The following is a 115343-nucleotide window of genomic DNA, read 5'->3' on the forward strand; positions in this document are numbered from 1 at the left end:
CCCCGTACGATTCAAAAAAGATACGTTTGCTGAAGTCGGCAGTGGTGCGGCCGCCTACGCGCAGCCTTAAACCTTCAACCGGGTTAAAACTATAAAAGGTGCTGGCAGGGCCAATTTCAAACTTGCCGAAATTTTTGAAGCCCGCAAACAGCAGGTTAATAATATCAGCAGTACGCCTGAAAGATGGCATATGCACCAGGCTATCAATGTTTTTATAAACCTTTGATTCGGCCGTTGTTAGCGTATCCAGGCGGTTCTCTGCCCAAAAACTTTCGGGGCGGTTGCGTAGCTCTTCGTCTTCCAACTCGGGCCTTGCTTTGTAAAGTGTATCCGGATGGGGCACATTTACAACATAGTTTTTGAGCGTTAGCGTCCGGGTGCCAAACAAGCCGCTTTTACGTTTGGCGGTTATACCAAAATCGGCAAAAGTGTTGCTCCTGCTCATGTGGTAACGGCCATCGGGGTTAAGTTCAAAATCAAGGTCGACGTGCATGCTGCGCACAAAGTTAACGTTGATGTTTTTGTTTATCTCCAGCCCGGCCTTTTGCACGGCATAGTTGCCATCAAGGGTTATAAAGATCTCACCCTCGAAAAGTATATCGTTGGTGTTGCGTGGGGTAAAGCTTAGCTGCACCAGCTTTTTACCGTTATCAAGCGTAACGGTATCGGTAATAAAAAATTTGTAGAACGATGGGGCGCTGTTGGCAATCGGGCTTAAAAACTGGCGCCCCAAAAGCATAATGCTGTTGTCGTATATATCTACCTTTTCGTACAAGTGTTTAAAATACTGGCCAACGCCTTCGGTATCAAAGCCGGGCCCAAAATCAACCGATTTTTCGCCTAAAATTACATTACGGGTAGCCTCGGGGTCTTTACGGTAGTAAACATGTGCCAGGCGTTCCTTTAAATAAATAGGCAGCAGCGTTTTACCGGGGTAAGAAGTGCTGTCCTTATTCTCGAATACGAATTTATATTTCTTAAAAAGCCTTTTCTCTTTAACCTTATCAGAGATATTGCTGAGCGAGAACTGCATCTTATCATACTCTTTGTATTCTACAAAATTGTAGGCTTCGGGGCGGTTCTTATCTTTGTTTTCGATAACCTTGCGTATTAAGGCAACGGCAGGGTTTTCGTTATTATATTTTGTTTTTTTACTTGTTTTGATGTTTACCTCGTTCAACTGGGTAGACGAGGGGATCATGCGGATGTTTAGCACCTGCTCTTTACCGGGCAGCACATTGTAGGTGGCATCTTTAAAACCTATATAGCTTACTTTTATTTTGGTATAGGGCTGGTTTGTACGCAGCGTATACATACCGTGTGTATCGGTAACCACACCAATGTTTGTACCTAAAAATGCTACGGATACAAAGGGAAGGCCGTCTTTATTACCGCCATCGGTAACTTTGCCGGTTACAACAGTAGTTTGCGCTGTTGCAGCAGCACTTATTAATATGAATAGTATAAGAAATAGATACTTATACGTGTATTTAAAATTCATTAACCTTTTATCCAATTATGCAAAAACAAACTTTTTTTGAAGGAAGTAATTGTAAGTTACCCCTACTATAAACGATACCAGAACCTTGGAAATTTTGTAGTCTAACTTTAAAAAGTGAGTTACTACAAATACGCCGCCAGTATTTAGCGCCAGGTTACCACCCCAAACCAAAACGTATTTAACGGCCTGTACAGGAACGGTTTTTTCCTTACGCTTTTTAAAAACCCAAACCCTGCCTAATGCAAAGTTTGTAACGCCTCCAACAATGGTTCCAATTAAGCTTGCTGTAACGTACCAAAGGTAAAAAAATTCCTTACAGACTATTGTGGTCAAAAAGTCAAATAAGGATGCTATAAAGGATGACGCCTGTGCCTTAACAAATGTTGCCATTTACGTTCAAATTATCCGGCTTAATATGTTTTAGACCCTGCCGTAAGATCTTAGTTTAACCAAATTCCAATATCGGTTAGTAGACGGTTAAAAAAACAGTTTGTTTCCATCTACGTAAAAAATACTACTATTAGTTTAACTAAAAACAAAAATGCCCTCGGGGGGAGGTTTACGTTTCGGTCGCGAATATCGGTATTTTAAACCTAAAAAGTGGTAAATAAAAAAACTGGTTACCCCTCTGTAAAGCAATAGCCAGTTTTTGTGGGTAATGATAGAATTAATTGCAACACTTCAAATCGTAACTAAGAAATCTGTGGGTAAAAAAATCCCGCATCTTGTGACCCAATATGATGTAACTATACGTGAATGGAAATTCATTTTCTCTAAAAATCTCAATATTTGCTTTGTCACCTATTAGGCTTATTTCGATATGAGCACAAACCATTCCTTTATTAAAAAAGGCAAAACCGAGTGTAGGGATATACGGGCCGACCGGATCTTCCGGATATACATCATTATATGAGTTTTTGAATACCATCATCAATTCTTCTTTGTCTGATCGTGTTAGTAGTTTGCCAAATTTTGCGCACACGCCTCCCTTCGACCCGTAGTAAAGCGTTGAAGTATCCAATTTAAAACCAACGTCAAGAACCCAATCTATCTTTTGACAATTAAATGAGAACACCTTTACAGAATCATATCTTAACTCATTTAAATTATTTATCAGGTCAGTATCTCTTTCATTATAAATGCTCTTTGCAGAATGTTCTGAAGTTGTACCTCTCTTATTCTTTACGGCACAACTCAAGATTGATAAAATTAAAATCAATATTGTTATAAGTTTTTTAAACATTTAATTCTGAAGACTAATTATTTAAAGGGTAGCAATATCGTTATTTAACTTAAACCCCGTAAATAAAAAAACTGGTTACCGCCCGTAAGCAATAACCAGTTTTTTATGCAGTATATTATATATTACTGACCAGCAAACATATCGTCGTAATAGTCAAGTCCCAGATGTGTTATCAGGTCTTCGCCCATCAGGTAACGTAAGGTATTTTCCAATTTGATCAATTGTTTAAATATATCATTTTCGGCATGTAAGCCCGGCGCGGTTTGCGGCGATTTAAGGTAGAATGATAACCACTCCTGTATACCGCTCATGTTAGCGCGTTTAGCCATATCGCAAAACAAAGCTAAGTCTAAAGCGATAGGCGCTGCAAGGATAGAGTCGCGGCAAAGGAAGTTGATCTTGATCTGCATTTTGTAGCCTAACCAGCCAAAAATGTCGATGTTATCCCAGCTCTCTTTGTTATCGCCATGCGGAGGGTAGTAGTTGATACGGATCTTGTGGAAGATATCGCCGTAAAGCTCAGGATTATCCTCAGGGCGCAAAATATCTTCTAACACACCCAATTTTGATACCTCTTTAGTTTTAAAGTTGTCCGGATCGTCCAGTACCAAACCATCGCGGTTACCCAAAATGTTTGTAGAAAACCATCCGTGTACACCTAACGAACGTGCTGCAAGGCCTGGTGCCAGTACAGTTTTCATTAAAGTTTGGCCGGTTTTAAAATCTTTACCTGCAATAGGGGTTTGCGTTAACCTGGCAAGCTCTATCATAGCAGGGATGTCAACGGTTAGGTTAGGCGCACCGTTTGCGAATGGTACACCAAGTTTTAAAGCCGCGTAAGCATAGATCATGCTTGGGGCGATGCGTTTATCATCGTCTTTTAAAGCTTGCTCAAATGCGGCAAGGGTTTGGTGAATTTCCGATCCTTCGAAGTAAACCTCGGTTGAACCGCACCATACCAATACCACACGGTTAAGGCCGTTATCTTTCTGAAAGTTTTTGATGTCTTCCATAACCTGCTGCGCAAGTTCGTAACGGGTACCCGTTTTAACGTGTGTACCGTCAAGGTTTTTCGCGTAATTTTTATCGAAAGCGGCTTTCATCGGCACAATGGCTTCTAAACCGTCTTTTACGGCATCTAACAGGTCGCGCTCAAGTACTTTAGCGTTTACGGCTGCCTGGTAAACGTTATCAGAGTATACATCCCAGCCACCAAAAACTACATCGTTAAGGTTTGCCAGGGGTACAAAATCTTTAATTTTTGGATGACGTGCTTCGGTACGTTTGCCTAAACGGATGCTGCCCATTTGGGTTAACGAACCTATGGGTTGTGATATGCCTTTTTTTACGGCCTCAACGCCGGCAATTAATGTTGTAGCTACTGCGCCTAAACCCGGTATTAATATACCAAGCTTACCTTCAGCAGGTTTAATGTTAATTTTCATTACTTGTATTTGTTTTTTAAGGATAATGCAGCTATTAAAGCCGGTTTAAAGGCTGCAATAGCTGTTAGTTTACTGTTTGTATTATAGTAGCGAATAAACGCTGTACTATTTTAGTATAGCAATTAAAGCAGCGGGGACACCGGTTTTAATTGCGGAACAAATAGAATATAATTTTTGGTCGAAAATTTATAATTCTATAAAGTTTACAGGCAGATGAATATTGGCAGTATTATATAGGCTTTTCGTATATCCTGTAAGTTTTGTACTGGTCGCCGCCTATGGCTTCAATAGCACGGTTTACCATGTCGTTTTTTTCAAGTGTCCACGATGCTTCGGCGTATTTAAGGCCTTTGCGCCTGTACTCTTTAATAATACTACCGTACAGGCATGCCTCGATACCCATTTTACGGTAACCATCAATTACACCCAGCAGCATAATACGTATGCCGCTTACTTTGCTTTTATTTAACAGCAGCTTAAAAATACCTGTAGGGAGCAGGCGGCCGCGTTTTATAGTTTTTAGCACCTGGTTAATATCGGGTATGGCAACGCCAAAGCCAACTATTTTGCCTTCTTTTTCGGCAACCAGGCAAAAATCCGGGTCGAGTATCAGTTTAAGGTCTTTAGCTGTATAGTCAAATTCCTCGTTGGTCATCGGGAAAAAGCCAAGGTTTTTATCCCATGCGGTGTTATACACTTCGCGCAGGGCATCGGCCTCCTGCTTAAACTTTTTTAAGTTTATTTTACGTATGCTGATGTTGCTGTTGCGGGTTAAACGCTCCTGCAGCCTATCCAGCATCTGTAACGATTTATCGTTGTAGTTTGCACCATCCCAGTACCAGGCCAGCAGGTCGGTTTGTTTTTTAAATCCGGCGTTCTCCAGCAGGGTAACGTAATACTCGGGGTTGTAGGTCATCATCACCACGGGCGATCTGTCGAACCCTTTTATCAGTAACCCGCAGGTTTCGTTGGTTGATGGGTTTACCGGGCCAATAACGTTTTGCGCGCCCTTTTCTTTAACCCATTTAATAGCGGTATCTAATAGCAGGTTAGCGGTTTCCTGGTCGTTAATAACTTCAAAAAAACCAAAAAAACCATCATTAACATTGTTAAACTTGTTATGGTTGGTATTGTAAATGGCTGCTATCCGCCCCACAATTTTATCGCCATCATAAGCTAAAAAGGTTTGCAGCGACGAGTGTTTATGGAAAGGGTGCGTGGTTAGCAGGTCCTTTTGGGCTATAAATAATTCGGGTACGTAGTAGGGGTCGTTCTTATACAGGTCATGCGGGAAGTCAATAAAAGCCGCGAGTTCTTTTTTTGACTGTACCGGTACAATTTTTTTCATTTGGGATGTTAAGTTAATACCGGTGCCATGCAGGCGTGGCGCCGGTATATTTAAAGAGGTTATATGTTTTCTTTAATAGTACTATTGGTTACGCCTACATGTTTAAACGCCTGTATCAGTTTTTCTACAGCTTCGTCTATCTGTGCAAATGTGTGGGTTGCCATTAACGAGAACCTTAGCAGCGATGAATCTGACGGAACGGCCGGCGATACAACCGGGTTAACAAACACGCCCGCGTTTTGCAGGTAATTGGTTACCTGGAAAGTTTTTGCGTTATCGCGTATATATATAGGCAGTATAGGGCTTTCTGACGCGCCGATATCGAAACCTTCTTCGGTTAATAATTTAACGGCGTAATTGGTGTTGTCCCAAAGTTTCTGGATGCGCTCCGGCTCGGCTTCGATGATATCGAGGGCGGCAATAACGCTGGCTACAGATCCGGGGGTCATGCTGGCGCTGAACATTAACGAACGCGCACGGTGTTTTATATAATCAATAGTATCATGATCGCTGGCAATAAAACCACCAAGCGATGCTAATGATTTACTAAAAGTGCTCATAATAAGGTCAACCTGGTCGGTTAAACCAAAGTGCGATGCGGTACCCGAACCGTTATGGCCAATCACCCCCAAGCTGTGCGCATCGTCAACCATGATGTTTACGCCATATTTATCGGCAAGCTCAACAATAGCAGGCAGTTTAACAATATCGCCTTCCATGCTAAATATCCCGTCAACAACAATAACCTTCACGGCTTCCTCGGGCAGCATGCTTAGCTTGCGCTCAAGGTCGGCCATATCGTTGTGGGCATACTTAATAACTTTTGAGAAGGATAAACGCGTACCATCAATAATAGATGCGTGGTCGTATTCGTCAAGTATCAGGTAATCATTGCGGCCGGTAATGCATGACAGAACGCCAAGGTTAACCTGGAAACCGGTGCTGAATAATACGGCGGCTTCTTTACCAACGTATTGTGCCAGGCGGTTCTCTAATTCGATGTGGATATCGAGCGTGCCGTTCAAAAATCTTGAACCGGCGCAGCCAGATCCATATTTATCAATCGCTTTTTTTGTAGCTTCTTTTATTTTTGGATGGTTTGTAAGCCCCAGGTAGGAGTTAGAACCAAACATTAAAACACGCTTGCCATTGATCATTACTTCGGTATCCTGACCAGACTCTATCGGCCTGAAAAAAGGATACAGTCCCTGTGCCCTGATCATATTTGCATCCTGGAACTGAGCAATCTTCTCGTGTAATTTTTTAACCATTTATAAACACTTCTTAAATTTTTTGTAAAAATACCATGAATAAGCTTATAACTTGCATGGAGAATGTAAATTTTTTACACACTACCTTAATAGTATGTTAACATACTTACATCAGGCAAATTAATTAAATTTTTTATTTAATCACTACCACTATTTTACATTTTGTTTGAAAAAGTTGAAAAATCGTGCCAATTATCATTCAAATCTCCTTATTAGGTAAAATTTTTGTTGTCGATTTTTTATTGAAATAGAATAACGTCATATTCGTGCTCCCTGTTGATAACACAGAAAAATAAGCGAACCTTTACCCTTATTTTTCATTTTTATGTTGCATTTAAGTCCCCTTATGAAAAAAATACGCCGCTTATTCGTATCTAATATATTACTTTTTTTGCCGTTTACACTATTGGCCCAAACAACTGCCGATACAACCGTTACCGTTACCTTGCAGCAAAGCATTGATTTTGCCCTTAAAAACCAGCCACAGGTAAAGCAAGCCAATATTGACGAGCAGATAAACGAACGCGATATTAAAATAAGTTTATCAAACTGGTTGCCGCAAATTGGCACTACCGGCCAGTACCAGCATTATTTTCAAAGGCCATCACAGATTGCAGCGGGTACATCAACAGGCGGCGCGGGTGGTTCGCAGCAAAATTTAGCCGTTGCGCACAATGTATCTACATTAGGGGTACAGGCAAGCCAGGTTATTTATAATAATGATGTATTGCAGGCATCGCGCGCATCTAAGTATTCCAGGCAGTACTATAAACAGAACACCGAAGGCAGCAAAATAGATGTGGTATCTGACGTGAGCAAGGCATTTTACGATGTTTTGTTATCCCAGCGCCAGCTTGATATTATTAAGGAAGATATTGTAAGGCTGCGCCGCAGCTTAAAAGACGCCTACTCGCGCTACCAGGCCGGGGTTGTTGATAAAACAGATTACAAACAGGCAACCATCGCGTTAAATAATTCGCTGGCATCGCAAAAGCAGATACAGGAGGCTATAAAAAGCAAATCGGCATATTTAAAACAGGTAATGGGCCTCGATCCGGGCAGGTCATTAGCGCTATCGTACGATTCTACCCGTTTACAGGGCGAAGCGGTTATTGATACCAACCAGGTTTTAAATTACGCCAACCGGGTTGAGTACCGGTTATTGCAAACCCAAAAAAACCTGCTTAATTTAAATGTATCGTATTATAAATGGAGTTTCCTTCCTTCGCTATCGGCGGTTGGCGGCTATAGCCTGGCCTATTTTAACGATAGTTTTTCTAAGCTATATAATAACTCGTACCCAACATCGTTCGCGGGCCTGTCATTATCGATCCCGATTTTTACGGGTGGCAAGCGTTTGCAAAATTTAGCTAAAGCGCGTTTGCAGGTAGAGCGTACAGATCTCGACCTGATAAACAGCCGCAACGCTATCAACACCGAATACACCCAGGCCCTGGCCAATTACAAAAGCAATTATTTTAACTGGCAAACACTAAACGAGAACGTTGCACTGGCAAAAGATGTTTACAAAGTGGTTAACCTGCAATACCGCGAGGGTATAAAAACTTACCTGGATGTTATTGTATCGCAGGCCGACCTGCGCACTGCTGAGTTAAATTACTATAACGCCCTGTTCCAGCTGCTATCGAGCAAAATCGACCTGCAAAGGGCAATGGGTATTTTACAACCCGAATAATAAATATTACCGCCGGTTTGCCGGTGAAAACTTTATCAACATTGAAAACACGACAACTTATAATAATGAAAAACACATACGCCTGCTGCATTGCCGCATTGGCTTTATTAACAGCTTCATCATGCGGTAATAATGCGCCCAAGCAAAGCGCCGCATTGCCGCCAACACCGGTAAATGTTATCGAAGCAAAAAAATCCGACGCCTTGTATTATGATAAATACCAGGGCACGGTGGTTGCCTTAAATTCTGTTGAGCTGCGCAGCCAGGTTGGCGGTTTTATAACCGGCATATATTTTAAAGAAGGCGATGTGGTTACCAAAGGCGCACCGCTGTACGAAATTGACCGCCGTAAATATGTGGCAGCATACGAGCAAGCCAAAGCAAACCTGCTTAGCGCGAAAGCTAACTTAAGCAAAGCCCAGAAGGATATTGACCGCTATAACATGTTGTTGAAAAACGATGCCGTGGCCCGCCAGACTGTTGACCAGGCCACCGCCAATTTCCAAACCAGCCAAAGCCAGGTAGCTGTTGCACAGGCAGGGGTAGAGTCGGCAGCTACCGATCTGTCGTACGCTACCATTCGTGCACCATTCACGGGCCGCATAGGTATATCGCAGGTTAAACTGGGGGCGCAGGTATCGCCGGGTACTACTTTATTAAATACCATATCAACCGGTAACCCAATTGGTGTTGATGTAGTTATTAACGAGCAGGACATAAGCCGCTTTTACAAGCTGCAAAAAACAAGCAGCGATACCACTTTTAAACTGCTGCTGCCCGATGGTACCGCGTTTAATAAGAATGGGAAGATATTTGCCATAGACCGCGGCGTAAGCGACCAGACAGGTACCATCAAAGTAAGGGTACAGTTCCCTAATGCCCAGGACGAGCTGAAGGACGGCATGAGCTGCGTTTTACAGGTGCTTAACGATAACTCGGGCAATCGCGTACAGATCCCTTATAAAGCCGTAACCGAGCAAATGGGCGAATTTTTTGTGTTTATAGCCAAAGATACCATTGCCGAGCAGCGTAAGGTAGTTATAGGCCAGCGCATTCAAAGTAATGTTATAGTAATGGATGGTGTTAAACCCGGCGAAAAGGTAATAACCGAAGGTTTCCAGCGCTTACGCGATGGCGGCAAAATAACGCTTGGCCCGCCTGCGGCTGCTGCAGGAGCTGCCCCGGCTAAATAATACCGGGATAGGTTTCAATAAGCTACTAATGGGGGTGATGCCCCGATAATTTTAAGCAAAAGATATAAAGAATGATCGCAGATACTTTTATACGCCGCCCGGTAACCGCTATAGTTATATCACTGGTGATATTGATAGTTGGCATCCTGGCCATAACAAGCCTGCCTATTGGCCAATACCCCGAAATTACACCGCCCACCGTACAGGTAACCGGTAATTATACCGGCGCAGATGCCTTAACGGTTGAGCAAACCGTGGCTACCCCGGTAGAGGTGCAGGTAAACGGTACCCCCGGCATGACCTATTTGCAAAGCAACAGCACCAGCAACGGTCAGATGAGTATGACCGTTAACTTTGAGGTGGGAACCGATATCAATAATGCCGCACTTGATGTGCAGAACCGTGTAGGAATAGCCCTGCCAACCCTGCCGCAGGAGGTACAGCGTTTGGGTATGATAGTACGTAAGCGTAACCCCAGTATATTAATGCTGGTGGCTATGTTTTCGCCAAACGGATCGCATGATGTAACATTTGTTGACAACTACACCAACGTATTTATAAAGGACGCCTTGCTGCGTACAAAAGGTGTGGGCGACGTGTTTACCCGCGCCGATGATTTTAGTATGCGCATCTGGCTTAAGCCGGATAAGCTGGCAGCCTTGAACATGACGGCCGCCGATATTACCGCCGCCCTGCAGGAACAAAACGCGCAGGTTGCTGCCGGTACCGTAGGCGCTACCCCGCAAATGAAGGGGCAAACATTTGAGTACACGGTATTGGTAAAAGGCCGCCTTACCGATAAATCGGAATTTGAAAATATTGTGGTTAAAACACAGCCCAATAACGGCGCGGTGGTGCATTTAAAAGATGTTGCACGTATAGAACTGGGCAAGTTTAACTATGCAGGTAACTCGTTTGTTGATGGTAAAAGGGCTTCGTACCTGTTGATATACCAGGCGCCGGGAAGTAACGCTATCGAAACTGCCGATAACGTTACAGCTACCATGAACCAGCTGAAAAAAACGTTCCCCAAGGATATTGATTTCGTTGTACCATTCGAATCGGTTACCGTGGTAAAAGTATCCCTGCACGAAGTTATCGAAACACTGGTAATTGCACTGGTGCTGGTAATTGTGGTGGTGTTTTTATTCCTGCAAAACTGGCGTACAACGCTAATACCTGTGCTGGCTATCCCGGTATCTATTATAGGTACATTCATTTTCTTTATCCCGCTGCATTTTACCATTAACACGCTTACGCTGTTTGGTTTTGTGCTGGCTATTGGTATAGTAGTGGATGATGCCATTGTGGTGGTAGAGGCCGTACAGCATTATATGGACGAGAAAGGCATGTCGCCAAAAGAGGCTACCGAGCATGCCATGCGCGATATATCCGCGCCGGTTATCGCCATAGCCTTAATTTTGGCCGCGGTGTTTGTACCGGTTGGTTTTGTACCTGGCATAGTTGGGCGTTTGTACCAGCAATTTGCTATCACTATTGCCATATCGGTACTGATATCGGCATTTGTGGCATTATCGCTAACACCGGCATTATGTACCATATTGTTACGCCCGCATAAAATAGATGAAAGATCAAAAGGCCTGAACAGGTTCTTCTTTATATTCAACCAATGGTTCGAACGTATAACAGGCTGCTACCGCAACTCTGTTGATAAAGGCATCAAGCATTCAAAATTTATGGTTATTATACTGGTTTGTATAGTAGTAGGCACCGTGCTTTTATTTAAGGGCAAGCCCTCGGGTTTTATCCCGCTGGAGGATGAAGGCCGTGTTTATGTTACTTATGATCTGCCCGAAGGCTCATCAACCGAGCGTACAGTAGCGGTTTTGCACGAGATGATGGATGTGCTGAAAAGCGTACCTGCCGTAAACCATTACGCAGCGCTGGGTGGGTTAAACGCGGTTAACTTTGCAACAAAATCAAACAGCGCCACCATATTTATACAATTAAAACCCTGGGATAAACGCGAAAGCAAGGAAGACCAGTTAGAGGGCGTTATAGCCACCCTGCAAAAAAAACTGGCCAAATTTAAGGAAGCCAGCGTGGTGGTGATCTCGCCGCCGGCCATACCGGGTTTGGGTAACACAGGCGGTTTCTCTTTTATATTACAGGAAAAGGAAGCAGGCGGCGATATCAAGAATTTTGAAAAGGTTTTGCAAAATTTTGTGGCCGCCGTTAACAAGCGCCCCGAAATTGCAAAAGCGTTCTCATTCTTTACCGCCCATACACCGGCTTATCAGTTAACTATCGACAGGGAGAAGGCCAAAAAACTGGGTGTGAAGATATCCGACGTAAATAACGCGCTGCAAACCTACATGGGTAGCGCCTACATAAACGATTTTACGGTTTACGGGCGTAACTTTAGGGTAGTGGCACAGGCCGATACAAACTACCGTACCAATATCCAGAACATCGGGCAGTACTTTGTACGTAACGAAGCAGGCGCTATGGTACCCTTAAGTACGCTTACCAGTTATAAACTTATTGAGAACGCGCCATTGATATCGCATTATAACCTGTTCCGCTCGGCAGAGATTAACGGCAGCACCAAGGATGGTTACAGCAGCGGCGACGCTATTGCCGCCCTAAGAGAAGTAGCAGCCGAAAATTTACCGCAGGGTTATGGTTACGAATTTTCGGGATTAAGCCGCGAGGAATTATTATCGGGCTCTAAAACGGTTTACATATTTGCCTTATCAATTGGCTTTGTGTTTTTGTTCCTGGCCGCTTTATACGAGAGCTGGTCGGTACCGTTTTCGGTATTATTGGCTGTACCCCTTGGCGCTTTTGGGGCTATTTTATTCTTATCGTTTAAACCAGGCTTAACCAATAATGTTTACGCGCAGATAGGCTTAATAACGCTCATTGGTTTGGCGGCCAAGAACGCCATCCTGATTGTAGAGTTTGCGAAGGAGCGGGTAGACCGGGGCATGAACCTGGAAAAAGCCACTCTGGAAGCCGTACGGCTGCGGTTAAGGCCTATCATTATGACATCGATGGCCTTTATACTTGGTGTTTTACCATTGGTAATAGCATCGGGCGCGGGTGCCAAAGCAAGGCAAACCATCGGCTGGACGGTATTTGGCGGTATGCTTGCAGCAACATCGCTGGCTATATTTATTGTGCCTGTACTTTACTACATCATTACTAAGTATGCATACGGTAAGCATAAGCTTGCCGAATTGGAAAAAACATACAAGCCCGATCCGGAAGTATAATTTATAAAGCCTCCCAATAAAATCGGGAGGCTTTATTGTTTAAAATAAACGTGCCCTAAATAATCACATTGGCACAACAGCCCTGTTTATGTTGTAAATAATAGTCCTGAAACCTGTAAAAGCTACACTTTTCGTAAAATTGCGACACATTTATTTCTTTATTAAAGTGTTAAAAAACGTTATTTAACACTTTTTGACCTTTTGATGCCAAAAGTCAAAAATGGATTGATTATCAGGCAATAAGCTACTGAACTACGTGTAAAAGCCCTTTTTTGCACCGTCATTAAACAATCATTTAATTACAACCATCAGGAATGTGGCAGAGTATTTGATTATAGCGGTGTATCACAATTAATAATTGTATTACTAAAAACACGACAATGAAAAGAATGACAAAATTAGTAGCAGCAGGCTTTGCAGCCGCAGCTATATTTTTAGGTACTAACGTTGCTAACGCACAATCTACACCAAAAAGCGCTTTACGCTTTGGTATTGGTATTGAAGGTTTGGCACCAACCGGTAACTTACACGACAGGTCGAATTTTGGCTTAGGTGGTACCGCACGTTTACAATATGGTGTATCTGATGCCGTTGCTTTAACCTTAACATCCGGTTACTATAACTTTTTTGGTAGAGAAGTACCTACTACAGGTGTAAATTATACCAACTTAGGTGTAGTTCCAATTAAGGCAGGTCTTAAAGCATTTGTATCACAAAACATCTATTTAGGTGCAGAAGTTGGTGCAGGTATCGAAGTAACTTCAACCAAGCAAACCAAATTAATAGCATCACCCGGTATAGGTTGGGCTAACCAGTCATGGGATATTGGTGCGCGTTACGAAAACTTCTCTGGCCAGAGCTATAACTATGGTACAGTTGGTTTACGTATAGCTTACGGTTTCGGGTTGTAATTTATAGCCGGAACTTTACTTAACTGAAAAGCCCCTCGTCGAGATGACGGGGGGCTTTTTTTAATGGTCTGAACTCGAATTTGTTGAATTTAAGAATTGGCAGAATAATCATTCTATTATTTCTAAAAATTCGCTCAATTCGGGTTCAGACTAATTTAGCTAACGCTGTTTTTATCCTGCGCACAGCCTCAACCAGTTTATCTTCGGCAGCGGCATAAGAAATGCGGATAGATTTTTTATCGCCGAACGAATCGCCGCCAACAGTCGCAACGTGCGCTTCTTCCAGCAGGAAAATACTTAGTTCATCAGCATCGTTAATGGTTTTGCCGTTAAAGCTTTTCCCGAAGAACGAGGTTACATTAGGGAAAAAGTAGAACGCGCCATCGGGCAGGTTTACAGTAATGCCGGGGATATCTTTCAACAGGCCGTAAACAAGGTCGCGGCGTTTCTGGAACTGTCCGCGCATTTGATGAACGCTTTCTAATCCACCGGTATAGGCTGCAACACCCGCTTTTTGGGTGATAGAGCAGGTGCCTGATGTGATCTGGCCCTGCATTTTATCGCAAGCGGCCGCTATCTCGCTGTTTGATGCCGTGTAACCTATCCTCCAGCCGGTCATGGCAAATGCCTTCGACCAGCCGTTGATGATCACCACACGGTCCTTAATACTGTCGAACTGGGCGATAGACTCGTGCCCGCCAATAAAATTGATGTGCTCGTAGATCTCATCGCTCAGGATGTAGATCTCAGGGTATTTTTCAAATACTTTAGCCAGGCTTTCCAACTCCTGTTTGCTGTAAACGCTGCCTGTAGGATTGCATGGCGACGAGAACATGAACAGCTTGGTTTTTGGGGTAATGGCCGCTTCCAGTTGTTCGGCAGTTATTTTAAAATTACTTTCAACGGTGGTATCAATAAACACGCTTACGCCTTCGGCCAGTTTAACCACTTCCGAATAGGAAACCCAGTAGGGCGTAGGGATAATAACCTCTTCGCCGGGGTTAACCAAACATAACACAGCGTTGGCAATGGCCTGTTTAGCGCCGGTAGAAACCACTATCTGGCTATCAGTATAATCAAGGTTATTTTCGGTTTTTAACTTACTAACAACAGCTTTGCGCAGGTCGGGGTAGCCGGCCACCGGTGTGTAGTAGGTAAAGTTTTTATCCATAGCCGTTTTAGCGGCTTCCTTTATATGTTCGGGCGTATGAAAATCGGGCTCACCAAAGCTCAGGCTAATTACATCAACGCCTTTGGCGGCCAGTTCGCGGCCCATTTTTGCCATTTTAATAGTTTGGGATTCTGACAGGTTATTTATCCTGTTACTTAATGCGCTCATATTATATGTGTTATTGCGGCAAATATAGAAAATTAGTTTGCTGATGGTTATGCTGTTATTTGTAAAAATTCGTTAAAAAGCATGCCTTAAATTATGAATTTTACAATAATAATTTTCCTATCTGAAAATGCCGGGGCAAAATTTTCCGTAAGTTTGGCCTCTCTAAAAAGTTGGTTTTGAAAGAACAAAAAAGGATAATTCTGATATCGCTCATTACCGGTGCCGTGCTGATGGTAATGAAATTCGGCGCTTACTTTTTAACCAACTCCAACTTTGTATTAACCGATGCTGCCGAAAGCATTGTAAACGTGGTGGCAAGTTCGTTCGCGTTCTTCAGCATTTACCTGGCATCGCAGCCACGCGATGAGAACCATCCCTACGGGCATGGTAAGGTGGAATACTTTTCGGTGTTTATTGAGGGGTCGCTGATTGGGATAGCAGGGCTTATCATCATTATTAAATCAACCTACAGTATTTTCTACCCCGAAGTGATCCACGACCTGCTGCTGGGAGCTGTTATAATAGGCATTACCGGCGCAGTAAACGGCTTACTGGGCTTTTACATGATCAAAAAGGGTAAATCCCTGCCGTCTATCACTATTGAGGCGGATGGAAGGCACCTGCTTACAGATATGGTTACCAGCGGCGGGTTGGTTATTGGTTTACTGCTTATATATTTCACTAAAATTTCGTGGCTGGATAGCAGCCTGTCCATATTGGTTGGCCTGTACATTTTGTACACAGGCTACAAGCTTATCCGCCGGTCGGTTGCCGGGTTAATGGACGAAACCGACTTTATTACTGTGAGCAACGTGGTAAAAGTTTTAGGCGAGCAGCGCCGCGACGAATGGATAGATATCCATAACCTGCGCGCCCAAAAATACGGGAACGAACTGCATATAGACTGCCACCTTACCCTGCCTAATTACTTTGACCTTAACCGGGTACACGAAGAAGTGAAGCTGGTAGATAAACTGGTGAATAATAATGCAGGTATCACTACCGAATTTTTTATCCATACCGACCCATGCCTGCCGTATTGCTGCCACTATTGCAGCATGCCCAATTGCCCTATCAGGAGCGAGGCTAAAACGGAGGACATCCCCTGGACGATGGATAAAGTAATGCGCAACAAAAAACATTATGAGTAAAAAGTTTTTTAATGTACGTGTTTATGGGGTGCTTATTAATACCGATAACCAGGTGCTGATAAGCGACGAAAGAGAATACGGTATAGATTTTACCAAATTTCCGGGTGGCGGTTTAGAATATGGCGAGGGATTGATAGAAGGCCTTAAACGCGAGTTTATAGAGGAATGCAACACGGAGGTTGAAGTTATCAGTCATTTTTACACCACTGATTTTTTTGTGAAATCGGCCTTTAACGATTCGCAGATCATCAGTATATATTATTTGGTGAGGGCAGTGTCCGACATCCGGTTTACTACCAAAACCGCTTTGTTTGATTTTGATGGCGAGGGGGATACACTACAGTCCTTCCGTTGGGTGAGCCTTAGCGAGTTAAAGGAGGATGAGTTTACTTTCCCGGCCGACCAATATGTTGCTAACCTGTTATTAAAAACGATATGAATTTAGCAGAACGCGACCTGCAGGTAATATGGCACCCTTACACGCAAATGAAAACCGCCCTGCCGCCGATACCTATTGTTAGGGGCGAGGGCACTTGCTTATACGCCGAAGACGGTACAAAATACATCGATGCCATATCCTCCTGGTGGGTAAATATCCACGGGCACTCGCATCCCTATATCGCCAAAAAAATAGCCGAGCAACTGTTGCAGTTGGAGCATGTTATTTTCGCGGGCTTTACGCACCCCGGCGCTGTTGAACTGGCCGAGCGCCTGCTGGCTATACTGCCATTCAACCAAAAAAAAGCCTTTTATTCTGATAACGGCTCTACCGCGGTAGAAGTGGCTATAAAAATGTGCCTCCAGTACTGGCACAACAAAGGCGAGCAGCGCACGAAAATAGTGGCCTTTAAAAACGCTTATCATGGCGACACCTTCGGCGCTATGTCGGTAAGCGGGCGCAGCGCTTTTACGGCGGCTTTTGATAGCTTGCTTTTTGAGGTAGAGTTTATCGACTTGCCGAATGGCAACAATATTGAAGCATTAAAATCTCACATCTCACATCTAAAACCTCACGTCTCTTCTTTCATCTTTGAACCGCTTGTACAGGGCTCAGCAGGGATGATTATGTACGAAGCTAAATATCTTGACGAGTTAATGGCGCATTGCCGCAAGGAAGGCGTAATGCTGATAGCCGATGAAGTTTTTACGGGTTTCGGGCGCACAGGTAAGCCTTTCGCCAGCGACCATGTGCAAACACAGCCCGATATCATGTGCTTTTCTAAAGGGTTAACAGGCGGCACCATGGCCTTTGGGCTAACCACTTGCACACAGGAGATCTATGACGCTTTCCTGTCGGATGATAAGATGAAGACCCTGTTCCACGGGCATTCTTACACCGCCAACCCTGTTGCCTGCGCGGCTGCACTGGCAAGTTTGGACCTTTTTTTGGAGCAGTCGACACAACAGAATATCGACCGGATAGTAGCTAAACATGCTGCCTTTGCAGAAAAGGTAAAAGGTCATAGATCAATAAAAACAACCCGCCAAACGGGTACCATACTGGCATTGGAGTGGGAAACTGGCGACAATACATCGTACTTTAGCGGTTTGCGCGATAAACTGTACCAGTACTTTTTAAATGCTGGTATAATATTGCGGCCATTGGGTAACGTTATTTACATTTTACCCCCATATTGCATAACTGATAACGAACTCGACTACATTTACAACACCATCGGCCAAGCCCTTGATGACATATAACATGGAACTAAACACTATACTGCCAAAAATAATTGCCGATAACCAGCTGCACGCATGCTGGCTAAACACGCTGTCGCTGATGGAGAACACCGGCGCGCGCAAGATCTCGGCCAGCGAAGACCCTGCAACAGTTACCTATATCATTTTAAAACATGCTGCTGAAGAGCACAGGCATGCTTTCTACCTGAAAAAGCAGATCGAAAAAACAGGTAAAGAACTGCCGACCTACTCAGCCGAATACCTGATAGCCCCGGCGTTTAGTAAATATTACTTGAACCAACTGGATATTGATGTATGCCGTTACCTGAAAAAGGAACTGCATTTAACGGGTGCCGAACTGCGTTTTGCAGCCTACCTGCTGGTAACCTATGCCATTGAGGTACGCGCCGATGAATTATATCCCATTTACCAGGATGCGCTTGACGCGGTTGGCAGTAAGGTAAACGTAAAGTCAATTATACTGGAAGAAGAAGGGCACCTGGAAGAAATGATAAACCAGCTGCAAAAATTCTCGCCCGATTGGGAAAGCCACGCGCAAAAAGCGGTTGATATGGAAACCCGGCTGTATAAAGATTGGGTGAAAAGCTTATCTACAGAATTAAATGTCTGAACCGGAATTAAAGAATTTACTGAATCATCAGAACGATATCATTCATCCTGCGATTCTGCAAATCCTTTAATTCCAAAAATTCAGGTTCAGACAATAAACGCCTTAGTTACCGCCGCCGCCTAATGCTTTCAGGTCATCCATCGTGATCTTTTCGAAATCAGATGCTATACCAAACGTACCGGCTGGCACTTTTTGCTCAACAATACTTTTAACTGTTACCTCGGTAGTCCTACCGTCCTGGAAACTGGTATATTGAATAGGAAAGCCACCCGCATTGGCATAATATTTTGCCAGCCCGGTAGAAGGTAGGCTAACATCGTTAGTTACCCATATATCATACGTTTTGCCGGTTTTGGTATCTTTAGCTACCACTTTTTTACAATTAAAACCATTGATTACCTTGGTTTCGGTACCTGGTGTAAAGGTTAATACAGGTAATTTCGACATCGCTTCTTCAACCTCGGCCGGTGATGCGATAGCTGCTTTTTTAATTGAAGCAACGGCAACATCCACTAAAATAGCCATATAACTGCCTTTAGCATCAGTTAAGATGCCAATATTTGCAGGTCCGGCAGAGAATTCCAGCTTTGAAGAATCAGCCCTGAAATAGTTTTTAGCCTCAACAGGCTGCCCTTGCATCGAGGTACTAATGGTTACAAGCCCTTCTTTATAAGCTTTTTGTGCGCTGGCGCTAATAGCTGTTGCGGTTAAGGCTATGCCCATGGCAACAGTAAATAATTTGATTTTCATAGTTTTAATTTAATAATACAATTTAGTGTGTAATTAACTGGTGTGCAAATATTTTAATATATTTTTTAATTATTTGTACGTTTTAGATGCTATACTGAACGATTTGTTACGTTTTAATACTTTATAGGTAACAAGTATTCCCACGGCGTTTTGCTTAAAAACAGCTATGTAGCTATCGGAGTTGCCGGCACCAATAATAAGTGTTTTATTTTTAACATAGGCCGTATCAATAAAAGCATTATTACTTACAAATAAATAATCGATGGCTAATTGCCTGGGGATAGACTGTATTGGAGGTGTATCGTTTAACAGCAGCAGCTTTTTATTTTTGAATTGAATAAGGTTGCCTTGTTTCAACAGATATGGTAGTTGTATATTTTTATTTAGCGGGTAAACTTTATAATCACGTATCCGGCTGCTGTCAAGGCACGGCTGTACCGAGTATTTAAAATTCTTATCCGTTTCCGGCAGATCGCTTAGTACAACACCTTTAGTCCCATCTTTAAAAACAATACCGGTGTGTTTTCGCAGGTTTAAGAAAGTTATGGATGCTGTATTATCAGCATGATATTTTTTTAAGCTGACGCTGATGCCCAAAAATAGAACACATGCCAGGGCAGCCTTTATCAGCCATTTCTTTTTATCATACAGGAAATAGAAGCATAATATAATTATCGCGTATAGCAGCAAATATTCAAGCTTGCTCAGCCATATTTTGCTGATGCTTGCGTACGGCGAATGCTCTATAAAAGCCAGCGCCTTATTCATCAGCAGGATGGTATGCTCCAGCACATAACCCAGGGCGTTGGATATATATGGTATTTGCGGCAGCGCCAAAAGAAGCAATCCAGAGTACATAATAATACTCATCGGAATAATGATCATCAGGTTACTCACCAAAAAATAAACCGGGAACTGGTGGAAATAATACGCGCTTAACGGAAACGTGATCACCTGCGCGGCGATAGATACAGAGCACGCCAGCCAAACCTTATCGGCCGCCCAATTTTTAAAGCTGAACCAATTGTAAACCATAGGCTGAAAAACAACCAGCCCGCTCACCGCCAGGTACGAGAGCTGGAAGCCTACATCCGTCAACAAAAAAGGATCGTAAAGCAGTAATACGAATGCCGAGGCCGCCAATAAATTAAGTGTATTAATATACCTGCTATACGTTTTGCCGGTAATTACCAGGCTGATCATCACCGCTGCCCGGCACACCGCCGGTGAAAAGCCCGTGAGCAGCGCATAAGCCCATATCAAACTAATAATGAGTATTGCTTTGATAAGCTTTACGCGCCGGTAACCATCCAGGAAACCCAACGCATAGCCCAAAAGCAGGTAAAGGATAGCCACATGCCCACCCGAAACCGACAGGATATGGATAGTGCCGGTTTTGGAATAAGCCTGTAAAACATCGTTGCTCAGGTCGGCCTTGTAGCCTAATATCAGGGTGGAGGCAACGGCGATAGCCGTAGTATCGTGCATGTTGGCCTTTAGCTTATCAACCAGGTTTTGCCTTAGCTGCAGCGCGTAAGCAATTACCGGATTGCCCTTTTCAGAGCCCATCACCTTATATTGTTTTGGATAAAAGAAAGCCTGGTAATACACATTCTTGTTAGCCAGGTATTGCTTGTAGTTAAATTCACCGGGGTTAAAAGGCGGGTCGATAGCGGTGTACTTAGCAGGTATCAGTAATTGCTCGCCGTAGTAAAGGTTGCGGGCCAGTTCATCTTTTATGGTAACAAGCAGTGTACCGCTTGTGGTTTTGTTTTGGCCGCTATTAATACTTTGTTTGATATCCGTTGTAAACCTAACCATATCGTCTTTTACTTTAGGTTCCGACGTGATGGTTGCAACCAGGTATTGGGTAGGTGCTTTGGTAAAATGGCCGGCCTTGTTAAGCTCGTTATGCTGTACGATAATAAACCAGCCTAACAAAAACAATATCGAGTAAAAAAGTGCCCCGCCAAGCCACCTTGCTTTAAACAAGCGTAACGGGGCATAAGCCAGGTTTAGCCCGATAAACAACAGGCTGCAAAAAATAAGGGGGACAAGAATGAAAGTATTGTTAGCGCCTAAATTGAAAAGCCCGCCGCTTATACCCGCCAAAAATGGAAGTAACAATACAACAACAGGTATTTCGCCTTTGTGCGTGGCAATCATATTTATGTAATTAAGCCCAAAATCTAAAGCCATCCCTTCCGGGGAGGGTTTGGGTGGGGCTTACCGGTCAATAAAAATAGAATATCTGTAGCTAATTACAATTGGTCACGCACTTCCAGCAGGAATTTTTTCATGCTTTCGAGCGATTCTATCACGCGCTGGCTATCGCGGGTACCCTTCAAATTGTTTTTCAGATGATCTTTAGCGCCTTGTATGGTGTAGCCTTTCTCGCGTATCAGGTGAAAGATGATCTTAAAATTCTCCAGGTCTTCGGGGGTGAAATACCTGTTGCCTTTTTTGTTCTTCTTAGGCGTTAATACGTCAAATTCGTTCTCATAAAAACGCAGCAGCGACTGCTTAACCCCAAACATGGCCGAAACCTCGCCCATGGAGTAGTACTTTTTGGTGATATCGTCGTTTTCTTGTTCGGTGTAAGGCATATACAAATGTATTATTTAGATTTTGGATTTCAGAACCGGGATTAAACAGATTTATAAGATTAAAAGGATTTCTTAAACAAACAGCAGCGTGTGCCGTATCAGGCACCAACAAAACGAAATACGATAGCCAGGTAGCGATGGCTTTTATACCCATCGCTACAGTTGGCGACAACCCAAGCGGCTATCAAAAAAGATTTTTTTACTTACGGTCTTTCAGACTTTCCGTCTTTCGGACTTATACTTACATTTGCACCCTATGACCGCTAAAGAAATACGCCAGGCTTTTCTTGATTTTTTTGCTGCTAAAGGCCATGTTATTGTGCCCAGCGCACCTATTGTTGTTAAAAACGACCCAACCCTGATGTTTACTAACGCGGGGATGAACCAGTTTAAGGATGTGTTTTTGGGCGAAGCCCCTGCAAAAGCCCCCCGCGTGGCCGATACCCAGCGCTGCCTGCGTGTTAGCGGCAAGCATAACGATTTGGAAGAGGTGGGTATCGATACCTATCACCATACCATGTTCGAGATGCTGGGCAACTGGAGCTTTGGCGACTACTTTAAAAAGGAAGCCATTGATTGGAGCTGGGAGCTATTGACCGAAGTTTACAAACTTGATAAAACCCGCCTTTACGTAACCTATTTTGAAGGTGACGAAAAGGAAGGACTTGAAAAAGATACCGAAACCTATAACCTGTGGAAACAGTATGTGCCCGAAGATCGCATCCTGCCCGGCAATAAAAAAGATAACTTTTGGGAAATGGGCGAAACCGGTCCCTGTGGCCCATGTTCAGAGATCCACTTTGATAGTCGCCCGGATAATGAGCGCGCGGAGGTTAGCGGTGCATCATTGGTAAATGCCGACCACGACCAGGTGATAGAGATCTGGAATAACGTATTTATGCAGTTTAATCGCATCAAAGATGGTTCGTTGCATCCGCTGCCGAATAAGCACGTGGATACCGGGATGGGCTTTGAGCGATTGGTGCGCGTGCTGCAGGGCAAATCTTCAAATTATGATACAGATGTTTTTCAGCCGATGATCCAGTTCATCGCGGAGAAAAGCGGTAAAAAATATAACAGCGCTGCTAAACCCGGTGATACCGATTGGGCCGATGCCGTAGCCATGCGCGTACTGGCCGACCATATCCGTGCCATCAGCTTTGCCATTGCCGATGGGCAGCTGCCTGCAAGTAACAAGGCAGGTTATGTTATCCGCAGGATATTGCGCCGCGCGGTGCGTTACAGCTACCAAACATTAGATTTTAAAGAGCCGTTCTTTAACGAATTGGTGCCATTGTTGGCCGAACAATTTAAAGGTGTGTTTGATGAACTATATGCGCAGAAGGATTTTGTGCAGAAGGTGATTAAAGAAGAAGAAGTGGCTTTCTTAAGAACTTTGGAAAAAGGTTTAAATCTCATTAATCAAAATATCGCTATTGTAAAAGACAAAGGGCTTATGGAGAATGTGGAGCCATCCTCTCAAAGAATATTGGGTTCTGTCGCTTTTGATTTATCAGATACATATGGTTTCCCTATTGACTTAACTGAACTTATTGCTCGTGAAAATGGACTAACCGTCGACATGGAAGGTTTCGAACAAGCTCTTCAAACCCAGAAACTCCGTTCCCGCGCAGCTACAGCTGTTAGTGCGGGCGATTGGGTAGTACTCCGCGGTGGCGACAATACCGAGTTTGTAGGTTATGACGAGATATACGCCGAGTGCGACATTTTAAAATACCGTAAAGTAACCACGCAGGGGAAAGAGCAATACCAACTGGTACTTAACCGTACGCCATTTTACGCCGAAGGTGGCGGCCAGGTAGGCGATACCGGTAATTTAACCAGCGAATGGTATGACGAGCAAAAAGGCCCGTTAACATTCGAGGTAACCGATACCAAAAAAGAGAATGGCCTAATTATCCATTACGCAAACTTACAGCCATACTACACGCAGGATGGCCCTGCAGAATGGGCCTTGCCAAATCCAATGCCAAGCCGTTTTATGGCATATGTTGACATGGGCAAACGCATCATGACCAACGCCAACCACTCGGCCACACACTTGTTGCATGCCGCGCTTAAAGAAACTCTGGGCGACCACGTAAACCAAAAAGGCTCGTTGGTAAACCCCGACCAGTTGCGGTTCGATTTTTCGCATTTCAGCAAGGTTACTGATGATGAGATAGAAACCCTGGAACGCATTGTTAACCAAAAGGTTCGCGAGGGTATCCCTATCAAAGACGAGCGTCGTGTACGTTATGCGGAAGCTATCGAGAGAGGGGTTACCGCCCTGTTCGGCGAAAAATATGGCGACTATGTGCGCATGGTTACCTTTGATGACAACTTTAGCAAAGAGCTTTGCGGTGGTACGCACGTAAAAAACACTGCCGAGATTGGCTTCTTTAAAATAACCGGCGAAAGCGCTGTTGCGGCCGGGGTGCGCCGTATCGAAGCCATCACCAGCTATCATTCGCTTAACTATATCCAGGAAGAGGGCCGTTTGGTTAAAAACCTGAAGGAATTGCTCCGCAACCCTGCCGACCTGTCAAAAAGTGTTGAAACCCTTATCGAGGAGAACAACCGCATGAAAAAGGAACTGGAGAAGGCTGTAATGCTAAAAGCATCAGGCTTAAAAGACCAGCTGGCTAAAACGGCCGAAGATATCAACGGCATCAACTTCATCGCCCAAAAGGTAGAGCTGCCCAATGCAGATGCCATCAAAAACCTGGCGTATAACTTAAAAGACATTGTTCCCAACCTGTTCCTGGTGCTGGCAGCCAACATTAATGGCAAGCCGAGCATTACTGTGATGATAGACGAGATATTGGTGAAAGAAAAAGGCCTGCACGCGGGTAATATTGTGAAAGAACTGGCCAAAGAAGTGAAAGGCGGGGGCGGCGGTCAGCCATTTTTCGCTACCGCCGGCGGCAGCGATATAAGCGGTATTGACAATGCGCTGGCTAAAGCGAAAAGCTTTGTGCAGTAACTCTGGAATATCATAAACAAATGTCATGGCGAGCCTGTCGAACCATTGGCGGACTATGCCAACGCGCACCCTTCAAGCTCAGGCTGACACCCACTTTGTTTCGTCAAATAACATAAAAAGACCGCTCTTACAAGCGGTCTTTTTATGTTATTAAATTATAATTAGTGCTTTTTTCCGTGGCCCCTGTTGCCGCCACCATGGCCCTGCGGCCTTGCATGCGATGGGTGGTTAACATGGGTAACTGTCCTTATCCTGCTGTGCGATGGCCTGTTTACAACCCGTGTGCGGTTAACAACCCTGGTTGGCCTGTTAACGTATTTGGTATGGTGGATAACTTTAGCCGGCCTGTTAACATACCTGGTACGGTTAATAACCCTTGTTGGCCTGTTTACGTACCTGGTGCGGTTTATCACCTTAACCGGCCTGTTAACATAGTGCGTGCGGTTAATAACCCTTGTACGCGGGCGGTAGTAATGGTCGCGGATGATCACATTCTTTACCCCACGGTAGCGGGCATATCTCGGCCTGTCATATCGGTAATAACGGTATGGGTTAGGGCGGTAAACCGCTACCTTGTAGCCATCATTAATATTGTAATAACTGTAACGGGGCGGTAATGTATTGCGCCAAACCCAGTTATTTCCGCTTAAATATATGTATTGGTGGGTGGGTACATAGTAATAGCTGTTTACATCGGGCAGGTAATAATAATTAGCATCAGCATATTCGGCAGGGGGTGTCCAGGTACCAACGTTGAGGTTAACACTTACCTGGGCTTTTGATGGGTTAACAGATGCGGCAACTATAAAGCAGCTTGCAAGCATCCCTAAGATTATTTTTTTCATGGTATCTTTCTATTATGTTTTCTGTACAGGCAAAATGCATGCCTTATTTTAACAGACCATTACAATAACGCAAGGTTTAATAAAAAGATTTGCACAAAGCCTTAATATCAACAGAAAAACACATAGCTTTTAAAAAATAGCTGTGAAAAATAACATATAACGCTATATTTGGCATGTTTGATCAATGCTGAATTACAGCTGAATATACTATATGGCAGTTCTACAAAGCGGCGTGAGTGATAAGTACGAGTTAGTTGTTGGGTTAGAAGTACACGCGCAATTATCCACTTCAAGTAAGGCATTCTCATCAGATTCTGCTGCATTTGGCGCCGAACCTAATCATCACGTTAGCCCGGTTTCACTCGGCCATCCCGGTACTTTGCCGCGTATCAACAAAAAAATGGTAGAGTATGCTGTAAAAATGGGCCTGGCCTGTAATAGCACCATCAGCCTTCAAAATACTTTCGCCCGTAAAAATTATTTTTACGCCGATCTGCCAAAGGGTTATCAAACCACACAGGATCAGCAGCCTATATGCCTTGGCGGCGCGGTTACCGTAAAACTTGCCGACGGTACGTCCAAAAAAATAGCCATCCATCACATCCACATGGAAGATGATGCGGGCAAAAGCTCGCACGACCAGCACGATCATTACTCCCTGATAGACCTGAACAGGGCAGGGGTACCACTAATTGAAATAGTATCTGAACCAGACCTGCGCAGCGCCGAAGAGGCCGGGCAATTCCTGACCGAGGTCCGCCGTTTGCTGCGTTACCTGGATATTTGCGATGGTAATATGGAAGAGGGCAGTATGCGATGCGATGCCAATATATCGGTACGCCTGAAAGGCACCCACCAATATGGCAACCGTTGCGAAGTAAAAAACCTGAACTCTATCCGTAACGTTCAGCGCGCCATCGAGCATGAGTTTGAACGCCAGGTAGAGGTGATTGAAGCAGGCGGGCATATCGACCAGAATACGTTAAATTTTAACGCGGATACCGGCGAAACATCGGTGCTGCGCTCAAAAGAAATGGCCAACGATTACCGCTATTTCCCCGAGCCGGACCTGTTACCCGTTCAAATAACCGAAGCACAGCTGGAAGACATCCGCAATAAAATGCCTGCGTTACCGAACGAGTTGTTTGAAAAATATACCGCAAAGCTTGGCCTGTCAGACTACGACGCGGGCGTTATCATCGCCGATAAGGAATTTGCCGCCTACTTTGAAGATCTGATAAAACATACTGCTAACTATAAGTCGGCCGCTAACTGGGTAATGGGTGCGGTACGGTCATACATCAACGATAATAACATCGGTATAGGTGATATAGGTATAAAGCCGGTTACCCTCGCAGGTTTAATATCATTGGTTGATGAGGGCAAAGTAAACAACACGGTTGCCGCTCAGAAATTATTTCCCGAAATGCTGAAAGGTAACGGCAAAACCGCCGACCAACTGGCCAAAGAGCTTAACCTGCTAATCAGTGAAGATACCGGGGAAGTCGATGGCTTTATCCGCGCGGCGCTGGCAAAATACCCCGATAAGGTTATAGAATACCAAAAGGGCAAAAAGGGCGTTTTAGGCTTGTTTATGGGCGAAGTGATGAAACTATCTAAAGGAAAGATAGACCCTCAAAAAACCAATCAGTTATTGTTAAAAGAATTAGAATCTAAATAGGATATGAAGTACCGCTTTTTTACCGGCATCGCCCTTGTGGCAGCGCTTTCTATAACATCGTGTAAGCAAACAAACTCATTCACCATATCCGGGAAGCTGGAAAACCCGGGCGGCCTTAAAAAAGTGTACCTGCTGGCGGCAGATAGCGTACAGGTTAATATTATCGATTCTACTACGTTAGGGTCTGATAACGGGTTTAAGTTTAAGCACAACACACCTTACGCTAATTTATATAAGCTACGCATTGCCGGTAATGTGTACGATCTGGTGGCCAAAAACGGCGATGCCATATCTTTTAAAACTGATGTTGCAGATGTAAACCATGCCTACGAAGTAGGCGGATCAGAAACTTCTGAAAAAATAAAGGAGTTTAACAGCATAGCCAATATTTACGGCGAAAAAAGCAGTAAACTATCTGACGAGTACACTACAAAGGCGGCAGCCCTGGGTAAGGAATCCGACTCGCTGCTTAAGATCTATATCCCGCAATTTCAAAAGAATATGGAGGATTACAGCGCTGCCGTGCTGAAGTTTGCTAACGACAATAAAAAATCGCTTGCAGGGTTCTATGCCGCAACCTCGCTCGATCAGAATAAATACGAGCAGCAGTTAGTAGCCTATGCCGACGATATTAAGGATGATTTTAAAGATAACCCCTCGGCACAAACCTTTGTAAGGCAAATGGAAGCCATAAAGCCTGTTTCAATTGGCCATAAAGCACCCGAATTTACCATGGCAACTATTGATGGCAAACAGGTAAAACTATCAGATTATAAGGGTAAATACCTGTTACTGGATTTTTGGGCATCGTGGTGCGCCCCCTGCAGGCGCGAAAATCCTAATGTTGTAAAACAATACGGCATCTATAAAAATAAGGGCTTTAACATTTTAGGCGTATCGCTTGATGTAGATAAAAATGCCTGGAAAAAAGCCGTTAACGCCGATGGCTTAACCTGGACACATGCATCAGAACTGCAAACCTTTGAAGGGCCTACCGAAAGGCTGTATCATATACAGGCCATCCCCTCAAATTTTATTCTCGATCCGCAGGGGGTAATTGTTGCAAAAAATGTTACCGGCGCCGATCTTGAAGCGTTTTTAAAGAAAACATTTAAATAGTCTCAATTAAAGGTTAACTTACCGTGGTATTTAACAATTTGTTAATATTAGCTTAACTGTAAGCTTCTATTAAGGTTATACATTTATGCAAAATTTAATACATGAGCACAAGTAAACAAAAAATATTAATTGTTGACGACGAGCCGGATATTTTAGAGCTGATAGAGTATAACCTTAAAAAAGAAGGTTACCAGGTATATTCGGCCCGCAACGGGCAGGAAGCAGTAGCCGAAGCTAAACGCACCCAGCCCGATCTGATCGTTTTAGATATAATGATGCCAAAAATGGACGGAATTGAAGCCTGCCGTATTATGCGCACCATGCCCGAGTTTAAAAATACCTTTATGGTATTCCTTACAGCACGCAGCGAAGAATACTCGGAAATTGCCGGCTTTAACGTTGGCGCCGACGATTACATAGCAAAACCAATTAAGCCCCGCGCTTTGGTGAGCCGTATAAACGCCATACTGCGCCGCAACACCCCACCCGAAGAAGTTGTAGACAACAAACTGGAAATAGGCGATCTGGTTATCGACCGCGAAGCATACCTGGTTTATAAAAAAGGTGTTAAGGTGGTATTGGCCAAAAAAGAATTTGAGCTGCTATACCTGCTGGCATCAAAACCCGGTAAGGTTTATACCCGCGAGGTGATATTGAAAAACATCTGGGAAGATTCGGTAGTGGTTACCAACCGTACCATTGATGTGCACGTACGCAAACTGCGCGAAAAGCTTGGCGATGATTGTGTATCTACCGTAAAAGGGGTAGGTTACAAATTTGAAGCATAATAAAAATGCCTCCCGAACCGGGAGGCATTTTTGTTTTATAGCTGTTGATATTACTTTGTTGCGGCAGTTTTCTTTTTAGCCGTGGTGGTTGCTTTTTTAGCTGTGGATTTCGCAGCTGCAGCTTTAGGGGCGGCGGCTTTTTTTACGGCTGCAACCTGGGTTTTGGCCTTATCGGTAACCGCTTTTGCTTTGGTAGCGGCTTTTGCCTTTACATCAGTAGCTGTTTTTTTGGCGCTTGCAGTAGTAGCCTTTGCCTTATCGATAATCGCTTTTGCTTTGGCAGTAGCTGTGGCCTTAACATCAGCTGCTTCTTTTTTGGCCTTACCGGTAGTAGCGGTAACCTTTTTAGCTACGGCTTTTTTTGCTGCCGCGGTTTTGTTGGCTACGGTGGTTTTAGCTGCCGTTGCTTTTTTGGCAACCGCGGGTTTTTTAGCGGTTACTTTTTCCTTCAGGTCGTCAAATTTGTCTTCGGCTTTTTCTTTAATGTCCTCGGCTGTTTCCTTGGTGCCGTCCCAAAATTCTTCGATGGTTTCTTTTATCTTTTCAAAGAAGCCCTTTTCTTCGGGCTGTGTGTTTTCTGTACTCATGGTGTTTTTGTTTTAGGTAGATGATTATTAGCTATTTAACAGAGGCGGATAAATTTTGTTTTAGGCTTAACCGGTGGATTTAACTAAGGTGGATACAGCAATTAATTTAATTAACTGTATTTTTGCCGGCTATGAAGTTTCCAAAGTTTGCCGACCTGATACTATTTGAAGACGATGATATAATTGTGGTGAATAAGCCGCCGTTTATCAGCTCGCTTGACGAACGCGAGGGCGGCGAAATAAATATGCTGCGCCTTGCAAAGCAATATACCGATGACGCGCAGATCTGCCACCGTTTGGATAAAGAAACATCTGGCGCGCTTATCATTGCTAAAAACCCCGAAGCTTACCGCACCGTATCTATGCAGTTTGAACGCCGTAAGGTGAAAAAAGTATACCATGCGGTTATTGATGGCACGCATGTTTTTGAGAGCCTGCTGATAGATCTGCCTATCCTTAATGTGGGCAAGGGCAATGTAACCATTAGCCGCCAGGAAGGTAAACGTGCCGAAACATGGTTTCAATCGTTAAAATACTTTAAGCATTATACACTGGTGGAGTGCCGGCCCGTCACAGGGCGCATGCACCAGATCCGCATTCACCTGGCCACACAGCGCGCCTCAATTGCGGGCGATGAGATGTACAAAGGCCAGCCGGTTTTTCTTTCTAAAATAAAACGCAAATATATTTTGGGTAAAGACCAGGAAGAACTGCCTATTATGAAACGTTTTGCATTACATGCGTATGAGGTGAGTTTTAAACTGCCCGCGGGCGAGGATATTACCGTACATGCGCCATACCCCAAGGATTTTGAAACGTTGCTAAAACTGCTGGAGAAATTTGATAGCTAACAAAAAAGCCCCTGCAATATGCAGGGGCCAATTCATAAGAATTAAATATTTTATTTGAAATCCGGAGGAGTAGTATCTCTTCTGGTCTTCAGAAAATCCGGAGGGGTAGTATCTTTCTTAGTTCTCAGGAAATCCGGAGGAGTAGTATCTTTCTTCAACTTTGAAGATACTGAAAGAGAGTTTTTTAATGCATCGCCTTGTTTAGTTGGCGCTGTGTTATCTTTTTGGCAAGAAAATGTGCCAACTGCAATGATTGCTAATACTATGTAAATAATTTTTTTCATATCAAAATAAGGTGTATTGTGGTAACTTTTTACAAATGTATAAATTAATTATATGTTATACGTATAATATTAAAAAAAGTTTGATGTATTATATATTTGTTTTTATCAAAGGCAACCGTAAATTTATTGGAAAAAATAGTATGCTTAAAAAGCTTACCATCGTTTTAAGTTTAACCATTTTATTCTTCAATATTGCATTGGCGGATGTGCGGCAAGTTTCTCCCGTGCCATCGCGCCAGCAAAAAATAAACCGGGATACTTTAGTTAATATCCTTACCCAGGAAGATGCTTTTTTGCGCCAAAAGCGCTTAATCCCTTTTGTTAAAAAATGCATCCAGTTTTCTGAAGACAGCAAATTACTGGCGGTGCACGATACGCTGAACGCCTTTTTTGTAAAATACAATTTAGCTAATAAGGAGGTTTTTTCAAACTTTATAAAAAGCATCTCTTTTAATAAACAGCACAACCTTAAGCAGGCCGAAACCTATATGGTGAAAGCCGTACAACTTGCCGGCAAAAATAACCAGGACTACATGATGTTTCAGTTGCTAAGCCACCTGGGGTTTATTCAAACAGACCTGGGCGATTACATTGGAGCCATTTATAATTACAGGCTTGCAACCATCGAGGTACGAAAACTTCACGATCAGTTTAAAGATAACCGGCGCGAGGTGTCCTTAAATATTAATATTTCTGATCTGTTTTATAAGTCGGGGTTTTACTCGCAATCGTTATATTACCTTGATAGGGCATGGTCATTAGTGTCTAATGATACAATTAGCAAACGGCTTTTATCCAGTGTGATATTTTATAACAAGTCTGAAAATTATTTCAGAATGAACAACCTCGATTCATTAAAGGCGTATCATATTAAGTTAAATGATAAGGCAAATAAAAACTATAAGATATTTACCTATCGCCGGCGTACGGCTTATTACATTACCCTGCTGCAGCATAACTACGCAAATGCCATAAACCAGATAAAAGCATTAAAAAAGAGCAAGGATTATGCGCCAAGCGAACTGGAAGACCAGCGTTTGGCTGATGCCTATTACCAAAACGGGCAGTTAGATTCGGCCAAATATATAATTAACAAATTGCTTGCTGCCGATACAGAAAACAACCATCCCGAAGTTAAATTCCATTTATACGAAACACTCGCCTGGATTGCAGGTAAAGAAAACGACAATAAGGCCTCGGCCGATAATTTTATGCTTGCGCTTAAGCAATCGCAGGCAATTAACATCCGTTTAACACAGGTTGGCAACATATCATCACAAATAAAGATAGATGAAACCGAAAACTCCTATCTCCAAAAAGCAGAGGTTTATAAAAAGGAGCGGCTATGGCTGTTGTTTATTGTACTGATAGCGGCATTAAGTATAATTGCTATAGGGCTGTTTTACCGTAATGTTAAGCAAAAAAGGCATTACGAAAAGCTTTTATACGAAGCAAAGAAGGAAGAACTTGCGTTTATCAATTCGCACGAGATACGAAAGCACCTCACCAATATTTTGGGGATGATAGATATCCTGAAAAACAGTGAGAACCGCCTGGAAGAATACGAGCAGATAGAATCTTTTCTATATCAATCAGCCTCCATGCTCGATGAATCGATCAAAAATATATCCGAGAAATTGAATGAGGATTAGAGGTAGAGATTAGAGATCAGAGTTTAGTGATTAAAGGTTAGTGATTAAATATCCGAAATTTAGGGTTTAGGGTTTAGATTTCCCTTCCTATTCATGACTTATCAGCGTGGTTTCGCGGCCTATGATATCGGCTATGCTGGTTTCTGATAATATCTTCAGCGAGGCATCCCGTACTTCAATAAACACATCGCGTATGCCGCAGGTATGCTCCTGGTGGCATTCATCGCAGCGATGGTAAAAGTTTAGGCTGGCACAGGGTACCATAGCAATAGGGCCATCGGTAATGCGCATAATATTCACCAGGTAAATATCCTTAGGGTCCTTATTAAGGCTGTAGCCACCGCCCGCGCCTTTTTTACTATACAGGAAACCCGCGTTACGCAGATCGAGCAGGATCTGCTCCAGGAATTTTTTAGGGATCTTTTCCAGCTCGGCGATCTTAGAGATTTGCATGGGTGGCTTATCCATGTTCTTTCCCATCACCACAAGGGCCTTTATCGCGTATTTAGTTTTTTTAGATAGCATCTATAAGGTCTATAAAGATAGTATACAAAGTTACACAAACAAATTAATATGCAAACATAGTATTAAGCTGTACTTTTATCTGAATGGCCCAGGCTTTTACCGGGGCAGGCCACATCGCGCACCAATTGCTTCAGCTCCTTTATTTCGGGGAAACGCCCCTGTGCTTTCCTGTCAAATATCACAGCTTCATCAATCCTGATATTGTATTTGCCTGATGTTTCGCTGGGCTGCAGCGTTACGCCATAATATCATCACTAAAAGTGGTTAAAAGTTCCTGCGCCATGTAAGCCGCACGCATTAACCAGTTGCATTTTGGGCAGTATTCGATGGTGATAACCGGTTTCATGGCAGTATAAATGTAGGGATATTTATATTCAATGTGTCGTTATGACATAATATTTGTTTTGCCGGGTATTTTTTCGCTAAATTCATCAGCTAAACATCAACCAAATTATAAAACATTTTCGATGAAAAAAGTAACATTCTTTTTACTGCTGCAATTTGCCTGCATTGCTGTAATTGCACAAACAGGCAAACAGGTAAAAATTGCCACAGGCATAGTTGAAAGCGTAACCGAAAAATCGGGTGTTAACAGCTTTAAGGGGATACCATTTGCACAGCCGCCAATAGGCGAATTGCGCTGGAAAGAACCGCAACCCGTTAACAGCTGGACAGGGGTGCGCAAATGCGATGCCTTTGGTTATAATGCAATGCAAAAAAGGGTTTATGGCGATATGGGTTTCCGCACGCCCGGCATGAGCGAGGATTGCCTTTATCTTAATGTATGGGTGCCCGCCAAACCATCAAAAACAAAGCTACCCGTACTGGTATATTTTTACGGAGGCGGCTTTGTTGCAGGCGACGGTTCTGAAAGGCGTTACGATGGCGAAAGTATGGCAAAAAGGGGCATTATTACGCTTACAGTAAACTACAGGTTAGGTGTTTTCGGGTTTATGTCGCACCCAGAGTTAACTAAAGAATCGAAACACCACGCATCGGGCAACTATGGCCTGCTTGACCAGGCCGCGGCTCTGCGCTGGGTGCAGCAAAATATAGCAGCGTTTGGTGGCGACCCGGGTAGGGTAACTATTGCAGGCGAATCTGCGGGTTCTATAGCGGTATCGGCGCAAATGGTATCGCCGTTATCAAAAAACCTGATAGCCGGCGCCATTGGCGAAAGCGGCGCGATGATAAAACCAACATTACCTGCTATACCATTACCTGAGGGGGAGCAGAACGGTGTTAAATTTGGCGAGAAGATAGGCGCCACCACATTAGCAGATCTGCGGGCTATACCTGCCGATAAGCTCCTTGATGATGCATCGATGCCGGGCACACCGCCTATGTCGCCCACGGTTGATGGCTATTTCTTATTAAAGAAACCGGCTGAAAGCTTTTTAGCGGGCGAACAGGCTAAAGTGCCATTATTAGCCGGATGGAACTCGGCCGAGATACCTTACCAGGCCCTATTAGGCGGCGACGCGCCAACATCCGAAAATTATGAAAAAAAAATAAAAGCCCTGTATGGCGAAAAAGCCGGGGAAATTTTGAAATTATACCCAGGGGGTACGCAAACGGAAGTGATCAGATCGGCCACCGAATTGGTTAGCGACCGCTTTATAGCATACAGTACCTGGAAATGGGCCGATGCGCACGCTTTAACAAGCGGCAGGCCCGTATACCGGTACCTGTTCTCGAAACCGAGGCCACCGATGACCGCCAAAATGGGCGATGCCAAAGCGGGCCTTGCAGGCGGTATCATCAAGGGCGATGGCGCAGCTAAACCCGAATCAAAGAAAGTACCAGCGCCATACGCTGGCGCCGCGCACGCCTCAGAAATTGAATATGCTATGGGTAACCTGGCAACCAACACTACTTATACGTGGACACCCGCCGATTACAAGGTATCAGCAACCATGGAAAGCTATTTTGCCAACTTTATAAAAACGGGAAACCCTAACGGCGGCGTGTTGCCAAAATGGAATGCCAATGTAAAAGGCGGCGCGGTTACTTTTATGAATATAGATGTAAAAACCGCATTAGAAAAAGAAAGCACCCTGCTTAGAAGCAGGTATGAGTTTTTGGATGGGGAGTATTCGAAATAATTATCACGCATAAAAAAGGCCGTCGGTTAAGTTAACAGGCGGCCTTTATTGAATTTTAGTAATATTATAAGTGGATCACTTCGCCATATGCATCAGCGGCAGCTTCCATCACAGCCTCGCTCATGGTAGGGTGAGGGTGTACCGATTTGATGATCTCGTGACCGGTAGTTTCCAGCTTACGGGCGGTAACCACCTCCGCTATCATTTCGGTAACGTTAAGGCCCAGCATGTGCGCGCCCAAAAACTCGCCGTACTTAGCATCGAAGATCAGTTTTACAAAACCGTCCTTAGCGCCGGCAGCGCTTGCCTTACCCGATGCAGAGAACGGGAACTTACCAACCTTAACTTCGTAACCGGCTTCCTTAGCCGCTTTTTCGGTATAGCCAACAGAAGCAACCTCGGGCGAGCAATAGGTACAGCCCGGTATGTTGTTGTAGTTTAACGGCTCGGGGTTTTGGCCCGCAATTTTTTCAACACAAATAATGCCTTCGGCAGATGCAACGTGCGCCAGGGCCTGGCCTTTAACTATATCGCCAATTGCGTAAACACCGTCAATATTGGTTTTGTAAAAGTCATCAACCAATACCTTGCCTTTATCGGTTTTAACGCCGTTCTCTTCAAGTCCAATGCCTTCGATATTTGTTGAGATGCCGATAGCAGATAAAACTACATCAGCTTCTAATACCTGGTTACCGTTAGCGGTTTTAACGTTAACGCGGCAGCCTTCGCCGTTGGTATCAACAGACTCAACGGTAGAGCCCGTCATGATGTTGATGCCTTGTTTTTTAAGGATACGCAAAAGGCCCTTAGAAATTTCCTCGTCCTCTAACGGAACAATGTTATCTAAAAACTCAACCACGGTAACTTTTGTACCTATGGCATTGTAGAAGTAAGCAAACTCGATACCGATAGCACCAGAACCTACCACAACCATTGATTTTGGCTGTTTAGGTAATATCATGGCCTGGCGGTAGCCAATTACCTTTTTGCCATCCTGTTTAAGGTTTGGCAACTCGCGCGAGCGGCCGCCCGTGGCCAGTATGATGTTTTTTGCTGTAAAATCTTTGGTAGTACCATCGCTGATCTTAACCGATACGGTGCCTTTTGATTTAAGCGAACCATAACCAATGATAACATCGATCTTGTTCTTTTTCATCAAAAACTGAACGCCTTTGCTCATGCCATCGGCAACGCCGCGGCTGCGTTTTACAACGGCTTCAAAATCAACTTCGCCGCCATCTACTTTAATACCGTAATCGGCAGCGTGGTTTAAATATTCAAAAACCTGGGCGCTTTTTAACAAAGCCTTTGTTGGGATACAACCCCAGTTAAGGCAAATGCCCCCAAGCGATTCTTTTTCAACAATGGCGGTTTTTAAACCCAATTGCGACGCGCGAATAGCAGCAACATAGCCGCCCGGGCCCGAACCAATAACAATTAAATCGTAATCCATATAGTATGTATCTTTTATGATTTTTGGAATGCAAAGTTAATTAAAAAGCGGGGTAAATGAAAAACCAGGAGTGATTTAGAATGGAGGCCGGAAATTTAACGTAATTAACTAATAATCAAAATGTTTATTTTAAAATTTGACACTGATATTGTAAATATTATATTAATAATTCATCTAAATTTCATTTTTGCATTAACAAGGCATTAGGTGTTGAAAAATATGTAATTATTATAACATTATCTTAATATGGGCAATGTTTGTATTACTTATCTTTGCGGCATTAAATTACTTAATGATTAATTCACTTAACAGTTAACAAAAAACAAACATGAGAAAACATTTACTTCTCTCAATTATTTTCCTGTTTACTGCTGCAGTTACCTTTGCACAGGTAACTACAAGCAGTATGGCAGGGCTTATCAAGGATGGCAAAGGCGAAACCTTGATTGGCGCCACCGTAAGGGCAACACATCAGCCAAGCGGAACCAATTACGCCATCACAACAAACGTTGACGGCCGTTTCACCATAAACAACATGCGTGTAGGCGGGCCTTACACGGTAGTTATCTCGTACATCGGTTTTGAAACCGCTACAATTAACGACGTGTACTTAAGACTGGGCGAATCGTACGTTTTAAATCAAACCCTTAATCAAACAGGTGTTTCATTATCCGAAGTAAAGATCACCGGCCGCAGGGACCAGGTATTAAACAGCCACAGAACAGGTGCTTCTACCAATATTGGCCGCACCCAGCTGGAAAATTTACCTACTTCGAGCCGTTCTTTGCAGGATTTTACGCGTTTAACACCCCAGGCAAGCGGTAACTCATTTGGCGGTTCAAGCAATCGCTATAACAATATCACAATAGATGGTGCTGTTAACAACGATGTATTTGGATTATCTTCATCGGGCACACCGGGCGGGCAGGCCAGCACGCAGCCTATAGCCCTGGATGCGATCCAGGAAATACAGGTAGTACTTGCCCCTTACGATGTAACCCTGGGTAATTTTACCGGCGCCGGCGTTAACGCTGTTACGCGCTCTGGTACAAATACGGTAGAAGGATCGGTTTATTATTACAATAAAAGCAACAGCCTTTCAGGTAAAAACGTATTAACAGGCGCAAAGTCTGCCAATTACAGCGACTTGCAATATGGTATCCGTATTGGCGGCCCTATCATCAAAAACAAATTGTTCTTTTTTGCAAACGCGGAATTAGGCAGAAGGCACAGCCCTTTATCAAACAACGCAGGCGAAGCAGGCGCCCCTGTATCAACAGCTACTGCAAAAGCCATTGCCGACTATACTTTACAGAAGTACAAATATGATGTAGGTTCTTACGACAGCCAGGACCTTTCAAGAGAAAACAATAAAGTATTTGGTAAAATTGACTGGAACATAAGCGATAAGCATCAGCTAACATTACGTTACAACTATATAGATGCATTTGATGATAACTTAACCCGCTCGGGCACCTTATTTTCATTTGGTAACAATGCCTACAAGTTTGCTAATAAACAACACGTAGGTATTATTGAGCTTAGAAGTAACTTTAGCCAGCGTTTTTCAAACAACCTGATACTGGGCTATACCCGCGTTAGGGACGCCAGGGAAACAGCAGGTGCACTATTCCCATCGGTGCAGATTAACAAGATCGATAACGTTTCTGCAAATAGTGTGGTATTCGGTTCTGAAAGAAGCTCGGTAGCAAACCAGTTAGATCAGGATATATTTGAATTTACTGATAACTTCAAGATAAACTTAGGTTTACACAATATCACCATAGGTACCCACAATGAGTTTTTCTCGTTCAGGAATTTATTTATAAACAACTCTAACGGCAGGTGGACCTACGATAATTTAAATGATTATCTTACTGATAAAGCTCCTTTATCGGTTGCTGCTACAGTTTCGCGCGTGCCGGGCGATGCATTTCCTGCTGCTAAATTTAACGCGGCCCAGTTAGGCTTTTATGCACAGGATGAATTTCAGCCAACAACCGGCTTAAAGATCACAGCAGGTATAAGGGTTGATGTACCGGTATTTGGCGATAAGCCATTGCGTAACCCTTTAATAGAGCAATCTTTCCCAGGTTATACAACCAACAGAACGCCAAGCACAAAACCGTTGTTTTCTCCGCGCATAGGGTTTAATTATGATGTTTTGGGCGACAGGTCTATTCAGCTGCGTGGTGGTACAGGTATTTTTACAGGCCGTGTGCCTTTTGTTTGGTTATCTAACCAATACGGGTCAAGCGGTATGTTATTTAGCACTATTGATGTTAAAAGCACAGGTACGTCGGGTACTGTTGACCCAAATCTTCAGTTTGAACCGGATGCAACCAAGCAGGGAACAGTTGGTACAGGATCTAACAGGGCCGAGGTTGACCTGGTTAGTAACAACTTTAAAATACCGCAGGTTTTTAGAAGCAACTTAGCTGCCGATTTTAAATTGCCTTATGGTATTATTGGTACTTTAGAAGGTATTTATACTAAAACCTTAAATAACGTTGTTTACAGCGATCTTAACTTAAAACAACCTAACGTTAATGGCAGCGGTGCCGCGGTTACTTTAAACCCAGCATATTCTAATGGTGCCGATACAAGGTTAGTTTATGGCCCGCGTGTTGATAACACCAACTTTACTAACGTTATATTATTAAGTAACTCAAACAAGGGTTATACTTATAACTTAACCGCGCAATTGCAAAAAACATTTGATAATGGCTTTTCGGCAATGGTAGCTTATACCAATACCAAAGCACAATCTGTTAACGATGGTGCAAGCAGCACGGCTTTATCTAACTGGGAATTTGTGCAGATTGTGAACGACCCGAACAACCCATCGTTAGCCACATCTAATTACCAAACCCGCCATAGGATAGTAGGTTCTGCAGCGTATAGCATAAGCTATGGCCGTAACAAAAACTTCTCAACCGGCGTGTCGTTATTTTATGCAGGTTTTTCGGGCCAGCCCTTTACATACCTGTATAATGGCGATTTAAATGGCGACGGCCGTACAGGCAACGATTTGTTATACATCCCTAAAAGCCAGTCGGATATTAAGTTACTTCCATTAAATGCTTCGGGTTCGGCGCCTGCTCAAACCGCAGACCAGGAATGGGCGGCATTAAACTCGTTCATCCAAAACGACCCTTATTTGAGCAAACACCGTGGCGAGTACGCTAAACGTAATGGTGCAAGCGCTCCTTTTCAACATCAGTTTGATTTTAGGGTTACCCAGGATATTGGTGGTATAATCAGCGGTTCTAAAAATCGTATACAGCTAACGTTTGACATATTTAACGTTGGTAACCTGTTGAATAAGCATTGGGGACGCCAATACTTAGTTACAAACCAGGCAGTTACTTTGGTTAACTATGTTTCTAATGCCGATATAACCAAAGCGGGTTATACATTCAGGGCTCCTACAAACAATGTTGGCTATACAACTTCTCCATTTGGTTCTGCTTGGACAGGCCAGTTTGGGGTAAGGTATTTGTTTAACTAACTATCCGTTTTAATAATAAAAAGCCTCCCGAAAACCGGGAGGCTTTTTTTGTGAGGTTTTCCGGGATATTTACATAACAAAAGAAGGCCCCGCATTTCCGGGGCCTTCTTTTGTTATAAATGTTATAGTTTTTTAATTATAAACAAACTCGCCGTAAGGTGAGGTAATGGTAACCTGCTTTTTATCCGCAGCTTCTACACGGCCTATGATCTGCGCATCAACCTTAAAACTTTTTGATATGGCTATGATATCGTTTGCAATATCCTGCGGCACATAAAGCTCCATACGGTGCCCCATGTTAAACACTTTGTACATTTCCTGCCAGCTGGTGTCAGATTCTTCCTGGATCAGCTTAAACAAAGGCGGGATAGGGAACAGGTTATTTTTGATGATGTGCAGGTTATCAATAAAGTGCAGCACCTTGGTTTGTGCGCCGCCGCTGCAATGCACCATGCCGTTTACCCGGTTGCGGTACCTATCCAATATGGTTTTAATAATAGGGGCATAGGTACGCGTTGCAGATAATACCAGTTTACCGGCTGCGATAGTTTCACCATTACCGATGTCAATTTTATCGGTAAGGGTTTTGCTGCCGCTAAAAACCAGGTCCTGTGGTACGGCAGGGTCAAAGCTTTCGCTGTATTTGCTGGCGATGGTTTTATTAAACACATCGTGGCGGGCCGATGTAAGGCCATTAGAGCCCATACCGCCGTTGTATTCCTTTTCGTAGGTAGCTTGCCCGTATGATGCCAGCCCAACAATAACATCGCCGGGTTTAATGCGGTCGTTTGATATCACATCGGCCCGTTTCATCCGGCAGGTAACAGTGCTATCTACTATAATGGTGCGCACCAGGTCGCCTACATCGGCGGTTTCGCCGCCTGTTGAGTAAATGCCTATCCCTGCTTCACGCAGTTCAGCCAGGATCTCTTCGGTACCGTTAATGATAGCGGCTATCACTTCGCCGGGTATCAGGTTTTTATTGCGGCCGATGGTTGATGATAGCAGGATATTATCTGTAGCGCCTACGCAAAGCAGGTCGTCCAGGTTCATGATAATGGCATCCTGCGCAATGCCGCGCCAAACAGATATGTCGCCGGTTTCTTTCCAGTAGGTATAAGCTAATGACGATTTTGTGCCCGCGCCGTCGGCATGCATAATATTACAATACGCGGCATCACCAGTTAAAATATCAGGGACTATTTTACAGAAAGCCTTTGGGAAGATTCCTTTATCAATGTTTTTAATGGCGTTATGTACATCATCTTTTGATGCCGATACGCCCCGTTGATCATATCTTTGCGGAGAAGTCATGGGCAAATATACTGCTTAATCATATTCCCTTAACTACTGATTTGTATCTTTGTATAATTCTTAACCTGTTGTGCATCATTTTCCCTGATGTCTTGCAGATCATAAAATAATATGGTATTTATAATTTGGCTAAGGCTGCATCTAAAAAAATCTTTTGACAGGATCCGAAACGAAAATTTAAAAAAGAATGCGCTTACAGCCATTCCATTTTGGATAGCGTCGGTAATAACGGGTTTAATAGCCGTATTATACACCAAATTATTTGTAGCTGCCGAAAATTTAACCGGTTATTTAATAGGTAACCACAGCTGGTTACTGTTTATCCTGATGCCGCTTTGTTTCTTAACCGCATGGTTATTGGTAAAACAGATGGCGCCATATGCAAAAGGCAGCGGCATCCCACAGGTAATGGCCGCGATACAAATCTCGGGCCCACGTAATGGCGAAAAAGTTAATAAATTTTTAAGTTTAAGAATAATACTGGTAAAGGTAGCATCCAGCCTGGTTATGGCGCTGGGCGGCGGGGCTATAGGCCGCGAGGGGCCAACCATTCAAATAGCAGCATCTATATTTAAAATGGTTTACCAGGTGCTGCCTAAATGGTGGCCAAAAATATCCAAGCGTAATATGTTGGTTACAGGTGCTGCTGCAGGACTTGCCGCTGCATTTAATACACCCTTGGGGGGTATTGTATTTGCTATTGAAGAGCTTACTAAAACACACTTTAGTTATTTTAAAACCGCGATATTTTCATCCGTCATCATCGCGGGCTTATCCGCGCAAGCGTTATTGGGTCCATACTTATACCTTGGCTATCCAAAAATTGATAGCCTGTCCCCATATGTTTTTTTGGGCGTACTGCTTGTGGCGGTTATTTCCGGGTTACTGGGCAGCTCGATGTCGAAACTGATATTGGCCATTTTTGCCTGGAAAGCGAAATTTAAATTTACTTACAACCACGTTTTGTATGTTGCCGGTTGCGCCATTATTATGGCAGGCATTGCCGTTTTTATTGATACGGGTGTGTTAGGTTCAGGTAAAGAGTTGATGCAGACCACCTTATTTACATCGGCCAAATATTCGGCTTGGTACACACCAATATTGCGTATTACGGGGCCGTTGTTATCATTTACAACAGGCTCGTCCGGCGGTATTTTTGCGCCGGCGCTTGCAGCAGGTGCCAGTGTGGGTTCGTTAGTTTCGGGCTGGTTCCGCTTGTCGGATGCCAATTCAAATTTATTGATACTGGCGGGTATGGTTGGCTTCTTAACAGGAGTTACCCGGTCGCCATTTACATCGGTAATATTGGTATTGGAAATGACAGACAGGCACAGCGTAATATTTCACCTGATATTAGCCGGCATGGTAGCCAGTTTGGTATCCATCATTATAGATAAGCACTCGTTATACGATCACCTTAAGGTGCAATACATAAAAGAGATTGAAAGCCACGAGGAAATTGAGGAACTACCCGATGAGGAAAAGGATGTGCCAGTTGAGAAAGATCGCGATAAAGAATAAAGTGAAAATGAACCAGGTAGGCTTTCCCACCTGGCTCATTAATAGGTTTATTTTATAAATAACAACTCCCTGAATTTAGGCAGCGGCCAAAGCGAGTCGTCAACCAGTTGCTCCAGTTTGTCAACCCGGTAACGAATAGGCTGGAAATAGCTTTTCACCTTCTCATCATAATCAATGGCGCGGTCGCGCACATCCTCAATTACGTTCGCCTTTTTGCGTTCGTTTATCATTTCCTGTACGTTATCCTTAATAAAGTTTACATGCTCGGCTATTTGATTTATAATATCAAGCTGTGCCGCGTAAGTGCTTTTATCAAGGCCAAGGTCTTTTAAACCCTTTACGTTCTCAATCAGTTTGGATTGATACTCGATAGCGGCCGGAATAATAATGTTCATTACCAGTTCGCCAATAACGCGGGCTTCAATTTGCAATTTTTTGTAATAGCTGTCCAGCAATATTTCGTGGCGGGCGTGTGCTTCACGTTTAGTAAATACGCCTGTTTCGGCAAAAAGTTCGGCTGTTTTCTCAGATATAAAGGCATCAAGGGCCTTAGGCGTGGTTTTAATATTGGCCAGGCCCCGGCTTTCGGCTTCTTTTTCCCATTCTTCGCTGTAGCCGTTGCCTTCAAAGCGGATGTTTCTCGATTCTTTGATGTAACGTTTGATGATGGTCATTAAGGCCACATCTTTTTTCTCGCCTTTTTTGATCAGCTTATCAACGTCCGTTTTAAATTTTCTAAGCTGGTCGGCCATGATCAGGTTCAACACCGTCATTGGGCTGGCCGAATTGGCTGACGAGCCCACCGCGCGCAACTCAAACTTGTTGCCGGTAAACGCGAATGGCGATGTGCGGTTACGGTCGGTGTTATCCCTAAGTATCTGCGGTATTTTAGGGATACCCTGCCAAAGCGAGTTTTCCTCCTTTATTTTTTTGCTCAGGCGCGATGTATCTATCTCGTCTAAAAGTTCGCTGAGCTGGCTGCCCAAAAAGATAGATATAATTGCAGGAGGGGCTTCGTTGGCACCCAAACGATGATCGTTATTTACTGATGCTATAGATGCCCTTAGCAAATCGGCGTGTTCATATACCGCTTTAATGGTGTTCACAAAAAAGGTAAGGAACATCAGGTTATTCTTAGGTGTTTTGCCCGGCGATAAAAGGTTTTTGCCAGTATTGGTTATAAGCGACCAATTATTGTGCTTACCCGAGCCATTTATGCCGGCGTAGGGTTTCTCGTGCAGCAATACTTTAAAATGATGGCGCTTGGCAACCCTATCCATTATATCCATCAATAGTTGGTTATGGTCAATGGCCAGGTTTATTTCCTCGTAAACAGGTGCGCACTCAAACTGCGATGGCGCAACTTCGTTATGGCGTGTTTTTAGCGGGATTCCTAATTGCAAAGCTTCGGTTTCCATTTCCTGCATAAAGGCGTAAGCCCGGCTCGGTATCGACCCAAAATAGTGATCTTCCAGTTGCTGGTTTTTGGCCGACATATGGCCAAACAGCGTGCGGCCGGTAAGGAACAAGTCGGGGCGGGCATTAAACAGGGCTATATCCACCAAAAAATACTCCTGCTCGATACCTAAGGAAGCGTTTACCTTTTCTATGCTCTTATCAAAATAATGGCAAACATCTACCGCGGCTTTATCTAAAACGCTTAGCGCTTTTAGTAATGGTACTTTATAATCGAGCGCCTCGCCGGTGTACGATACAAACACGGTAGGTATGCACAGCGTACGGCCTATTATAAATGCCGGCGACGATGGGTCCCAGGCGGTATAGCCGCGGGCCTCAAAAGTATTGCGGATACCACCGCTGGGGAAACTTGAGGCGTCGGGCTCCTGTTGTGCCAGGGCATCCCCGCTAAAACGCTCAATTGCGCCGCCATCGCTGGTTGGCTCAAAAAAGGCATCGTGTTTTTCGGCAGTGGTACCTGTTAAGGGCTGAAACCAATGTGTGTAGTGCGTAGCGCCTTTACCCATTGCCCACGACCGCATAGATGAAGCCACCTGCTCGGCCATATCACGGGGGATAGGCACGCCATTATCTATAGAATCGATAATAACACTGTAAGCATCCTTAGAAAGAAACTCCTTCATTTTTTTCTTATCAAACACATTTACACCAAAGTAGTCGGATATTTTGGATGATGGGAGTTTGATTTCGGGGGTTTCGCGGTTTAGCACGGCGCTAAGGGCCTGAAAACGGATATTAGGCATGATGATAATAATTGGTTTCGCCCAAATTTATAAAATCATTTAAAATACTATGTGTATTTGCTCAATTTAAGTTTGAGCTAATGATAATAAGTAAAAATTCCTTTAAATAATTCGCATCCAAATCAAATCGGCTTAAAAATTATTATAAAACGCATACTTTTTTAGCATAGTTACGTTATCAATATTTTTTTATTGATAAAGGGTGGTATTTATTTAAAAATTTACCAAATTTTCTTATTAAAAGTTAGAAATTACATTGTGTGATGGTTTTATTTATGATTTTTTGGGTATAAATCTAATTATGTTGAAAATTTGTTACGTAATTTATTATTCTATTGTAAATAATGTTTGTTTTTATGATTTTTAATTATGTATTTAGTAAATAATTAGTAAATGAATTTATAATTGCTCCAATTATTTAAGATTTATTAATTTATTAACATATTTTTTAAATAAACCGTCAAAATTATATGATATTAACGCTAATTATATAAGCATTATGTCAATAATTTCATTTTTAAGAATAAATAAATCAAATAATCAGCTAAATAACTTTAACAATTAAAAATTAAATTCCTTAACATGAAAAAAAGACTTTTACTTTTATCTTTCTTTATCGCTTCAGCATTTGCGGCCAGTGCACAGGATTCTACTAAAACAGATCCGCCGTTAACTATATCGGGTTCGGTTGATACTTACTTCAAGTACGATTTCTCAGGCTTTAAAGCACCAGCAGGCGGCCCGATAGCTCCTGGTTCGTCAAACATCCAAACCAGCTTTGGCAACGAGCAAAACTCTGTTTCTATAGGCATGATAGACCTTGCTTTGAAGAAGAAGGTTGGTAAAGCGGCTTTTGTAGGTGAGCTTAGCTTTGGCCCCCGCGGTTCATACCAATCTATTGTACCAGGCTCGGCTGGCGAAACCTTTAATATCCAGAACTTGTATGTATCGTACGATGTTACCGATAAATTTAATTTAACGGGTGGCTTTATGGCTACGTTTATTGGATACGAAGTAATATCCCCGGTAGGCAACTTCAACTATTCTACCTCGTACCTGTTCACTAACGGCCCGTTCCAAAACGCCGGCTTTAAGGCTACATATGCTTTTACCGATAGAGTAAGCTTAATGGCAGGTGTATTCAACGATTCGTGGAACTCTTATATCTCGAATGTTGACGTATCAAATTTTGGCGCGCAGTTATTCATCAGCCCTGTAAAAGGCTGGACAGCTTACCTGAACGTGATAACCGGCCCTGTATCGGGTACCGAGTTTGATTTTACAACCGCTTACCAGATAACTGATATGTTTAAGTTAGGCTTAAACGCAGCCGACTACAGCACAGCGCATGGTGGCAACGGTTTTAGTGGTGTAGCTGTATATCCGCAGGTTGCTGCATCTAAATCTGTATCATTTGGTTTAAGGGGCGAGTATTTTAAATTAAAAAATGGGGGGCCGGATGTAAAAGCATTTACGCTTACATCAAACATAAAAGCCGGACCGTTAACCATCATACCGGAGTTCAGGATAGATGGTGCAAGCACCGAGCAGTTTGTAAAGGGCAACCTTACCCCAACAAAAACCGCATCGCAATTTTTAATTGCGGCGGTTTACGCATTCTAAATTTACAACCTGACGATTTTTTTTAAGCCATCCGTATAACCTGCGGATGGCTTATCTTTATAATATATATGATGAAAAAGATAATTTTCGGCCTGTTTTGTTTATTGTACGTGCAAATGGCATCGGCGCAAAAAGATTCGTTAGCTTTTGATGAGGGCGACAACTATATTTATTACCGCGTTGCCGATAAACCCGGCTTATCAGCCGATACCTTATATAAACGTGCCTGGGATTTTGCAGGTACGTTTAACCCCTCGGTAAAGCCCGCCAAAGGCCAGGCCGAAAATACACTGAACACCTCAGGTAAAATGATCGTATATAACGGCTCATCGCTGGTGAGGAAAGAGGGTGGGCAAATTAGCTATATCATTAATATTCAAACTAAAGATCAGCGTTACCGCTACCGCATCAGCAATTTTATATTTACACCCTACCAGCGCGACCGTTTTGGCAATATGGTTCCCATCCCCGGTATAGAAGTGCCTTTAGAAAGAATTGCTGCTAAATATGGTAAAAAAGATGCCGATAGCTACCTGGACCAGATTGGCAGTTTTTGCATTAACACAGCAGCAAAATTAAAACAGTTTATAGATAAGCAGCCCTTAGCTAATAAAACCGAACCGGTTAAGAAGATTTCTACTCAAAACTGGTAAATAGCCGTCAGAAAAACAGTTTTTATAACCAAATATAATTTGTAATAAACTGTTATTTACAATATAAAAATTGTATTTATTGGTATATTCAATTCATTATTTCGCAAAAATTCAAATTTATGCAACATATTGTTTGGCAAATGCGTTAATTAGTAAAATAAAATTTCAAACGCTATGCTAAACACAAAACTTAATTTATACAATCCCGATTGGATCGAGCTTGTATTCGCTAACCGCAACAAGGCTTATGGTGCATTTGATTTGAGGCAGCATTATGGTTCAAATATGGTAAAAGCTATGCTAATAGCATTTACGACCATTGTGGCCGCCGCTGTAATGTATACATATGTTGTTGGAAAAACTCCGGGTATGATTATTAAGGAAGATGAACATGTGATTGACTTAACCCAGCCACCTGTGCTTATTAAGCCGGCAAAACCCGCAGAACCTATAAAAGCTACGCCACCTACCAAACCATTGCCTGCCGCACCCACCAGGCAATTTATACCAATGACGGTAACCAGCGAACCGGTAACTACCGATCCGCCGAAAATTGATGACTTGATTGGGGTAGACATAGCATCTAAAACCACTGAAGGAAAAGGTACCTTATCTCAGCCTGTAGATCCGGCCCCGGTATCAACAGGAGGCACAGGCACAGCCCCGGTTGATGATAAAATTATATACAACACCGGCGGGCTTGAGTTTATGCCCGAGCCTGTTGGAGGAGCCGCAGCGTGGTCAAAGTTTCTTAACCGTAATTTAAGGTTCCCGGCCGAAGCCCAGGGTGCAGGCAAAAGCGGCAGGGTAACAGTTAGCTTTGTTATTGAAAAGGATGGGCGGTTATCAAACCTGGTGGTTGATAAGGGCGCCGGCTATGGTATGGACGAAGAGGCATTGCGCGTACTAAAATTGGCCAAACCCTGGAAACCCGGTATGCAGAACGGCCAGGCGGTGCGTGTGAGGTATGTTATTCCGCTAAATTTTCAACTGAGCGAACAATAACGAACAACAATGGGATAACGATTAGTGATTTGTGGTAGATGTGTTATGGCAACGGATTAGTCTGTTGCCATTTTTTGTGTTAACTAATTAATCTTTTGTCTTTTTGTCCTTTGTTCTTTATCTGCTCTTCAAAGCTTTTTCCTTTCGCCTTTACGCCTTTTTTGCTAATTTTGCGCATCTTTTCAGCAAAAACAAAATTACATTGGAGAACCAGGAATTAACCACCGTTGAAACCGCCCGCGATCTGGGACTTTTACCCGAAGAATTTGAACGTATAAAAGAGATAATGGGCCGCGTGCCCAACTTTACCGAGCTTTCTATATTCGCGGTAATGTGGAGCGAGCACTGTTCCTACAAAAACTCAATTACCTGGCTTAAAACCCTGCCAAAGGATAGTCCGCGGATGCTGGCTAAGGCTGGTGAAGAAAACGCCGGGCTGGTTGATCTTGGCGACGGCATTGGCTGTGCCTTTAAAATAGAATCACACAACCACCCGTCGGCGCTGGAGCCTTACCAGGGCGCTGCAACAGGTGTGGGCGGTATAAACCGCGATATATTTACGATGGGTGCAAGGCCTATCGCGCAAATGAACTCGCTGCGCTTTGGCGACCTTAGCCTGGATAAAACCAAATGGCTGGTAAAAGGCGTGGTGAAGGGTATTAGCCATTACGGTAATGCCTTTGGAATCCCAACTGTTGGCGGCGAGCTTTTCTTTGACGAGTGCTATAACGTTAACCCGTTGGTTAATGCCTTTTCGGCAGGTATTGTTAAGGCCGGCGAAACCGTTTCGGCTACATCATACGGTGTGGGCAACCCGGTTTACATTGTTGGGTCTGCTACGGGTAAGGATGGTATCCATGGTGCGGCTTTCGCATCTAAGGATATCACCAAAGATTCGGTTAACGATTTGCCCGCCGTACAGGTAGGCGATCCTTTCCAGGAAAAATTATTATTGGAGGCTACCCTTGAGGTAATTAAAACCGGTGCCGTTATTGGTATGCAGGATATGGGTGCAGCAGGTATTATCTGCTCCAACTCGGAAATGAGCGCCAAAGGCGAGCATGGTATGATCATCCACCTTGACCGCGTGCCCATGCGCCAGGAGAACATGAAGCCATACGAGATCCTGCTTTCTGAATCACAGGAACGCATGCTGATCGTGGTTGAAAAAGGTAAAGAAGCTTTGGTTGAAGCGGTATTTGATAAATGGGACCTTAACTGCGCTATTATTGGCGAAGTTACCGATACCCAGCGCCTGGAGTATTTTATGAATGGCATTAAAGTGGCCGATGTCCCGGCTGATGATTTGGTACTGGGTGGCGGCGCACCGATCTATGAGCGCGAGTATCGCGAGCCTGCTTATTTTGCCGAAAACCAAAAATTTAAAATAGAAGATGTGGCCGAGCCTGCCAACTTAGTTGACGTGGCCGAGCACCTGATAGGCCATGCTAACCTGGCCTCAAAACGTTGGGTTACCGACCAATACGATTCTATGATTGGCACCGCCACCATGACCACCAACCGCCCGAGCGACGCGGCTGTTGTTGCGGTTAAGGAGACTGATAAAGCCATTGTTTTAACCTGCGATTGCAACTCGCGCTACGTATATGCCGATCCGCAAAAAGGTACGGCCATTGCAGTTGCCGAAGCTGCGCGAAACATTACCTGCGCAGGCGGCGAGCCTGTTGCCATAACCAATTGCCTTAACTTTGGTAACCCATATAAGCCCGAAGTTTACTGGCAGTTTGTAGGTGCTATTAAAGGCATGGGCGAAGCGTGTACAAAATTCGAGACCCCGGTTACCGGCGGTAACGTGAGTTTTTACAATCAGTCGGCAGATGGTGGTTCGGTTTTCCCTACGCCAACCATTGGTATGTTGGGTGTTATGGACGATACCAGTAACCTGATGACCCTTGACTTTAAGCAACCGGGCGACTTAATTTATTTGGTAGGCGCATCACAAAACGACATCGCATCATCGCAATACCTTGCATCATACCATAAAATATTAAAAGCACCTGCACCTTATTTCAATATTGATGAGGAGTACGCGATGCACCAGGTGATTAAACAATTAATTAAGCATAAAGTGGTACAGTCTGCACATGATGTGGCCGATGGTGGTTTATACATTGCATTGGTTGAATCGGCCATGCCAAATGGTTTAGGATTTGATATCGAAAGTGACAGCAGCATCCGTAAAGATGCCTTTCTGTTCGGCGAAGCACAGGGCAGGGTAGTGGTGAGCATCGCACCAGATGACCAGGAACGTTTCATTGAGATGATGGCCACCAGTGAGGTTGAGTTTAGCTTCTTGGGTACGGTTAATGGTATAGGTAATACGGTTATTGATGATGAACTGTTTGGTAACATCACCGATATAAAAATGGTACATGACAATGTGCTGCATGTAATTTTAGGCGACGAATAATGCTGAAGCTGAACAGGATACACCATATCGCTATCATCTGTTCGGATTACGAGCGCTCTAAAACGTTTTATACAGAAGTGCTTGAATTTAAAATAGTTCGCGAAGTTTATCGCGAGGAAAGAAAATCATATAAGCTTGATCTGGAAGTCAACGGACTGTACCAGATCGAGCTTTTTTCGTTTCCCGGCCCGCCGCCTGCGCGCCCGTCTCAACCCGAAGCCCTGGGCCTGCGCCATTTAGCTTTTGAGGTTAACAATATCGAAGAAGCCATCTTTCACCTGAACGAATATGATGTGGTTACCGAACCTATCCGCACAGATGAATTTACCGGCAAACGTTTTACATTCTTTACCGACCCGGACGGCTTGCCGCTGGAGTTGTATGAGGGGTAAAGGAACATGTCATTGCGAGGAGCATCGCGACGAAGCAATCTCGTAGCCTTACATAAACGCCAGGTATACGACGAGGTTGCCGCGCTATCGCTCGCAATGACATAGTTTATTATTTTATTCAGATCCCATCATCAGCTAAATCTGATTCATCGCGGTCTACTTCACCACTTCAACCCATTGCCCTTTTATCAGCGCGTTAATATCATGGTTATACATAGCTTCGCAGTACGCGGCAGGTAGGTAGTATTTACCCGCGTAGGCGGCATTCAGCATAACGTAGTAGGTTGCTTCTTTACCTTCCGTTAAGCTGAAATAGGTGTTCACCCTGTCGTCGCGGATGTCGCGGTAATCAGATGGCGACGACTTAAACGCTTCGTCATTGTTCAGCATGCGGCTGTTCAGGATCTCCCATCCCGATGGGAAGATCTGTGTGAGCGCCAGGTTATCGTAACGCCCGCGTTTACCGGGGTTTTTGGTAGTTACCTGCGCCACAAAATCGCTGCCCTGTTTAAGCGAAGTTGGGTCGATAACCTTACCGCCAAGGGTAAAGTAAGCCACTCGCATCTGCATGATATCAGGGTTAACATAGGTTTTTACATCCTGCCCTGATGATGGCTGCCCTTGCTGTATCAGGCGCACGTAAAGCCTGTTGCTGCCGTTGTTTTTCAACGTCACCTTACCGCCGTTTGCAGCCAGTTCCTGCTGCCACATGTACGATGCTGAATTGACATTGCCTTTGGCAGCGCCCGCATTATAATTGAACGATAATTTGCCACCGTTTTTATTCACGCCGCAATATTGTGCTATCGCGATGAGCGAGTAGGCGGTGGTTTGCGTGCTGTACCAGCTATCCTGCGATAGTTTTGACGCCACCAAACGCACCATGCCCGATGCCTTTTGCTGCTGGCCTAACAAGGTTAGGGTTTCCAGTATCATGGCCTCGTCCCGCAGATCAGACCCATAGGTGCCATACATGCTGTTGTATGGTTTAATGGTGGTCGGCAAGCCGGCTATCATGCGTAAACCTATCTCGGGCTGCCCGGCCAGTTTGTAAGCAGCAGCCAGTCGCCAGCGTGCTTCCACGCTGATGTATTGGTATTCGCGCAGGCGGTTCATGGCACCCAGTTCAGGCGATCCTGATAGGGCCAGCAGGTATAAACGGTATGCCTGCACCAAGTCGGTATAGTAATAATACCCGTGGATGTTGGTGCGCGGGTCCGGCGACCAGTTCACCGCTTTTTGTTTTTGGTAGCGTTTCCACTCATCCATAAAGCCCGATGGCAGACTGTAACCTTTTGCCTGTGCCGCTATCAGGAAGTGGCCTGCATAGTTAGTGCCCCATTCATCAGCAGTGCCTTCGCCTGGCCAATAGCTAAGGCCGCCGCCTTGTACCCTAAACCCGTTCAAACGGTTAATGCTTAGTTTGATATTGCGCTCTGCCTCTGCTTTTTGCCTTGGCGAAAGGTCGAATAACTGTCCCAAGTATAACTGCGGAAACGCCGAGGACGTAGTTTGTTCTACACAACCATGCGGATAAGTAATTAAATAGGATAATCGCTTAGCCAAATTCAACGGCGGGATGCTGGCAACCTCCAACGTGGCTTTATTGGTGCCGTTAATGCCTATGGCATTGTACGCAGTTGAATATGATTCGCCTGGTTTTAGTTCTTTTTCGATGATGCGGGTTACCGGCGGGTTAGGGTTGCGAACGTTCAGTTCCACATCGTAAGCCGACGTTTCGCTGCCTGCTTTGGCAATGATCTTCACTTTGCCTATGCCAACAAAATCTTTCACGTTGAGGTCAAAGGTTACCAATTGATCGCCCGGTTTGGCAAAAGTTACCACCTTGGTATTGTTACCACCCAAATTGCTGAACGCGTTTGATTGTACCTGTACACTTACCGATTTGATGTTGTTTTCCATAGCGAAAACAGTAACGGGCAACTGCACACTTTCCGATGGGCCAAGCACACGCGGCAGGGTAGCCAGTATCATCAGCGGCTTTTTAACAGCGACTGCTTTTTCGGCCGTACCGTAAGCGCCATTGTGCCCGGCAATTACCATTGCCTTAACCGAGCCCACGTATTGTGGCAGGGTAAACTTATGGGTTTGCTTATCGCCGCTGTTTAGGTGGTACGGCCCCATAAATTTCACCACGGGTTTAAAGCGGTTTATGGTTACGTTTTTATTGGTGCCATTGGTACCGTCGCCGCCTATGCTCAGGATGCGCTCCAATCCCCCGCCAAACGCGCCGATCACGTAATCGAACAAGTCCCAGGTTTTTACACCTAAGGCTTCGCGGGCGTAAAATGCTTCGTGCGGATCAGGTGTTTTAAAGTTAGTGATATCCAGCAGGCCTTCATCCACAATGGCAATGGTGTAAGTCATTTCCTTGCCTGATGCTTCGGATACTGTGATAGCCGATTGCGTTTCGGGCCTTATCTTATCCGGCATGCTGATCACCGGTTTCAGGATGGTTTCAGGATTATCTACCACCAGGGGAATAGCGCCATACATGCGGATAGGCAGATCGTTAACCGTTTGGGCGTGGCGCTGCAATAGCGTAACGTTCACAAAAACGTTTGGCGCCATGGTTTCGTTCACCTTAAAGCTGTAGCGTGTTTCGCCTTTTTTGGTATCTATCCAAACGGTTTTTAAAACCTTGCTGCCATTTTCAAAACTGATCAACGCGCGGCCATCACCGCCCGTTGGGATGGTTAGCGTAGCTTCCTCACCAACCTTATAGTTTGGCTTATCAGATGTAAACGAAAGCATTGCCGCCTCGGTAGGGTCGGTGTTCTGCAATCTTTCCGACCAGTTTGGCCAATCCACATAAATAATTTTACCGGTAGAGTGGCCTGTTTCAGCATCTTTTACGCGGATAAGGTACCGGCCCCAGTCGGCCTGGTTAATTTTAAGGTTCCATTTGCCTTTACCATTTACCAGCTGTACGTTCTCGGTTTTAATAAGTTTGTTGTAGCGGTCCTGCGTAAAGTTGCTTAGCTCGTTGCCGGTCTCATCCCACCACCATCGCCACTGCACTTTGTACAGTTCCAGTTCAACCGTGCGGTTACCTACCATAGCATTGCCTTTGGTATCTACATCGGCAATCTCTATTACGTGGGTTTTATCGGTCACCAGCATGCCGCTCAAATCGCTGCCTTTTGGTGTTTTAATGCCCACATAGCCATTATAAACATTATAAGGCATGCTGGCCTGCTGCAAGCTAAAGTTGCCTCCAGGCTCAAATACTTTTACCACAAAATTGGCGCGCAGCTGCCCCGGCGCCTGTTTTTCTACATTGATGTCGGTATTGATGGCCGCTGTACCATTTTCGTTTAGCTTGCCGTCAAAAACGGTTTGTGTCTGGGTGTTAAAGGCAAGGGTAGGGTCGTCAAAATTATAGTCCTCATAACCCTTAAAGCTGGTTTTTTGTGATGACAGGAAGGCGTCAACCTTTGCTTTTAAATTTTGGGCTATGCCGCCAAACAGCCATTGCGCATTCAAGGTGCCGTTTGCGCCGCTGCCTTTGGTTAGCTCGGTAGCGCCGCCAAAATCAAGTTTTAACTTCAAGCGGTTTGGCATAATGGTTTCCACCTTTATTTTCTTTTCAAACACCGCGCCGCCAACTTTTACCTTAGCATTCCAGTTACCGGTAGGCGATGATGTTTCGGTAGCCGTATGAAAACTGTAAAAGCCATCTACCGAGCTTGTCCGGGTGATACGGCGGTACAACTGCCCGTTGGGATTATAAAGTTCAAACTCCACCGGGTGATCTGCCGGCAGCGTTTTTAGCTTATCCTCTAAAATGAAAGTTACAAACACAGAATCGCCGGGGCGCCATACACCGCGCTCGCCATAAAGGAAACCTTTTAGGCCGTTCTGCACCTGCTCGCCACCAACATTAAAGCGGGAGAGTGGGAGGGAACTGCCATCGTCCAGTTTCAGATAACCGCGTTCCTTACCTTTTTTGGCAACCAGCAGATAAGGTTTACGTTTCAGGTTAAACGTGGCCATACCATCGCCATCCGACTTGGTTTTCAAGATCACCTGTTTTTGGTAATCCAACAATTCCAGGTCAACGCCGCTCATAGGTTCGGCACTCAGGATGTTGGTTACGGCAATGGTCATGTTGTTGTCGTTGCCGCGTTTGGCTATCAGGCCGATGTTCGAGGCGATGATATTGCGCGTTGCCCAGCGCTGCTTACTGAAATACGATTCGGTGCAGGGGTCGTTACGTTCCTGCCAGTTGTAATTTTCGGGGTAGTAATTATCGTAACGCTGCCAAAAATCGTCGTCCTCATCATTTACCTTGCTGATATTATCACCCGCATACTCGTTTTCGTAGTAATCGTCGTCACCATTTTTGGCTACAAGCTTACCGGCACTGCAATTATAAAGCGAATATTCCTTCCTAAAGCCAATAATAACCCGGTAAATTGCTCCCGGCTCGGTACGCATCAGCTGGTCTACATCCAGCATAAAGCGGTTTTTTTTGTTAAGATTTAAACCCTTATCATTATCCAGCCTGATGGTTTTCTGTACGATGGGCTTGCCCACATGGCGCAGCTCGTAACCACCATCGAAACCATTATTCTGGAAATACTGGGGTACATTGTTCTCGTAGATCTTGATAATGCTTACATCAACCGCGCTCAGGTTTACGGCCTCGAAGGGCATCATCAGTTTACCTGAATCGGGGAGTATCACGCCCTTGCCGGGGATGGTGACCGACGGTTCGCGGTTCTCAAAAAACACGTTGGCGGTATATGCTTTTTTAATTTTTCGGTGATAGATGTCTTCCACACCCTCATTCACCAAAACGCTGAAATTGCCTTGCAAACGCTCGGGGGCATATACTTTTACAATACTGCCATCAATGGTATAAGCCAGGTCGCCGGAGTTGTTAATGCCGATAAGTCCGCTTAGTTCCTGGCCCACCATAATGGGATCAGAGAATTGCACGGATACGTACTGATCGTTATCCATCACGGCTTTTATATCCAGTACCTTAAAATCACCAACGGCGGGCACCCTAAACTCCTGGGTGCCTTTTTTGTCGATATCCAGTTTGTCGCCATCCCAGCCTACCGTAAGCGGGTTGGCGGTTGTGGTGCGGGTTATTTTGGTGATGGTAAACTGGTGCGATTTGGCTATAGGGTTATGTACCCAGTTAACTTTTACCGGTGTATTATAGCTTACATTCAGTAGCTTTTCTACACCTGCCTGGTCTTCGGTGTCGGCGGTTTGTATGGTGCCGATAAGTTTCATATTTTCACCCGAAGTAGCGGTTTCGCTCCGCAGACCTGCAAATGTGATGCTGAAATCTGGCTTTATGGTTTGGAAACCGAACTTAAATTGTTCAAAACCATTATCTACTTTGATGATCTTGCCCAGGTTAAATTCAGCGGTGTATTTTTTATCAACATCCAACACCGCCGCCGGCTTAAACTCGATGGTGCGGTCGTCTATCCAGTAGGCTTTTCCCTTTATCGATGGCGAAAAATCAAATATATCATCCTTTAACTCCTCGTTTTGCGCGTGGGCAACCTGTACCTCGCCAGCCAGTTTAATACGGATGGTGCTTTGTTTGGAGATAACTCCAGTGGTGTACGATTCAATGTACCTGCCAAATGCGGCATCAACTTTTAAATTATTGCGGTGGTGCTGCCTGGCAAAATAAATAACCAAAGCAATAAGAATAAGTGATACAGATACAATGGTTTGCCCTCTTCGTGAACGGAAAAGGTTGGAAAGGTAATTCATAGTGAGGGTTGGTAAATTGCTATGAATTTAAAAAACTTTTACCAAATTAACATATGACCAAAAATATATTTGCTCACAAAATCCCTTTATTTTGATAAGTTTACGGTGTAAACCAGTTGATTATGAATACTGCTTATCCAAGTTTTATTATTCCTACATTAAGTGTGAGTAACGGCGCTGCCGCCATTGAATTTTACAAGCAGGCTTTTGGCGCTGAAGTGTTAGGCGGCAATACAGATCCGGACGGTTCGACGGTGGCCGAGCTCTCCATTGAAGGCGCGCGTATAGTTGTTGCCGATGAATCGCCCGATCATGGTAATTTTGCGCCGGAAGTATTGGGAGGGATAAGTGTAAGGATAGGATTAATGGTTGCCAACCCCGACGCCCTTGCAGAGCGCGCCGTTGCAGCCGGAATCAAAACGGTTTATCCTGTTGCCGATCAGCCCTATGGTTATCGTTTAGGACATTTTATTGATCCATATGGGCATCATTGGGAGATTGGGAAGCCGTTGTAGTAGAAATCATTAGTCAGTGCTTCGTTAGGATTGGCAATGAAGCTTATGAGACGTCAGTGGATGTCACTTTCTTTTCTCTCAAAAGAAAGTAACCAAAGAAAAATCGCGGCTGCGTCCTGCTCTGTGAAAGTTAGTGCAGAGGCAGATATAGTGCCACCCGAACAGGCCAATGCCACATTTTTGGCTAACGTTCCGTTCGTCAGGCTCTAAAGAATCCAATAAATCGTAAAATCTGCTTAATCCCGGCTCTCCGCTGCTTTATCCAAACATTCCTGCAATACTTTGGCAAACTGCTTGTCGTTTGGCGGGGCGAAGATGGTGTTGTGTTCGCCGGGGATATCATGGACATTAACGCCTTTAAGGGCAAAAGGTCTCCATCCCAGGAATTCAAAATCGTCCATGTAAAAGGTTTTCTTTTTAGCACGGAATAACTCTATTACAATATTCACAGGGGTTAACAGGTAATTGCGCTGCGCGGCCAGGCTCCTTTCGTGGATATCATCTGTATACGCCGAAAAGCCTTCCTTTTTCTTCACCTTATCAGGAAAGATGTTTTTGTAAATCTTTTGGATGCGGCGGCCAATTTCGCGGCTTTTGTATTCTATGGTGCGTTTTGGGTCCTGTACAAGTAAAACGGGGGTATAGGCCAGTTGCTTTACAAAGAACCAGGTGTTAGTCAGCTTCCTTTTTAACCATGGGTCGTAGATCTGGGTTTGGTCGGCGTAGGTGTCAAACATGGCCAGCATTTTTACATCTTTACCTAAGGCCAGCATTTGTTTGGCCATTTCGTAAGCTATCAAGCCGCCCAACGAGTAACCCGCTACAGCATAGGGGCCAACCGGGTCGTGGTTGATGATTTCGTCTACGTAGTTGGCGGCTATCTCTTCCATCACGTCCAATGGTTCGTCAATACCATTTAAGCCTTTTGCCTGCAGGCCATAAACCGGCTGCTCCTCGTCCATATTCATGGCAAGGGCGTTAAAAAGCAATACGTTTAAACCCGCGCCGTGCACGATATAAAGCGGCATTTTGCTTCCTTTTGGCTTGATCGGTACTAAGGATTCCCAGGTAATGGCCTCGGCATCTATTTCTAAACGGGCAGCCAGCTTTTCGACGGTAGAATACTCGAACAGCGTAGCTAATGGCAGGCGTTTACCGGTTTCCTGTTCTAAGCGCGCCATAATTTTTACCGCCACCAACGAACGGCCTCCAAGCTGAAAGAAATTGTCGAATATGCTGATCTTATCCAACCCCATTAATTCTTCCCATATATCGGCAACCAGTTTTTCATTACTGGTGCGCGGGGCCACGTACTCGCCGGAGCGGTTAATGTGGCTGTAATCAGGTTTTGGAAGCGCCTTGCGGTCTATCTTGCCGTTTGGTGTCGACGGGATAACATCCATCAGCACATAATCATCAGGCATCATATATTCGGGCAATACTTCAAGCAGGGCCTTATCCCAATTATCTAAAACGCTTTTGTCGGGTATGCCGGTTTGGCCTGATTCCAGTACCACATAAGCCACTAAGCGGGGAATGCCTGGCGTATCTTCGCGGGCAATAACTACGGCTTGTTTAATGCCTGGCTGTTTGCCCAGGTTGTGTTCTATCTCGCCCAGTTCGATCCGGTAGCCGCGTACCTTAACCTGGTGATCTATCCGGCCCAGGTAAACGATGTCGCCATCGGGCTTCAGTTTAGCCAGATCGCCCGTGCGGTAGATCTTTTCGCCGGGTGCAAAAGGGTTATCAATAAAGCGCTCGGCGGTAAGGTCGGGTCGGTTTAAATACCCCCAGGCCATGCCCACGCCACCAATGTAAATTTCGCCTATCCCGCCGTCGGTAAGGTTATTACGTTCTTCGTCAAGTATGTACACCTGCGTGTTATCAACCGGCCAGCCAATAGTAATGTCGTTAGCATCGGTTACCTTTTTAATAATAGAATAGATAGTAGTTTCGGTAGGGCCGTACATATTCCATACTACCTTAGCGCGGGATAATAATCTTTCGGCCAGGTCTTTTGCCATGGCTTCGCCGCCGCAAAATACGGTTATCGGCAGGTAGTCGTCCCAGCCTACTTCCAACATCATGCGCCAGGTGTAGGGGGTGGCCTGTAAAATAGTTACATTATGCCCGCGGATGATATCCAGCAGCGCGCGCCCGTCTTTAGCGGTGATAGAATCGGCAAGGATGATCTCGGCGCCTGCACTTAATGGCAAGTAAAGGTCTACGCCGGCTATATCAAAGGATATGGTAGCTACCGCGAGCATTTTATCGGCAGAAGTAATTCCCGGGGCCTTTTGCAGGCTGTACATGAGGTTAACCAAACTGTGATGCGCAATTTGCACCCCTTTTGGCTTACCTGTAGAACCTGATGTATATAGCACATAGGCAAGATCCTGCCCGGTAACATTGGTATCGGGCTCATCATTGCTATGATCTGCAGAGCTGCTTAACGCTTCCTCAATTAAAACCTCGGTAGTATTTGAAGCGAAATGGCCTTTATACTTTGTTGATGTAATTAAAATGGTTGCCGCCGAATCGTCCAGCATAAACTCGATACGGTCTTTTGGGTATTCGGGATCGAGTGGTACATACGCCGCGCCGGTTTTGAGGATAGCCAGCAGGGATATCACCATTTCGGGCGACCTATCGAGCGCAAGGCCTATGATATCGCCGGTTTTTACGCCTTTTTTCAGTAGTTCCCGGGCAAGGCGGTTGGCGGTATTGTTTAATTCGGTATAAGTAAGGGCGGTATGATGAAACCTGAGCGCAATTTTATCAGGGTACTTTGCAGCACTCTCAGCAATTAAGCTGTGAAGCGGTTTGTTTTTTGGATAATCTACTGCTGTATTATTTAGTACTGCTTCCATACTTTATTTAACCCTGGCACTATAAATTTAATAATGTTATTGCTTTTAATCATCTACGGGTAGCAAATTCCCCATTTTTATATTATTGTACCCGTACTTACGTAATTAGTTTGCGCCCGGGTTATGCGGTGTATGAATAAATTTTTTGTTTGCACCCTTTAGCTTGAACAATAAAGCCAGCATAGTAAAAAATATCAACGGGATTTTTAATACAGCGCCCAGTAGCTTACTGTTAAAGAACTCGCCGGGTACTGCAACTAATATACCAATGTAGCAGCAGGCTGTTGCTGCCAGCCACAAATGCCAGCCGGGGCCAATGCCGGGCGTTAATAAAGATATCAATAACATCAAAGGCATTAACCCAAGCATTAATATACGCGGAAGTATGGCGGTTTGATAGATCTCGTTAAAATAGTCGAAGTTGCCATGTGCAAACAGCTCTTTAAAACCCGTTAAGCCGTATGTTTTTAACAAGTTAAATTGAGCTGATAACCAACGGCGGCGTTGTTTTTTGAAAACCTCGGGATTACTTACCTTTTCATCATAAATGTAAGCTTTATCGGCGTAAGCTACGTGAATCTTCTGGCGGGTAAGCACCAGGCCCATTTCTTTATCAAAACCGCCCACGGCATCAATTTGTGCCATGGTATCTTTAAATAACTTAAACTCCAGCACCATACCAGAGCCTATGATGGCTGCCGATAATTTGAACACCTGCTGCGCTTTGCGGAAGATGTGGTTGTTTATTTCTTCGCTTATGGCATCTAAAATGGCTACCGGGGTTTCGGTGTTCTTTGCTACGCGATGGCCTTGTATTACGCGGTTACCATTGTGCAGGTAATTATTTATCTGGTGCAGGTAGTCGGGCGCGGCTATGTTGTCGATATCAAATACCACGGCGGCATCAAAGTCCTGGTGGGTGGCAGCTATTGCCGCATGCAGGGCCTTTGATTTGGTGCTGCTTTCGAAAACCACTTCGACAACCTGTAGAGGCATGGCCTTTAATTTTTCAATCGTTTCGGGCTGCATGGAATCTGCGATAACGCAAACGTGAAATTTATCCTTAGGGTAATCGATAGTAAGCGCCTGCGCGGCCGAGTTAAGGATGATGGCATCCTCTTTATAAGCGCAGATATAAATTACAAATTTGCTGTAGGCAGTAGCGGCAGGAGGTGGCTTTTGTTTGATAAGCTTACCTAATACCGAAAATATGAACAAATACAGGCTGTAAACACCCAGGTAGATAAATACCAGGGTGAAAATTATGGAAAGTAGGAATGCAATAAAACCCATATTGATGCTGCTTTAAAATTAAATATCAACCTTATCTGTTTTGGATTTTTCCAATAAATGGCTAACAATGCCTTTTAACTCGTGGTAACCAATACTGAAAATATCTCTTATCGTAAATTTGAGGTGTTTTTTTAGTGTGTAATAACCAAACAATGCCCCTGCAAAAAAGGTGAACAGCGAAGCGATAGCAACCGCGTATAAACTGTGAAAAATAAAGATCCCAATAAAATCGCCGGCTACATTAACTACAAGCATTAACAATACCTTTAACATGTTAAGGTGCGGTTTATTGATAATATCCAGCGTAATGCCAAAAAACCTGTCGATAGGCATGAGCATTACGTAACACATAAACAGGCGGAATATATTAACAGCTTCGGTATCGCGGTACTGTTTTCCAAAAAGTATCTCGATAACAACCTCTCCCAACAAAAAGGCAACAATGGCAATAGGTATAAGCGCTACCGTAAGCATACCGGCGTATCGTTTCATGATAACTGCAACCTCTTCGGGGTTATTTTTATGTACTGCTGCCGAAAGCTCGGGCATTGCCGTAGCGACACCGGCGCGCATGGGAATTTCAAACACCTCCATCAATCGCTGCGGTATATAATAAACCGCCAGCAGGGCGGGGTTAAACATTAATTTGATGATAAAAGTATCTGAACTGCGCAGCAGATACGAGCTGATAGAGGTGCCTACGCTGAATTTACCGAAATGTGCCAGCTGGCTAACGGTTTCTTTAGTGCGGTGCTTTATGGTACGGATCTTAGCCCATCCGTTAAAAATGGTTAGCAACGAGGTTACCGCGCTGCCTGCAAAATAGGCATACACCGCCGTTTGAAAAGACAGCTTGTGCAAAAATATCAGGGTGAGGATAAAGATGAGAAAAAGCCCCTGGTTAACAACCTGTAAAATAAGCATCCGGCCAAATTTTTCTTCGGCCTGTAAAATGTACGATGCTACGGCGGCGGGTAAGGTGGTTATATAAATTATGCCAAACCACTGTATGGTTGTTTCTGTATCGATACTTTTACTGCGGTAAAAAAGGTAGATGAGGCCATCTGCAGCAACAAATATAAGCGCCTGCACCAGGCCGACATACCAGGCCGATCCGGCAACATTTACCGCCCTTTTTTTGCTTGCACCGGCATAAAATTTAATAAGCGATGTTTGTACAAAACCATTACGAAAGGTATCGGCAAGCAGGATGGTTATTAGCAGAAAAATGTAATTACCAAAATCGGCCGCGGGGAGGTTATGGGCCATTAATGATAGCACAAGCATACCTATAACCGGCATAGCCGCACTTGTGGCTAAGGATATGGTATGCTTGTTTACAAGTTTGTTTAAATTGGGCATATACTGCTTATACGGCTAAACCCTTTCCCAGGTGGCTGTGTCGAAATTATATTTTTTGATAACCTTTGCGGGGTTACCTACGGCAACGCAATACTCGGGTATATCTTTTGTAACTACGCTGCCCGCGCCAATAACCGAATGCTTGCCAATGGTTACACCGGCTGTAATTACCGCGTTGGCACCTATCCAAACATCATCGCAAACGGTAATTTGATTAGTGATAACTTTTTGCAATCGGGTAGATACCGTAACATCTTCGAAACCATGGTTTAAGCCTGATAGTACAACATGCTGCGCCATGGTTACATAGTTACCTAAAGTTACAGGGCCTATCATAATATTACTGAGGCCGATACCTGTATGGTGGCCAATTATAATATCGCCCACACCGTTGTTAATAACGGCAAAATCCTCTATAACGCTGTAGGCGCCAAGTTCAAAGTGATTGAAGGGAAAAATATCAAGCCGCGAATAGAACCGGATAACCGACCCCCGGCCGCGTTTGTGTATAAAAGGCGTAATAAACCACTTTACCCAAAGCCTTGGCGCAGCCCTGCCCGGTTGCACAATAAGCCAGTGTACAAACTTTTTTAACCGTGGGTTTGATTTTACTATAGTAAGTAACGACATTATCTATTTTTTATCAGGCGGTTAGTTTAGCACCCTTATTATTGATCTCTGCTTCCCGTTCCTGCTTATCTAACCTTAACGTTACGCTTAACAATGCACATGCAAGATAGAACAAAATATTCGACGGATATTGCACTAATGCCTGTTGCGGATAATTACCAATATTAAATACAAATATGATCAATACCATTGCCAAACAATAAATTTTAAGTTCGGGATTTTTTATCAGATAATAATTATTAATACCAGTTTTTAATATCACAAACATTAAAGTACAAAACAGCAGCAAGCCTATATATCCCATTTCTACAGCAACACGTACATAACCGCTATCCGGCGGAAATTTTGCGAGGAACGAGTTTGGCGCGAACCGCCGCCCCCATATACCTACCGAACCCAGGCCACCGCCAATTGGATGCGATAGTATATACGGTTTAATGCGCTTTTGGTTTTCGGCGCGTACGTTAAATGATGCATCATCTGATGGCCTGAAAGCCGTTTGAAAGCGCTTTATAAACTGGTTGGAGGTAGGCATAAATATCAAAATGCCCAAAGCAAAGCCCGCACCAATAACAAACATTAATATCTTTTTGTTAAAATTCATAACAGCCAGTAGTGCCAATGCCGCCGGTGGTAAAACATACGCCCCCCTGGTGCCCGAGTATAACATCACCAGGAAAAAGAAGGGTATCATACAGGCCAGTATTATTTTTTTGTAGGTTTTTATCTTACGGAAGATAATGCACAAACATAGTATAGCCGCAACAACCATATTGTACGAAAAAGTTACCGGATCTGGGAAGATGGCAACCTTACGCAAATGGCCGTTGATGTATAAAAAGCTTAAACGCAGCGGGTCTGAATAGTACCAGGTTTTTTCGAACGAAAAAAGGCCGAAGTTTTCCTGCTGAAAGCCGGACAAAGCCGACAGGAACGCCAGCACCAGCCAAAGCTTTATTAAAAACCGGATGGTTTCGACCGAGCGGATCTGGTAAACAAATATAAAGTACATGAGCATGATAAAGCCCACCGTACGTACCGTATAAACCCAGGCCAGTATTGATGGCGATACAGGGTTTATAACCTCCAGGAAGTTATAGGCCAGCCAGGCAAGTACCAGATAGCTAATGGGGTTTTGAAAGTAGGTCCAGTCTTTATCGTACTTAAATTTTAATAAAAATCCGAATATAAGCAGATAGGTAATGGCATCAAGGATAATACCGGTAGGGGTGTCGGGCGGTACAAATTCAGAAACATAGTTCAGGAAGAAGGCCACCACCATTAAAACCGCTATCCCGAACTTTGGATAGGCTACAATACCCAAAACTATTGGGATACCAATAAATACCACCAGCAGGCCCCCCGCCGCTATAATGCCCCCAACAGCTATGGCAGCAGCTACAAACAGCGCCACAGGCAACAACAGCAGGATCAGCTTAAACGTAGATATTTCGCCCGAGATCAGCTTATGGAAGAAATTGGCAATAAAGCCTGTTTTTTGTGCCTGGTTGTTAAGCATGTAATGCCTTATTTAGAAAAATAAAATCTTAGCTGCCCAAACAAATACACCTACAAAGGCCAATACAATAGCCGCTTTGCGTGTTTTTTGTTCAAGAGGGGTAAGGTCTTTAAAAACATCGCCCTCTTTCTCTGCCGGTTTTATCCTCATGTTAAAAAGAATTAAAGGTTAATAGTGAGCCAGCATTGCCCGGTAGATCAGAACCTGTCCTTTTTTGGGTCGGTTTTGTTTAACACCCAGCCGGCAAATTTTCCGTTAAGGTTTCTTAAAAAATTTATATCATCTTTTTGCCACTTGGCAATACCTTTATTGGCCTCGTAAATGGCGATGGTTTTATTTGCGAACAGTAACCATTCTTTTGACTTGTTGAGGGATGAAAGCGGCGGTGTTTCAATAATGATGATATCGTACTTGGTTTTTAACTCGTTAAACCTGCTGCGGATAAAATTCTCGTCGCTAACTTCCAGCAGGGTTACATCGCCGCCGTGGTTACCCATTACGTTTGTAGTATTGCTAAAAGGCTCGTAATTATCAGGGTTATTTTTAAAATAGTCCTCAACATACACCTTGGGCTGCACTGTGTTACTAATTGTTGGGTTAATAAAGTTACCATCTATCAGCAATACCTTTTTGTTGATCATGGAGTAGGAGTAAGCCAGGCTGATGGCCAGCACCGTTTTACCTTCGTGGTTGGCCAAGCTGGTAATGCCCAGCACCTTCTCGCCGCGCAGCTCCTGGTCTATCTCAAAACGGATAGAACGGATCAGTTCTTTAAACAGCTTCATTTTATCGCGGTGCTCTACATCCCAAAGCTTTTTAAGGTCGAGCGAACCCATAACCGTGTTTAAATGGCCAAGTAATGGCAAATGCGTACGGTTAACCAGGTCGCGGGGCTCTTTAATGGTGTCATCAAAAAAGAATATCCCAAATAATACAATTACACAAAATGCAAAGCTTACCATACCTCCTAATATGATCAGCAGCATTTTTTTGGAGGGCTCGGCAGCATCCGGTGTGGCAGCCTCGGCCTGTCTTAGCTTTATAGAGAAGGTTGACTGCAGGTTGGTTTGGTTGTATTTGTTCAATACATCAAGGTATTCTTTACTGGCAATGTCGATATCGTAATTGTAGGTTTTAACATTGGCATCAAAGGGCACTAAACGGTTAAATTTGGCATTTAACTGGTTTAACGACCCGGTAATAGCTTTGATGCTGTATTTAGCCAGGTCGCGGGTTACTTCGAGCGTAAGTTTTTGTTTTACCAGGTCATCCTTAGCGGTTAACGGGCTGGTGATGTACTTATCAGAAGTTTGGTTTATTTGAGCGGTAAGCTTACCCGACAGCGAATCGATAGCCGGTTTTAATTTAGGGTTAAAACCGCTCCTCACATACCTGTCGGTAAGCAGGTGCAGTTGGTCCTGCGAATTGATGACATCCTGGTTGTATTTGCTGATGGTTGCCTCGATGTATTTACGCTCGCCCGGGTCAAACTTATTGTTGATCTTTTGGATAGCGCCATCGTACGAGGCAACATCTTTTTCGGCCTGCTGCTTACGATCGTTAAAGATCATGATCTGGTCAAAGATCGATTTCGACTGTTCATCAAGATTAATGATGCCGTTCTTGATCTTATAATCCTGCAGCTGCTGTGTTTTTGTGTTTAATGCCCGGCGCTTTTCGTCGAGCAATTTTGCCAGGTAATTAACCGCGTCGGTTTCGTTTTGCCTAACCGTGTGGGTATAGTAATCAATAAATTCCTTGCAAAGTACGTTAACCACAAAAGCCGATAGCTGCGGGTTGCCTGATTCATAACTCACCGTGATAAAATCGCTGTCCTCGTCGCGGTTAATGTAAAGATCTTTCCGTAGCGATCGCTCGTCGTACTTCATGGACCGTAACAGTTCGTTCAAGCCGTTCTCGTCCTTGTTATAATAGGAAAGGGGTTGGCGCTTGTTAAATTTATCGGTGAATAGTTCAACAGCGTGTTTGCGCGCTGCGGGGTTCATGCTTGCAAATAACTTGCTTTGGGGCTTAAACGGAACGCTATCGGTAAGGTCGTGCAATATAAGCTGATAAGATACCTGGTTAACAAGCGTTTTAAGCTTCATTATCTCTATCAGGTTGCTAAACTCGTGATTTATGGATTGCTCTTTAGCGGCGCCGGTGGGGTCGGCATCTAATAAGTGGCGCGATTCATCAACAATACCCGTGGCTATTTGTGCGCTTGATATGTATTTATCTGCAAGGTTTTTTACCAGGAAGTAAGAGACGATGATTGTAACCAGCGGAATAATGATCAGCAGGTTCTTATGTTTCCATAAAAGTTTAAAAAAATTCCCTAACTCCATGCCCTATTTAACCTCTTCTAATTTAACACCCAGAATTTCTTCAAGATTTGCCTTCGCAGTTAACGTGGCCAGTTCGCTTTGTACTTTGAATGAATTTTGATTGTATAAACTCGTTAAAGCTTCGTTATAATCGTGAAACGTGCTCTCACCTTTTTGAAACGTATATTTTAATTGTTTAACCGCAATTTCGCCATCAACAACAGCCCTTGCGCGGTTACGCAGGTCGGCCTGTGCTTCCAGGTAAGCAAAATACAGGCGCTTTACCTGGGCCTCGATAGATAAGTTGTATTGCTGCTGCTGATATTGGGCAATATTAACGGTTTCTTTGGCTGTACGGGTAGCAAAAGGCTTTGAAAGCAGTGCACCCAGATTTACCGAAATACCTATCTGGTAACCATTGAAAAAAGTAGGGTTGGCCAGGTTAAGCGAATTTCGCGGGCTGTAAATGTACGATGCCGTAAAAGCATCCAGCCACATCACCTTTGATTGCGTAAGCGCGGCTTTAGCTGCATTTACCTGTGCCTGGCGTACTTTAACCTCGGGGTAGTTCTTTTTTGCGGTAGCTATCAGTTTATCCAGATATGGATAGGAAACCTCGGTAATAAATGACTCTTGCGCATGCAATGCCGATGTGCTTAAAACGGCAAGCATCAACACGCAAAATATTTTCAATTTATTGTTCATTTTTAAACCTTCTCTTTTTGAAATAACGCGGGTACAGTTCCAATAATTATTTTCAGATCAAGCCACAACGAATATTTTTGTGCGTAAAAATTGTCGAGTTTTTTACGTTCCCGTTCGCTCATATCTTCTTTTCCCCGCCTGCTTATCTGCCACAACCCGGTTAAGCCGGCCGGCCCTAAAAAACGCATCGACCATTCGTTTGAAGTAAGCATTTCTGCTTCGTAAACAGGTAAAGGCCTGTTCCCCACTACAGACATATCGCCCCTGATGATATTAAACAACTGTGGTAGCTCATCAAGGCTTGAACCGCGCAGAAAGTTACCAAGCTTGGTAATACGCGGGTCGTTTTTTATTTTAACAAAGGCTGCCTTTGCCGACCCTTCTTCTTCGGCCGCGTACTGGTTGTTGTCAACAGCCATTTGTGCTAACAACTGGTCGGCATCGGTACGCATGCTCCTGAATTTGTAAAAATCGAATACCTTGTAACCCGTGCCTACGCGCTTGCTTTTATAAAATATGGGGCCTCTTGAATCTAATTTTATGGCTATTGCCACAAGCGCCATAACCGGCAGCAAACAAATAAACATACCGCCCGCTATAAACAGATCCAGAAACCGTTTGCCAAATGGCATTTTGTAGGTAATATCAACTTCCTTTGAAAGTTCAATCAGTTTCGGTTTTATCAGTTTAAATTTCACCAAAAAATTAAGCCTTTCGCGCAGGTCTGATGTAGAGAAAGGGTAGGTGTAAAAATCGTGCAATTTTAGCTGCATGGCTTTTTGCACCTGTTTTTTATCCTTTTTGGTTGACAGCATTACAATGATCAACCCGTTCAATAAAAAATTATGTCTTAAACGGTCAACCAGCGCGAAGCATTCTTCGTCCTTATCAACCTCAACCAATATAATATCGGGTATGGTTAGTATCGACTGATCGCCCAGGTAATCCTCAAGTTCTTTAATGGTGTTATTAAAATCTATGCGGAAATAACTTGCCAAATCATTCGCCACCAGTTCCTTCAATTCCAAGCCTGCATACGCAATCCTGATCTGGGAGTTCGAGTTTTCGTTCCAATCAGTTGCTGTCTTGTTCGTCATAAACTTTTAAGGCGTGATTAATGGCTGTTTTAAGGGTAGTAGGGTTAAACGGCTTATGCATGTAAGCATCAACCTTAAAAGGCATATTGGCAACCTGCTCGTCAAGGTCGTGTGCTGCCGAGAGCATGATAACAGGGATATCGCGGTAAAACCCGCTTATTTTAACATTTTTCAGGAATGATTGTCCGTCAAAATAAGGCATTTGTAAGTCAGAGATAATTAGTTTGGGCATGTTACCATCCTCCAGCCAGCTAAAAGCCTCAATACCATTGTTTTTTACAACTATCTCGTAATCTTTAGATAATATAAAGTTGAGTAATTTTAATATACTCAAATCGTCATCAACAATCAGTAAAGTTTTTTTCATGCCGACTCTAATTCGTAGTTTCTGGATATAAATATGACATTTTTATATTTAATACCCTAAAAAATATCATGCCAATTACTACTAAATGGTTATTGCCGGCACCAAATATTTATCTTACAGCTAACTACACAAAATTTTGGTTTTAGATTTTTTATTTAAAAGTAGGGTAAATTATCAGATAGTGAATTAAATTCCGCACTTCGGGATGCAATTGTTGACAAATATTGCCATTGTGGATTATTTTTTAAATATCTTCTGCTAAGTTTACGCATCCGGTTAACGGGGTTAAGGTTATGCAAAATTACTTGATAGGTATTGATTTGGGTACAGGCAGCACAAAAGCAGTAGCTGTTGATACTGCCGGCAAAACAATTGCCACCGCCCAAAGCCATTATCAAACCAGTAACCCCAAGCCCGGTTACAGCGAACAAAACCCCGAACTGATATGGCAGGCATTTGTAAAGTGCATAAACCAGGTAACCACTAAGTTAAATGCAGCCCCTATCGCTATCAGTTTCAGTAGTGCCATGCATAGTATTATGCCTGTTGATGAACATGGCAATGCCTTGGCGGATGCCATGCTTTGGTCTGATTCGCGAAGCGGGGATATTGCCCGGCAAATAAGAAAATCTGCCGAAGGCGAAGACCTTTACCGGCACACGGGTACGGCAATTTATGCCATGTCGCCCTTATGCAAGTTGATGTGGCTGCGCGAATACGACAACGCATTATTTAAAAAAGCCCATAAATTTATATCGGTTAAAGAGTACGTGTGGTTTAAGTTGTTCGGCGCTTTCGAGGTAGATTATTCTATAGCATCGGCCATGGGCATGTTTGATGTGCTGGAACTGAAATGGTATGATAAGGCGCTTGATTTAGCCGCGATCGATCTCTCAAAGCTTTCGATGCCTGTTAATACTAACCACAAGCGATACATTACAACGGATATTTTGCGCGGGGTTGATAGCCAAACCGCTTTTATTATCGGCGCCAGCGACGGCTGCTGTGCTAACCTGGGCGGCAACGCGGTAAGGCCGGGAGTAGGGGCGCTTACAATTGGCACCAGCGGCGCGGTAAGGGTAGGCGGCAACGCACCGGTGTATAATTATGATGCCATGACGTTTAATTACCTGCTAAATGCCAATACTTTCATCAGCGGCGGGGCGGTAAATAATGGCGGGGCGGCTGTAAACTGGCTCCTTAAAGATTTCCTAAAGATTGAACCGGTAACCGAAGAAACATACAGGCAACTTTTTAACGAAATAGAAACCGTAAAGCCCGGCAGCGACGGACTGGTATTTTTACCGTACCTGTACGGCGAACGCGCGCCCGTTTGGGATGCTAAAAGCTCGGGGGCGTTTATCAATATCAACTTTAAACACCAGCAACAGCACTTTTTAAGGGCAGCTTTAGAAGGGATTTGTTTTGCGTTGAACGATGTGCTTAAAGCCGTTGAAAACCCGGCGCAACCCATCAGCGAAGTTGTAATAAGCGGCGGGTTCATCTCATCGGCAACGTGGGTGCAACTACTGGCCGATATAACCGGCAAAAAACTGGTGTTGCTGCAATCTGGAGATGCATCGGCCATTGGCGCCATTTACCTGGCAATGGAAGCTTTAGGTGTGGATATCAGCCAAATTATAAATAACGAAGCCGCGGACAGGGTGGTGATAGAGCCGAATGCCGAAGCCTATGCTATCTACAGCAAGATTTTTCCTATCTACAAAAAGCTATACGCCGACCTTAGATCATCCATACATCAGTTGTACGATCTGAATAATTAAAGGATCATTACACCCGGTTTGTTAACAATGGGGAGTTTGATAAAGTTGTCGTCCACGATGCTTTCGGGCAGGAAGATGAATTTTTTGTCGAAGATCTCGCGCCCGATATAATAACTTAACCAATATTCGTTATTCAACCCAAAGGTTTGCTCGTCGATAGGCTCGATTAGTTTATAAGAGTTAGCTTCTACCAGCGGGAAGGAGTGGCGCAGGATGGAAGTTTTAACCAGTTCGCCATCTTTTTCACCGTAACCTTTTGAGGTTACCAGTACGTTTTCAAGCGGTACATTTTTTAAATTGATCAGGTACACATACCAGATCTTGCTTTCGGGGTTTTCACCTTCTAACGCAACCGCAACAGCTATATCTTTAACCACATTTGGTGGCAGGTCTTTTATCATTTTGTATTAGTTGTTGTAAGGTTGGAATGTTGCAAAGTTTAAATGTTGCTTTTCTAACGCGATATTAACGTTACAACATTCTAACTTTAAACGTTTCAACAAATTACTTCTTCTTCGTTACCGCTTTTTTATTGGCCGGCGCTTTTTTAGCCGCAGGTTTCGCGGCTGCTACGGTCTTCCCGAAACGGCCTTTTTTGGCATCCTTAGGCATGGCATCGGCCAAAGCCTTGCATTGCTCGTATGTTAGTGTTGTGGGGTCGGTAATGTCTTTAGGGATCTTAACGTTTAGTTTGCCAAATTCGATATATGGCCCCCAGCGCCCGTTTAAAACTTTAACGGTTTCATCCTCGGGGAACGATTTGATCAACCTTTCGGCATCCTTTTTACGCTTGGCTTCAATTAATTCAATTGCCTGCTCATGTGTAACATCAAGCGGATCCAACTCTTTGGGTACCGATATAAACGCGCTGTTATGGCTAATGTAAGGGCCAAAACGACCGATAGCCACCTTCATTACCTTACCTTCATACTCGCCCAAAGCTTTTGGTAGTTTAAACAATTCAAGCGCTTCTTCCAGGCTGATTGTTTCAATACTTTGGCCGGTGCGCAGGCTTGCATATAAAGGTTTTTCCTCGCTTTCGTCGCTTGGGTTATCACCAACCTGCACGAACGGACCGTAACGGCCTATACGTACCGACATTTTTTTACCGCTCTCCGGGTGTACGCCTAATTCGCGTTCGCCGGTTGCTTTGTCGGCAGTTTCAATAGTGCTTTGTACATCCTTATGAAAAGGGTCGTAAAAAGTACGGATCATCTTTGTCCAATCCTGCAGGCCCTGGGCTATCTCATCAAACTGTTTTTCAACGCTGGCGGTAAAGTTAAAATCGACAATGCCCTGGAAATGCAACACTAAAAAGTCGTTCACTACAGCGCCAATATCTGTAGGGAATAGCTTACCACGCTCGGCGCCGGTATTCTCGGTTTTGGTTTCCTTGCTGATGTTACCGCCTTTTAGCGTCATCACCCTAAAGTTACGCTGGCGGCCTTCGCGCTCTTCCTTAACCACGTAACCGCGGTTTTGTATGGTAGATATGGTAGGGGCGTAGGTTGATGGGCGACCGATACCAAGTTCTTCTAATTTTTTCACCAAACTTGCTTCGGTATAACGTGCAGGCGGGCGCGAGAACCTTTCGGTGGCCGATAATTCCTGCAAGGCTAAAACCTGGCCTTTGGTTAACGGGGGCAATATGGCATTCTCGCCGTCGGCGGTTTGTTCCTCGTCTTCGTCAAAGCTTTCCAGGTAAACCTTCAGGAAACCATCAAACTTCATTACTTCACCGTTGGCGACCAGGTCTTCTTCACGTGTTGATATACTGATCTTTGCAACGGTTTTCTCAAACTGCGCTTCACTCATTTGCGATGCGATAGCGCGTTTCCAGATCAGTTCGTAAAGGCGTTTCTCGTTACTTTCGCCATCAATGGTATGGTTGTTAAAGTATGTAGGGCGGATGGCTTCGTGGGCTTCCTGTGCTCCTGCGCTTTTGGTTTTATATTTCCTTTGCTGATGGTATTTATCGCCATAGGCAGATGTTATCTCCTGTTGCGCGGCGTTCAATGCGGTATCGCTCAGGTTCACCGAATCGGTACGCATATAAGTGATATACCCCGACTCGTAAAGGCGTTGCGCGACCTGCATGGTACGCGCAACCGAATAACCCAATTTACGGCTGGCTTCCTGCTGCAGAGTGGAGGTTGTAAATGGCGCGGCAGGCGAACGCTTGGTTGGCCTGGTCTCCAGTGATTTTATCTCGAAGATGGCATCGATACAATCCTGCAAAAACTTCTCGGCGTCTTCCTGTTTGCTGAAACGCTCGGGCAGTTCGGCTTTAAAGGCATCGCGGCCTTTGCCAAACAGGGCCACTATTTTAAAGGCGGCGTCTGATTTAAATTTGTTTACCTCGCGTTCGCGGTCAACGATCAGCCTAACGGCTACCGATTGTACACGCCCGGCAGACAGCGACGGTTTAACCTTTTTCCACAAAACGGGCGAAAGCTCAAAACCCACCAAACGGTCTAAAACGCGGCGAGCTTGCTGTGCATTTACCAGGTTGTAATCTATTTTACGCGGGTTTTCGATAGCGCGCATAATGGCCGGTTTTGTTATCTCGTGGAAAACAATGCGGCGGGTATCGGGCTCTTTTAATCCTAAAGTTTCAAATAAGTGCCATGATATGGCTTCTCCCTCGCGGTCCTCATCGGACGCGAGCCATACAATGTCTGCTTCTTTAGCTAATTTCTTTAACTCGCTAACTACCTGCTTTTTATCGGCTGGTACTTCATACCTTTGCGAGAAGTTGTTGTTGATATCGATGGCATCTTCGGATTTTATCAGGTCGCGGATATGGCCGTAACTCGATTTTACGGTAAAGTCCTTCCCGAGGTATCCTTCAATGGTTTTGGCTTTCGCCGGTGATTCAACAATGAGTAAATTTTTAGCCATTTAAGCGCGTGTTTTTTTGCAAAGAAAACATAAAATGCATTAGAAACGCAAATTAATTATACTGTTGAAAGGTTGTAATGTTTTAAAGTTGGAAAGTTTTAAGGCTTTACAAGACTAAAGTGGATGAATATTGGAAGGGTTTTAATAGTTCGAAACATATAAAGTGAAAACAACCTTACAACATTCAAACCTTTCAACCTTCCAACAAATATCTAAATCAAAAACCCACCACCCAGCAGATCACTGCCTTCATAAAATACCGCCGACTGGCCCGGTGCTATGCCCGATACCATGTGGTCGAACGATACCTTCATGTGGTCGCCAATTTGTACGATCTTACTTTCGGTACCGGCATCTTTGTAGCGGATCTTGGTTACCGCTTCGATGGGTTCTTTAATGCTTTCGTATTTGACCAGGTTAAGGTTACGTACCCATGCTTCCTTCTTTTCCAGTTCTTCGATGGTACCCAAAACAACCGTATTGCTTTCGGGCTGAATTTTGGTAACAAACATGGGTTTGCCCAAAGCAATGCCCAAACCCTTACGCTGGCCTATAGTGTAATAAGGATACCCCAGGTGTTTGCCCACTGCGGTGCCGTCTGTTAGTACAAAGTTGCCCGGGCCAATACGTTCGTCAAGGTCTTCTACTTTATGCCTTAGAAACGCTCTGTAGTCGTTATCCGGCACAAAGCAGATCTCGTAGCTTTCGCTTTTGCCCGCCAGTTCCAGTTGGCCCATATCAACAGCCATCTGCCTTATTTCGGGCTTAGAAAAACTGCCTAAAGGAAATTTGGTACGCGCAAGGTTTTGCTGCGATACGCCCCAAAGCACGTACGACTGGTCTTTATTCTCGTCCTTACCTTTTGATATCACGTAGCGGCCGTTATCCTGCTCGCGGATGTTAGCGTAGTGACCGGTCGCGATAAATTCGCAATCCAGCTTATCGGCACGTTTTAAAAGGGCTTCCCATTTAATGTGGGTGTTGCACAGTACGCATGGGTTAGGGGTGCGGCCGGCAAGGTATTCATCCACAAAGTTATCGATCACAAAATCACCAAACTCGTTACGGATATCCAATATATAATGCGGGAAGCCATAGCCAACGGCCAGGGCACGCGCATCGTTAATGCTGTCCAGGCTGCAGCAGCCGGTTTCTTTAGAACTGCCACCACTTGCGGCGTAGTCCCAGGTTTTCATGGTAAGGCCAATAACCTCGTAGCCCTGTTCATGCAGCATAACTGCCGCTACAGAACTATCAACGCCACCACTCATTGCCACTAAGATCCTACCGTGCTTACTCATATTGAGCGCAAAGATAAGGTTTTACACTTTATTGTGTTTATGGCTTGGGTCAGGGGAGGGTAAAATGGGACCGGGATTGAGGGGATTTTATTGATTTGTTGGATTTTGACCTTTTTATGTCGAAGATTGCCACGTCGCTATCGCTCCTCGCAAAGACGATTGGGAAAGAATTACCCCTTTCTCACCTGCCCGCTTCCCTTCACAATCCACTTGTAGCTCGTCAACTCCTCAAGCCCCATGGGGCCGCGGGCGTGGAGCTTTTGGGTGCTGATGCCAATTTCGGCGCCGAGGCCAAACTGGGCGCCATCGGTAAAGGCGGTTGATGTATTTACATAAACCGCGGCGGCATCAACACGGTTTAGGAATGTTTCGATATTAAGCTCATCCTCAGAAATGATAGCCTCGCTGTGTTTAGAACTGTTGATGGCGATATGTTCCAAAGCCTGTTGTAGGTTGCTAACAGTTTTAATGGCCATCTTCATCGATAAAAACTCCGTGCCAAAATGTTCGGGTTGGGCAGGTTCTAAAAGATTGGAAGGGTATAGGCCATCCAACACCTCGTAAGCTTTTTTATCCGCGTAAATAGTTACGCCTTTTTCGCCCAAAGGTTCGGCGATGTGCAGCAGGTCGCCGATGCGTTTACTGTTGATGATGAGGCAATCCAGCGCGTTACAAACACTTACCCGTCGGGTTTTGGCGTTATCGATAATGGCGATGGCTTTTTCCAGGTCGCCGGTTTCATCAAAGTAGGTGTGTACTATGCCCGCGCCGGTTTCAATCACGGGCACTTTACTATTATCGCGCACGTAATTAATGAGCGATTGACTGCCCCTCGGTATCAATACATCCACATAACCAACAGCATTGAGCAGGGCTTCGGTAGCCTCACGTTCTACAGGTAGCAAGGTAGCGGCGTTTACATCAATTTGATGTGCAGACAATACGCCGTGAATAACCTTGATGATAGACCGGTTAGAAAAATCAGCATCGCTGCCGCCTTTTAATATGCTGACGTTACCCGTTTTAAAACACAGCGCGAATACATCGAAAGTAACATTTGGCCTGGCTTCATAAATTACACCGACCACGCCAAGGGGTACACGCACTTTTTTTATCTGTAAACCATTTGGCAGGGTTTTATCAGACAATACCTTTCCCAGCGGACTATCCAATGCCGCCACATTTTCCATATCGGCAGCTATGGCTTTTATCCTGTCGGCGGTAAGCGTAAGGCGGTCGTATTTTGGGTCGGTGGGGTTCATTCGCTCCATGTCTTTTTTGTTTTCCTGCAGCAGGTAATCCGTTTGTTCGATAGCAGCCTTGGCAACATCAAGCAATACCTTATTGATAACAGCAGGCGACAAGGCGGCGTTACGGCCGGCAACTAAAGCATTCTCGAAATAGTGGTTATAGCTCATATTATCCCTGTAAATAAAGGTAATCGTAATGCACCAGCGCTTTCTGGTTCTTTTGGCCGGTAAGCTCGCGGGCCTTTTCAGACCCATACTCGGCAAGGCCCAGTCCAATTGTTTTGTTGTGCTCGTCTATTATCTTAATGATCTCGCCCTTTTTAAAATCCGACACGATACGCGTTATACCCACCGGCAGCAGGCTGGATGCCTTGTTGGAGATCAGCACGGTTTTAGCGCCTTCGTTAACCTGTACTACGCCGGTTGCCGCATTTTCTGAATGGGCTATCCATTTCTTTTTGCCCGATGCCTTTTTGGTAGGGGTAAAGCGGGTGTGCGCCACTTTATCAGCTAATACATCAAGCAGTATATTTTCTTTGGTACCGTTGGCTATGTGTACGGCTATACCCAGCTTGGCTGTTTTTTGCGCGATGGTGGATTTGGTGATCATCCCCCCGCGGCCAAACTGCGAACGGCCCGAACTTACGAAGGATGCAAAATCTATCCCCGCATCGTTTACTTCGGTTATAACAAAAGAACTCTCCAGTTTTGGGTCGCCGGTATAGATGCCATCAACGTTGGTTAAAACAAAAAGCGCCTGAGCGTTCAACATTGCAGCTATCAGGCCTGCCAGTTCGTCGTTATCGGTAAACATTAGTTCGGTTACCGATACCACGTCATTCTCGTTTATTACGGGGATAACCTGGTGCTGCAATAATATTTCCAGGCAGTTGCGCATATTCAGGTAATGCAGCCTGTCACGAAAATCTTCTTTGGTTACCAATACCTGCGAACATAATATTTTGAATTTCTCGAAAAGCTGCGAGTAGGTGTTAATGAGCTTTACCTGCCCGATAGAAGCCAGCAACTGGCGGATAGCTACCGCATCAGATTTTTCGGAAACCGATATCAAACTCCTGCCCGATGCTACCGCGCCCGACGATACCAGGATCACTTCAATACCCTGCCTCTTTATTTCGGCTACCTGGCTTACCAAATGGGCAATACGCTCTATGTCGGGCAGCCCGTCTGCACGGGTTATCACGTTCGAACCTATTTTGATAATAATGCGCCGGTAATTGAATGACATTAATGTATACAGATTTAGTCGACAATAATAACGATTTGCTGCCGAATCCGGATAGGAAATATTGAGGTTTTAGCTAAAGGGCATCAGGTGTCGGCTCGTCTATCTGCAAGGCCTTCCATACAGCTGGCGACATGTCGCCTTTAACCGCAACAAGTTTCTGTTTTGCCGCATCGGTTTCGTTTTGCAGCCGGTTATCTTTATAGTACTGATATTCGTAATAATAGCCCCAAAAACGCATAAATGCTTCGTCGTCGGTTTGTAACAACCGGGCCTGGTTCAGGTCGATATTTTTGGCCGAATTATCTATGGTCGATTGTGCTATCAGCGATAGCATGGCTTCTTCTATGGCGCCGGCTTCTCCTTTGCTTATTAAACGCTGGAACCGTGCCCTGTCGGTAAAGAATATACCGCTTTTTGACGGGAGCGTAGTTGCCAGCACCAACCCCAGGGAGCACGCGCCCGACACCATCCAAAACCCACGGCCAGCGCCGGATGTACAGTAAATGGTGAGCAAAAACGCCACGATGCCAAACAGGAGGGAGGCTGCAGGCCCGGCGATAACCATGCGCGCAAACTTTTTGCGGTTATCCGGGCTTTGCTGCACCGGAACGGTAGCGGCAATGCCGCCCATCATTCCAATATCTTTATTTAAATAAATTTTTACCTTGTTGTTTTCCCTTTTGATACCCAGCAAGCCCACTACAAATAACTCGAACCTAAAACCCTGCGCCAACCCTGTTAACAGGTGCCCCAGTTCATGAATGGCAAGGGTGCTGAATATGGCGATAATAGTTAGCAGCAAAAACAAAAAGCCATTAGGCTTATGTCCCTTAGGGAAAACAGAGAAGCCACGGCCTGCGGCATAACCGGCACAAAGCATTAAAATTAAAATAACCAGGCCCGGGCCAAACTTTTTTAGCGCTTTCATTTATTAATAGATGCTGGTATTATTAATATGTTACCGCGGAATGATTATTTATTTATTGTTATTTTATACTGTATAGCGTGCTATATAGCTATAAATATTATTTTTTTTGCTTTAATATTTGGATGCTATAAAAGATTTTATACTTTTGTCTACTTATTCTATAGACAATGTATTATTTATCTGAACATCGCCTTACTATTGTACTAACCCGCATCGCTCCCGGATGCTGTTGTTGCTGAGCAGCAGCTAATATTATTCAACTGTCTGTAATTATTTAGCTATCCATCTTCCGGCAAAAACCGGGTACCCACGCTTGTTAGCACGGAAAATTTACGCCTCTTTTTTAAAATTTCTACCCGCTTAAGTGAAGGGGCAGGCAGCATAACGACAACACATTATCAACATTTAACACGCTACATCTAAACTATACCCTAATAATGAAACTTATATTTTATACAAGGACATTTTTACTTATCACGTTTTTGATCTTTTCATCATCAGCAATTTTTGCGCAAAATACTATAACAGGTGTTGTAAAAGATATTAAAGGCGCCCCTATACCAAATGCAAATTTGGTAATACGCGGAACAACAATAGGTGTAAGTGCCGACACAAGCGGCCGGTTTAGCCTTACAACATCCATAGAAACCCCATTCTACATCCGTGTATCTTCCGTTGGGTTTAAACCCCAGGATTTTCAGGTCTTAACTTTCCAAACCACCCCTTTAGAGCTGGTACTGGTAGAGGATAACCTGCTTGCCGAAATTGTGGTGACCTCCCGCAGGCGCAAGGAATTACTGCAGGATGTGCCGATTCCAATATCTGTGGTAGGCGGCAACCAGGTAGACCAAACCGGCGCGTTTAATGTTAACCGCGTAAAGGAGCTGATCCCATCGCTTCAGCTTTATACCTCAAACCCCCGCAATACAGGTATCAACATCCGCGGTATCGGCTCACCATTTGGGCTTACCAATGATGGCCTTGACCCGGGTGTAGGTTTTTATGTGGATGGTGTGTATTACGCACGCCCCGCCGCCGCTACGCTCGACTTTATCGACGTACAGAGTATAGAAGTATTACGTGGCCCGCAGGGAACGTTGTTTGGTAAAAATACCAGCGCGGGCGCTTTCAATATTACAACCCGTAAAGCAAGTTTTACGCCTGAAGCTTCTTTCGAAACAAGTTTTGGTAATTATGGGTACCTTCAGGCAAAAGCCTCGGTATCGGGCCCGTTGAGCAAGGTTTTTGCTGCACGCGTTTCCTTTTCAGGGACACAACGCAACGGCCTGGTTGATAATGTAGCCACAGGAAGGGCCACTAATGATATCAACAACATAGGCGGCCGCGCGCAGTTACTTTATAAACCATCGGATAATGTTGCCATTACCCTTGCGGGTGATGTAACCGACCAAAAACCTGATGGCTATGCACAGGTTATAGCAGGAGTAGTAACAACCAAACGCGCGGCTTACCGCCAGTTCAATAATATAATTGCCGACCCACAGTTCAAAGGATATAAATTGCCAAGCCAAAATGCTTTTGACCGTAAGATAGATCATGATACCCCATGGCGGTCGGGTAACCAACTGGGCGGTGTATCGTTAAATGCTGATATAAAATTAGGCCCCGGCACCTTAACATCAACTACGGCATGGCGCTACTGGAACTGGGACCCATCGAACGACCGCGACTTTACAGGTTTGCCGGTACTATCGAAATCGCAAAACCCTTCAAAACACAGAAACTGGTCGCAGGAGGTGCGTTATGCAGGCGAATTCTCTTCAAAACTGAGCGGTGTGGCAGGCTTATTTTATCTCGACCAAACGGTTAGGACTACCGGTACCGAGGAATCAGGTTCGGCACAGGCACGGTTTGCTAAAAGCTCGACCGGCGCAAATGCAAATACCCCCGGCGTAACCAACGACGAATTATGGGCCACACCGGGCCTGCTGGAAGGATACGGGATATACACCAACGCTTCCATAAAATCAAAAAGCGCCGCGGCATTTGCCAGTGTTGATTATGAGCTTTTTAAAGGATTCCACATACTACCCGGTGTACGTATAAACTATGATAAGAAAGATGTAAGCTATGACAGGGTTGCAAAAGGTGGCCTTGATGTGTCTGGCAGCGGTGCGGTAAATAAAGAACTGCAAAAAATAAAGAATGGTGTATACAGCAGCCAAAAATATAATGCTGATGCTGATGAGAAGAACTTTACATACTCGTTAACAGCAGCCTACAGGCCAAACAGGCGCTTAAATGCTTTTGCAACCTATTCAACCAGCTTTAAGCCCGTTGGGGTTAACGTTGCCGGCCTGCCAAGTGTTGTAGGCGGAACAGATGCCGACCTTACCCTGGCAGTTATTAAGCCGGAAAAAACAAAACATTACGAACTTGGCGTTAAAACCACACCACTTGATAACCTGATCCTGAACATTACCTTCCATAACTCGGATATTAAGGATTACCAAACCAATGTTCAATCGCCCGAATTAGGCGTTAACCGGGGCTACATTGCCAATGCCGAAAAGGTAAATGTAAAAGGTGTGGAATTTGATGCTAATATACAGGCCAATAAAAACTTTTCGTTCTACGGTGCTGCGGCTTATACCGATGCCAAATATGTAAAGTTTACCAACGCACCGCTTCCGCTTGAGGAAACCGGGTCTACTGTGGATGGCAAGCAGGTAGCGTTTAAAGATATCTCGGGCGGAAGGCTTCCTGGTGTTTCAAAATGGGCCGGGTCATTAGGCGGCGAGTTTGCTACCGATGCCAAATTTGTAAGTAAAGGCACAAAATATTTCATCGGGGTAGATGGTTCATTCCGCTCATCGTTTTCTTCGAGTCCATCGCCATCGGCTTATTTGAATATTGAAGGCTATGGCTTGCTTAACGTACGCACGGGCTTTAAAGCCGCGCATGGCCTTTCAGCATATATCTGGAGCCGCAACCTGCTTGATAAAAATTATTACGAGCAGTTATTACCGGCAGGTGGTAACGCAGGCCAGTATGCAGCCGTATTGGGCGATCAAAGGACATTTGGTGTAACGCTGCGGTATGTTTTATAATTAGTTCATAGTTGATGGTTCATAGTTGATGGTAGAAGATTTGGCTATGAACTATGAACCATAACCCATCAGCTATAATAAAGATCCTATTTGTTTTTTAGGTATAATTTAGTTTTTCAAAAAGCGGGCGGGCGAGCTGCCCGCTTTTTTTTGTTTTACTATTTCACACAACTAACCGTGCTGTCATTTCGAACGAGCGGGTGGGGAGAGCGAGGGGAGCGAGGAGAAATCTTATACGCCCTACATACAGCAATGCATAATTTACTTATCGCTTTTATAAGATTTCTCCTCGTACCTCGTTCGAAATAACAGCGCCGGAGTAGGCGAGGTGTTGCCTTAAAAAGCAAGAACCCCGCACGAGTTGCACCTCGCACAGGGTTGTCTTACTTCACTTAACGGTTTATAAATAATTATTACAATTATTTCGGGGTTACTCTACCGACTGGCGCAGCATCAGCGCGCCTACGGTTACATTGGTGCGGCTATCGATTATAATAGCGCCGCCATTGGCTTTGTTTACCTGGTAGGGGTCGAAGGCCAAGGGCTCGGCGGTTTTGATAACAATGCGGCCGATATCATTCAGTTTAAATTCTTCGTCAAAATCCTTTTCCAGCGTGTTGATGTTCACTTTGTAAATGATTTCCTGAATTTTGCAGCGGATGGTTTTTGTATTGTGCTGCACCAGGTAGGTAAGCGAGGTATCCAGCGGTCGGGTATCCATCCAGCACAGGTCTGCCTCAATTACGTTACTTAGCTGCGGCTGCCCGGCGCTGTTTACGATGATATCACCTCTGCTGATATCGATATTATCCTGTAAATGTACAGTTACCGACATGCCCGCCAATGCTTCGGCAGGCTGCTTATCGTAAACCTCTATTTTGGAGATGGTTGAGCTAAATCCAGACGGCAGCACCGTAACCTTATCGTTTACCTTGAACGATCCGCTTGATACACGGCCGGCATACCCCCGGTAGTCGTGCAGGGCATCTGTTTGTGGGCGCACCACCCATTGTACGGGCAGGCGGGCATGGGCCGATGAATCATCAATGGTTATCTCCACATTCTCTAAATGCTGCAGCAGGCTATCTCCAAGATACCAGGTCATTTTTGATGAAGGGTACACAATGTTATCGCCTTTAAGCGCGCTTACCGGGATGTAAGTTACGTTATCGAGGTTAACTTTTGCCGCCAGTTTTTTGTAGTCGGCTACTATTTGCTTGTAAACATCCTCGCTGTAATCAACCATGTCCATTTTGTTGATGGCAACCACCACCTGCGGGATCTGCAGCAGCGATACCAAAAACGAGTGACGAGTGGTTTGCTCTACCACACCTTTACGGGCGTCTATTAAAATAATGGCCAAAGCAGCGTTGCTTGCACCGGTAACCATGTTACGGGTGTACTGGATATGGCCGGGCGCATCGGCAATAATAAATTTACGCTTATCGGTCTCGAAGTATTTGTAGGCCACATCAATGGTAATGCCCTGCTCGCGCTCGGCTTTAAGGCCGTCGGTTAAAATGGCAAGGTCAATGCTGCCATCATCATTCTTGCGGTTTGATGCATGCAGGGCCTCCAACTGATCGGCAAGGATAGCTTCGCTATCGTATAACAGGCGACCGATCAAGGTGCTTTTGCCATCGTCTACACTGCCTGCGGTTATAAATTTTAGTATATCCATTTTGTTTATTTCGAATTTCGGATTTTCGATTTCGGATTTGTTTTACTCGGTTAGATCTTGATTTTGGATTTGCGCATTGCATAAATCCGAAATCGAGAATCTCAAATCCGAAATTAAAAGTACCCTCCCTTTTTCCTGTCTTCCATAGCAGCTTCGCTTACTTTGTCGTCCATACGGGCGCCACGCTCACTGATCTTTGATGATGCTATCTCGTCGATGATATCATCTATCTCAAAAGCGTACGATTCTACCGCCGCGGTACAGGTCATGTCGCCAACGGTACGGAACCGTACATTTTTGCGGGTTATTACATCTTCATCGTCCATATTTAAAAATGGCGATGCTGCCATCAGCTGCCCGTTACGGGTGATACAATCGCGCTGGTGGGCGAAGTAAATAGTAGGCAAGGGGATATTTTCGCGGCGGATATAGTTCCACACATCAAGCTCCGTCCAGTTGCTTATCGGGAACACGCGCACGTTTTCGCCTTTATGGATCTTTCCGTTGTAGATGTCCCAAAGCTCGGGGCGCTGGCGTTTAGGATCCCATTGACCAAACTCGTCGCGTACCGAAAAGATCCGTTCTTTGGCGCGGGCCTTTTCCTCGTCGCGGCGGGCGCCACCAATACAGGCATCAAACTTGTTTTTAGCAATGGTATCCAGCAGTGTAATGGTTTGTAAAGGGTTACGGCTGGCGTTTTTGCCCGTTTGTTCAATAACTTTACCCTCATCAATCGTGTCCTGCACATGGCCAATTATCAGCTTTTCGCCAATGCGGGCAATCATTTCATCGCGGTAGGTAATGGTTTCTTCAAAATTGTGCCCTGTATCGATATGCACCAGCGGGAAAGGGAACTTACCCGGGCGAAAGGCTTTTAACGCCAGGTGCACCAGGGTAATAGAATCTTTACCGCCGCTGAATAACAGCGCAGGTTTTTCAAACTGCCCCGCTACTTCGCGCAGGATATATATGGCCTCTGCCTCTAATTCGTCCAGGTAATCTAACCGGTATTTGCTCATTTTACTAAAATTATTTTACTGAGTCCCTCTCCTTCGGAGAGGGGTTGGGGTGAGGCCGCATGTAAACCACACTCTTTTTTACTTTGGTCTTCCCACCACCAGCGCCCGGCCCTAAAATCTTCGCCGGGTTGTACCGCCCTGGTACAGGGCAGGCAGCCTATGCTTGGGAAACCCCTGTCATGCAATGTATTGTACGGTATGTTATATTGTTTGATGTAAGCCTTTACATCGTCTAAAGTCCAACTGAAAATAGGGTGGAACTTAACCAACTGGTTCCCTTCATCCCATTCCACATTGCTCATATCCTCGCGGTTTGGCGATTGCTCGGAACGGATGCCGGTTATCCAGCATTGGTTGCCTGCAAGTGCGCGGTGCAAAGGCTCTATCTTACGGATGCCGCAGCATTCCTTCCGGTTATCTACCGATTCGTAAAAGCTGTTGGGGCCTTTGGCGTTCACCATCGCTTCCAGCCGGTTATTATCCGGGTAGTAGGCGTGGATAGGTTGGCCGTAGATCTCAATAGTGCGGTTCCACACGTAATAAGTTTCGGGGAACAGGCGGCCGGTTTCCAGCGTAAATACTTTTATGGGAATATTATCGGCGAAGATCATGTGCGAGATCACCTGGTCTTCCCAACCAAAGCTGGTAGAGAATACAATTTCGCCCGCGAACTGCTCTGCTAAAGCACGTAAGGCATCTACCGGGTTTTTGCCGTTCACCAATTGCGATATGTAAGCAGTATCGGCCATTATATCACTTTAATTAAAAAATTAATAATGCTGCGGATACTGATAAGAATTACAATAACCGCTACCGAAAACATGATAGCCTTTGCCGAGATCTTGTTAGAGATACGTGCCGCTACCGGCGATGCCAGTGCGCTGCCTATTACCAACCCTGCTACCGCATCCCAATGCGAGCTGTTGAGCATGGTAATAAACGTAAGCGAACCCATAAGCGCTATAAAAAAGCGTGAAAGCTTTACCGTGCCTAATGAGAAACGCGGGTGCCTGCCGCCTGCTATTAAGGTAGAAAGAACAATGGAACCCCAGCCGCCGCCGCCAACTGCATCAATAAACCCACCGCCAAGGCCTAATAACGAGATCTTTTTGATCTTGCCGCCTGTGCGCTTGCGGTTAATACTGATTGCTTTAGACAGGATAACAAAACCCAGTATAAGCGTGTAAACCGAAATTACCGGTTTGGTATATTGCGCGTAATGTTCTAAAGATGACAGCAGGTAGGCCCCTGTTACGGCACCAACAACGCCCGGAAGCAGCAATAGTTTAAACAGTTTCCAGTTTACGTTGCCCATACGGTAGTGCATCCAGCCAGCAATACCGTTGCTCATAATTTCTGACAAGTGCACACCCATACTTGCCGAAGCAGGAGGGATGCCCATTGAAAGTGAGAATGTAGTTGAAGTTACTCCGTACGACATGCCTATAGCGCCATCTATCAGCGCGAAAAGGAAGCCCGCCCCAAGGAAATAATAAAACATGGGCGAAATGGTTTCCACGTAATCCCTAAAAGCAGGTTCTTTATACCAAAGGGCCGCAATCGCTATCAACAAGAACGCGATGGATGTGCCCCATACCAGTAGTTTAAGGTTTTTATTGCTGGGCGGTTTTTGCCCGCCAATTAGCACGGCGGTAACCCTGTTCAGTTCTTTTACTTTGTGGGTGAAATCGCCCGAGAGGGTGTTGCGCACCTCGTTCATTTGCTGCAGGGTGATATCAAGGTCGGCAGGGAGGGCTTCGCCCAAAACTTCTTTAAGCCGCTTGGCTATGGTTGGCGATTTACCGTTGGTGGATATACCGATCTTCAGGTCGCCTTTTTGCACGATAGAACCCAGGTAAAAATCGCAAAGCTCGGGCTTGTCGGCCACGTTTATCAATAGTTTTCGGTCGTGTGCCGATTGCCTGATGTATTTATTCAGGTCGCTGTCGTTTGTAGCGGCTATAACAATATCTGCGCTGTCAAGATCGGTATCTGTAAACGATTTTTGAACTACGTTTACCAGCGGGTAAGTTGCAACCAGCGTGTGTACAGCCGGTAAAAAATCTTTAGAAATAATAGTAACGGCAGCAACCGGACTGTTTTGCAGCAGGGCGGTCAGTTTTTCTAAACCAACATTACCACCGCCAACCAATACGGTATGCAGGTTGTTAAGCTTTAAAAACACCGGGAACAATTGATTGCCCAAAGCCTCTGCAGGCTTAACTTCTGTTAAATTACTATCTTCCGGCAACAACGTCATAAACTTCTTTAACCAATTTAAACTGTGGGTGTAACGATACCACCTCGCCAAACACTATTAAGGCGGGCGAGCTTATTTCCTGCTCTTTAGCCAGTTGTGCTATGTTGTTTGCGGTACCAACGGCTACTTTTTCGTTTACGGTTGTACCGCTTTGTATAACGGCGACCGGCAGGTTACCTTTTCCTTCGTTTATAAAGATCCCGGCTATTTTAGCCAATTTATGTACGCCCATCAGCACTATAATGGTAGCATTGGTTTTGGCCGCATCGTACAAGTCGGCAGATACCTTACCATCGCTTGTAGTGCCGGTAACAACCCAAAAGCTTTCACTAAGGCCACGATGGGTAACAGGGATACCCTGCAAGCCCGGCACGCCTATCGAACTGGAGATCCCCGGTACAACCTGTGTGGGGATGTTATATTCAGCAGCAAAATCCAATTCCTCGTGCCCGCGGCCGAACACGAAGGGGTCGCCGCCTTTTAAGCGTACTACATGGCCATAGTTTAGGGCGTAATCAACCATTAAACGGTTAATATTATCCTGCGAGAACGAATGATCGCCGGAGCGTTTGCCTACATAAACTTTAACAGCATCGGCAGGGGCATAATCCAGCAGGTCGTCGTTCACCAAAGCATCATACAAAACCACATCGGCGGTTTGCAGGGCTTTAACGCCCTTAAGGGTTATCAGTTCCGCATCGCCCGGGCCTGCGCCAACAAGGGTAATGCGTGGTTCATTCAGTATATTTTTTGTATCGGTTTGTATCATGATTGCAACACAGCCTCTCTTCTTAATTTTGTTGCTTCTAAAAAATCGGTAGCCTGCTGTAAATAGGCGGCAGCAAATTCTTTTGAAGGTTCGTTTTTATTTATTTGCAGGATAAGGTCGTTAAATGTACCATCTAAAGTTATCTCGCCTGTTGAAATGTAATGGTTATCAAACTCGCGGATAATACCCGCCTGCGTACTGCTGTTAACACCTTTATCAAGCAGTAATGCCTTCGCAGAACTGATGAAAGTGTTGTAAGCGTGATAAATGGCATCAGACCATTGTCCGTTTTGGTACGAGCTGTTTGCCCAACCTAACTTTTCATCAGATTCGTACAGCAGCGTTGCAACCAGATCGATAATTACACCGGCGCACTCGCCAACTCCTATTGCAGATACATAGGTTTCCTGGTGGCCCCAGTCAACAAATTCGTCATCGGTAAGGGTGGTCAGGTCGGCCAATGGTTTTAGCAGGCGGTAAAAATAATCCTTTCCCTGCCTGTCGTAATAAGCGTGGAAGGTTTCTTCAGAGATGGAATTGGTTTTATAATCATCCAATACCGCCCGTAAAACATGGGTAGCCCTTTTTGATGGCACCTTTATAACCCGCTCGGCTATGCGGCCAACGCCGTTGCCTACTGTGCCGCCTCCAAGCATTACCTGTACCGATGGCAGCACCTTTGTGCCCGCCTTAAGCGAACTGCCATGGAAGCCGATATGCGCCAAACCATGCTGCCCGCAACTATTCATACAGCCGCTTATCTTTATTTTTATTTCGCGGTTAGCAATAAAATCTTCGTACTCGTTGTATATCACGTCTTCCAGCACACGTGCCATGGTCATACTGTTGCTGATGCCCAGGTTACAGGTATCGGTACCAGGGCAGGTGGTTACGTCGGCCACACTGTCAAAACCAGGTGCAGCCATATTCAGGGCATTCAGGCCTTCGTATAGCGCCGGTAATGCTTCTTTAAGTACAAATTTCAATAGCAGCCCCTGGTTTTGGGTAATGCGGATCTCGTCGGCGGCGTAAGGCTGTATAGCCGCTACCATTTTGCGCGCAACATCAGTAGGGATATCGCCCACGGTAACTTTGATATATACACCGTAAAACCCGGTTTGCTTTTGTTCGAAAACGTTTGTAGCCAGCCATTGTTCGTAACGGAATGGGTTGCTGATGGTAACATCCGGATAAGCCACCTCTTCGGGGATATTTGGCTGCGGAACCGTGTCGCGGTTAATTGGCCATGTTTTTACCTTTATGGCAATCCGTTCTTCATCAACCAGGCGCAAAACTTCGTCGATCCCTATTTTTTGGATCAGGTATTTAAAACGGGCCTTGTTGCGGTTGGTGCGTTCGCCATAACGGTCAAATACACGGATGATGGTTTCGATATAAGGTATCAGCTTATCTTCATGCAAGAACTCCTCTACAGGGATGGCCATCATGGGCTGGGCGCCCAGGCTGCCGCCAATCAGTACTTTAAACCCGCGCTCGCCTTTGTCATTTATTTTTGGCACCAGCCCCACATCATGTATATAAGCAAAAGCGGTGTCGGATTCGCTCGATGAGAACGCGATCTTGAATTTACGGCCCATTTCCTGGCAAATGGGGTTACGTAAAAAATACTCGAATGTAGCGTGTGCATAAGGCGACACGTCAAATGGCTCCAGCGGGTCGATACCGGCGGTGGGGGATGCAGTTACATTACGCACAGTATTACCGCAAGCTTCGCGGATGGTTACATCATCCTGTTTTAGCTTTTCCCAAAGTTCGGGGGTACGGTCGAGGCTAACGTAATGGATCTGGATATCCTGACGGGTGGTTAAATGCAGGTTGCTGCTGGCGTACTCGTCAGATATATCGGCTATTTTAAGCAGCTGCTTAAAGGTTACCTTACCAAAAGGCAATTTTATACGCACCATTTGTACGCCCGGCTGGCGCTGGCCATAAATGCCGCGGGCCAAACGCAGGCTCCTGAATTTTTCGTCGTGTATCTTGCCCTCGCGGTAGGCCCTTATTTTCCGTTCAAGGTCTATAACTTCCTGCGCTACTAAAGGGTTCTCCAGTTCTGTTCTGAAGCTCTGCATATTCGGTACGTAATTTAGTTTTCTCAAAAAAAAGCCCCTTCTGCTGTGGCTGAAGAGGCGAATATTATCTATTTACACATTTACAGCCATGATGTATCCGCCCACATACAGCAGTTAATCAGGTTGTTATGATATGTAAATCCTATTTGTTGCATAATTATTCCCCAAATATATATATAGTATAGGGGAATAGTAGAATTTATTTGAAAAAATGTTTTTTGTGACAATTTTATTATTAACCACAAAGGGCCATAACCATATAGTTTTAATTCCCTCCCAAGGGAGGGAATCTCATCACACAAAAAAGCACCGCCATACAGCAGTGCTTTAAAATATCGATGTAAAAACTTTTAGGTAGTATAACCCAGTATCTTCAATACTTGTTTACTGTTTTGCTCTTCGCCAAACACCTCGAAGTTGAATGTCTCGTCCCTGTTCCTGCGAATGATAACGTGCTTTGGCGATGGCAGCAGGCAGTGGTGGATACCACCGTAACCACTTAATACCTCCTGGTAGGCACCTGTGTTAAAAAAGCCCAGGTATTGTACTTTGCGGGTTTTTGGCATAAACACACTGTTCATGTGCGCTTCCTGGTTGTAGTAATCCTGCCCGTCGCAGGTGATGCCGCCAAGGTTCACACGCTCGTACTCACTATCCCAGTTGTTGATAGGCAGTAAAATATATTTTTGGTTAAGCGCCCAAACATCAGGCAGGTTGGTGATGAACGAACCATCCAGCATTAACCAGCGTTCGCGGTCGTTTTGCTGCTTGCGGCCCAGTACTTTATATAGTATGCCCGAAGCTTCGGCCACGGTGTATTTACCAAACTCGGTAATAATATCAGGTTCCATGGTATCGTGCTCTGCACAGATCTCTTTGATCCGGCTCACAATCTCGTTGATCATGTACTCGTAATCAAAATCAAACACCAGCGAATCTTTAAATGGCATCCCGCCACCAATATCCAGCGTATCTAAATGCGGGTTAATTTTTTTGAATTTGCAATAAAGCGTAACGTATTTCTCCAGCTCGTTCCAGTAATAAGGTGTATCCGAAATACCCGAGTTGATGAAAAAATGCAGCAGCTTAACGTTAAAATTAGGGTTGTTCTCTATTTTATTATGATAGAAATCGATGATATCCTCCATGCGAATACCCAGGCGCGAGGTATAGAACTGTGAGTCGGGCTGCTCCTCGGCCGCTATACGGATGCCCAGGTTGCATGGGGTATCCATTTCTACCTCGTCATCGTACAGGTTAAATTCTTCTTTATTATCCAGTACGGGGATGATGTTTGTAAAGCCATCGTGCAGCATATCAATAATGTACTGCTTGTACTGGAAGGTTTTAAAACCGTTGCAGATAACGGTAACATCCTTGCTAACCGCGCCTTTTTTCTCCAAAGCATCAATCATCGGCATATCAAAGGCCGAGGATGTTTCCAGGTGGATCTCGTTCTTCAGCGCCTCTTCAACAATGTGCTTAAAGTGCGAGCTTTTGGTGCAATAACAATACTTATAAGTACCGCGGTAATTATTTTTGATAATAGCCTGCTGAAAAAGCAGTTTGGCCTGCTGTATTTTTTTGCTGATAATAGGCAGATAGGTAAAACGCAGGGGGGTGCCATACGTTTCTATCATTTCCATCAAATTAAGGTCGTGGAAGTATAATTCATCCTCTATTATCTCGAAACCATCCTGTGGAAAACCAACGCTCAGATCAAGAAATTCCTGGTAACTCTGCATTTATTAAAATTTTGGCAAAAATGTAATTTTTTAACGGATTTTTTGCCAAAATGTTGGGGAGAAATTATAGTAGCAATGTAATTTGTTTGTGCGGAAGTATTGTGACGTGTAATGTCATGGTAAGCTTGTCGAACCATTAACCCACAAGCGAGGATGCTTGCGGTAGCAGAACCTCTAATCCCTAACCTCCAAATGCACTTCTGCCATCATACACCTGGCGCTGCCGCCACCGTTGGTTTCTATGGTATTGATATCTGCATAAACAAGTTTGCCATATTTTTCTAAAGAGGCCTTTTGTTCATCTGTTAATGATTTAAAAGCCGCCTGCGACATCACTATTAAGGTTTCATCATCCGCGTTTTTTACTTCCAGCATATTGCCGGCAAAGTGGTTCATCTGGTCGAAAGTGATATCGACGATCTTTTTATTGGTTGATGTTAGAGAGTTGGTGACTTTCTCTTTTTCAGTTGGATTTGTAATGCTATCTAAACATATCACCACGAATTTACTACCGATGGCCATCAACACATTGGTATGGTAAATGGCTTGCCCGCTTTGGTCGAAGGCGTCAAAGGTCACCGCTTCGTAGCCTGTGTAATCACAAAAGGCTTTCAGCACTTCGGCATTTGTGCGGGGCGAGAGGCAGGCGTAGGCCATCTTGTTTTCCCTGTCTAAAACCATGCTGCCGGTGCCTTCTAAAAACTGTTGTTTTGCTTCAAACCTGCTCAGGTCAATAACATGATTTGCTTTAAATTTATCTTCCAGTTGGCGGATAATATCCTCGCGGCGCTCCAGCCGGCGGTTTTCGGCCTGCATAGGGTACAGGAAAATGTCGCCTGTATCGTGGAAAGACACCCAGTTATTAGGGAAGATGGAATCCGGGGTATGTGGTTCTGCGGTATCATTTATTACGGTCACGTTTACGCCGTTATCGCGCAGTATCTGCACAAAACCGTCAAACTCCTGCTGTGCCTTATGCTGCACGGCCTGCTGGTCGGCATCCTGTTTCTGAAAGGCGTTGCTTTCGGCTGTTTGCACGTTAAAGCCAAACGCCACCGGGCGTATCATTAATAGGTTATTGGTCGATTGGTTGGTCATTGGGTCATTTGCTGCGCTGTCATTCACTTTGTTGTCATTGGGTCATTTGCTGCGCTGTCATTGAGTCATTGGTTAAGTTCATCAGGCCAATGACTCAATGACCTAATGACACAATGACTAAAAAACGCTATCGCGTTTTAAAGGCATACTCATACAATGGAAACCACCGCGGGCACGCGAAAGCTCGGCCGATGGCATTAGTATCAGGGTGTCCTTCATTTTTTGCGGGTCGATCTCGCCGGTTTCAAATTTGGGTAACAGGTCGGTAACATGGATAACGTTGAAACCGCTTTGTTTAAAGGCCTCAACAGTTTTATCGTTACGGTCGTAACCCAGTACCACGCCATCCTTTAGGGCAAGCAGGTTGCAGCTATCGGTCCATTGCTCGCGGGCATCAAAGGGGAACTCATCGTTACCCGAATAGATGAATTTGGTAGGCTCGGTGCTTTCCAGGTCCTTCTGGCTAATGTTATCCAGCAGGGCTTCCAGCGTATCAAAGGTTTTTGGCTTTTTACCTTTTCTGAATTGTACTATCTCGGGTTTGTCCTTATTCTTTTTATCGGCAAACCAGGCTATAGGTTCATTTTGCGATTGCTCGGTTTCGGTAATGGTTAACGACCGCAGCAGCACCCACATATTGCGTTTTACCTGCGTAAAAACGGTATCAATGTGCATGTAATCGCGCTTATGCGGTATTTTTACTATCGTTATCTTACTCACCACATCGTTCTCGAACAATAGTTTTATCGCCTCGTTAGCACCGCTGATAGAAGTACGCTCGCTGCAGCCTATGATCAAATGCTGCGGACTAACCATCATCACATCCCCGCCTTCCAGCGTGGTTTTTTCTTCGTTTACTTCGCCGGGGCGCAAAAAGTGCTGCTTATTTTCCGAGATCTCGATGATGTTGTTGCGATAAGCCTCAAACATCGGGTGGTTGAAAAAGATGTAACGCATCAGCAAGGTCTCGCGCGAGCGGGCCTTTTTAGCGGGTTTGTTCAGTAAAATATGGTTGTTGATGGCAATGCCCAGGTCGCGCGAAAATATCAGGTTGGGGATAGGGGCGAAGATCATGGTATCATCATCCAGCGAACCGGAGATGAAAATCTTGGCAAGTTCAATTGGGGCGGTATCTATCAGCTGCAATTGCAGGCGGTAGTTACAGCTTTCGATAGCACAAACGGCTGCCACCAGTTTCTTGCGGATATCGTCCTTTTGCAATATATCGCCCAGCAGGGTCTGGATCTCAATTACCTTGGTGGAATTATGAAAAGCGGCATTATCAGGCTTAAAAAAATCGCGTTTGGTTTCGGCACTGTCTATCTCGCTCAGCTTGCCCTTTATTTTGGCCGGGTCTAAAAAGTACATCAGTAATTTAATGTAGTAATCGTACTCCTTGCGGCGCATGGTATCCAGGTGCACAATATCCTCAAAAAGCCAGTCCTGCGCTTTGGAAGGTACTACTTTGCCCAGCCCGCTATCGGGGCTGTGCACCAAAAGTACGCGCAGGTTGCCAATCTCAGATGTTACATCTATCTTAAAATCTTGGTCAGTAAGTGTCATAAATGGTTATAAAGAAGCAACAAAGCTATTGTTTTTTAGCGTGGGTTCATAGTTGATAGTTCATGGATGATAGTTGGCGCTTTACAGCTTTTGAAATAGCAACAATTATACAGGTGTCCCACTAAATATTACACAACGCGGGACACTTATATAAAACATTAATAATCAATTATTTACGATTTTATAAAGATCAATTTTTACCTCAAGTAAAACTTCATCATTTAAATATTAAATATCTATAAATAAACATTTTATGGTATTTTCATAGTGTGTCCCACTCGTTTCTGAATGGGACGGAATGGGACACCCCCTGATTTTAGATTTTAGAATTACGATTTTGGATTTACAGAGCACTTTAAAGCCCAATCCGTCCTGAAAAAGTTTACACTTTTGGTTGTAATACTGTGTTGATTTACACTTCTTTATTTCACCACAAAGCTCATTAAGACTTGCGTGGTATTTAACACCAAGGTCACAAAGAAAGCTTCGTAGCCTTGTGTGTTCCCCTCTGTGCACCTTGTGGTTAATCGCCCAATCAAATTCTATGAACTATCAACTATCAACCACCAACTTATTTATTAATTTTGCGCGATGGATTTTATTATTGAGGCTGTTGTTAAGGCCGTTAAGGATTTATACCAAACCGATATTGCCGCTAAAGATGTAAACCTGCAGGATACCCGCAAGGAGTTTGAAGGGCAGGTTACCCTGGTTACGTTCCCATATACCAAAGTATCGCGCAAGGGCCCGGAGCAAACCGGCGCCGAAATTGGCGAATATCTGCAAAAAGCTTTACCCGAAATTGCCGCTTTTAACGTTGTTAAAGGCTTTTTAAATATATCCATTGCCGATAGTTACTGGCTGGACCAGCTTCGTACTGATATCCTGTCGGATGATTTCGCGGCAGCAAAACAAAACGGAAAAAGGGTGATGGTGGAGTATTCATCGCCAAATACCAACAAGCCATTGCACCTGGGGCACATCCGTAACAACCTGTTAGGTTTTTCGCTGTCAGAGATATTGGCCGCGGCAGGTTACGATGTAGTGAAAGCCAACCTGGTAAACGACAGGGGTATCCACATTTGTAAAAGCATGGTGGCCTGGCGCGAGTTTGGCCAGGGCGAAACACCCGAAAGCAGCGGCTTAAAAGGCGACCACCTTGCCGGTAAATATTACGTTTGGTTTGATAAGGCGTATAAGCAACAGATACAGGAACTGGTTGAAGAAGGCCAGACGGAAGATGAAGCCAAAAAGAATGCACCGCTGATCAAAGAAGCGCAGGAAATGCTTTTGCAATGGGAGGCAGGCGACGAGGCGGTTATCAGCCTGTGGAAAACCATGAACGGCTGGGTTTACGATGGTTTTAATGTTACCTACAAAACCCTTGGCGTAAGCTTTGATAAATACTATTACGAAAGCAACACCTACTTATTAGGTAAGGATATTGTGGAGGAAGGCCTTGCAAAAGGTGTTTTCTTTAAAAAGGAAGATGGCTCGGTTTGGATAGACCTTACAGAAGATGGCCTCGACCAGAAACTGGTGCTGCGGGCCGATGGTACATCGGTTTACATTACCCAGGATTTGGGTACCGCCCAGTTAAAATACGACGATTTTAAAATGGATGAGTCCATTTACGTAGTTGGTAACGAGCAGGATTATCACTTTAAGGTGCTTTTCCTCATCCTGCAAAAGCTTGGTAAAAGCTGGGCGCAGGGCTTGTACCACTTATCCTATGGTATGGTCGACCTGCCATCGGGTAAAATGAAAAGCCGCGAAGGCACGGTGGTTGATGCCGACGACCTGATGGCCGATATGTTTGGCACTGCTAAAGAAACTACCGAAGCTATGGGTAAGGTAGATGGCTTTACCGACGAAGACAAAAACAAGCTGTACCGTACCATTGGTATGGGCGCTTTAAAATACTTTTTGCTGAAAGTTGACCCTAAGAAACGCCTGCTGTTCGACCCTAAGGAATCGATAGACTTCCAGGGGCATACAGGGCCGTTCATCCAGTACACCCATGCCCGTATTAAATCTGTACTGAGCAGGGCTAATTATACGGCCGAGGGCAGCGCAAACGATGTGGCCGAACTGGATGACATAGAGCGCGACCTGATCGTAACCCTTACCAAATTCCCGCAAACTATACAGGAAGCAGCCGCGAACCACAGCCCTGCGCTGATAGCCAACTATGTGTACGAACTTGCTAAAAACTATAACAAGTTTTACCACGAAAAATCTATCATGCAGGCCGAGGAAGAACGGTTAAAGCAATTCCGCCTGCAGCTATCCGCCGCATCGGCAAAAGTCATCAGCAAAGCCATGGGGCTGCTGGGGATAGATGTACCGGAAAGGATGTAGTTAGTAGAGAAGCAAGAAAACAAGACATAAGATTCAAGATAAAAGCCCTTAGTACTTTGCTAAGGGCTTTTTTCATCTTGTCTCTTGCTTCTAATTGTCTTGTCTCTCTTAAAGACTACCTCCAATGCCCTTTTCGCCAGGCGTAGCCCCTTGACGTATGTACCCAGCTGCCTTGTACATAAACCCGGTTAGCACGCGGGCGTACATAATAACCATTACGATATACGTACCTGTTACCACGGTAAATCCATTCGCCGGGTACCCAGTAGGCATTTGCATATGGTGCAACAGGCCTTGCATAAACCGGTTCTACGGGCTGGTCGGCAACGTATGTTTCACTTGCACACGATGACAGGAACAGCGACCCCGCTATTGCAGCTATCATCCCAAATTTTGATAGTGTTTTCATCTGTATTTGTTTTTGGTAGATATATATGACAGATGAGAAAAAGAAAGGTTTAAAAGAGCCCCAAGCCCCCCAGCCCCCTAAGGGGGAGCTTTAAAAACCTAAAGCCCGACTTGTTCTGCAAGTCGGGCTTGTTTAAATTTTGTTTCCCCTTTAGGGGGTTAGGGGGCATCGGCTGGGGGGGCTTTCTATCGTTCAAGCACCGCTTCCAGCCTGTCGAAGTTCTCTTCGTTGGCGGGGATACAGATGTGTTTTACCTTTTCAAAAAGGTCAGCCGTTTCAAACTCCTGTTCAAAAATAAGTTTGGTTTGATTACCCGCAGGTTCAAATGTGGCAGTGAGCGTAAAAATTGGCGCGTTTACATGGTTTAGAATGATCCTGTTGAGGCCAACTTCTACAAATACGCTTTCATTTGGATAGTCGGCGCCGGTAGGGCCGTGCATGGTGAATTTCCAGTTGCCGCCCGGCACCGGGTTAAATTCGTGAAAGGTGTTGCTGAACCCTTTTGGTCCCCACCATTTGGCCAGCTTATCGGGGTCTGTCCAGGCATCAAACATCTTTTCGGCAGTTGTATCGAATACCCTTATAGATGTTACTGTGCGGTCGTTAGCGTTGTTTGGGGTTTCGTTTTCCATAGTGTTATTATTTAAACCTTGTCATCCTGAGCGATAGCGAAAGATCTGTCGGCTACACGCAAATCGGCGATTAGATGCTTCACTACGTTCAGCATGACAATTTGATGTTAAGCAAACTTCTCCGCCACAACCAGATCTTTACTGCCTGCTGTATATTTATAAAATCCGCTGCCACTTTTAACACCCAGGTGCCCGGCGGTAACCATATTTACCAATAGCGGGCATGGGGCATATTTAGGGTTGCCAAAGCCGTTGTGCAGCACTTTAAGTATCGCCAGGCAAACATCCAAACCAATAAAATCGGCCAGTTGCAACGGGCCCATCGGGTGGGCCATACCCAATTTCATCACCGTATCGATCTCGTGCACGCCGGCAACGCCTTCAAACAATGTGTATATGGCCTCGTTTATCATCGGCATTAATATACGGTTGGCCACAAAGCCGGGGTAATCGTTCACCTCAACAGGGTCTTTACCCAGCTTGCGCGATAGTTCCATAATGGTGTTGGTCACTTCGTCGGTAGTAGCATACCCGCGTATCACCTCCACCAGTTTCATAATAGGTACCGGGTTCATAAAGTGCATACCGATAACATTAGCCGGGTTAGCGGTGGCCGCCGCAATTTCGGTAATGGAAATAGACGAGGTATTCGACGCCAGGATCACATCGCTTTTGCAAATCTCGCTGAGCTGTTTAAACAGTTTCAGCTTTATCTCGCGGTTTTCGGTGGCTGCTTCTACTACCAGGTCGGCATTGGCGGCGCCTTCCTTCACATCTGTATAGGTTTTAATATTGCCCAGGGTAGTGGTTTTAGCGGCTTCGTCAATTGCGCCTTTTTTGATCTGGCGGTCCAGGTTTCCGGCAATGGTTTGCAGTGCCTTTTGCAGGGCGCTGTCGCTGATATCAACAAGTGATACATTAAACCCATTTTGCGCGAAGGTATGGGCGATGCCGTTACCCATAGTACCCGAGCCTATAATTGAAATATTCTTCATATATAATTGGTTGGTATTTCCGTTGGATTGGAAAACGGCTGCAAATTACAAGGAAATATATTTACCTGCATCAGCAATTGTGTTTTTATCTACTGTGGTAAGCACCGGAATCCGCCCCAAATGGTTTATCTGCGTGTAGGTGGTAATGTACTCTTCGGTCGAGGTATTCTCATCACCATTAAATATAATACCCTTAACAGGGATGCCGCGCTGTTTTAAAGCTTCGATAGATAGGATTGTATGATTTATGCTGCCCAGGTAGTTTTGCGATACCAATATCACTTCGGCATTTAATTGTTTGATCAGGTCAATAACCAGGAAATGGTTATTTAATGGTACCATCAGGCCGCCTGCGCCTTCTATCAGCAACCGGTTGTCGGTTTTTGGGGCGATGATGGTTTTTTCGTCTATCCCGATCCCGTCAATCGCCGCGGATTTGTGGGGCGAGTAGGGTTGGGTCAAGCGATAAGTTTCGGGATGAAATACTGAAACTTCATTTGATACCAGCCGCTGCACCTTTATCGTGTCGGAGTTATCCAATTCGCCGGATTGCACAGGCTTCCAGTAATCGCATTTTAGCTTTTCCACCAATATGGCCGAGATCAGCGTTTTACCAATATCGGTTCCTATACCGGTTACAAATAAAGGTTTATACATGGGTGATGTTATTGATGGTTGATGTAAGCAAGTCAATTTCTTCGGCAGTGTTGTAGGAGTGGATGCAGATCCTGATGCGCTCGGTGCCTTGTGCTACGGTGGGGCTTAATATGGCACGTACGTCAAGTCCTGCGTTTTGCAGTTGCTGGGCTGCCTGTTTAGCCTTTTCGTTGCTGTTTAATAGTACGCACTGAATGGCGCTGTCGCTTTGCAGCAGGGGATGAGTATCGCTTTGTTTAATTCCCTGTTTAAAAAGGCTGATGTTAGTATGCAGTTGCCCGATCTCTGCCGATGATTTTTGCAGCAGGCCATAAGCCATTTTTACCGCCGCCAGCTGATGAAACGGCGCCGCTGTGGTGTAAATAAACGACCGCGCGAAATTGATGAGGTATTCGCGCAGCAAATTACTGCCCAGTATAATAGCCCCATGGCAGCCCAGCGCCTTGCCAAAGGTTATTATACGGGCAAAAACCTGATCCTGTAAATTCAGGTCGCTTATCATTCCGGCAGGGTACAGGCCGACCGCATGCGCTTCGTCGACAATTAAATGCGCGCCATATTGTTGGGTTAGCTTCAGGATGTCAGCAACAGGCGGGGTGTCGCCATCCATGGAGTAAACGCTTTCTATCGCCACATAGCAAATGCCCTTAGCAGCCTTTAACTTGCCCTCCAGGCTCTCCGGATCGTTGTGGCGGAAGGTATAGCGGTTGGCATAGCTCAAGCGCGCACCGTCGATAACAGAGGCATGTACCAGCTCGTCGCATATAACGGTATCACCTTTTTGTGGTAACGACGAGAACAGCCCCACATTGGCATCATACCCCGAGTTGAACAACAAACCAGCATCAGCCTGATGGTAGGCGGCGATAGCTTTTTCCAGCTTTTCGGCATAAGACAAATTACCGGAGATCAGTCGTGAGCCTGTGGCGCCATTCAAACTTAGCGGGTGGTTATCAGTTTCGTGCTGTATACTGGCTTTTAAAACAGGGGAGCGGGCAAAGCCCAGGTAATCGTTAGTGCAAAAATCTCCAAGGGTACCTTCGGGCCGCAGGGTGCGGTAGTTGCCCAGTAATTTGCGCTCATCAAGTTTGGTTTGGATATATTTTTCTGATGATGCCACGCCATTAATTTTCTGCTAAAATAAAAAAAGCGGCTTATAGCCGCTCCTTTTATTATTAATAATGTTTTTACTTAACGGCCGCCGCCACCGTTTTGGCGTTGGGCGCGTCTTTCGTCCATCTCTTTCTGCCATGCAGCAGCCTGGTCTGCAGTTAATACAGCCTTAACTTTATCCATAGTGGCCTGCATCATCGGGCGCATTTGTGTCCTTATGTCGCCACCTGCATTACGCAGGCTATCCATCGATTTCACCTGCGCATCGTAGATCACCGTAATTTTTGCTGCCTGGTCGTCGGTAAGCTTAAGGGTTTCCTTCATAGCTTTAACCCTGTCGGCGGTCGTCATTCTTGGGCGGCCCTGGGCAAAGCTAACTGCTGATATTCCGAAAAGGAACAGGCAGATCATCATAATCTTTTTCATACTCTAATTTTTTTAGTTTTAATTTAATTGATGTTATGATAAAGATAACGGTGAATAGTTTAACCTGTTACTGTGTAACTTAATTGTTGCCGTAGTTAATTTACGTCCTTATTATTCAAATTAGCTATCGAGCGCTGCATCTGGGCCATCATACTGGTCAGGCTTTCCATAGTAGGCTCGGGTGTTGGCATGGGCATATGGGTAGAGATATAAGCCTTGGCCTTCCAAACTTCCAGTACATCCTCGGCACTTATTTCGTATGGCTCGTACACCGGGTTGTCTGATATCAGTTTAAGGTTGCGGCCTTCTTTATATTTATTGCCGGCGCGTTTGTAAACCACGCCATCGTTTTTGGAGATGATCACATAGGTTTCGCCAATTTTTACATCGGCCCAGTTCTCCTGGTACTCGCCTATAATGATAGTGCCTGATTGCAGCGGCAGCATCGAATCGCCTTTGATCTCGAACCCGCGGTAGGTACCCTGCTTAAACATGGGCAGGTATAATTTTGGCAATTGCGATACATATTCGGGGTCGGCGTAGCCGTTTAAATAGCCGGCGCTGGCCTTTAAAGGCACCATCTCAATATTTTCGTTATCTTCCTTATCTACCGAAATACTTAGTATCCTGAGGTTTGCCGGGTTACCTTTTGGCTTTGGGGCCCACTTCTCGTCGATGGTTTCGTTGATAAAATCATCAATTGATACATCAAAGAAGATTGCTAATTGTTTTAGTAGTTCATACTTTGGCTCGGCACGTTCTTCTTCGTATGCACCTACTAATGAGCGTTTTATACCTACCTGATCAGCGAATTGCTGTTGGGTTAATCCCTTCTTTTTCCTAAGGAACTTAATATTTTGTGAAATTTTTGCCATAAAAATTTGGAATTGCTAAAATAGTTAGTATTTTTATGCTCATAAAATTAGTAATTATTTTTTAATCAGCAAATTTTTTTATCAAATGAAGAGGTTCGTTTATATCATCACAGACAGGAACAGGAAAAATTTACATGTTGGCATGTGCACCGACTTACTTAAAACCTTAAAGTTTTATGGCGAGATGCCTACCTTATTTTTCGACAGTGCGCAGCAATTGAACCGGCTGGTTTATTTTGAAGAAATAAACACCGAAGAGCAGGCGATGGAGCGCTTTAAAATGGTGAGCACTTTTACCCGCCCGCAAAAAGAGAAAATGATACGCCCCGTAAACCCCGATTGGGTTGACCTTACCGCAGGTTTAAAATACGAAAGTGGTGTAAGGGTAAGGCCCGCCATTTACGGCAGGCCATCTATACAAGCGGTGCGCAGGGCGGTTGCCGTTTAATAGTAATTACTGTTTAACAAATATTAAGGCGCCCGAGTTCATGCAATATCTTTTGCCGCCGCGGTCTTTTGGTCCGTCGTCGAAAACATGGCCCAGGTGCAATCCTGTACTTTTTTCAACAACCTCATCGCGGCTCATGCCAAAGCTGCTATCGTGCACAACTTCAACTTTGTTGGGGTCAACCGCTTTTACAAAACTTGGCCAGCCGGTGCCGCTGTCAAATTTATCGGCCGAGCTAAATAATACTTCGCCTGTAGCGGCGCTTAAATAAACACCTTTCTGGTGATTATCGTGATAAGCATTGTTAAAAGGCGGTTCGGTGCCCCGGTTCACCATAATTTCGTATTGGTTAGGCGTAAGCTTTTTCTTCCACTCCGCAGCGGTTTTGCCTAATCTTCTTTTTTCTTGGGTAGTTTTATTTTGCCCGTTGCTGTTATCGCAGCCAAAGGCCGTAATAACGCCAATTATCAGTATTGCTAAAATTGACTTTCTCATAATAATACAATTTACGAATACCGTGTCGGTTTAGATGTCATTGCTACGTCTGATTTTGAGGGGTAAAGAGTAATCTTAGGCGACAAAAAAAGAACGAGCACATATTGCACGCGCTAAATCTGAAATCGTAAATCTAAAATCAGCAATCAACCTACCATCCCGGTGCAAACGTTAACCCAAACACGGGTTTCTTCACATCCGACCGGTTGAACGGTATGGCGTAATAGGGTTCCAGTATAAAAGCGCCAAAAACATTTACCCTTAACGATATACCCGCGCTAAGTGCAGGTACACGGCTATATACGGGTACGCTAAAAGGGGCGCCGGTAGATGGGTCTACAACGGTTCTGGAGCCTACCACATCGGGGTTAGATTTAAATTGCACCTGGTCGCCTTTGTTCCAGGCCAAACCCGCGTCAAAAAATACGTTCAGATCGGTAAACAAAAATTTCGATTTTATTACAGCTAATTTCTCGGGGCCTGTAAAAGGCAGGCGTATCTCAAAGTTTGCTACCGCTATACGGCTCCCCGAAAGCTGATCGATAGTGAAATTGTTTGTAGTTGCCTTTTGCGCATTATAAAAAGTTTGCGCCTCATACCCGCGTATTAAAAACGGGTAGCCTACATATAGCGGGTAAAGGGCGCTTGCATCACCGCCCAGGCGGCCATAGCCGTAAAGCCTTGCTGCAAATGTAACCGGGGCGGTACGTACATATTTCCGCAGATCAATTGTAGGTGCAAAAAAGTGATAAGTGCCAAAATTATATTCAGCTTCGATGCGGAAACGATGCCCGTTAAGCGGCGCGGCGATGCCGAAGTACGAATCGTCGCCAACCAAAGCGGTGCTTAGGCCGTATATGGCAAAAGGTTTCAGGTCCTGCCCGTATTCGGTGCGGAATTGTTCGCGCGAGATCTTATGCTTTTTAAAATCGATGGCATTGCCTATTACAGTTTGCTCGTTACCTTCTCCATCCTGTATAATGCCATAATTATAATAAGTGCTGTACCTGTCGACCCGGTAAGAGTAACGCGAGGCGGATGTACCCACCTCTGCCCGTAACGATCTTGATAGCGGGTAGGATGCAAAAACCTGCAGCTGATCTTCAAACGTGCGGATGATATCCGTTTTTTCTTCAAAAACAGGCACCTGCTGGCCGTTGAAATCTAAAGTAGTAAAGCCGTAGCCATAGGTACCCGATTGATAAGGGATATGCGAGATGCCCAAACCAAAGTTCCAGCGCCCCTGCTGGTTTATGTAAACTACCTGCCCGCCAAAATCATATATCTCGCCGTTTACCGCCAAACCCGCGTAGATCTGGTTACGGCCCAAAATATCGCTGAAAACCCCCTGCACACCGCTTGATAAACCTGTACCGTACGAGCCTACCGAAGCGCCGATGCCGTTGCTTGCCAGGTAATCTAACTTAAATTTCGGTTTGTAAGGGATGGCGCGGATAGAATCGAGCGGTATTTTGCTATAGGCCAGGTAATTGTTAAGGTTACTGTTGATGAGGTCGACACCCACGGCCCGCAACGGCGGCAGCATGGCGGCTGTAAAGTTTGTGCTGCCTGCATCAACCACTACCGGTTTAAAATCAGATACTTTGGCGTTATAAATAGCATATTTTTGGGCGCGGTAGTAGGAGTAAACCACATCATTATTAGCCGAAAGGCTTAGCGCGGGCGAATACTCGGTAATGCCGCAGATGCCGGTGAAAAGGTCGGTCATTTGCTCTACCTTGCCGCCTGCCAGGGTGTAGCGGTATAAGTTCCTGAACCCATCTTTGTTAGACAGGAAGTAAACCTGCGTACCATCTGACGAGTATTGCGGGTTAAGGTTATTGGCCCCGTCGAACACCTTAATATCGGTTACCTTGCCGGTTGCTATCTCCAGCTCGGCTAAGTTGAAGGTAATATCCTGCGAAAGTTTTGTATCGTAAGTGGCCCTGTCGCTCGAAAAAATAACACGCTTGCCATCCCTCGAAAAATTGGGCTGATAGTCGGAAAATTTATCGTTGGTAAGCTGGGTTACCTTTTTTGAATCGAAACTGTACATGTACAGGTCGCTCTGCCCTTCGGATAAGCCCTGGAAAACAACATTCTTCCCATCCGGCGACCACGAGAGGTTACTAAACTGCTCGGCTTTCTCCATAGATACATCGTTTACAATGCGGCCATCGGGTACATCAACAACCAGCATACGGTTGCGCCCCTTGCTGAACACGCTGAACGCGAATCTCTTGCTGTCCGGCGACCACGTGCCCGCCGACTCGATAAAGTTAAACTCATCGATATGGGTATTGGATACCTTACTGGTGAGCCGCTTGATCACCCGGCCCGTTTTTGCATCGGCCAGGTAAAGGTCTATACTGAAAAGGCTTTTGGACGAAAGAAAGGCCAGGTACTTGCCATCGGGACTAACCGACGGGGCAACAGTAAGGTCGCCGCCGGCCCTGACATCAACAACACGGGTGCCCACAGGCGTTTGTACGGTATCTTTTAAAAATGGCTTGTAAGTGTTTTCGATAGAGTTTTGCCACAAGCGCGACAGGGTTTTATCATCGTACCCAAACGTACGGCGTATGCCATACTCCAAACCAAAACGCGCGGTGTTTTTAAAGAAAGGCACAATAATGGTATCGCCATAGGTTGACCCTAAGAACGACCAGAATGCCTCGCCGTAACGGTAGGGGAAATATTTATTGCTTTGGGTAAGGTCGCGTACGGTAGGTATATCGTGGTTTAAATACGCGTCGCGCATCCACATGGCCGTGTAGGCATCTTTTTTACCTAACGACAGGTATTCGGCCATACCCTCAATCATCCACAACGGCAGGTTGCCAATGTTCTCAAAATTCGACGAATCGCTGCCAAGTAAAGTATGATATTGAAAAGCGTGAACCAACTCGTGCCCCAAAACGTGGCGGGTAGTTTGGTTGGTTTCCATAATGGGCATCACCACGCGGTTCTTTAAACCTTCGGTAATACCGCCTGTACCTACGCTGATTTCGCCATCAATAGCGGTGGTTTGCTGAAAATCGGGGTGGTTGGCGTATAATATAATAGGGTTGGGCCTGTTAAACGTATCGCGGAACACCTGCTGGTGCAGCGTGTACCAAAGCTCGCTTTCCTGGGCAAAGCGTTTTATCAGGCTATCATTCTTCAGGTAATAATAGATCTCGAAGTGCGGGGTTTTGTAAACCTTAAATTTGAGGTTTTTATACCGCACTTTATTTTGGCCAAAGTATTGGGCGCTGGCCTGCTGGTTAAACAGCAAAGCCGCCACAAGGCATAATAATATAAAAGGATACTTTATGGATAAATTAAAGGGGAACCGTTTATTCATATATAGCGTATTATACAATGCTAATTTATATTAAATACGTGCCCCAAGCAAGCCTGGTTGCTTAAATTATTTTGTAGCCGGCGGGGTACCCTCGGGGTTCTCGGCCGGTGCCGGCACAGTTACGGGTGTGCCGGTAGTATCCATTGGCATTTCCATCAGGCTATCAGTAGATGTGGTATCCTCGCGTATAACCGGCGACGGGCACATGTATTCCTTTGTTATCTTCACCCAGGGCTTAGGGAAGGGCCCATAAGTATAGCCCGAATTGGGATCGGCGTAAACTTTTTCCATAAAGGTGCCAAAAATAGGCAAGGCGGTGTGCGAGCCTTCACCCGTTTCTGACGAGGTGAAGTGGACGCTGCGGTCGTCGGCGCCAACCCAAATGCCCGTTACCAGGTCCTTGGTGATGCCCATATACCAGCCGTCCACATAATCGCTTGATGTACCGGTTTTACCGCCTATCTGGTTGTTCTTTTTCCAAAGGCTTGGATATTCCCACAAGGCCTGCGAGGTGCCGCCCGGTTCTTCCATACCGCCGCGGAACATATACAGCATCAGCCACGCGGTTTCTTCGCTTAAAACGCGTTCGGCCTTTAGCGTAAATTCCTGTATAACATCACCTTTTTGGTCGGTTATTTTGGTTACCAGCAGCGGGTCAACCTTTTCGCCTTTGTTCAGGAAGGTGCTGTAAGCCCGCACCATTTCAAAAACCGATACATCGTTTGAGCCTAATGAAACCGACGGTACCGATTTTAGCGGACTTTCGATGCCGATTTTGTGCGCGTACTCTACAATTTTATCCCAGCCTACATGCTCGGTTACCTGCGCGGTTATCGAGTTTACCGATTTACCCATCGCCCAGCGTAACGACATTTCGCGGTACGAGAAATGGAAATCGGCATTGTTTGGCTGCCATACATCGTCCTTGCCATTATCTTTAAATTTAATGGTAACAGGCTTATCGGTAAATTTATCGCAAGGGGTGAAGCCGTTATCAAGCGCGGTAACATAGGCAAAAGGCTTAAATGTAGAACCTGCCTGGCGTTTGGCCTGGTTTACATGGTCGTAATTAAAATATTTATGATCGATACCGCCAACCCAAACTTTTATTTTCCCGGTTGATGGCTCCATGGTCATCATACCGGTGTTCAGGATCCTGGTATAGTACTTAATCGAATCGACGCTGGAGAAGGTAGTATCCTTGTCGCCATTCCAGGTAAACACGCTCATGCGTTTCTTTTTCTCAAAGTAGTTGTTTATCTGGGTGGTATCGCCCTTATATTTTTTGCTCAGCAGTTTATATATCGGCAGCCTTTGCTCGGCTTTAAGTAAAAAATCTTTTATCTCAACGCCTTTACTGTCCCTCCATGGGTTTTTGTTGCCCCACAGGTTGTTAAAGCGCTTTTGCAGCATTTTCATTTTTTGCGCAACCGCTTCTTCGGCGTATTGCTGTAGTTTTGAGTCGATAGTGGTGTAGATCTTTAAACCGTCTTCGTACAGGTCGTAATCGTTTTGTTTGCACCATTTATCCAGCCATTTTTCAACCGCGCGGCGTATGTATGAATCTTCCTGCCCGGTGTTATCGCGGTAATTAAGGTTAAGGTTTAAAGGCAGGGCGGCGTTAGCGGCGTATTCCGGTTTTTTAAGGTAACCGTATTTTTCCATCTGGCTTAACACCACGTTACGTCGCTCAAGTGATCTTTCGGGGTTGGTTTTTGGGTTGTAGGTTGATGTAGCCTTTAGCATTCCAATTAAGGTTGCAGCTTCGGCAGGGTTTACCGCATTTGGCGATTTATTGAAATATTTTAACGTAGCCGTTTTAATACCGAATGAGTTATTACCAAACGGAACGGTATTTAAATACATGGTAAGTATTTGCTGCTTATTATATTGGTGCTCAATTTTATAAGCAGTTATCCATTCCTTACACTTAAAAACCACGGTACGTAAAAGCGGTATATGCCTGATAAGCCCCTGCGATTTACGCTTGCGGGTATTGAACAGGTTTTTTGCAAGTTGCTGGGTAATGGTGCTGCCGCCGCGGCGGTCGCCTTTTGCGGTGGAAACCAGGCTGCCCATAAAGCCCAGGAAATCCACCCCGCCATGTTTGTAAAAGCGCACATCTTCGGTAGCTACCAAGGCGTTTATCAGGTTAGGGGATATGCTTTTAAAATCGACGGGAGAGCGGTTCTCTTTATAAAACCTGCCGATAAGCTTACCATCGGCGGTATAAACTTCTGATGCGACCGACATGGTAGGTGTTTTAATATCCTCCATATCAGGCGAGTACCCAAAAAGCCACAGAAAGTTTATTTCGATGGCGCAGAAAAAGACAATAATGAAATATATAAATACAGTAAAGTAGCGTAGATACCGGTTCTTTATCTCTCTGAACATTGGGTAAAGATGTAAAATTAAGCGCCCAAATCATAACGGGCAATCGACAAAAATTAACAACGCAATTTTAACAAGTAAATTTTAAGATAAGTAGTTTGCGTGGAGAAATATTTTGAAAGCGGGCGTAATCCAAATTTCTAATTTAATTGGTGGAGGTAAGGTCGTATAAGTCACCCTCATCCCGTTTGCACTTAATAAAAATATGTTTAGGTAGGCCTCCGGTTAAGGTGATTGCGGTGGAGGTGTACTTATCGCAATTAGGGTTATCGTCATTGTGAAATAATAGGTTACCATTTGTAAGTTTATCAGGTAGGTCGTATACGGAACCAACATTGTATTCGCCAATGTATCTGTTGCTTGCCGAATAGATCAGTATGCGCGAAGTTGCCCTGTGGGATAAGCCCCAGTACCAAATTGAAGTTAATAATTTATAGGTTTTTCCTTTCGTGGTAGTTACTGATCCTAAATATTTTAAATGTGTTTCCGTATTACCGTCTGTTGTCCATTTTCCAAAAACAAAAGTGTGGCCAACGATGCCTTTTTTTAACACGGAAAGCCTTATTTTATTGTCATTTACTTGAGCAGCAGCAGAAAGGCAAAATAAAAAAATGCAACTTACTTGGAATAGGAATGATTTCATGTTTATCACGGTCTACAAAGTTAAACTACCGAGGTAGCAGCTACCATAAACCGTTCTTCGGTATGCAGCGATAATACATTTATCTCATCGCCAACATTTAAAACGCCGTTGCTGTTAAACGCCAGGTTTTGGCCAAACAGGATCTTACTGCCCTTACGGCGATAACGGGCGAGGGTTTTAAGTGGCTCCTTACTTTTTGCAGTAGTTTCCTGGTCAATAGTGGTCATCACACAGCGGGCGCAAAGCTTTACACCATACATATCAACACCATTTATTTGGATGTGGTCCATTAAGTCTTCGCTATAAGGCTCGCCGCCTTCAAACACAATATTGGGCCTGAAACGGTTCATGGGCAGCTTTTCTGCCAGCCTGTTGTTCAAATCATCCAGCGATGCCTGGCCAATGATGAGGGCGGGATAGGCATCGGCAAAAGAAGCTATATGGCCGGGTACAGTGTATCTTGGGTCGGTAGGGCGATGGGTTTCATCGGGCATGTAAACCAGCCGGGTAGGTGCCCCTAATTTAGCCGTGAACCAGGCATCCGCCTCGTCGCTCACCAATTGGGCGGTGCAGGTATCGTCCCAGATAATTACATCCAGCAGATCGGTTTTTAAAGGTTTAAACGGGATAAGCAGGGAGGAGCCATCCACCGTGTAAGTAACCTTCAAAGCGTCGCTCAATAAGTCCATTTTAAGTAATGCCATTTGCGCATGTTCGCGTTGCGACAGGAAACGGTTGCTGCTATCTGTCAGCATCCAGCGGCGGTCGTGTTGCAGGCCGCGGTCAGTTAGCTGTGCGGTAGTAAGCGAAATTCCGCCAAGGGATTTTATGGGATAAATGTTTAGCTGGCTGATACGAAGCATACACAAAAGTAATGCATTGCAATATTATTTTCCGTCGAATTATAATTGTTTACAATACAATTGATTTATTGGCTATTAATTAATAGTATTGTTAAACCAATTACCATTACCGGTGCCCCTAAACCGGTTTAAACCTTTAAATTATGTCAGTAAACGCACCCAACATTAATGGCAAGGCTACGGCCAATAACACGTACGATGCAATTGTAATAGGATCGGGCATTAGCGGCGGATGGGCTGCAAAAGAGCTTACCGAACGCGGCTTAAAAACCATAATGCTGGAGCGCGGCCCCAATTACGAACATATAAAGGATTATAAAACAGCACAATACAACCCCTGGGATTTCGAGCATCGTGGTAATGCAACACAAGCTCAGCGTAAACAGCGCCCGGTAATATCACGCAACTGGGGTGCACAGGAGGCGATAATGGATGCCTGGGTAAACGAGCAGGAAGCCCCTTACGCCGAGGTGAAGCCCTTTAACTGGTGGCGGTCGTACCGTTTGGGCGGGCGCTCTATTCTGTGGGGCCGCCAAAGCTACCGCTGGAGCGACCTTGATTTTGATGCTAACGCGAAGGATGGCTGGGCAATTGACTGGCCTATCCGCTATAAAGATATTGCACCCTGGTATGACCATGCCGAGAAATTTGCCGGTATAAGCGGCTCTATCGAGGGCATCCCCAACCTGCCCGACGGCCAGTTTTTACCGCCGATGGATCTCAACTGGGTAGAGCGCGATGTGGCAGCAAGCATAAAAAAACAATTTGGCCGGCACATGATCATTGGCAGGGTGGCTAATTTAACTAAGGCTATACCATACCGCACAGGCTGCCAGTTCCGTAACCGGTGCTGGGAGGGCTGCCCTTTCGGGGGATATTTCAGTACGCAATCGTCAACACTTCCCGCTGCGTTAAAGACTGGGAATTTAACCGTGAGGCCGCAATCTATCGTTACCAAAATACTCTACGATAAAGACAGCAAAAAGGCAAAAGGGGTGGAGGTACTGGACGCCGAAACCAACAAAACCTATGAGTTTTACGCGAAGATCGTGTTTGTGAACGCTTCCGCTTTGAACAGCGCCTGGGTGCTGATGAACTCGGCGACCGATATATGGGAGGGCGGCCTTGGCAGCAGCAGCGGCGAACTTGGGCATAACATTATGGACCACCACTACAACCTGGGTGCCAGCGGCGATGTAGAAGGGTACGATGATAAATACTATTACGGCCGCAGGCCAAACGGCCCATACGTAGTAAGGTTTGCCAATGTTGGCGATGATAAGCGTGATTATCTGCGCGGCTTTGGCTACCAGGGCGGTGCAAGCCGTAATGGCTGGAGCCGCGAGATAGCTGAGATGAACATTGGCGGAGCGTACAAGGATGAGCTATCTGAACCGGGAGGCTGGCGCATAGGCATCGGCGGTTTTGGGGAATTGCTGCCTTATCACGAAAATAAAATTACCCTGCACCCAACCCGCAAGGACAAGTGGGGGCTGCCTATACTTAATATGGATGCCGAAATAAAGGATAACGAGAAGAAAATGCGCATCGATATTGTGAAAGAGGCCAAAGCCATGCTGGAAGCCGCCGGCGTTAAAAATGTGGAAACCCACGATAGCGGCCACAATATTGGTGATGGCATCCACGAAATGGGTACGGCACGTATGGGCCGCGACCCCAAAACATCGGTACTTAATGGCAACAACCAGGTGTGGGACGCCAAAAACGTATTTGTTACCGATGGCGCCTGCATGACCTCGTCGGCATGCCAGAACCCTTCGTTAACCTATATGGCCTTGACTGCAAGGGCTGCAAACTTTGCGGCAGATGAGTTGAAGAAGCGGAATTTGTAGAGATTAGAGAGAGATTATGTTAAACAGAATATTCTGCCCATTCTTAAATTAATAAATTCAGGTTCACACATCATGAAAATAAAAAACACATTGATCATCGCGCTGGCGCTTTGTTTTATAACGGCTATTAGCTTTGCTAAACCACGCCCTAAAGTGCTTATTTTTTGTAAAACGGCGGGCTTTCATCACGAATCTATCGCGGTGGGGATCCCGGCAATTATTAAACTGGGTAAACAGAATAATTTTGATGTGGATACCACCACCAATTCGGCCAAATTTACGGCTGCTAATTTAAAACAGTATGCCGCGGTTATATTCCTGAGCACTACCGGCGATGTGCTGAATAATGAGCAGCAGGCCGCGTTTGAGCAGTATATCCGTGCCGGTCACGGTTTTGTTGGGGTGCATGCCGCCACCGATACCGAGTACGACTGGCCCTGGTACGGTAACCTGGTAGGCGCTTATTTTAAAAGCCACCCCTCCAAACAACAGGAAGCAAACCTGGAGGTGGTAGACAGAGGTTTCCCGGCTACCAACCACCTGCCCGCAACCTGGCGCCGGCTGGATGAATGGTATAACTACAAATGGATGGCCGGCGACCTGCAGGTGCTGATCAAAATAGATGAAAAAAGCTACACCGGCGGCGAAAACGGCGATAACCACCCTATGAGCTGGTACCATAACTACGATGGCGGCCGTTCTTTCTATACCGCCCTCGGCCACACCGATGCCTCATACGCCGATCCGCTTTATTTGAAGCATTTATTGGGTGGGATAAAGTATGCGATAGGGAAGAAGTAAGGACGTTATTCTCAGCCGCATTACCTTAATGCGATGTCGTTTCGAACGAGTTACGAGGAGAAACTATCTCTTGAGCGATAGCGAAAAATCTTATACGGGCAGTAAGTAAACTACAGGCTTATGCTTTATGAAAGTTAGCCCACTCAATTGCCGCGGAGGGCTGTTACTTTGTCTTGATACAAAGTAACCAAAAATCAAGTCAGCAAAAAGGCTTCTTTGCCGCACATGGCCTTTGCCCCGCAAACCAGCCAGAACCACGGGCTGGAATCTTTTTGCCCCACTGCGTTCCACATTTCCCGCGCTCCTGCAAAAATTTCCTATGCCCCTGCCACGCGCAACCCACCATTGTTCTGCCCGCTTTCGCCCGAAGCCGTTTTGCTGACAGGCTGGAAAAATCAAATCCTCTAATCAGGTAAATCATGGTTCAGAAATAACCGATGGCATACACGCCACAGGCGTGCTCCAATGTTGGATAAGGGGGCCTGACGAACGGAACATAACCCCAAAATGCAGCATTGGCCTGTTCGGTGGCACAGCACCTGCTTTAGCACTAACTTTCACAGAGCAGGGCGCAGCTGCGACTTTTCTTTGGTTACTTTCTTTTGAGAGAAAAGAAAGTAACATCCACTGACGCTCATATGATCACTGCCATTCCTAACGAAGAACTAACTACCAAACCTAACTATCAACCCTAACAAAGCATAAATTGGCTACATGCCTATCGAAGGTTGCTGTCACCCGCAATAACGCGCGAAGAAGAAAGACATCCCGGTTACAAAAAAGCCCGCTACCGTAAAACGGAGCGGGCCTTAATATAATCAGATCAGTTATTATCAATCGAAACCACCGTGGCGGTTTGCTTTTACCTGCTCGGGCCAGGTGCCGGGTTTGCCGGTACGGGTGTTAACAGGCAATTCTGCTTTATCGCGCGGCATTTTGGCCGGGTCTTCGCTGGCCATGTAAACCAATATGGCGGTTAATATAGCGTTGCTGCGTACATCGTCAAAAACAATTTTGTCGTAGGTATCGCGGTTGGTGTGCCAGGTGTAATTACCGTACGACCAGCTGTTAGACCCTAACGAAAAGCCCGGCGCGCCAACTGCCACAAACGATGCGAAATCTGAGCCGCCGCCACCGGGTGAGCCGGGGAAGCTGGTTTTTATCTGGTGACGGATGGTATCGGGCACAGCCTCCAGCCAGCGGCTGATAAAATCGCCTGCTTTGGCAAAACCTTGTCCGCCAATGTTAACCACGCGGCCTGTGCCGTTATCCTGGTTAAACAAAGCCTGCAGGTTGGCCACAATTTCGGGGTGGTCTTCCACAAAAGCCCGCGAGCCATTAAGGCCCTGCTCTTCGCTATCCCAGTGCCCTACCAATATGGTGCGTTTTGGGTGCGGATAAGCTTTTTTAAGGATGCGCATGGCCTCCATCATAGTTAGGGTACCGGTACCGTTATCGGTAGCGCCTGTACCGCCATCCCACGAATCGAAGTGGGCAGACAGCATCACGTATTCATTTGGTTTTTCGGTACCCTTTATTTCGCCGATTATGTTAAAGGTTGGCACCGGGCCGCGTTCTTTTGATTCGGTTTGGATAGTAATGCGTGGTTTTTCGCCGTTTTCGGTAAGGCGGTAAAGCAATCCGTAATCTTCCAGCGCTATATCAACCGTAGGGATGGTTTTGGTGTAGGCGCCAAATATTTTGTCAACACCAAAGCCTGCGCTCCAGTAATTGCCAATAATACCGGCTGCACCCGCTTTTTCAAGCGCTACGGGTAATGTTTTGTTATTAAAACCCGTATTGGATATGCGTTTACGCCATGCAGCGGTTTGGGCAGTACGCGCTTCCTTCATCTTATCTATCGATCCGCTCAGCCCAAACTCCTTCCAGTTATCATCGGGCCGGCCGGTTGGCTGGTTCATAGATATCATTACAAATTTGCCCTTAACACTTGGCAGCCATTTTTCAAAAGCAACAGAATCGGCCACATCAGGCAAAATAATGGTTTCGGCGGTTACTGCCTTTTTCATGCCGGGGCTCCATGCCAGCTGAGTGCCTTCAATACTGTGGATACGGGGGTAAACCATATCAATATGCGATGTGCCGCGTTCCCATCCGCGCCAGTCGCCCCATTTTTCCTGCCGTGCGGTAATGCCCCAGCCTTTGTATTTATCAAGCGCCCATTTACCGGCCTGGTCAAATTGTGGCGTGCCTACCAGGCGCGGGCCAATACCGTCGAGCAGTTCGTGGGCCAGTTTTTCGAGCTGGGAGTTTTCGGTCCCTTCTTTTACAATGTTATCTACCACCGCGTTTTTGGTTT

Annotated in this window: 86 protein-coding genes (2 of these 86 running past the window's edge); 29 read left to right on the forward strand and 57 right to left on the reverse strand. The window is 45.0% G+C overall.

The window, feature by feature from the left end; translation table 11 throughout:
* From EWM62_RS00815 to spt, 5 genes are all read right to left on the reverse strand, one after another.
* Window positions 1–1501: the 5' portion of a DUF5686 and carboxypeptidase-like regulatory domain-containing protein gene (locus EWM62_RS00815; protein WP_129874743.1), read on the reverse strand. It extends 1049 nt beyond the left edge of the window; 1501 of the gene's 2550 nt are visible here — the first part of the coding sequence; the start codon lies at window positions 1499–1501; its stop codon lies off the left edge, out of view.
* Between the two features lie 15 nt (window positions 1502–1516).
* On the reverse strand, window positions 1517–1891 hold the full coding sequence (locus tag EWM62_RS00820; protein ID WP_129874744.1) for a GtrA family protein: 375 nt from the start codon (window positions 1889–1891) through the stop codon (window positions 1517–1519).
* 975 nt (window positions 1892–2866) lie between these two features.
* A complete protein-coding gene (locus EWM62_RS00825) occupies window positions 2867–4189 on the reverse strand; it encodes an inositol-3-phosphate synthase (RefSeq protein WP_129874745.1) in 1323 nt (440 codons plus the stop codon).
* A gap of 229 nt (window positions 4190–4418) precedes the next feature.
* Entirely contained in the window at window positions 4419–5537 is a 1119-nt protein-coding gene (locus tag EWM62_RS00830) for a hypothetical protein (RefSeq protein ID WP_129874746.1), read from the reverse strand.
* A gap of 59 nt (window positions 5538–5596) precedes the next feature.
* On the reverse strand, window positions 5597–6808 hold the full coding sequence (gene spt, locus EWM62_RS00835; protein ID WP_129874747.1) for a serine palmitoyltransferase: 1212 nt from the start codon (window positions 6806–6808) through the stop codon (window positions 5597–5599).
* A gap of 346 nt (window positions 6809–7154) precedes the next feature.
* On the opposite strand from spt, the gene EWM62_RS00840 reads away from it, so the two are divergent.
* From EWM62_RS00840 to EWM62_RS00855, 4 genes are all read left to right on the forward strand, one after another.
* Complete coding sequence (locus EWM62_RS00840; RefSeq protein ID WP_129874748.1) at window positions 7155–8504, forward strand: TolC family protein; 1350 nt, start codon at window positions 7155–7157, stop codon at window positions 8502–8504.
* A 65-nt stretch (window positions 8505–8569) separates the two neighbouring features.
* The gene (locus tag EWM62_RS00845; RefSeq protein ID WP_129874749.1) at window positions 8570–9697 is read left to right on the forward strand and encodes an efflux RND transporter periplasmic adaptor subunit; all 1128 of its coding nucleotides are present in this window, start codon (window positions 8570–8572) and stop codon (window positions 9695–9697) included.
* A gap of 71 nt (window positions 9698–9768) precedes the next feature.
* Window positions 9769–12936: an efflux RND transporter permease subunit gene (locus tag EWM62_RS00850; RefSeq protein ID WP_129874750.1), complete on the forward strand. Its 3168-nt coding sequence runs from the start codon at window positions 9769–9771 to the stop codon at window positions 12934–12936.
* A gap of 380 nt (window positions 12937–13316) precedes the next feature.
* Window positions 13317–13847 (forward strand): hypothetical protein, encoded by a 531-nt coding sequence (locus tag EWM62_RS00855; protein ID WP_129874751.1) that lies wholly within the window; start codon window positions 13317–13319, stop codon window positions 13845–13847.
* A gap of 145 nt (window positions 13848–13992) precedes the next feature.
* Here the strand turns inward: EWM62_RS00855 and EWM62_RS00860 are convergent, their stop codons facing one another.
* A complete protein-coding gene (locus EWM62_RS00860) occupies window positions 13993–15186 on the reverse strand; it encodes a pyridoxal phosphate-dependent aminotransferase (RefSeq protein WP_203234952.1) in 1194 nt (397 codons plus the stop codon).
* A gap of 176 nt (window positions 15187–15362) precedes the next feature.
* Between EWM62_RS00860 and EWM62_RS00865 the strand changes: the two genes are divergently transcribed.
* Genes EWM62_RS00865 through EWM62_RS00880 form a run of 4 tightly spaced genes read left to right on the forward strand, consistent with a single transcriptional unit; the run spans window position 15363 to window position 18648 of the window.
* Complete coding sequence (locus EWM62_RS00865; protein WP_129874752.1) at window positions 15363–16337, forward strand: cation diffusion facilitator family transporter; 975 nt, start codon at window positions 15363–15365, stop codon at window positions 16335–16337.
* Window positions 16330–16776, forward strand: a complete 447-nt coding sequence (locus EWM62_RS00870) for an NUDIX domain-containing protein (protein ID WP_129874753.1) — start codon at window positions 16330–16332, stop codon at window positions 16774–16776. Before EWM62_RS00865 ends, EWM62_RS00870 begins: the two co-directional genes overlap by 8 nt.
* Window positions 16773–18038 (forward strand): adenosylmethionine--8-amino-7-oxononanoate transaminase, encoded by a 1266-nt coding sequence (gene bioA / locus EWM62_RS00875; RefSeq protein WP_129874754.1) that lies wholly within the window; start codon window positions 16773–16775, stop codon window positions 18036–18038. Before EWM62_RS00870 ends, bioA begins: the two co-directional genes overlap by 4 nt.
* A 1-nt stretch (window position 18039) precedes the next feature.
* Entirely contained in the window at window positions 18040–18648 is a 609-nt protein-coding gene (locus EWM62_RS00880) for a hypothetical protein (RefSeq protein ID WP_129874755.1), read from the forward strand.
* Window positions 18649–18750: 102 nt separating this feature from the next.
* Here the strand turns inward: EWM62_RS00880 and EWM62_RS00885 are convergent, their stop codons facing one another.
* The 3 genes from EWM62_RS00885 to EWM62_RS00895 form a co-directional block, all read right to left on the reverse strand.
* Window positions 18751–19398, reverse strand: a complete 648-nt coding sequence (locus EWM62_RS00885; protein ID WP_129874756.1) for a DUF4412 domain-containing protein — start codon at window positions 19396–19398, stop codon at window positions 18751–18753.
* Window positions 19399–19467: 69 nt separating this feature from the next.
* Window positions 19468–21597, reverse strand: coding sequence for a ComEC/Rec2 family competence protein (locus tag EWM62_RS00890; RefSeq protein ID WP_129874757.1), 2130 nt, complete (start codon window positions 21595–21597; stop codon window positions 19468–19470).
* 62 nt (window positions 21598–21659) lie between these two features.
* Window positions 21660–22004: a MerR family transcriptional regulator gene (locus tag EWM62_RS00895; RefSeq protein WP_129874758.1), complete on the reverse strand. Its 345-nt coding sequence runs from the start codon at window positions 22002–22004 to the stop codon at window positions 21660–21662.
* Between the two features lie 256 nt (window positions 22005–22260).
* Here EWM62_RS00895 and alaS point away from each other — a divergent pair, with 256 nt between their 5' ends.
* Window positions 22261–24990: an alanine--tRNA ligase gene (gene alaS / locus EWM62_RS00900; protein ID WP_129874759.1), complete on the forward strand. Its 2730-nt coding sequence runs from the start codon at window positions 22261–22263 to the stop codon at window positions 24988–24990.
* Window positions 24991–25151: 161 nt separating this feature from the next.
* Here alaS and EWM62_RS00905 read toward each other — a convergent pair whose 3' ends face one another.
* A complete protein-coding gene (locus EWM62_RS00905; RefSeq protein WP_129874760.1) occupies window positions 25152–25835 on the reverse strand; it encodes a hypothetical protein in 684 nt (227 codons plus the stop codon).
* Between the two features lie 211 nt (window positions 25836–26046).
* On the opposite strand from EWM62_RS00905, the gene gatB reads away from it, so the two are divergent.
* From gatB to EWM62_RS00920, 3 genes are all read left to right on the forward strand, one after another.
* A complete protein-coding gene (gatB, locus tag EWM62_RS00910) occupies window positions 26047–27516 on the forward strand; it encodes an Asp-tRNA(Asn)/Glu-tRNA(Gln) amidotransferase subunit GatB (RefSeq protein ID WP_129874761.1) in 1470 nt (489 codons plus the stop codon).
* Between the two features lie 3 nt (window positions 27517–27519).
* Window positions 27520–28635: a TlpA disulfide reductase family protein gene (locus tag EWM62_RS00915; RefSeq protein ID WP_129874762.1), complete on the forward strand. Its 1116-nt coding sequence runs from the start codon at window positions 27520–27522 to the stop codon at window positions 28633–28635.
* 101 nt (window positions 28636–28736) lie between these two features.
* Entirely contained in the window at window positions 28737–29423 is a 687-nt protein-coding gene (locus tag EWM62_RS00920) for a response regulator transcription factor (RefSeq protein WP_129874763.1), read from the forward strand.
* A 50-nt stretch (window positions 29424–29473) separates the two neighbouring features.
* On the opposite strand, the gene EWM62_RS00925 is transcribed toward EWM62_RS00920, so the two are convergent.
* Window positions 29474–30010, reverse strand: coding sequence for a hypothetical protein (locus EWM62_RS00925; protein WP_129874764.1), 537 nt, complete (start codon window positions 30008–30010; stop codon window positions 29474–29476).
* A 131-nt stretch (window positions 30011–30141) separates the two neighbouring features.
* On the opposite strand from EWM62_RS00925, the gene EWM62_RS00930 reads away from it, so the two are divergent.
* Entirely contained in the window at window positions 30142–30861 is a 720-nt protein-coding gene (locus tag EWM62_RS00930) for an RluA family pseudouridine synthase (protein WP_129874765.1), read from the forward strand.
* Between the two features lie 50 nt (window positions 30862–30911).
* On the opposite strand, the gene EWM62_RS00935 is transcribed toward EWM62_RS00930, so the two are convergent.
* Entirely contained in the window at window positions 30912–31145 is a 234-nt protein-coding gene (locus EWM62_RS00935) for a hypothetical protein (RefSeq protein ID WP_129874766.1), read from the reverse strand.
* A 140-nt stretch (window positions 31146–31285) separates the two neighbouring features.
* Between EWM62_RS00935 and EWM62_RS00940 the strand changes: the two genes are divergently transcribed.
* Window positions 31286–32797 (forward strand): hypothetical protein, encoded by a 1512-nt coding sequence (locus tag EWM62_RS00940; protein ID WP_129874767.1) that lies wholly within the window; start codon window positions 31286–31288, stop codon window positions 32795–32797.
* A gap of 87 nt (window positions 32798–32884) precedes the next feature.
* Here EWM62_RS00940 and EWM62_RS00945 read toward each other — a convergent pair whose 3' ends face one another.
* The 3 genes from EWM62_RS00945 to EWM62_RS19650 form a co-directional block, all read right to left on the reverse strand.
* Complete coding sequence (locus EWM62_RS00945) at window positions 32885–33322, reverse strand: RrF2 family transcriptional regulator (protein WP_129874768.1); 438 nt, start codon at window positions 33320–33322, stop codon at window positions 32885–32887.
* Window positions 33323–33384: 62 nt separating this feature from the next.
* On the reverse strand, window positions 33385–33504 hold the full coding sequence (locus tag EWM62_RS19645; RefSeq protein WP_262708458.1) for an Rdx family protein: 120 nt from the start codon (window positions 33502–33504) through the stop codon (window positions 33385–33387).
* Between the two features lie 53 nt (window positions 33505–33557).
* Complete coding sequence (locus EWM62_RS19650) at window positions 33558–33668, reverse strand: Rdx family protein (protein WP_262708459.1); 111 nt, start codon at window positions 33666–33668, stop codon at window positions 33558–33560.
* 121 nt (window positions 33669–33789) lie between these two features.
* Between EWM62_RS19650 and EWM62_RS00955 the strand changes: the two genes are divergently transcribed.
* Complete coding sequence (locus EWM62_RS00955) at window positions 33790–35427, forward strand: carboxylesterase/lipase family protein (RefSeq protein WP_129874769.1); 1638 nt, start codon at window positions 33790–33792, stop codon at window positions 35425–35427.
* Window positions 35428–35491: 64 nt separating this feature from the next.
* Here the strand turns inward: EWM62_RS00955 and lpdA are convergent, their stop codons facing one another.
* Window positions 35492–36880 (reverse strand): dihydrolipoyl dehydrogenase, encoded by a 1389-nt coding sequence (lpdA, locus tag EWM62_RS00960; RefSeq protein WP_129874770.1) that lies wholly within the window; start codon window positions 36878–36880, stop codon window positions 35492–35494.
* A 328-nt stretch (window positions 36881–37208) separates the two neighbouring features.
* Here lpdA and EWM62_RS00965 point away from each other — a divergent pair, with 328 nt between their 5' ends.
* Window positions 37209–40391, forward strand: coding sequence for a TonB-dependent receptor (locus EWM62_RS00965; protein WP_129874771.1), 3183 nt, complete (start codon window positions 37209–37211; stop codon window positions 40389–40391).
* A gap of 132 nt (window positions 40392–40523) precedes the next feature.
* Here the strand turns inward: EWM62_RS00965 and EWM62_RS00970 are convergent, their stop codons facing one another.
* On the reverse strand, window positions 40524–41705 hold the full coding sequence (locus tag EWM62_RS00970) for an AIR synthase related protein (protein ID WP_129874772.1): 1182 nt from the start codon (window positions 41703–41705) through the stop codon (window positions 40524–40526).
* Between the two features lie 111 nt (window positions 41706–41816).
* On the opposite strand from EWM62_RS00970, the gene EWM62_RS00975 reads away from it, so the two are divergent.
* Window positions 41817–43226 (forward strand): chloride channel protein, encoded by a 1410-nt coding sequence (locus EWM62_RS00975; protein ID WP_129874773.1) that lies wholly within the window; start codon window positions 41817–41819, stop codon window positions 43224–43226.
* A gap of 47 nt (window positions 43227–43273) precedes the next feature.
* Here the strand turns inward: EWM62_RS00975 and EWM62_RS00980 are convergent, their stop codons facing one another.
* On the reverse strand, window positions 43274–45448 hold the full coding sequence (locus tag EWM62_RS00980) for a glutamine synthetase III family protein (RefSeq protein ID WP_129874774.1): 2175 nt from the start codon (window positions 45446–45448) through the stop codon (window positions 43274–43276).
* A 582-nt stretch (window positions 45449–46030) separates the two neighbouring features.
* On the opposite strand from EWM62_RS00980, the gene EWM62_RS00985 reads away from it, so the two are divergent.
* From EWM62_RS00985 to gloA2, 5 genes are all read left to right on the forward strand, one after another.
* Complete coding sequence (locus EWM62_RS00985; RefSeq protein ID WP_129874775.1) at window positions 46031–47071, forward strand: outer membrane beta-barrel protein; 1041 nt, start codon at window positions 46031–46033, stop codon at window positions 47069–47071.
* Window positions 47072–47139: 68 nt separating this feature from the next.
* A complete protein-coding gene (locus tag EWM62_RS00990; RefSeq protein ID WP_129874776.1) occupies window positions 47140–47724 on the forward strand; it encodes a DUF4468 domain-containing protein in 585 nt (194 codons plus the stop codon).
* A 174-nt stretch (window positions 47725–47898) separates the two neighbouring features.
* On the forward strand, window positions 47899–48729 hold the full coding sequence (locus EWM62_RS00995) for an energy transducer TonB (protein ID WP_129874777.1): 831 nt from the start codon (window positions 47899–47901) through the stop codon (window positions 48727–48729).
* A 202-nt stretch (window positions 48730–48931) separates the two neighbouring features.
* On the forward strand, window positions 48932–51160 hold the full coding sequence (purL, locus tag EWM62_RS01000) for a phosphoribosylformylglycinamidine synthase subunit PurL (protein WP_129874778.1): 2229 nt from the start codon (window positions 48932–48934) through the stop codon (window positions 51158–51160).
* The gene (gene gloA2 / locus EWM62_RS01005; RefSeq protein WP_129874779.1) at window positions 51160–51552 is read left to right on the forward strand and encodes an SMU1112c/YaeR family gloxylase I-like metalloprotein; all 393 of its coding nucleotides are present in this window, start codon (window positions 51160–51162) and stop codon (window positions 51550–51552) included. Before purL ends, gloA2 begins: the two co-directional genes overlap by 1 nt.
* A 156-nt stretch (window positions 51553–51708) precedes the next feature.
* Here the strand turns inward: gloA2 and EWM62_RS01010 are convergent, their stop codons facing one another.
* The gene (locus EWM62_RS01010) at window positions 51709–57318 is read right to left on the reverse strand and encodes an alpha-2-macroglobulin family protein (RefSeq protein WP_129874780.1); all 5610 of its coding nucleotides are present in this window, start codon (window positions 57316–57318) and stop codon (window positions 51709–51711) included.
* Window positions 57319–57440: 122 nt separating this feature from the next.
* Between EWM62_RS01010 and EWM62_RS01015 the strand changes: the two genes are divergently transcribed.
* Entirely contained in the window at window positions 57441–57833 is a 393-nt protein-coding gene (locus EWM62_RS01015) for a VOC family protein (protein WP_129874781.1), read from the forward strand.
* A gap of 236 nt (window positions 57834–58069) precedes the next feature.
* On the opposite strand, the gene EWM62_RS01020 is transcribed toward EWM62_RS01015, so the two are convergent.
* The 10 genes from EWM62_RS01020 to EWM62_RS01060 all read right to left on the reverse strand — a co-directional run bounded on the left by EWM62_RS01020 (window position 58070) and on the right by EWM62_RS01060 (window position 70003).
* Window positions 58070–60703 carry a non-ribosomal peptide synthetase gene (locus tag EWM62_RS01020; protein WP_129874782.1) on the reverse strand — a complete coding sequence of 878 codons (2634 nt, stop codon included), beginning with the start codon at window positions 60701–60703 and terminating at the stop codon, window positions 58070–58072.
* A gap of 105 nt (window positions 60704–60808) precedes the next feature.
* The gene (locus EWM62_RS01025; RefSeq protein ID WP_129874783.1) at window positions 60809–61996 is read right to left on the reverse strand and encodes a glycosyltransferase; all 1188 of its coding nucleotides are present in this window, start codon (window positions 61994–61996) and stop codon (window positions 60809–60811) included.
* Window positions 61997–62014: 18 nt separating this feature from the next.
* On the reverse strand, window positions 62015–63358 hold the full coding sequence (locus tag EWM62_RS01030) for a lipopolysaccharide biosynthesis protein (RefSeq protein ID WP_129874784.1): 1344 nt from the start codon (window positions 63356–63358) through the stop codon (window positions 62015–62017).
* Between the two features lie 15 nt (window positions 63359–63373).
* Window positions 63374–63988, reverse strand: a complete 615-nt coding sequence (locus tag EWM62_RS19725; RefSeq protein WP_129874785.1) for an acyltransferase — start codon at window positions 63986–63988, stop codon at window positions 63374–63376.
* Window positions 63989–64001: 13 nt separating this feature from the next.
* On the reverse strand, window positions 64002–65507 hold the full coding sequence (locus tag EWM62_RS01040; protein ID WP_129874786.1) for an O-antigen ligase family protein: 1506 nt from the start codon (window positions 65505–65507) through the stop codon (window positions 64002–64004).
* A gap of 12 nt (window positions 65508–65519) precedes the next feature.
* The gene (locus tag EWM62_RS19425; RefSeq protein ID WP_203234953.1) at window positions 65520–65657 is read right to left on the reverse strand and encodes a hypothetical protein; all 138 of its coding nucleotides are present in this window, start codon (window positions 65655–65657) and stop codon (window positions 65520–65522) included.
* Window positions 65658–65704: 47 nt separating this feature from the next.
* Window positions 65705–67855, reverse strand: a complete 2151-nt coding sequence (locus EWM62_RS01045) for an exopolysaccharide transport family protein (RefSeq protein ID WP_129874787.1) — start codon at window positions 67853–67855, stop codon at window positions 65705–65707.
* A 3-nt stretch (window positions 67856–67858) separates the two neighbouring features.
* Window positions 67859–68539 (reverse strand): TolC family protein, encoded by a 681-nt coding sequence (locus EWM62_RS01050; RefSeq protein WP_129874788.1) that lies wholly within the window; start codon window positions 68537–68539, stop codon window positions 67859–67861.
* A 2-nt stretch (window positions 68540–68541) separates the two neighbouring features.
* Window positions 68542–69636, reverse strand: coding sequence for a sugar transferase (locus EWM62_RS01055; RefSeq protein ID WP_129874789.1), 1095 nt, complete (start codon window positions 69634–69636; stop codon window positions 68542–68544).
* On the reverse strand, window positions 69614–70003 hold the full coding sequence (locus EWM62_RS01060; RefSeq protein ID WP_129874790.1) for a response regulator: 390 nt from the start codon (window positions 70001–70003) through the stop codon (window positions 69614–69616). The genes EWM62_RS01055 and EWM62_RS01060 overlap by 23 nt, the downstream gene beginning before the upstream one ends.
* Window positions 70004–70296: 293 nt before the next feature.
* Between EWM62_RS01060 and EWM62_RS01065 the strand changes: the two genes are divergently transcribed.
* Complete coding sequence (locus EWM62_RS01065) at window positions 70297–71787, forward strand: gluconokinase (RefSeq protein WP_129874791.1); 1491 nt, start codon at window positions 70297–70299, stop codon at window positions 71785–71787.
* Here EWM62_RS01065 and EWM62_RS01070 read toward each other — a convergent pair.
* The 6 genes from EWM62_RS01070 to EWM62_RS01095 form a co-directional block, all read right to left on the reverse strand.
* Entirely contained in the window at window positions 71784–72188 is a 405-nt protein-coding gene (locus EWM62_RS01070) for a hypothetical protein (RefSeq protein WP_129874792.1), read from the reverse strand. The two genes, EWM62_RS01065 and EWM62_RS01070, sit on opposite strands and share 4 nt — an antisense overlap.
* Window positions 72189–72291: 103 nt before the next feature.
* Window positions 72292–74688 carry a type I DNA topoisomerase gene (gene topA / locus EWM62_RS01075; RefSeq protein ID WP_129874793.1) on the reverse strand — a complete coding sequence of 799 codons (2397 nt, stop codon included), beginning with the start codon at window positions 74686–74688 and terminating at the stop codon, window positions 72292–72294.
* 212 nt (window positions 74689–74900) lie between these two features.
* Complete coding sequence (gene mnmA, locus EWM62_RS01080) at window positions 74901–75989, reverse strand: tRNA 2-thiouridine(34) synthase MnmA (protein ID WP_129874794.1); 1089 nt, start codon at window positions 75987–75989, stop codon at window positions 74901–74903.
* A 170-nt stretch (window positions 75990–76159) separates the two neighbouring features.
* Window positions 76160–77407, reverse strand: a complete 1248-nt coding sequence (locus EWM62_RS01085; protein ID WP_129874795.1) for a glutamate-5-semialdehyde dehydrogenase — start codon at window positions 77405–77407, stop codon at window positions 76160–76162.
* Between the two features lies 1 nt (window position 77408).
* On the reverse strand, window positions 77409–78488 hold the full coding sequence (gene proB, locus EWM62_RS01090) for a glutamate 5-kinase (RefSeq protein ID WP_129874796.1): 1080 nt from the start codon (window positions 78486–78488) through the stop codon (window positions 77409–77411).
* A 73-nt stretch (window positions 78489–78561) separates the two neighbouring features.
* On the reverse strand, window positions 78562–79416 hold the full coding sequence (locus EWM62_RS01095) for a M50 family metallopeptidase (protein ID WP_129874797.1): 855 nt from the start codon (window positions 79414–79416) through the stop codon (window positions 78562–78564).
* Window positions 79417–79853: 437 nt separating this feature from the next.
* Between EWM62_RS01095 and EWM62_RS01100 the strand changes: the two genes are divergently transcribed.
* Window positions 79854–82487 (forward strand): TonB-dependent receptor, encoded by a 2634-nt coding sequence (locus EWM62_RS01100; RefSeq protein ID WP_129874798.1) that lies wholly within the window; start codon window positions 79854–79856, stop codon window positions 82485–82487.
* Window positions 82488–82917: 430 nt separating this feature from the next.
* Here EWM62_RS01100 and EWM62_RS01105 read toward each other — a convergent pair whose 3' ends face one another.
* The 9 genes from EWM62_RS01105 to EWM62_RS01145 form a co-directional block, all read right to left on the reverse strand.
* Window positions 82918–84168, reverse strand: coding sequence for a sulfate adenylyltransferase subunit 1 (locus EWM62_RS01105; RefSeq protein ID WP_129874799.1), 1251 nt, complete (start codon window positions 84166–84168; stop codon window positions 82918–82920).
* 113 nt (window positions 84169–84281) lie between these two features.
* Entirely contained in the window at window positions 84282–85187 is a 906-nt protein-coding gene (gene cysD / locus EWM62_RS01110) for a sulfate adenylyltransferase subunit CysD (RefSeq protein WP_129874800.1), read from the reverse strand.
* Window positions 85184–85936: a phosphoadenylyl-sulfate reductase gene (locus tag EWM62_RS01115; protein WP_129874801.1), complete on the reverse strand. Its 753-nt coding sequence runs from the start codon at window positions 85934–85936 to the stop codon at window positions 85184–85186. The genes cysD and EWM62_RS01115 overlap by 4 nt, the downstream gene beginning before the upstream one ends.
* Window positions 85936–87447, reverse strand: coding sequence for a TSUP family transporter (locus EWM62_RS01120; RefSeq protein ID WP_129874802.1), 1512 nt, complete (start codon window positions 87445–87447; stop codon window positions 85936–85938). The genes EWM62_RS01115 and EWM62_RS01120 overlap by 1 nt, the downstream gene beginning before the upstream one ends.
* Complete coding sequence (gene cobA / locus EWM62_RS01125) at window positions 87425–88216, reverse strand: uroporphyrinogen-III C-methyltransferase (RefSeq protein WP_129874803.1); 792 nt, start codon at window positions 88214–88216, stop codon at window positions 87425–87427. Before cobA ends, EWM62_RS01120 begins: the two co-directional genes overlap by 23 nt.
* Window positions 88213–90306: a HEPN domain-containing protein gene (locus EWM62_RS01130; RefSeq protein WP_129874804.1), complete on the reverse strand. Its 2094-nt coding sequence runs from the start codon at window positions 90304–90306 to the stop codon at window positions 88213–88215. The genes cobA and EWM62_RS01130 overlap by 4 nt, the downstream gene beginning before the upstream one ends.
* Before the next feature lie 350 nt (window positions 90307–90656).
* Window positions 90657–92051, reverse strand: coding sequence for an arginine decarboxylase (locus EWM62_RS01135; protein ID WP_129874805.1), 1395 nt, complete (start codon window positions 92049–92051; stop codon window positions 90657–90659).
* A gap of 174 nt (window positions 92052–92225) precedes the next feature.
* A complete protein-coding gene (gene ctlX, locus EWM62_RS01140) occupies window positions 92226–93149 on the reverse strand; it encodes a citrulline utilization hydrolase CtlX (RefSeq protein WP_238989251.1) in 924 nt (307 codons plus the stop codon).
* Between the two features lie 117 nt (window positions 93150–93266).
* A complete protein-coding gene (locus EWM62_RS01145; RefSeq protein ID WP_129874806.1) occupies window positions 93267–94712 on the reverse strand; it encodes an arginine deiminase family protein in 1446 nt (481 codons plus the stop codon).
* 591 nt (window positions 94713–95303) lie between these two features.
* Here EWM62_RS01145 and argS point away from each other — a divergent pair.
* Entirely contained in the window at window positions 95304–97073 is a 1770-nt protein-coding gene (gene argS, locus EWM62_RS01150) for an arginine--tRNA ligase (RefSeq protein WP_129874807.1), read from the forward strand.
* A 115-nt stretch (window positions 97074–97188) separates the two neighbouring features.
* Here argS and EWM62_RS01155 read toward each other — a convergent pair whose 3' ends face one another.
* The 7 genes from EWM62_RS01155 to EWM62_RS01185 form a co-directional block, all read right to left on the reverse strand.
* A complete protein-coding gene (locus tag EWM62_RS01155; RefSeq protein ID WP_129874808.1) occupies window positions 97189–97482 on the reverse strand; it encodes a YXWGXW repeat-containing protein in 294 nt (97 codons plus the stop codon).
* A gap of 185 nt (window positions 97483–97667) precedes the next feature.
* Complete coding sequence (locus EWM62_RS01160) at window positions 97668–98114, reverse strand: SRPBCC domain-containing protein (RefSeq protein ID WP_129874809.1); 447 nt, start codon at window positions 98112–98114, stop codon at window positions 97668–97670.
* Window positions 98115–98221: 107 nt separating this feature from the next.
* Window positions 98222–99109 (reverse strand): 3-hydroxybutyryl-CoA dehydrogenase, encoded by an 888-nt coding sequence (locus EWM62_RS01165; RefSeq protein WP_129874810.1) that lies wholly within the window; start codon window positions 99107–99109, stop codon window positions 98222–98224.
* 45 nt (window positions 99110–99154) lie between these two features.
* Window positions 99155–99766, reverse strand: a complete 612-nt coding sequence (bioD, locus tag EWM62_RS01170) for a dethiobiotin synthase (protein WP_129874811.1) — start codon at window positions 99764–99766, stop codon at window positions 99155–99157.
* A complete protein-coding gene (locus tag EWM62_RS01175; protein WP_129874812.1) occupies window positions 99759–100886 on the reverse strand; it encodes an aminotransferase class I/II-fold pyridoxal phosphate-dependent enzyme in 1128 nt (375 codons plus the stop codon). Before EWM62_RS01175 ends, bioD begins: the two co-directional genes overlap by 8 nt.
* Before the next feature lie 71 nt (window positions 100887–100957).
* A complete protein-coding gene (locus EWM62_RS01180; protein WP_129874813.1) occupies window positions 100958–101305 on the reverse strand; it encodes a Spy/CpxP family protein refolding chaperone in 348 nt (115 codons plus the stop codon).
* 95 nt (window positions 101306–101400) lie between these two features.
* Window positions 101401–102180, reverse strand: a complete 780-nt coding sequence (locus EWM62_RS01185; protein WP_129874814.1) for an XRE family transcriptional regulator — start codon at window positions 102178–102180, stop codon at window positions 101401–101403.
* An 85-nt stretch (window positions 102181–102265) separates the two neighbouring features.
* Between EWM62_RS01185 and EWM62_RS01190 the strand changes: the two genes are divergently transcribed.
* The gene (locus EWM62_RS01190; RefSeq protein WP_129874815.1) at window positions 102266–102628 is read left to right on the forward strand and encodes a GIY-YIG nuclease family protein; all 363 of its coding nucleotides are present in this window, start codon (window positions 102266–102268) and stop codon (window positions 102626–102628) included.
* Window positions 102629–102634: 6 nt separating this feature from the next.
* Here EWM62_RS01190 and msrB read toward each other — a convergent pair whose 3' ends face one another.
* The 5 genes from msrB to EWM62_RS01215 all read right to left on the reverse strand — a co-directional run bounded on the left by msrB (window position 102635) and on the right by EWM62_RS01215 (window position 110369).
* Entirely contained in the window at window positions 102635–103123 is a 489-nt protein-coding gene (msrB, locus tag EWM62_RS01195) for a peptide-methionine (R)-S-oxide reductase MsrB (RefSeq protein ID WP_129874816.1), read from the reverse strand.
* Between the two features lie 151 nt (window positions 103124–103274).
* On the reverse strand, window positions 103275–106469 hold the full coding sequence (locus EWM62_RS01200) for a DPP IV N-terminal domain-containing protein (protein ID WP_129874817.1): 3195 nt from the start codon (window positions 106467–106469) through the stop codon (window positions 103275–103277).
* Window positions 106470–106535: 66 nt separating this feature from the next.
* Window positions 106536–108866 (reverse strand): penicillin-binding protein 1A, encoded by a 2331-nt coding sequence (locus EWM62_RS01205; RefSeq protein WP_129874818.1) that lies wholly within the window; start codon window positions 108864–108866, stop codon window positions 106536–106538.
* A 142-nt stretch (window positions 108867–109008) separates the two neighbouring features.
* A complete protein-coding gene (locus EWM62_RS01210) occupies window positions 109009–109506 on the reverse strand; it encodes a hypothetical protein (protein WP_129874819.1) in 498 nt (165 codons plus the stop codon).
* 20 nt (window positions 109507–109526) lie between these two features.
* Window positions 109527–110369, reverse strand: a complete 843-nt coding sequence (locus EWM62_RS01215) for an MOSC domain-containing protein (protein WP_129874820.1) — start codon at window positions 110367–110369, stop codon at window positions 109527–109529.
* Window positions 110370–110512: 143 nt separating this feature from the next.
* Here EWM62_RS01215 and EWM62_RS01220 point away from each other — a divergent pair, with 143 nt between their 5' ends.
* On the forward strand, window positions 110513–112222 hold the full coding sequence (locus EWM62_RS01220; RefSeq protein ID WP_129874821.1) for a GMC oxidoreductase: 1710 nt from the start codon (window positions 110513–110515) through the stop codon (window positions 112220–112222).
* Between the two features lie 72 nt (window positions 112223–112294).
* Window positions 112295–113023, forward strand: coding sequence for a ThuA domain-containing protein (locus EWM62_RS01225; RefSeq protein WP_129874822.1), 729 nt, complete (start codon window positions 112295–112297; stop codon window positions 113021–113023).
* A gap of 833 nt (window positions 113024–113856) precedes the next feature.
* Here EWM62_RS01225 and EWM62_RS01230 read toward each other — a convergent pair.
* Window positions 113857–115343, reverse strand: partial view of a M20/M25/M40 family metallo-hydrolase gene (locus tag EWM62_RS01230; RefSeq protein ID WP_129874823.1) — the 3' portion only. It continues 64 nt past the right edge of the window; only the last 1487 of its 1551 coding nucleotides appear in the window; its start codon lies beyond the right edge, outside the window; its stop codon occupies window positions 113857–113859.

The sequence above is a fragment of the Mucilaginibacter terrigena genome (genome assembly GCF_004168255.1).
Taxonomy (GTDB): Bacteria; Bacteroidota; Bacteroidia; order Sphingobacteriales; family Sphingobacteriaceae; genus Mucilaginibacter; species Mucilaginibacter terrigena.

Excerpts from the sequence above, each read along its gene's own strand:
- EWM62_RS01025 (WP_129874783.1), bottom strand. The coding sequence starts at position 61,996 with ATGGGTTTTATTGCATTCCTACTTTCCATAATTTTCACCCTGGTATTT.
- EWM62_RS00925 (WP_129874764.1), bottom strand. The coding sequence starts at position 30,010 with ATGAGTACAGAAAACACACAGCCCGAAGAAAAGGGCTTCTTTGAAAAG.
- EWM62_RS01050 (WP_129874788.1), bottom strand. The coding sequence starts at position 68,539 with ATGAACAATAAATTGAAAATATTTTGCGTGTTGATGCTTGCCGTTTTA.
- lpdA (WP_129874770.1), bottom strand. The coding sequence starts at position 36,880 with ATGGATTACGATTTAATTGTTATTGGTTCGGGCCCGGGCGGCTATGTT.
- EWM62_RS00855 (WP_129874751.1), top strand. The coding sequence starts at position 13,317 with ATGAAAAGAATGACAAAATTAGTAGCAGCAGGCTTTGCAGCCGCAGCT.
- EWM62_RS00830 (WP_129874746.1), bottom strand. The coding sequence starts at position 5,537 with ATGAAAAAAATTGTACCGGTACAGTCAAAAAAAGAACTCGCGGCTTTT.
- EWM62_RS01190 (WP_129874815.1), top strand. The coding sequence starts at position 102,266 with ATGAAGAGGTTCGTTTATATCATCACAGACAGGAACAGGAAAAATTTA.
- EWM62_RS00985 (WP_129874775.1), top strand. The coding sequence starts at position 46,031 with ATGAAAAAAAGACTTTTACTTTTATCTTTCTTTATCGCTTCAGCATTT.
- msrB (WP_129874816.1), bottom strand. The coding sequence starts at position 103,123 with ATGAGAAAGTCAATTTTAGCAATACTGATAATTGGCGTTATTACGGCC.
- EWM62_RS01105 (WP_129874799.1), bottom strand. The coding sequence starts at position 84,168 with ATGGATATACTAAAATTTATAACCGCAGGCAGTGTAGACGATGGCAAA.
- EWM62_RS01030 (WP_129874784.1), bottom strand. The coding sequence starts at position 63,358 with ATGCCCAATTTAAACAAACTTGTAAACAAGCATACCATATCCTTAGCC.
- EWM62_RS00885 (WP_129874756.1), bottom strand. The coding sequence starts at position 19,398 with ATGAAAATCAAATTATTTACTGTTGCCATGGGCATAGCCTTAACCGCA.
- EWM62_RS00870 (WP_129874753.1), top strand. The coding sequence starts at position 16,330 with ATGAGTAAAAAGTTTTTTAATGTACGTGTTTATGGGGTGCTTATTAAT.
- EWM62_RS01135 (WP_129874805.1), bottom strand. The coding sequence starts at position 92,051 with ATGCAGAGTTACCAGGAATTTCTTGATCTGAGCGTTGGTTTTCCACAG.
- EWM62_RS01115 (WP_129874801.1), bottom strand. The coding sequence starts at position 85,936 with ATGGCCGATACTGCTTACATATCGCAATTGGTGAACGGCAAAAACCCG.
- EWM62_RS00980 (WP_129874774.1), bottom strand. The coding sequence starts at position 45,448 with ATGCCTAATATCCGTTTTCAGGCCCTTAGCGCCGTGCTAAACCGCGAA.
- spt (WP_129874747.1), bottom strand. The coding sequence starts at position 6,808 with ATGGTTAAAAAATTACACGAGAAGATTGCTCAGTTCCAGGATGCAAAT.
- alaS (WP_129874759.1), top strand. The coding sequence starts at position 22,261 with ATGACCGCTAAAGAAATACGCCAGGCTTTTCTTGATTTTTTTGCTGCT.
- EWM62_RS00955 (WP_129874769.1), top strand. The coding sequence starts at position 33,790 with ATGAAAAAAGTAACATTCTTTTTACTGCTGCAATTTGCCTGCATTGCT.
- EWM62_RS19725 (WP_129874785.1), bottom strand. The coding sequence starts at position 63,988 with ATGTCGTTACTTACTATAGTAAAATCAAACCCACGGTTAAAAAAGTTT.
- EWM62_RS01165 (WP_129874810.1), bottom strand. The coding sequence starts at position 99,109 with ATGAAGAATATTTCAATTATAGGCTCGGGTACTATGGGTAACGGCATC.
- EWM62_RS00915 (WP_129874762.1), top strand. The coding sequence starts at position 27,520 with ATGAAGTACCGCTTTTTTACCGGCATCGCCCTTGTGGCAGCGCTTTCT.
- EWM62_RS00845 (WP_129874749.1), top strand. The coding sequence starts at position 8,570 with ATGAAAAACACATACGCCTGCTGCATTGCCGCATTGGCTTTATTAACA.
- bioA (WP_129874754.1), top strand. The coding sequence starts at position 16,773 with ATGAATTTAGCAGAACGCGACCTGCAGGTAATATGGCACCCTTACACG.
- EWM62_RS01205 (WP_129874818.1), bottom strand. The coding sequence starts at position 108,866 with ATGTTCAGAGAGATAAAGAACCGGTATCTACGCTACTTTACTGTATTT.
- EWM62_RS19425 (WP_203234953.1), bottom strand. The coding sequence starts at position 65,657 with ATGAGGATAAAACCGGCAGAGAAAGAGGGCGATGTTTTTAAAGACCTT.
- EWM62_RS00895 (WP_129874758.1), bottom strand. The coding sequence starts at position 22,004 with ATGCCTTACACCGAACAAGAAAACGACGATATCACCAAAAAGTACTAC.
- EWM62_RS00890 (WP_129874757.1), bottom strand. The coding sequence starts at position 21,597 with ATGGCTTTAGATTTTGGGCTTAATTACATAAATATGATTGCCACGCAC.
- EWM62_RS01145 (WP_129874806.1), bottom strand. The coding sequence starts at position 94,712 with ATGACACTTACTGACCAAGATTTTAAGATAGATGTAACATCTGAGATT.
- EWM62_RS00880 (WP_129874755.1), top strand. The coding sequence starts at position 18,040 with ATGGAACTAAACACTATACTGCCAAAAATAATTGCCGATAACCAGCTG.
- EWM62_RS01020 (WP_129874782.1), bottom strand. The coding sequence starts at position 60,703 with ATGGAAGCAGTACTAAATAATACAGCAGTAGATTATCCAAAAAACAAA.
- mnmA (WP_129874794.1), bottom strand. The coding sequence starts at position 75,989 with ATGAGTAAGCACGGTAGGATCTTAGTGGCAATGAGTGGTGGCGTTGAT.
- topA (WP_129874793.1), bottom strand. The coding sequence starts at position 74,688 with ATGGCTAAAAATTTACTCATTGTTGAATCACCGGCGAAAGCCAAAACC.
- EWM62_RS01130 (WP_129874804.1), bottom strand. The coding sequence starts at position 90,306 with ATGCAGAGCTTCAGAACAGAACTGGAGAACCCTTTAGTAGCGCAGGAA.
- EWM62_RS00945 (WP_129874768.1), bottom strand. The coding sequence starts at position 33,322 with ATGCTATCTAAAAAAACTAAATACGCGATAAAGGCCCTTGTGGTGATG.
- EWM62_RS01215 (WP_129874820.1), bottom strand. The coding sequence starts at position 110,369 with ATGCTTCGTATCAGCCAGCTAAACATTTATCCCATAAAATCCCTTGGC.
- EWM62_RS00930 (WP_129874765.1), top strand. The coding sequence starts at position 30,142 with ATGAAGTTTCCAAAGTTTGCCGACCTGATACTATTTGAAGACGATGAT.
- EWM62_RS00825 (WP_129874745.1), bottom strand. The coding sequence starts at position 4,189 with ATGAAAATTAACATTAAACCTGCTGAAGGTAAGCTTGGTATATTAATA.
- EWM62_RS00935 (WP_129874766.1), bottom strand. The coding sequence starts at position 31,145 with ATGAAAAAAATTATTTACATAGTATTAGCAATCATTGCAGTTGGCACA.
- EWM62_RS00920 (WP_129874763.1), top strand. The coding sequence starts at position 28,737 with ATGAGCACAAGTAAACAAAAAATATTAATTGTTGACGACGAGCCGGAT.
- EWM62_RS01160 (WP_129874809.1), bottom strand. The coding sequence starts at position 98,114 with ATGGAAAACGAAACCCCAAACAACGCTAACGACCGCACAGTAACATCT.
- EWM62_RS00995 (WP_129874777.1), top strand. The coding sequence starts at position 47,899 with ATGCTAAACACAAAACTTAATTTATACAATCCCGATTGGATCGAGCTT.
- EWM62_RS01040 (WP_129874786.1), bottom strand. The coding sequence starts at position 65,507 with ATGCTTAACAACCAGGCACAAAAAACAGGCTTTATTGCCAATTTCTTC.
- EWM62_RS00990 (WP_129874776.1), top strand. The coding sequence starts at position 47,140 with ATGATGAAAAAGATAATTTTCGGCCTGTTTTGTTTATTGTACGTGCAA.
- cysD (WP_129874800.1), bottom strand. The coding sequence starts at position 85,187 with ATGAGCAAATACCGGTTAGATTACCTGGACGAATTAGAGGCAGAGGCC.
- EWM62_RS01200 (WP_129874817.1), bottom strand. The coding sequence starts at position 106,469 with ATGAATAAACGGTTCCCCTTTAATTTATCCATAAAGTATCCTTTTATA.
- EWM62_RS01065 (WP_129874791.1), top strand. The coding sequence starts at position 70,297 with ATGCAAAATTACTTGATAGGTATTGATTTGGGTACAGGCAGCACAAAA.
- EWM62_RS00965 (WP_129874771.1), top strand. The coding sequence starts at position 37,209 with ATGAGAAAACATTTACTTCTCTCAATTATTTTCCTGTTTACTGCTGCA.
- EWM62_RS01010 (WP_129874780.1), bottom strand. The coding sequence starts at position 57,318 with ATGAATTACCTTTCCAACCTTTTCCGTTCACGAAGAGGGCAAACCATT.
- EWM62_RS00820 (WP_129874744.1), bottom strand. The coding sequence starts at position 1,891 with ATGGCAACATTTGTTAAGGCACAGGCGTCATCCTTTATAGCATCCTTA.
- gloA2 (WP_129874779.1), top strand. The coding sequence starts at position 51,160 with ATGCTGAAGCTGAACAGGATACACCATATCGCTATCATCTGTTCGGAT.
- EWM62_RS01220 (WP_129874821.1), top strand. The coding sequence starts at position 110,513 with ATGTCAGTAAACGCACCCAACATTAATGGCAAGGCTACGGCCAATAAC.
- EWM62_RS01055 (WP_129874789.1), bottom strand. The coding sequence starts at position 69,636 with ATGACGAACAAGACAGCAACTGATTGGAACGAAAACTCGAACTCCCAG.
- EWM62_RS01100 (WP_129874798.1), top strand. The coding sequence starts at position 79,854 with ATGAAACTTATATTTTATACAAGGACATTTTTACTTATCACGTTTTTG.
- EWM62_RS00860 (WP_203234952.1), bottom strand. The coding sequence starts at position 15,186 with ATGAGCGCATTAAGTAACAGGATAAATAACCTGTCAGAATCCCAAACT.
- EWM62_RS01185 (WP_129874814.1), bottom strand. The coding sequence starts at position 102,180 with ATGGCAAAAATTTCACAAAATATTAAGTTCCTTAGGAAAAAGAAGGGA.
- EWM62_RS01070 (WP_129874792.1), bottom strand. The coding sequence starts at position 72,188 with ATGATAAAAGACCTGCCACCAAATGTGGTTAAAGATATAGCTGTTGCG.
- EWM62_RS00940 (WP_129874767.1), top strand. The coding sequence starts at position 31,286 with ATGCTTAAAAAGCTTACCATCGTTTTAAGTTTAACCATTTTATTCTTC.
- EWM62_RS01210 (WP_129874819.1), bottom strand. The coding sequence starts at position 109,506 with ATGAAATCATTCCTATTCCAAGTAAGTTGCATTTTTTTATTTTGCCTT.
- EWM62_RS01120 (WP_129874802.1), bottom strand. The coding sequence starts at position 87,447 with ATGACGTTGTTGCCGGAAGATAGTAATTTAACAGAAGTTAAGCCTGCA.
- EWM62_RS00975 (WP_129874773.1), top strand. The coding sequence starts at position 41,817 with ATGGTATTTATAATTTGGCTAAGGCTGCATCTAAAAAAATCTTTTGAC.
- EWM62_RS01095 (WP_129874797.1), bottom strand. The coding sequence starts at position 79,416 with ATGAAAGCGCTAAAAAAGTTTGGCCCGGGCCTGGTTATTTTAATTTTA.
- EWM62_RS00850 (WP_129874750.1), top strand. The coding sequence starts at position 9,769 with ATGATCGCAGATACTTTTATACGCCGCCCGGTAACCGCTATAGTTATA.
- EWM62_RS01060 (WP_129874790.1), bottom strand. The coding sequence starts at position 70,003 with ATGAAAAAAACTTTACTGATTGTTGATGACGATTTGAGTATATTAAAA.
- ctlX (WP_238989251.1), bottom strand. The coding sequence starts at position 93,149 with ATGACCAACCAATCGACCAATAACCTATTAATGATACGCCCGGTGGCG.
- proB (WP_129874796.1), bottom strand. The coding sequence starts at position 78,488 with ATGTCATTCAATTACCGGCGCATTATTATCAAAATAGGTTCGAACGTG.
- EWM62_RS01085 (WP_129874795.1), bottom strand. The coding sequence starts at position 77,407 with ATGAGCTATAACCACTATTTCGAGAATGCTTTAGTTGCCGGCCGTAAC.
- EWM62_RS01155 (WP_129874808.1), bottom strand. The coding sequence starts at position 97,482 with ATGAAAACACTATCAAAATTTGGGATGATAGCTGCAATAGCGGGGTCG.
- EWM62_RS00905 (WP_129874760.1), bottom strand. The coding sequence starts at position 25,835 with ATGAAAAAAATAATCTTAGGGATGCTTGCAAGCTGCTTTATAGTTGCC.
- EWM62_RS01045 (WP_129874787.1), bottom strand. The coding sequence starts at position 67,855 with ATGGAGTTAGGGAATTTTTTTAAACTTTTATGGAAACATAAGAACCTG.
- EWM62_RS00970 (WP_129874772.1), bottom strand. The coding sequence starts at position 41,705 with ATGACTTCTCCGCAAAGATATGATCAACGGGGCGTATCGGCATCAAAA.
- cobA (WP_129874803.1), bottom strand. The coding sequence starts at position 88,216 with ATGATACAAACCGATACAAAAAATATACTGAATGAACCACGCATTACC.
- bioD (WP_129874811.1), bottom strand. The coding sequence starts at position 99,766 with ATGTATAAACCTTTATTTGTAACCGGTATAGGAACCGATATTGGTAAA.
- EWM62_RS01015 (WP_129874781.1), top strand. The coding sequence starts at position 57,441 with ATGAATACTGCTTATCCAAGTTTTATTATTCCTACATTAAGTGTGAGT.
- argS (WP_129874807.1), top strand. The coding sequence starts at position 95,304 with ATGGATTTTATTATTGAGGCTGTTGTTAAGGCCGTTAAGGATTTATAC.
- EWM62_RS19650 (WP_262708459.1), bottom strand. The coding sequence starts at position 33,668 with ATGAAACCGGTTATCACCATCGAATACTGCCCAAAATGCAACTGGTTA.
- EWM62_RS01180 (WP_129874813.1), bottom strand. The coding sequence starts at position 101,305 with ATGAAAAAGATTATGATGATCTGCCTGTTCCTTTTCGGAATATCAGCA.
- EWM62_RS01225 (WP_129874822.1), top strand. The coding sequence starts at position 112,295 with ATGAAAATAAAAAACACATTGATCATCGCGCTGGCGCTTTGTTTTATA.
- gatB (WP_129874761.1), top strand. The coding sequence starts at position 26,047 with ATGGCAGTTCTACAAAGCGGCGTGAGTGATAAGTACGAGTTAGTTGTT.
- EWM62_RS00840 (WP_129874748.1), top strand. The coding sequence starts at position 7,155 with ATGAAAAAAATACGCCGCTTATTCGTATCTAATATATTACTTTTTTTG.